Genomic DNA, 115,343 nt, shown 5'->3' with positions numbered 1-115,343 from the left:
CAAGCTCCACCGTCAGCGGGGCAGTAAGGTACAGTGTTTCCGGCGATTGTGTAATGCTGCCGTAAGCGCCTGTCTGCAAAAGGAGCCGAATTTCCAATAACGCTAACTGCTCTTTTTCAGCTCGTGCCGTATCTTCTTGCCCGAATGCAGCAGGTGTTCCGGCAAGTTCCCGCAAACGCTTTTGTACGGATTCTAAGCGTTCGGCAGCGGAGCCTGTTTCGTATAATGCTTCGCGACAGAGGCGGTTCAGCGGCGCCTCATAGTGCTTTTCCCCAAGCGCAAAGTAGAAACGGGCTGCTTGTTCGTATCCTGCTCGTTTAAGGTGTAATCCGACATAGTAGGCGCTGCCTCGTCCCATCATTTTGATGCTGCGGTAAGCTGCGTTATCAGCCTTTAGAAAAAAGGCGTAGTTTCCTGCTTTTAAATCTTTTAATAAAACAGCGCCTTTATCGGCTGCACAGGCCGCGACGGAAGTTACAAAGAGGAATAGAGAAAAGAGGGAAAGCCGGAACGGAAAAAGGGGCAAGCAAGAGTGCGGGAAACGCCCTTGCTTGCCGAATACTATCTTACTGCGGAGGAATTTCAATATAGGTTCCCGAAATGATTAAATCAGGATTTTTGAGTTTGTTATGCTTTGCAATCTTTGTATACAGCCATGGATTGCGGTAATACGTTTCGGATAAATCCCAGAGCGTATCGCCCCAACGGAGCTTATAGCGGATTGTTTTCTGCGCCAACACGGAAGCCGCAGGCTCTGTTTGCTGAACGGGCGGTTCTTGTTTTGCAGGTTCTTGAGGAGCCATGGCATCCTGTTGAACAGGCTGCGACGGCACCGGTTGTTCTATTGGAGCGGGTCCTGTCGGTTGAGGAGCAGGCGGTTCGGTTACCGATTTATCTGCAGGTAGCGAAGGCGCGGGCGCGGCAGATTCTTGCATCGGCGGTTTTTTCGACGGTATGACTGTCGTTGCCTCAGGCTGTACGACCATCGGGTGGTCATCTTCGGCAAGATTCTTTTTTGTCAGCAACAGAATACCGAGTACCAATGCGGCAATACCGAGTAGAATAAGTAAAATTAAAAGCCAAACCGGCATTCCGCGTTTCGGTTCATGTTCTTTTTCGCCGTCTTCATCAGTATAAAAAGCTGCGGCGGAAAACTCATCATGGGGTTCGGAATTGTCATCAGTATTTATGTTAGCTGTAGAAAGATCGATATCGGCATCAGCCGTTTCCGCACTTAAATCAAAATCGACATCATCAAATGCTTGATCTGCAAATGTTTCTAATGACACTCGCAGCGTTTGATGCGAACCGGAATCTTTATCAACAGCCTCGGCAGAAAGATTCTTATCTTCGTCAAGCACCAATTGTAATTCTATTGTCGGTTCTCCGGCGGCCTTTTCATGAATATCTTCAACAATCAGTGAACCGATATACAAAGGGTCAGAAGCGTCATCCTCTTTTTTGAATAAATTAATTTGCACACTTCGTTGATTATCGCGTACCGTAGTTAATTCAAGCGTTTCAGAGGCGGATGCATCGTCGTCCATAATGGGAAAAAACGTCCCATCCGCGAGTTTTATACCTATTTTAGCTGCCATTACACTGCTCCTTCTGTTAAAACCTTACTTTTATAATATCGGCGTATCTTAGTCAATACAAAAGGAAATTCCTGTTGAAATATACGGGTATCTCCTTCGTTGCTTCGAAAAAATTAATCCTCAACGTATCAAAGATACGCCTGCGGTTAATTTTTTTCTCGCGCCTCGGATCTACCTCGCCTATTTCAAAAGGCTTACAGAAAGGTTTCTCTGCTTCTACAACTGTTGACAGGTGATAAGTTTAGCCCTATCATAATAATATATGATCAAAAGTAAAATCGAGATGTTCCCAATAAAGAAAGGAGTTTTTATGAAATTTGTGAACTCAACAGCTATATGCTGCATACTTGTAATTTCGCTTGTATCTTGTTCTAATGGTTTTGGAAATTTAACAAGAAAATTGAAAGATCAGCAGACCTCTCCGTCTATCGCAGTAACAAGTAAGGATGGGATGGACTATCTTGGTACTGTTAATAAAGTCTATTCCGCATCTCCTACAGGAAGATTTGTGACAGGGCAAGTAATTAAAAATTTTTATGGGCATACGGTAAAATTTGAAGGACATCTTGTCGAATACACCAGCATAAAGCAGGAGATCCTTGACTATGTAGAAAATCTCAAAAATAATAATGCCCTGATGCATCAATGCTATGAAAATATTATCTATGATTCGACAAAAAAATACGTCGAGTTTTCATCATATACGGACGTAAAAAGCAATAAAATTCTATGTTTTGAAATACGAGTGTTTTTTGGAAATTTTCTGGATACATATAATGAATCGTTTTGGTATGCAAAATCCGTTACCTTTAATTCCGGATTTACAAAAGATATTGATAACAATATTGCCGTCGATTTCGGAGAACCGCTTGGAAATCCGGAAGACGAAAATCTCTTGGATGAGAATACCTCTGAATCTCCCATTATTCCGGAGAAACAAGAAGACAAGATTAATTACGATTATATAAATGCAATTGGAAAGGTCTCAAAGATATATTCTGCACATAATGTTACTGCTCGATTTGCTACAGGGCAGGAGATAGACTATAACGGAAAAAAGGTCAGATTCCAAGGAAATCTGGTGGAATATCATTCCGTAAATGCAAAAATTTTGGATATTTTTACAAATATACAACCAAACGCGCTTCACCATCAAGGATATTCAAATTTTGTTTTTGAAAATTCAAAAATATATATAGAAGTTTGTTATTATGAAGATATGGTAACCGGCGAAATTTTAGAATATGAATTGCGTTATACAATTAATCCTGTATATGAAAAGATTAAAAAAGAAGAATGGCAAGGCGAGTGGTATGCAAAAAGTTTTAGTTTTACCGATTTGTCTACAATAAAGGAATAAGCCTGTTGAGATGATCCAGAGTACGTTGGATACGGTACAAATACAAGAAGAAAAACTGCATGACAATATCGTAATCGGCGTATGCCTCTCGTTATTGGGAGGCTTTTTGGACGCTTACTCTTATCTATTAAAAGGTAAGGTGTTTGCAAATGCGCAAACCGGTAATCTTGTGTTGCTGTTTATCTCTGCTGCAAATGGGGAACTCCATAAGTTTCTTAAATATATCATACCCATTGTTACGTTTGCGTTCGGTATTTTTATTTCAGAATTTCTCAAAAGCAAGCATTACGTTAAAAACTACACCCGAATGGTTACGGTATTGGTATTTGAAGTATTGGTTATTGCCGCAATCGGATTAATCGGCACGTATTTTCCGCATGACATTATCAATTCCGTTATTTCTTTTATTGCAGCGCTGCAAGTTGCCAATTTTGATAAGGTTGACGGCAATCCGATCGCTACCACGATGATCACCGGCAACTTAAAAAGCAGTATGATAAATCTTGCAAAGTATCGTGCTGTAAAAGACATCAAATATTTGCACTCTTTTTTTAAGTATCTCCTCATCATTGCAAGCTTCGGTATCGGCGTTTCGGTTGGATTTGTTACCATCCAACACTACGCGGAAAAATCGATTTTGCTATGCGAATTCTTTATTATCATCGCCTTTGTGATGTTGCAAAGAGAAGAGAAACTTGTATAGTGTGAAATTTTTGACTTTTCATCGTATCTTTGAAACTGTCTGGTTGCCGGTTTTGAAAAGTGTGTTAGGTAGACGGTAAAAAAATGCTCTGGTATACTAGCGCCTACTATGAAGGAGTTTTTTAATCCATACCGCATTATGTACGGGTTTGGAATCATTGCATTATGCGTTGCTTTAATAATGAATATTACAACCGTTATTCCTTTTGTTTCGTTTATTCCCCGGGTAAAGTGGTTTGAGATTGCCGTCAACGGTTTTTGTTTGATGCTTTGTCTTATATTGTTCATTTATCCTCATTATAAAAAACTTTCATATATTCTTTTTTTTCTTGAAGGAGGAATGACCACGCACATCGGTTTTATCGGCATCGGTACGCTGCTGTTTATAACAGGTATTATTTTCTGTTTTATTAATGGAGATTTTATCCTAAACAGAAAGAGAAAACTGATTATTCTTGGAATATATTGGATAATTATTGTGTGCGGGTTGTATCTGTCTTTCGGTTTAAAGCTCTTTTTATTTGAAATTGCAGTGAGTTTTTTCTATTTTGCCCTTTTTGCCTGTGTGTATGACAGACTTTCAGAAAAGTTATCCTATCTGCTCCTGCCGACAGAGGTTGTTGCCGCAAAAATTGAACTGCCGCCTAAGGGTTCTTCTTTAAAACTTTCACGTTATAACCTTTCAGAGCGGCAGCAGGCCTTTATCATCGGTTCAATAAAGGAGGGGAAAACATACGAAGTTCTTGCGGAACGCTATAACGTCAGTGTTTCTGTTGTCAAAAAAGACATGGCGGCCGCGTGCAAGCTATTCGGTGTTACCAACCGCGAAGCATTGCGTATTTTACTGCTACAATATAAGTGGTAACACCTCTGCTTCAATTTTACCGATACCCTCAGCCGTTGGGGGCAGTTTATTCAAGCTCTTGCATTGTTTTCTCCAACGTGAAAGCGGTTGATTTAATTGGTAATTGGTAGTTTTAATGTGTAAGTGGTAATGTATAATTGGTAATTATCCATTAGTTCAGCGCTTCGACCTCGGCTTGGGAAAGACCGGTTGCCTGCATTATTTTTTGTACGGAATCACCAAGCTGCTTTAAAATCCGCGCTGTTTCAAGTTTACCTTCTTGCCGCCCTGCATTAAATTGAACCTCTGAAATAGTTGCAATATCACTTTTTAATTTCATCCGTGATTCATAGAGTTTTCGTTCTTCGGGGCTTAAACTGAGCACATCTATTTTCTCATTCAGCATCTGCAAGATGGGTGATGTCATCGCTAGCATAGTTCTTATCTCCTTATCATCTGTGTTTATAAACTGTAACCAGTTTATCAGTTTTTGCTGTTTCTCGGTAGAGCCTTTCTGTATTACGAATTGACCTGCCAACGAAAGATTCAAAAAATGGATTTCTAATAACTCAGTCAACTGCTGGTAACTTTGCTGCTCTAAGATACGATAAGCAGAGTGTATCTGATTATTTAACTTGAATCCTTGCGAAACCAAATTAATCGTAATGCATTTTGTTAAACTCGTGTATGGTTCGCCCTCTTTAAAGTCTTCGCTATACATTTTTGCCCAATAAAATAGGGTTCTAGGAATAAACTCAAGAGACCACGAATTTTGGATTTCAATGTCAATAGTCGTCCCATTGTTTAAGCGAATCTTCACATCCAAGATACCGGTTTTATCAGTTACCACATCTTTGGCAAGTTCCTTATCCAGCAATTCAAGACCTTCAATCATACCGGCAGGAATATCCAGTACGCATTCAAGGAAGTCTTGCAAACAAGCTTTATTTTCTTCCGATCCGAGTAATAGCTTAAAAAGATAATCGTTTCTGAGGGTCAGTGTCTGTGTATCGTTCATTGTTTACACCTCCATATTGTCTATATATGTCATAGGTGTAAAAACGGCTAAGAAAATGGAGAAAAATTACAAAAAAAACCGCCTCCATGCCGAAGTTTCCTCCAACGTGAAAGCGGCCTTTTTAATTTGTAATTGGTAATGGTTAATGTGTAACTGAATTGTCCAATTACTAATTATCAATTACCCATTACCAATTATCCATTGAATTACGGATTAAGTTCCGCAAGGCCTTCAAACTTTTTTCTTTGTTCGGTTTCATCGGTACCGGGAACAGCCATTTTATTAAGTGCGTCAGCTGTAGTGTAGTTGCCGTAATACGCTTGCGGTACTTTTATGCTCTTTTCGCCGAGGGCAGTGCAGTTTTGGAATGTGTTCTCTAAAGAAACATTGACGGGATCATAATTGCATTTAAGCGTAACCGATGTAAGAGCTGTACAGCCTGAGAAGCATTGTATCATAGTCTTAATGCCTGAAGGAACCTCGGAAACGTACTTTAAGCTTGTACAGCTGCTAAAGCAGTTTTTCATACTCCTAACGCTTTTAGGAATATTACGCACGCTCACAAGGCTTGTGCAGGCACGAAAGGATGTATCGGTAAGACCTTCTACTTCCTTTGGTAACTCAAGTGCGACTTTTTTAGCCGGATAGGCTTTCAGTTTGTCACCGAGCTTGCACGAATCGTTGTAGCACTCTTCTAAGTCCTCTTTGGTAAGACCGGTTACTTCGATGTAGTTTACGTCTGTGGCGGAAGAGTTGGTGCCTGCAAGGAAATCATTAAGCTCTGCGTAGGCGACGCGTACACCGAACTTTTCTTCCGTTGTTTCCATTTTATTGGCATGGTCCTTGTAGATTTGCAGCTGCCCCGCCGGTACTTTTATGCCGCCGTCTTCGAGCGAAGCGCAGTTTTGGAATAAATCGAAGAATGAACCGTCCCTGTAATTACATTTTAGTACAACACCCTTAATCTTACCGCAGCCTTCAAAGCAGTAGCCTATATATGTAACAGTTTGCGGAATTTCGGGTGCTTCTATAAGGCTGCCGCAGTTCTGAAAGCTCCCCTGCATAGACACAACGTTTTGCGGTATTGCAGGAGCCTTTGTAAGACGGCCGCAGCCGGCAAAGCAATCGTCCATATTCGTAACCGTGTCCGGTATTGACGGAGGTGCTTTTGTAAGGTTGGTGCAGTTCCTAAAGCAGCCTACAATACCTGTAACGTTTGCAGGAATTTCGGGGGCTTCTACAAGGCTGGCGCAGCCCGCAAAGCAGTTTACCATATCCGTAACGCTTGCCGGTATTACCGGTGCCTTTGTAAGGCTGGTGCAGCCCTCAAAGCAGCTTATCATATCCGTAACTTTTGCCGATAGTGCAGGTGCCTTTGTAAGACTGCCGCAGTTCATAAAGCACTGGCGCATATCCGTAACCGTGTCCGGTATTGCAGGGGCCTCTGTAAGGCTTGAGCACTCCGTAAAGCAATTGTTCATATTCGTAACGCCGTCCGGTATGTTACGCACTTGCACAAGATTTGCGCATTGTTGAAAGCAGCTGCTCATATCCGTAAGACCTTCTACAGTTTTGGGCAGTTTAAGTGCAACCTTTTTAGTAGAGTTGGCCTTTAGGATTTGTCCGAGCTGGCTCGGGTTGGGATATGTTCCTTTTAAGTGCTCCGCCTTAAGACCGGTTACTTCGATGTAATAGATGCCGTCTGATGCAGGGCTTGCGGTTGTTAGGTGGTTCTTTAAGTCATCGCCATTTGTGCCGTATGCTATTTTTTTGTATTTGGTAAAGCTCACTTTTACCGTCGTTGCCTCTGTGATTTTGACTTTTGCCGTTGCGCTTCCTTCCGTGCCGCCTTCTTGTAGTGCAGCGCTCGGCGTTACCGTCCACGTATCGACCATATAATCAGTGTTAGGCGTTGCGGTGAATGTTACGGTTTTATCCTTCTCCACGTTTATAGGGCTTGTCTCGGTTTCGGCTTCGCCTTCCGCCTTTGCCTTGAGCGTGCCGCCTGAGCCTTCTACGCTAAAGGCGGCGGCGTATGTAAGTACAAAGCTCACGTTGACTGTTGCAGGCTTGGTTACGGTGAGCTTGTACTCTGTGTTTGTGCCTGCTTCGGTGATGGGCTTGCCGTCGAGCGTCCAGCTTTTCACCCTGTAGCTGTCGTTGGCTTTAGCGGTGAATGTTACCTGCTTGCCGTGTTCGACCTTATCGTTCGTGTTGATTACGGTACCGTCAACTTCCGCTTTCAGTGTGCCGCCGGTGCCGTCTATGCTAAAGGTTACGAGGTATTTCTTTAGCTTAAAGCTCACCTTTACTGTCGTTTCTTTGGTGATGTTTACCTTTGCCGTCAGGCTGCCGTTTGTGCCTGTTCCTGTTTCAAATGCATCGCCGGTTATGTTCCACTTATCGACTTCGTAGCCGTCGTTAGGTGTTGCGGTAAAGATAACCGTCTTATCTTTTTGAACCCCGCTGCCGTTTGTAATCTCTTTTCCGTCTACCGTTGCATTAAGCGTGCCGTTACTGCCGTCTACACCGAAGTTTACGGCGAACGTTCCGGGCGGAAGCGCTTCAAAGCTCACCTTTACGGTTACCGCTTTCTCAATTTTAAGCTGATAAGAATTGTTGGTACCGTTCACTGCATTGCCGTCAAGCGTCCAGCCCTTTACCTTGTAACCCGTGTCAGGCGTTGCAGTAAAGGTTACGGTTTTATTCGCTTCTACTTCGTTACCGCTCTTTATTTCCGTTTCACCTATCTTTGCGGTAAGGGTACCCCCCCCCCCCCCCGTCTACACTAAAGGTTACCTTGTACTTGGGCGTTGTCGGCTTATTTCCGTTTGCATTGGGGCAGCCGGTAAAAAGCAGTACTAAAAATGCAGCTGTGATGAGCGCCGCGGCTCCTCTCAAGGTGTGCGCCTTTTTATTGGTTCTCAATTTTGTCATATAGACCTCCTGTCCTTTTTAATGGGTAATTCATAATTATGAATTCTTAATTCTTAATTACAAATTACCCATTAATTTTTACTTCTCATCAAACCGAAACAATCCGCTTGATACTATTATTATTACTCGATATTATCATCATTGCAGATAAAAATGTGGGCTTTTTAAAAGAAAGAACCGCAGTTGCCGCAAAAGAACCATGGTTACTCAATGAAAATGGAAGATATCATTGTTATTGAAGGATTTGAAATCGTCTGTTTGCCGGTTTTGAAAATTTGGTGCAACATTTCATGCAAAAGGATTGTGTATGATATCTGCTGAAAAAGAGTGTTCCTTAAAAGACAACCGTATATGTACGTTGCGGAGTGCGGCAGTATCGGATGCAGCTGCAATGGTTGAATTTTTGAGGATAAGCAATGAAGAAACGTATTTTATGATGCGTTATCCCGAAGAAATTACGTTGACCGAGGATGAAGAAAAAACAATCTTAAAAAACTGGGAAGAGCAGCCGAATAAATTGCTGCTGCTCGCTTTGATAGACGGTAAGGTTGTCGGCAGCTGCGGTATTGCTCCCGCTGCCGAACATCTTAAAACAAAGCACCGCGGACGCTTGGGGATTTCCGTAAGAAAGAAGTATTGGGGCATCGGTATCGGCAGTCTTCTTTTACGGGAAATACTATCCTTTGCAAAAAAGAATGGGATTGAGCAAGTTGAACTGGGTGTTTATTCCGACAATTTACGCGCGCAAAAGCTCTATGAGCGCTTCGGCTTTACCGAATGGGGACGGTTGCCCCATGCGTACAAATTAAAAGACGGTAGTTATCGGGACGAAATCAACATGGTGCTGCATCTTTAAAAGAATCAGTCAGTTTCTCTATTTCTTTGAATAGAATGTATGTCCGGTACATTAACCACCCTCAGGGCAACCGCATTATAAAATATTTTCAGAGGTTGCCTTCCTTCTGTGCGAAATTTCATAGGTATAAGGTGAGCGTCTACAATGACGCCGCTCACCTTAACCGTCAAGTTTTCTTTCGAAAACTTGCGTATTGCTGTGTGCGCTTTTCGCGCACGAATGCAACAGTTTCCAAAATTCATATTTTGTTCAACTGTTGCATTTTAAAGAAATAAAATTTCGCATATTTTTCCAGCAGACGGGTAAACGCATCAGGCTGAGTAGATAAGAATCGTAGAATAATATGGGTTGGGCGACCATTTGAGCCGTGTAGCGGCGAAACTCTGGTTGAACAGCCCATATTATTCTACGGGAATATCCCCAAAAATGCCTGATGCGTTTACCCTGTAACCACCCTGCATCATTCTTGCCAAACAGGGGCATATTGCATATACTCTTTCAATAGGAAACCTCTAAAAACTTCAGTTTTTTAGAGGTTTCCCTTAGATTTATTTTGCGATGTTTTTTTGATAAGTCATAACAATGTAAAGACTTATCAAAAATACTCGCTATCAGCTTTGCTGATGAGGCATCTCTAAAAATCTAACCGAGTTTTTAGAGATGCCCTATTATATGTGAATTGTCTAAGAGGCCTCTTGAAACGTGTGTTTTAACCTTTGCCTCAGCTCAGTCATATTAAAAAAGGATAGACTATGCCCAAGATCGATGTAAACGAACAGCTTTTTTTCAACTTGTTAGGAAAAAAATACGATTATTCCCCTGAATTTGAACATTTATTAAGCTCTGCAAAAGCGGAGCTGGACGAAGCGCCTTCCGCAGCGACGCCTCAAGATGAACGCATTATAAAAATTGAATTAAACGATACAAACCGCCCCGACCTGTGGTCAACAGCGGGGCTTGCTCGTCTTTTGCGTATGCACACAGGAGGAGCTTCAAACAAAGCTCGGTATCAAGCATTTTTATCGACATTGAGTGAGCGAAAGGATTCCGGAAAACGGACAGTAACCGTAGACCCCGAATTACAGCATATCCGCCCCTTTATGACGGCGTTTGTCATTTCGGGCAAGCCCATCGACGATGCTATGTTGAAAGATATTATCCAAACGCAGGAAAAACTGTGTTGGAACTTCGGCCGGAAGCGCCGTTCCGTGTCGATGGGGGTGTACCGCAGCGAACTAATCAATTGGCCGGTACACTACCGTGCCGTTGACCCGCACACCACCTCGTTTACGCCCCTCGGCTTCGATACCGAAATGACATGTGAGCACATTATCACCGAGCACCCAAAAGGCAAGGAATACGGCTGGATACTCAAGGATATGAAGAAGGTACCGCTCTTATCGGATTCAAAGGGCGGCGTGCTTTCAATGGCGCCGATTATCAACAGTGCGGAGATCGGTGCGGTACAGCCGGGGGATGCCGACCTGTTGGTTGAGCTGACCGGTACCGATATGCCCTCTTTGCTGCTTGCAACCAACATCGTTGCCTGTGATTTTTCCGATGCGGGATATATGATTTTACCGGTCAGCGTAGAATATCCGTATGAAACCGGCTTCGGTAAGACGATTACCACGCCGCTTTACTTCCAAGAGCCGACAAAGACGACGGTTCATGCCGTCAATAAACTCCTCGGAACGGAGCTTCCGGCGCAGGATATTGTGGAAGCGTTGGAGCGTATGGACAACACCGTTACCGTCGAGGGGGATTGCCTGACGCTGATGCCGCCTGCATACCGGAATGACTTTTTACACGAAGTGGATATTATCGAAGACGTGATGATGGGGAAAACCGTCGAGTTCTTTGAACCGGAAACACCGCGGGAATTTACCATCGGGCGGCTCTCTCCGGTTACCCAGCTGAGCAGAAAGATTAAAAGTTTGATGGTCGGCTTCGGTTATCAAGAGATGATTTTTAACTATCTCGGTTCAAAGAAAGACTACATCGACCGCATGAATATAGACGGAACGGGGGTAATCGAAATTGCAAACCCCATGTCGGAAAACTATCAGTTTGTCCGCCCGTCCATCATTCCGTCACTCTTATCTGCAGAAACGGTTTCAGGGAATGCGGTGTATCCGCACCGTATCTTTGAAACGGGGAAAATTGCCTTCCTCGCTCCCGAAGAAAATACCGGTACGAGCACCCGCCAAAGCCTCGGCTTTCTCAGCGTAAACCAAGACGCTAACTTTAACGAGGCCGCCAGTCTTGTCGCCGGTTTGCTGTACTATCTGCAAATGGACTACAACGTATGCGAAACGCACGACCCGCGCTTTATCGAAGGGCGGCAGGCGGGGGTTCTTGCCGATGGGAAACAGATCGGTATTTTCGGCGAATTGCATCCGCAGGTATTGGAAAACTGGTCTGTTACCGTACCGGCTTTTGCGGGTGAACTCGATATTGAAAGTATTGGGCATCTCTAAAAACTTGGTTAAATTTTTAAAGATGCCCGTCGAGTTTTATTTTAAGTCTTTATATTGTAATGACTTAAAATAAAACATCGCAAACTAAATCTAAGGAAAACCTCTAAAAAACTGAAGTTTTTAGAGGTTTCCTATTCTTACACTTCCGACCGCTGACCGATAAAGAAAAAACACATTCCGATAAAACATAGTGTGTATGCAAGCAATAACAGCAGCGGTGACAAGCTATAGGATATGTCGGTAAGTAGGGCAATGATGAGGCGGGCGCAATAGCGCGCCGTCTCCACAAATCCTGTTGCCAGTACAAAAAAGAGCGGAAACGCCAGCGCCCATGTGTGTTTGAATTTTTTGTGCGGCGGAACTCTGAAACGCCATGCCAGTACGAGCATATAAATCGAAATAATCAAAATAAGAAACACATCGATAATTCTTGCCAATAATTCCCTGTCATATATTTGTGCAGGGAAGCCGTATTGCGCTCCCCGTTGCCGAAATGCATAGAGCTGAGGGAGTGTCATGGATTTTTCACCTTCGTTGGCCGCTATAATCAGCTGAAAATCATTGTATGAAAACGGCAGCCGCAGAGATGTCTGCCGCTCAATAGGCATTGCTCCTTCCAGAACGATAGGTTTTAGCACTACTTTATCGCGCTGTTTATCCACGGCTTGGAATAGCATACGGAGCATGGGCTCTCCTTCTGCACTCTCAATCGGAATAAGTTTGATGAAAGGAATCCGCGACCGATAAAGAATCTTACCGTCGGTGGTGTATTGTGTAAGTTCACAATTCCTTCCATATATTTCCTTAATATTGTTGTTGGTGATATAAGAAAGACCTTCTATTGTTATCTGTGCCGGTGCTCTCGTACCCGAGGCCGGAGCGGTAAAATGAATATTACGTACTGTTTCAAGGAGCGGCAGAGAGGCTGTTTCATCAATAAAGAAAACCTCTTCCAATACTTTTTTTCGGGTAATGTCTATAAAACGGTCTATATCGGGGTCTCTTTTGAGCGGATTGTTTTGCTCAAGCATACGCTGTGCATTTACAAATTGGTAATATGCTTTGATGTAGTTCCCCTGCTGGATCATCTCGTATCCGGCTTTTTTCGCTTGGTACAAGCGGATATCGAATTCGGCGGTAAGCTCAGCGATTCCTTTTTCAATTTGATTCCATGCCTGTGCTGCCAGCCGTAAAGCTTCTTCGCGATAAGGTGCATTTTCGGCACTCAGCTGATATGCTCTCATGGCATAATAGTGTGCGGTGTAAAAATCATATTTGTTCATAAACCGCTTACTGATGAATAGCGCCCCTTCCGCTGTTAAGTTTTCAGGCTCGACAGTTTCGGAAGATTGCTCGATTTTGTTGTTTTGCTTGCGCTCAGCATTGTATGATTCGTACGATATCTTCGCCTTATCAAAAAGCTGTAATGCTTCAGGATTGTTTTTCCAGATTCCTAACGCTGCCTTCGCCTTATCATACGCTTTTTCGGCATCTCCGTTGCGTAATGAAATATCAGTCTCTTTTATAAAATCGTAATAATCCTGTGTTTTAAGTTCACTGTAGCGCCGATAGTCCACCAGCAGCGGCGATATTATTTCTATCAGTATGATATAAATGGTAATGCACGAGAAAAGCATAATAAATGCTTTTTTTAAGTAACGAAGTAATATGTCGGAAAATCTCGGAACGGTATTTTGGCCGCATGTACCGAAAATAACAGCATATCCTATCAATATGGCGGAGACCAGCAAGCTCGGCATAATCCGTATAAATAAGATGCCTGTTTCCGCTAATTTCCGGCTTAGTAAAAACTGCGGTAGCACATCGATTTTTTTGAAAAAAAACACATATATGAGGCAGCATCCGAGTCCGATCACAAAGTGAATAAAAATGGACAGCCAACCTTTTAGCATCTCAGGCATTTTTATGCGGCGCTCCTTTTTGGGTCTTTGAAGATATCAGCAGCATTTTTAAACCGCCTATGGAATGGAACACTACGGCAACGATACACAAAACAAGCGAAATTCCGTATATGCCGTTTTCCGAATTTGCTATATGGAGATTAAAAAGCGCCGCTCGAAATCCTTCCAGCTGCATATACGGATATACGAGCAACAAGGCGCCGGAAAGGAGAAGCAAGAAAAGAAGGTTGAACAGATTCCATTGCGTTATGGTGCATACAAACCAAAATGAGCTGACGCAGAAAAAAAGTGTACTTACGAAGAAGAGATATGTTGCAAAATGTAACGTATAGGCAGCATAGATATCAGCAAAAAGACTGTCGCATCCTCGCCGTAATAAAGCCAGAAAGAACGGTTTGCTTGTAAAAGCAGCTAATGCTTCGTCGATAGGTGCCGTTGCTTTGTAGGCTGTTATTGCGTTCTCGATGACAGAAAACTGCGCATAACAGGCCGGTATGATAACCGTTACGGTAAATAGTAAACACATGAGGAATAAACTGAGCGCTACGCCCAGCTTTGCAGGGTGTCTCATTAAAAATGTGTACACCCCGATAATAGCTAACATCACCGCTAATGGAAGTACGTAACACGCCTTTTGCGCCATACAGAGAAGCAGGAGCCCCGCCGATTCTGATGCAAACGGGACGACCATTTCATAGCGCAAGGCAATCCCTCCAAAAAAGGCAAAGATAACAACCGCGCTTAAAAGGCTTAAGAAAAAAACGCCGGGAACCAGTAAAGCATTCTTCATAGGTATGCATAGAGTAACACGTTATAGATACAATCTCAAGAGTACCCTTTCAAATAAACAACCCGGATGCGTTGGTGCTAAACGATCTGATGCGTTTGCTCTGTCATTATCCTGCCGTTTTTGATGAACAGCGAGCGGGTGCAGTACCGTTCAACCTCATCTTTATTGTGCGAAACAAAGAGGACGGGGCAAGCGGCGCGTTCGAGCGTTGCTTTTAAATCTTCGTGGAGGGAATCTTTCAGTTCATTATCGAGGGCGGAGAACGGTTCGTCCAGCATAATCAGTGCGGGGGAGGCGGCGAGGAGACGCGCAAGGGCAACCCGCTGTTGCTGTCCGCCCGAAAGCTCTTTCGGATAGCGTCCTTCAAAGGGAGTAATGTGCAAAAGCTCCAGAAATTGGTCGGCAATTTCTTTTTTACGGTTCCGGTCTTTTATTCCGCAGCAAATGTTTTCCCGCACTGTCATATACGGAAAGAGTGCATACGACTGAAACATATAACCGGCATTCCGATCCCGCACCGGTACATTGATGTTCCGCTCGGAATCGAAAAGGACATGATCGTTTAAGACAATTCTGCCTGAATCGGGTGTGAAGATACCGGCAATGGATTTCAGCGTCATAGATTTGCCGCCGCCGGATTCTCCGAGTAAGCCGACAATTTCCCCCTGCGCGGCCGAAAGGCTCACATCAAGGGTAAAACCTTTCATTTTTTTTACAATCGATGCTTCAAGCTTCATACCCGTTTTTCCCTCGAAAACATATTCATGATGAAAAGCGCCGCGCATGAAACGGCGGTTATGACGCCGACCCATACCCACGCCGTGTGCATATCGCCGCCGGCGGTCGCAAAGTAAATAGCCATCGGGATGGTTTGAGTACGTCTAGGGATATTTCCGGCAACCAGCAGCGTCGCACCGAATTCGCCGAGCGAGCGGGCAAAGCTCAATGCAAGCCCTGCAAGAATGCCCGGCCATGCTTCAGGCAGCATAATGCGGATAAAGATAGAAAGCTCGCTCATGCCGAGGGTGCGCGCCGCCCACACGTGATCCTCATTTACCTGTTCCAACGCGCCCTTTGCTCCCTTGTACATCAGCGGGAACGAAACCACGATCGAGGCAATAACCGTTGCCTGCCAGGTAAATATGAGCGAAATTCCTGCTTTTGCGAGCAGCATACCGATCGGACTGTTCCGTCCGAATATGACGAGTAGGAAAAAGCCCAGTACCGTCGGCGGCAATACCATCGGCAAGGTAAAGAGTACATCGATAAGAACGAGTAATTTACCGCGGATATTCAAACAGAGCCGCGCCGCTGCCGTTCCCAGTATGAATACGAAAATACCGGAAAGGACAGCTGCGCGCAGCGAGATAAAAAGCGGCGCGTAGTCAAACATAGTGCAGGTAATCCTTGCGTATCAGTCCGGTTTCAGCCGAACTGATATAGACAATGAAAGTTACTTGGAAATAACGGTGAATCCGTAACGTGCAAAGACTTCTTTTGCCGCGTCGGAGAATAGGAAGTCTACAAACTTCTGCGCTTCGGCCGCATGAGCGCTTGCCTTTACAACACCGATCGGATAGATAACTTTTTTATGGCTGCCTTCGGGCGCGGTTGAACAGATGGTAACATCCTTGCTGATCTTCGCATCGGTTTCGTATACGACGCCTGCATCGACGTTGCCTGTTTCTACCCACGAAAGGACTTCGCGGACATCTTTTGCAAAGATAAGCTTGGAAGCAACCTTATCGGTAAGGCCGAGATTTTGAAAAATCTGTTCGGTATACTGCCCGACCGGTACGGATTTCGGTTCGCCGACGCCGATTTTCTTTACGGAGCTTTTGGCGAGGTCTTCAAAGAAATCAAGGGCGGCTGCGTTTTTGGGGGTAATCAGAACAACTTTATTTTCAAGGATGTTCTTTACACTTGAATCTATCATCATCCCCTTTTCCTTGAGCGCATTCATCTGCTTAATACCGGCGGAAAAGAAAACATCTGCGGGAGCGCCCTGTTCAATCTGCTGCTGCAAGGCTCCCGATGCACCGAAATTCATGGTAATGGTTACCTGCGGATTTTTTTCGGTGTACATGGCCGAAAGCTCCTGAATACAGTCCTTCAAACTGGCTGCTGCCGACAGCATAATTTCCGTCTTTTTGGCGGCACTAGTCTGATCTTTACTGCCTCCCGCGCAGAGCGGGGCAAGTATGATGCTGCCGATAAGCAGCGCTACAACGGTTTTCTTCATAAGATACTCCTTAGCGGAAACTTCCGAAAATGTTTGCGTTGGACAGTTTCCTTGATTATTATACTTCGGCTGGGGCGCAATCCTGCGTGCCGCCGGTAAGCATCAAAAGTGCGTGATCCAAAGCGGGTAGAATGCAGTAAAGATTTTCCTTTACCGCCTTGGGACTTCCGGGAAGGTTGATAATCAGTGTGCGTTTTCGTATACCTGCTATACCGCGAGAAAGCATTCCGTGCGGTGTTATTTTCATGCTTTCCACACGCATTGCTTCTGGGATACCGGGGACGGCGCGGTCGATAACCGCAGCGGTCGCTTCAGGGGTTACATCGCGGGGAGCGAGTCCGGTGCCGCCTGTTGTAACGATAAGGTCGGCGCTGCCTTCATCGGCTATGCGTACCATCGCCTTCCGCAGCGCTTCGTACTCGTCGGGGAGCATTACCGTAGCGGTAATCTCATATCCTTGACCGGTGAGTATTTCGGCTATTATAGGGCTGCTTACATCTTTACGCAAGCCCTGAAAGCACCGGTCGGACGCGCAGATAATAGCCGCTCTATACCGGGTAGGGCTACTGTTTTGGACGGTGCTGTCGGTTACGGGCATAAGCCGCCCTCTCCCAAGAGCGCAATATCTTCAACGGTAATGGGGTCGCGGGCAAGGATACGCGGCAACAGCCGATCGAAGACGGTGCGCTTGGCATACATCACACAGCCGGGCAGCCCCGCGATAGGAACATCGCCCGCGTATGCCAACAGCATCATTGCGCCGGGAAGGACGGGGGCACCGTAGCTGACGATACGCGCGCCGCTTGCGCGGATAGCGGCGGGGGTTTTATCGTCGGGGTCGACACTCATGCCCCCTGTGCAGAGTACCATCTGGGAACCTGCTTGTATGGCTTTTTGTATCTCCGCCGTAATAGTTTCCACGTCGTCTCCGGTGTTTACGGTTTTTAACGTTTCCACGCCGTACTCTGCCAGCTTTGCCTGCACGACCGGTGCAAAGGTATCTTTAATAACCCCTGTCAGAACTTCGTGCCCCGTTACCAAAATGGTACAGGTTTTGATGCTGTAAGGGATGACGGACATCAGCGGATTGGCGGCATCGGCAATCGCAGCCACCTCAGCCATTTTTTCTTTTTCGATAAGAAGCGGAATAACCCGCATTCCCGCCGCCGTCTGTCCTTTTTTAAGCGGCACATAATTGCGCTGCGTTGCAATCATCACCTTGCCGAGCTTGTTGATTGCAAAGAGCCGGTCGGTATCGATTTTAAGCATACCGTCAACCGTTGCCTTCAACTCAATCTTGCCTTCCTTGGGGGCGGTTTTTTCCAGATTTTTCCCCATCGCCGCTGCTGCCAGAACTTCAGCCCCTTCATCCTCATGCAGCAGGTTTTCACTCTTTTCCCAAACGAACAAGTGTTCCTTGCCCATCGAGCGAAGCACCGGAATGTCCTCCTCCGTAACAATATGTCCCTTTCTAAACCGAGCGTCCTTCGACACCCCTACGATAATCTGAGTCAGGTCGTGGCACAACACATGCCCGACCGCCTCGGAAAGCGGTATTTCTTTCACTACGATGCTCCTTTATTCGATCCTGATATTCTTTACGAATGCGGTAAAGTCTTGCTGTGCGTTGGTGAGCTGCTCCGTTGCGGTTGTGATGTCTGTTTTCAACTCGTCCAGTTCGGTTTCGAGCTTGAGCAGCTTGGTTAAGAACGCTCTACCCTGCTGACTTTCAGAACCGACCGCCTCAAGATTCCTACGTACACGGTCTTGTTCCTTTCCGATTTCCGTCTGACGATCCTGCAAAGTCTTTAGGGCTTTTTCCGCCGCGGAAACCTTTTCTTTCTCCGTTATAATAGACGCAAATGCCTTCCGTACTTTTTCGGGAATTTCGGCATTGGTCGTGTAGGAAATGAATGTATTTGAATTCATATCGAATATTTTTTGAGTTGATTGATAGGTGCGAGCTTCTTCTACTTTTAGCTCGGTACCGGTATTGCCTGCAGCTTTAAACTTAAACCGATATTTGTTTGCAGTCGTTTCCGCAAGAGCTTGTTTTGATGTCAGCTCAAACCCTGCGTTCTTTGCGTGTTCAACAATAACGGTTCTCTCTTTTTTATTGGCATTTCGTATCAAATAAATCGTGCTTTGGACTTGCCGGTACGACGTTGTCATCACTCCGTCAGCCATCTTTACGGTTTCAATCGTCCTTGTGGAATCGGCTCGCTTTGAACCGGTTACTTCAATATCGTCTCCGTAAGCGATCAGGCGTTTTTCAGCTTCGGGTAAAAACTCCAAAAGAGCATCGCCTGCATATTCACCCCCGTCAAGAACCGTAATGGGGCCGGCAGGAAGTTTTAAGCCTGATGTGTTTTCAATACTGATGCAGAACTTAGGATTAACACGCTCGTTGTATGGAATGGATGAAAATACCGAATACTTTTCCGCAGGAAGAGAGGCAAGAGTGAGCGGAATCATCATACTTTGCTGCCGCTCAAGCGTAACGGGTTTTGACGGCGTAAAGGCAAACATTTCTCCCGCATCACCTGCTTCGGTCTGATTTTCAAAATAGGCGGAATTGTTTTTTTCCTGTAAGTCATCATACTCCGCTTCATCATATTCTGCGGCGACATATCCATAAGCCTCTTTTTTCATCATCGCCGACCGTTTTTCCGCAAGCGGCATAGCTGCGGCATATTCGACCGCTCTATCAGCCGAATCAAAAGTTTCTGCTTCGGCGGCTTGTGCAATTGCAAGCGGCACTTCGGGGCGATACGTATAGTAGGGGGCATAGAGGTTTTGCGTAAAACCGACCGGCCTTCCCGTTGTGAGGGTAAGCGTAATATTCTTCCAGTCGAGGTCGGTTGAATTGTCGATAATCGCCCATGCCTGAAACGCCGCTTTATCGGTACCCATGTCGAGCCGATAACTTGCTTTCCATACCGGCGCTTCCATAACATAAGAAAGACCGATTTTCCGTTCACCTTGCGCATCGATTTTAATGTCCAGTTTTTTGCGGTTCTTTGCCGAAGCGTCGAGGATAAGCGCCAAAGCGGTGTTCAAATCTTCATTTCGTTTTTTATCGGTAAATGTGAAAGACTGAATGTCCGAAAAGGCGATAATATGAATGCCGTCTTTCGCTGCAAGCGAAATAAAGAAAGTATCCGTTTCTTTTGAGCTGTTTTTATCGACGCTTAAAATCTTTCCGATAATTTGATGAGGCGTAAACAGTTCCACTTCGGCGCCCTTTTGCGCTTTTAAAATATCGTAGAGTGTTGTAGCGGCGGAAAGGTCTATTTTTAAACTTTCCAGCGTTTTTCTCAGCGTGTCCTCGGACTGATAATTGACTGCTAAACTTTTTGCGCACGGATCCGTAACGACAAGAGACTTTAGCACATCGTTAATTTGAGCGGGCGAGAACAGAAGTTCTATATTCCCCGAACCGGAAACCGTCCCTTCATGTACATAGTGCGCAACGCCCGATGAGTACAGCGTTACCTTTTTAAGCGGAATATCGTCCGCACTAAAGTTTTTCGCAGGATCGGCTGCGGCGCCGACTATACAAGCAGCAGATAAAATCGTAAAAATCATATTCTTCATTAAAACTCCCTTATTCATATACTGATTATACTAGCCGATGGGGAAAAATGAAAGAGCGCGTTGCCATACCTCTTACAATTTATATAGATGGATAGGCCGTGTATTTTCAAAAGTCCTTGACATTTATTATTCAAAATAGTATAGTCGTTCCGTTCAATTGGATAAACGGCTGAATACTGTTTGTCCGGTATTCTTTAAGAGTTTTCCGGTGCCGTAAAGCCTTTTTAAGGCAGGTTTCCGCGTTAATGCTGTTGAAAGCATTAAGGGGCGTGCCCTATTACTCTGCAGGATGCCAAACCAGTCATCGGAATGGATTCTGATGATGATCAGGTGGATCCGAATAAGGCTTGTCGAATTGCTATGACAGGCTTGTGCAACACGTCTTTTGTAACGGTGTTTACTGTCTGATTGTCCTTCATTCTATTCTTTTCTGTATTTGGTATCCGATTTGTAACATTTTTTTTCATTTCAATATGGAAATGGTCTCGCTGTTTGATGGGCGGGGTTTTGTTAGTTGCCTATTGTCTGTTAGGAGGATTTACATGGCAAAGGAAAAGTTCGAGAGAACAAAAGTTCACATGAATGTTGGTACCATCGGTCACGTTGACCATGGTAAGACAACTCTTTCGGCAGCGATCACTACTCATTGTGCAAAGAAGTATGGTGATAAGCTTCTTAAATATGATGAGATTGATAATGCACCGGAGGAAAAGGCTCGCGGTATTACTATTAATACTCGTCACTTGGAGTATCAGTCCGACAAGCGCCACTATGCGCACATTGACTGTCCCGGACACGCTGACTATGTTAAGAACATGATCACCGGTGCCGCTCAGATGGACGGTGCAATTCTTGTTGTTTCGGCTCCGGACTCGGTTATGCCTCAGACCAAAGAGCATATCCTACTTGCTCGTCAGGTTGGTGTTCCTTCTATTATTGTTTTCCTTAATAAGGTTGACCTTGTTGACGATCCTGAGCTTATCGAATTGGTAGAGGAAGAAGTTCGCGAAACTCTCGAATCTTACGGCTTCCCCCGCGATACGCCGATTATCAAAGGTTCCGCATTTAAGGCGTTGGCTGACGGTGCTTCCGTTGAAGATACTGCTTGTATCGATGAGTTGCTGGAGACCATGGATAATTACTTCGCTGATCCTGTCCGCGATGATGCAAAGCCTTTCTTGATGCCGATTGAAGATATCTTCACGATTTCCGGACGTGGTACTGTTGTTACCGGACGTATCGAGCGTGGTGTTATCAACCTTAACGACGAAGTTGAAATTGTCGGTATTAAACCGACGAAGAAAACAGTTATTACCGGTATCGAAATGTTCAACAAGCTGCTTGATCAGGGTATGGCTGGTGATAACGTTGGTCTCTTGCTTCGTGGTGTTGATAAGAAAGAAGTTGAAAGAGGTCAGGTGTTGGCTAAGCCGGGTTCAATTCAGCCTCACACCAAGTTTGAAGCACAGATTTACGTTCTTTCGAAGGATGAAGGTGGTCGTCATAGCCCGTTCTTCTCAGGGTATCGTCCGCAGTTCTATTTCAGAACGACCGATATTACCGGAACCGTTACGCTGCCTGAGGGAGTTGATATGGTTAAGCCGGGTGATAATACTAAGATTATCGGTGAGCTGATCCATCCTATCGCTATGGATAAGGGGCTTAAGCTTGCTATTCGTGAAGGCGGCCGGACTATCGCCTCCGGACAGGTTACGGAGATTTTAGCGTAATAAAAAACAGGGCGGTCGGGTAGGCGCTATTCGGCCGCTTGTTTTTGTACGGAGGAAATATGGCTAAGGAAAAGATTCGCGTTAAGCTTCGCGGATTTGATGTTGAGTTGGTTGATCAAAGTTCTAAAGCAATTGTGCAAGCTGTGCAGAAGGTTGGGGCGAAGGTGTTGGGGCCTGTTCCGCTTCCTACGCGCATTAATAAATTTACCGTGCTTCGCTCTCCGCACGTAAATAAAAAGTCGCGTGAGCAGTTTGAAATGCGGACGCACAAACGATTGATCGATATTATTGAACCTTCTGCAGAAGTGATGAATGCTTTAATGGCATTGGAGCTTTCGGCAGGGGTTGATGTAGAAATTAAACAATAAAAGAACGGTAGACGGCATTTAATCAGGATGTGCGTACCGGAGAAGCGGGAGTTTCTCAAGGAGTTATGAGTTATGGTTGGTCTGATTGGTAAGAAAATCGGCATGACCCAGTTGTTTGATGACGAGGGGCGGCTGACACCTGTTACCGTTTTGCAAGTAGTACCGAATACGGTGGTCGCAGTAAAAGATGCGGATCATTTCGGTTATGAAGCGGTTGTGTTAGGAACGGGTGAATTAAAAGAAGGACGTGTTTCAAAGGTGTATGCAAATCAATTTGCAGAAGGTGTTGCGCCTGTTCGTCTTTTAAAAGAATTTAGAGGTTTTGATAAAGAAGTTACCGTTGGCGCAAAAATCGGCGTTGAGGTTTTGGAATCTGTCCGGTATCTTGATATTACCGCGATTTCAAAAGGAAAGGGCTTTCAGGGTGTTGTAAGGCGCTATGGTTTCGGCGGTGGACGTGCTTCTCACGGTTCAAAATTTCACCGTGAGCCCGGTTCGACAGGGCAGTGCACCAGCCCGGGGCGATCGTTTAAAAACGTTAAAATGCCCGGTCACATGGGTGCCGAACGAGTAACGGTACAGAATTTGCGGATTGAAAAAATAGATCCCGAATTGGGCGTCGTTATGGTACGTGGTTCCGTTCCCGGTAAAAAGGATGCGGTTGTGTTCCTTAAATCCGCTGTAAAACGGGAAAGATAACGGCAGGAGAAGAGAATGGAAAAGAAAGTCTATTCGATTGATGGTAAGGAATTGCGGACAATTGAACTTAACGATGCAGTGTTTGGTTTGCCGGTAAATGAAGATGTCATTTACTATGCCATTACAAATGAATTAGCAAATATGCGTGTCGGTACGGCGTGTACAAAAGGTCGTGCTGAGGTAAACGGTTCCAATGCAAAGCCGTATAAGCAGAAGGGTACGGGACGTGCCCGCCGTGGTGATAAAAAATCACCGCTTCTAATCGGCGGCGGTACGATTTTTGGGCCGAAGCCGCGTGATTACAGCTATGCAATTCCGAAAAAAGCAAAGCGGTTGGCGATGAAGTCTATTTTGAGCTTGAAAGCTCAGGATGAAGATCGTCTTGTTGTTATAGAAGATTTTACGGTTGAAACCGGTAAAACGAAAGATCTGGTGAAAATATTGCAGTCATTTGTTCAGGATGAGCGCACGGTGCTTGTTTTGAAAGATGATGATGCAATGTTGAAGCGTGCCGGAAGAAATATTCCTACGCTGTCGTTTTTAACGTATAACCGTTTGCGTGCGCACGATCTGTTTTATGGACGGAAAGTGCTGATGCTTGAGTCTGCTGCAAAAAATCTTTCGAGCTTTTATGCGGCTGAGGGGGCTGAGTAATGCAATATACTGATGTTATTATAGCGCCTGTGCTTACGGAAAAATCAAACGAGATGCGTGAGCAGCGTAAATATGTTTTTAAGGTGGATCCGCGCTCTACAAAGGTGCAGATTAAGGAAGCAGTACGGAAGCTTTTTAATGTGAAAGTGCTTAATTGTGCTGTTGTAAACGTCGACGGAAAAATGCGTCGAGTTCGCTATCGGGCAGGTAAAACTGCAAGCTGGAAAAAAGCTATTGTGACGCTTGCTGAAGGCGAATCGATTAAAGTTTTTGAAGGTGCATAACAGCACTTATCGCTGCTTTGAAGGGGAAGATAAATGGCTCTTAAATTATATAAGCCTATAACACCGGGTATGCGCGGTCGAATTGACTTGCTTCGGGATGAAATCACTGCGCAGAAACCTGAAAAAAGCCTTACAACCGGAAAAAAATCCAATGCAGGGCGGGATAGCCATGGGCGTATTTCCGTTCGGCATCAGGGCGGTGGACATAAGCGGAAGTATCGCGAGATTGATTTTAAACGCAATAAGTACGGTATTCCGGGTACGGTTCGAACTATCGAATATGATCCGAACCGTAGTGCAAATATCGCATTGATCTTTTACGCCGATGGCGAAAAACGATACATCCTTGCTCCTAAAGGTTTGAAGGTTGGACAAAAAATTATGAGCGGCGCAATGGCTGCGCTTGAGCTTGCGAATGCATTGCCGCTTGAATCCATACCGGTCGGTTTTACCGTCCATAATGTTGAGTTGACGCTGGGGAAGGGTGGACAAATGGCTCGTTCCGCTGGCGCTGCTGCGCTTATTGCTGCAAAAGAAGGTGATTATGTAACGTTGCGCCTTCCTTCAGGTGAGACCCGCTTAGTGCATAAAAAATGCTATGCAACAATCGGTGAAGTTGGAAATGCCGATCACATGAATATCAATTTAGGAAAGGCGGGGCGTGCTCGTTGGCGTGGTGTTCGTCCTTCCGTACGCGGTATGGCTATGAACCCTGTCGATCACCCGCTTGGTGGTGGTGAAGGACGCGGAAAAGGACGTAATCCTGTTACTCCGTGGGGTCAGCCTTGTAAAGGATATAAAACCCGTAAGAAGAAGAATACTTCGGATCGGTTTATTGTTTCACGGCGGAAGTAGGGAGTAGAGAATGTCAAGATCTGTTAAAAAAAGGCCCTTTTGTAGAAAAAAGCCTGTACAAAAAGGTTGTTGAAATGAGCAAGACGGGAGATCAGAAAACGAAAAAGATGGTTAAGTCTTACTCCCGATGCTCCACGATTATACCTGAGATGGTTGGTTTTACTATTTCGGTATACAACGGTAAATCATGGATCCCTGTGTATATCACAGAGGAATTTGTTGGACACAAGCTTGGCGAGTTTGCTCCCACCCGTATTTTCCGCGGGCATGGCGGCTCGGATAAAAAAGCGGCGAAAAAGTAGGTGGAAATAATGGCTGAAACAACTGCAAAAAACGGTTACCGCGCTACGATAAAGTATTTTATTGCTTCTCCGACAAAAGTTCGACCGGTTGCGAATGTGATTAAACGCAAGTCTTATACCGATGCAATGGCGATCTTAGAGCACATACCCAATAAAGGGGCAGCGCTGATTTCACAGACGGTTAAGTCTGCTGCTTCGAATGCTTTGAACGGTAATAAAAAACTGGATGAAGATATGCTCTATATCAAAGAGATCCGTATTGATGAAGGACCGAGACTTAAGCGCTTATGGTGCCGCGGCCGCGGACGTGCGGATGTTCAATTAAAACGAATGTGTCACATTACGGTAATAGTTGACGAAAAGGCGGGAGCGTAAGTATGGGACAGAAAGTAAACCCTATCGGGTTAAGACTTGGAATTAACAAAACATGGGCGTCTCGCTGGTATGCAAGTCCGAGAGAATACGCAGATTTGTTGCACGAAGACTTAAAGATTCGCGCAATGCTCCAGACGATGCCTGAGTGTAAAAATGCGGATGTCGCCGACATCGAAATCATCCGTCATCCTCAGCGTGTAACAATTGTTATTCATACTGCGCGGCCGGGTGTTATCATCGGAACGAAAGGTGCCAATATTGAAAAAATCGGCGCTATTATTCAGAAAGAGCTGAATAAAAAAGTTCAGATCAAGATTAAAGAGGTGAAGCGTGCTGAATTGAATGCTTCTCTCGTTGCCCAGAATGTTGCTCGTCAGCTGATGGGGCGCGCCTCTTTTAGAAAAGCCTTAAAGCAAGGCTGCTTTTCTACGATGAAGGCCGGTGCACAGGGAATTAAAATCCGTGTTTCAGGCCGTCTCGGCGGCGCTGAAATGTCCCGAACCGAAGAAATGAAGGAAGGGCGAATACCGTTGCACACACTCCGTGCGGATATCGACTACGGTTTTGCGGAAGCGCATACCACCTACGGGAAAATCGGTGTAAAAGTTTGGCTCTATAGCGGTATGATGTACGGCAGCGACCAAAAAGATGACGCCGGTTTATTGTTAAAAAAACAGCGCAAGGAACGCGCTCCTCGGTCGGAAAAGGGCCGCGGCGAGCGTGCGGAAGCAGGGAGGGATTAAGCGATGGCTTTAAGTCCTAAGAGAGTAAAATACCGCAAAATTCAGCGCGGTAGAGTTAAGGGAAACGCAACGCGGTGTAATCATATCGACTTCGGTGAATTTGCATTGGTATCGCTTGAACCCTTTTGGCTGACTAATCGCCAGCTCGAAGCTGCTCGTGTTGCTTTAAACAGAAAGGTAAAGCGCGGCGGTAAGTTGTGGATACGTGTATTCCCCGATAAGCCGTATACGAAAAAACCGGCTGAAACACGTATGGGTAAAGGTAAGGGTGCTCCGGAATATTGGGTCGCTGTTGTAAGACCCGGAACGGTGCTGTTTGAGCTTACCGGTATTGATCGCTCGCTTGCGGAAGAGGCTATGCGTTTGGCAGGAAGTAAACTTCCGTTTAAGACACGCTTTGCCGAGCAGCCGCGCGATAACTAAGATGGAGTTTTCCGAATGAAAAAGCCGAACTATAAAGATTTATCCCTTGCCGAATTGGTGGCAAAGCGGAGCGAACTTAAACAAAAATATATGGATTTGAGGTTTCAGTTTGTAGTGGGACACGTAGAAAACCCTATGCTGAAACGGTCTATGCGCCGCGAAATTGCAGCGCTGAACACATTTATCCGGCAGAAAGAACTGGCCGGTGTAAGTGCAGAGTAGGAGCAGGCCCGTGGAAGAAACAACGGCAAAAAAGAAATCCGGGAACCGCGAGTTTGTTGGTTTGGTAACCAGCGATAAAATGGATAAAACCATTGTTGTGCAGGTCGCTACCAAGAAACTTCATCGGCTGTATAAAAAGTATGTGCTCAATACAAAAAAGTATAAGGCGCATGACGAACAAAATACAGCTCACATTGGTGATACGGTGCGTATTGTAGAGAACCGTCCGATCAGCAAGGAAAAATGCTGGCGTTTGGCGGAGATTATTGAGCGTGCAAAATAACGAGTAAGGAGCGTCTATATTATGGTTCAAGTAGAAACAAGATTAAACGTTGCCGATAACTCGGGTGCAAAAATTGTACAGTGTATTAAGGTGCTCGGCGGATCTCACCGCCGGTATGCCGGTATCGGTGATATTATTGTAGTAGCGGTAAAGGATGCCCTTCCGACGTCTACAATTAAAAAGGGTTCTGTAGAAAAAGCGGTTATCGTCCGCGTTTCTAAAGAATATCGCCGTCCCGACGGGACATATATCCGCTTTGACGATAACGCTTGTGTATTGGTCGATGCGAATAAGAACCCCAAGGGTAAGCGTGTTTTCGGGCCTGTCGCGCGCGAGCTGCGTGATATGGATTTTATGAAAATCGTATCGCTTGCGCCTGAAGTTCTATAAGGAGATTGAGTATTTATGGAAGGAAAAATCAAGATCCGTAAGAACGATACGGTAGAAGTGATTGCGGGAAGCGAGAAAGGAAAGCGCGGCGCCGTATTGCGTGTTTTACCTGAAAAGAATCAAGTGATTATTCAGGGCATCAATATGGGGAAAAAAGCAATGCGCAAGCGTTCTCAGCAGGATCAGGGCGGAATTGCCGAAATCGAGATGCCGATACATATTTCAAATGTCATGATAGTCGGTAAGAAAAGCGGCGTATCTCGCATTGGATATAAGATGGACGGCGATAAAAAAGTGCGTTTTTGCCGTAAGGGTGGAGAAGTATTATAATGAGCAATTATGTGCCACGGCTTAAGAAAATCTATACGGAAACGATAACGCCTGAGCTTACAAAAGAGTTCGGCTATACTACGGTTATGCAGGTGCCGAAGCTTGTTAAAATCGTACTCAGTATGGGGGTTGGCGAAGCATTGACAAATAAAAAATTGCTTGATGCTGCGGTAACCGATCTTGGTACTATTACCGGCCAAAAAGCGGTAAAAACAAAGGCAAAGAAAAGTATCGCTAACTTTAAACTTCGTGAAGGGCATGAGATCGGGGCGATGGTAACATTACGCGGCGCCAAAATGTATGAATTTTTGGATCGGTTTATTAATGTTGCGCTGCCTCGTGTTAAGGATTTCCGCGGTGTCAATCCGAACGGGTTTGACGGGAGAGGAAATTATTCATTAGGTGTTACGGAACAGATTATTTTCCCTGAAATCGACTTTGATAAAATCGAAAAGATTGCAGGTTTGAATATCAATGTCGTAACGACGGCAAAAACCGATAAAGAGGCGCGGGCGCTTCTTTTGAAGTTCGGCATGCCCTTTAGAAAGTAAGAGAGGTTTTCATGGCAACAACAGCAATGATAAATAAGGCAAACAGCACGCCGAAGTATTCCAGCCGCCAATATAATCGCTGCAGAGTATGCGGCCGTCCGCGCGGATATATGAGAAAATTTCAGATGTGCCGTATTTGTTTTCGCAAATTAGCAAGTGAAGGCCAGATACCTGGCGTTACAAAATCAAGTTGGTAGGAGGTAAAAAATGAGCGTTTCAGATCCCGTCGCAGATATGCTTACAAAGATTCGGAATGCAGCGGCAGCCGGTCATGAGAAAGTCGATGTGCCTTCTTCAAAGTTAAAACTTGAAATTGTGAAGATTTTGAAAACCGAAGGTTTTATTAAGAACTTTAAAAGACTTAACGAAGCCGGCGCAAGTACGATCCGGATGTTTTTAAAATACGATGATAATGAATTACCCGTTATTCATGGTATTGAAAAAGTGTCTACACCCGGACGCCGCGTATATTCAGGATATAAGATGCTTCCCCGCGTATATAACGGGTACGGTACTCTTATTCTTTCAACTTCGGTGGGCGTTATCACCGGCAAGCACGCAAGCGAAAAGCAGGTTGGCGGCGAGCTTATCTGCAAAGTTTGGTAGGAGGCGACTGTGTCAAGAATTGGAAAACTTCCGGTAGCTGTTCCTGCCGGAGTAAAAATCAATATTGCCGATGGTGCGTTGACCGTTGAAGGCCCCAAGGGGAAACTTTCCCGTACCTATAATTCTCTGGTACAGGTAAAGCTTGAAAACTCTGAGGTTTCCGTAACGCGGGTGAACGATACCAAAGAAGCCCGTTCGTTTCACGGTCTGTATCGGAATTTAATTCACAATATGGTCGTGGGCGTCAGTCAGGGCTTTTCTAAAACCTTGGTTGTAAACGGCGTCGGTTACCGTGCCGAAGTGCAGGGCAAACTGTTGGTAATGGCTTTGGGCTATTCAAACGATTTTATCGCATTGATCCCCGAAGGCATTGAAGTAAAGGTTGAACCGCAGGGAAATAAAATTATTATCTCCGGTATTGACAAGGAAAAAGTCGGCGAATTTGCAGCGCAGATCCGTAAACTCAGATTACCCGAACCCTACAAGGGAAAGGGTATCCGTTATGAAACCGAAGTCATTAAACGCAAAGTCGGTAAGACCGGTGTTAAATAAGGATAGGTACTATGTTTAAAAAGCGAATCGAGAAAGATAGAAAGAGATTTAAGCGTAAAGTTCATATCCGTAAACGGATTTATGGAACAGCTGAACGTCCGCGTATGACTGTGTTCCGCAGTAATAAGAATATTTCGGTGCAGGTTATCGATGATGATGCACGCATCACCATCGCTTCAGTTTCAACGCTTGAAAAAGATTTTAAGCCGTTGAAGGCAAACACTGAATCAGGGGCAAAGATTGGGGAAGAACTCGGTCGCCGCCTCAAGGAAAAGAATATTACGACAGTTGTTTTTGATCGGAACGGTTATCTGTATCATGGTGTGGTACAGGCAGTTGCAGACGGTGCCCGTAAAGCGGGAATAAATTTCTAGGAGCGGATATGGATCGTCAGAAAGATTTTAACAGAGACAGTTCGCATCGCGAGAAGGAACTGGTAGAAAAGCTGGTTAAGTTAAACCGGACTGCAAAGGTTGTAAAGGGCGGCCGCCGTTTCTCTTTTTCCGCTTTAACGGTTGTCGGTGATCAGAACGGACACGTGGGATACGGTTTCGGCAAGGCGAATGATGTAAGCCAGGCCATTAAGAAGAGCATTGAAAAGGCGAAAGCCAATATGATTTATATCCCGCTGAAAAACGGCACTATTCCGCATGAAGTGCAGGCTAAGTTCAAGGGTTCTTCGGTATTGCTTCGCCCTGCCCGTTCCGGTACGGGAATTATTGCAGGCGGTACTATTCGTGCAATTATGGAAGCAGCCGGAGCAGCGAATGTTCTTTCAAAATCCTTGGGGTCAAACTCCGCAGTAAATGTGGTGCGGGCGACTTTCGAGGCTGCATCGGGATTAATGGATGCTAAAACGATTGCTAAGAACCGCGGAAAGTCTATTACGGATGTCTGGGGGTAAACTATGGCAAAGAAAATTCGGATTACGTTAGTTAAAAGTACCATTGGACAAAAAAAGCCGGTTCGCGCGACCGTCCGTTCCTTGGGGCTTGGAAAATTGCATTCCGTAGTTGAGCACTCCGCTTCTCCCGCCATCTTAGGTATGGTACGGGCGGTTTCTCACTTAGTTGAAACAGAGGAGCTTGATTAATGTCTGATTTTATATTGAATGCGCCGAAAGGGGCAAATAAGAAAAAGCGCATTGTAGGCCGCGGTTCTTCATCCGGTCGGGGAACGACATCGGGTAAGGGAAACAAAGGCCAGAATGCACGATCCGGCGGCAAAACCTATATCGGTTTTGAAGGCGGACAAATGCCGTTGTATCGCCGCGTTGCGAAAAAAAGGCTTTTCCAACTATCCCTTTAAGGAAACATATTCGGTTGTAAATTTATTTATGATCGATGAAAAGTATTCCGATGGGGAAACCGTTAATAAAGAAACGCTGAAAGAAAAGGGGCTGCTGAAAAAGCAAACGGCTTTGGTAAAAGTGCTCGCTTCCGGCGATATTACAAAAAAGTTGACGGTTGATGTAGATAAAGTTTCCGCACAGGCGCAAGCAAAGATTGAAAAAGCCGGCGGGACAGTCGTTAAACAGAACGGCTAGGTAGGCGGGCTTCATACATGGCTAACAATGCACTTGTAAATGTATTTCGGATAAAAGAATTACGCGACCGCATCCTGTTTACGATTGGAATTTTGATTGTATTCCGCTTGGGATCGGTACTTACTATTCCCGGTATTGATCCCCACGCCTTATCGGCATATTTTCAATCGCAGGTACGGGGAAATGCTTTTGTCGATTATATGGACTTCTTTGTCGGCGGGGCGTTCTCCAACTTTTCCGTATTCATGCTTGGCGTTATGCCGTATATCTCAACTCAAATTTTGATGCAGCTTGCGTTGTTCGTATTTCCGAGTTTGAAAAAGATTGCGGAAGATGACGGCGGCCGGAAAAAGATACAGGTATGGACGCGAATCCTTACCGTGTTTGTCGCGTTGATTCAATCGTATGCGGTAACTTTCTATGCCTATTCGATACCCGGCGCTATCGTGCTTCAAAGCCGGTTTATGTACATCTTTGTTACGATGCTTACCGTAACGACGGGTACTATGATAACGGTTTGGTTGGGCGAGCAGATTACGGCGCGCGGTATCGGAAACGGTATTTCGATGATTATCTTTGCGGGTATTATTGTCCGGTTACCCCATGCCGTTTCGCAGATGATCCGGCTGGTGCGGCTCGGAGAATTGAACCTCGTTTTTGTCGTTATCGCGTTGATTATGTTTGTCGGTATTATCGTACTGGTTGTTTATGAGCAGCAAGGGCAACGGAAGATACCGGTGCACTATGCGAAGCGGGTTGTCGGACGGAAAATGTATGGCGGTCAAAACACCTACATTCCGTTTAAGATCAATCCGTCGGGTGTTATTCCGATCATCTTTGCCTCATCGTTTTTGACGTTCCCGATTTCGATTGCGACAACGATAGGACCGAATGTTCGCTGGCTGAACAGTCTTGCTCATTTCTTGCGCCCGAACGGTTTGTGGTACAATATTTTCTATTTGATCCTTATTGTGTTTTTTGCATATTTTTATACACAGATTTCGTTAAACCCCACAGAAATTGCAAAGCAGATAAGGGAAAACGGAGGCTCTATTCCCGGAATTAGAACCGATAAAACCGAGGAATACTTGCAGCGGATTTTAAACCGGCTGATTTTACCCGGTTCGTTGTATTTGGCGCTGATTGCCGTCTTGCCGACTGTAATACAGACCATTTTCGGCTTCCCTCAATCGATTTCGATGCTGATGGGCGGAACCTCGCTTCTTATTTTGGTTGGCGTTGATCTTGATACGATGAGTCAAATCGAAGCGCAGCTTAAAATGCACCATCACGAGGGGTTGGTAAAACGAGGAAAGCTCAGATCACGGAATCTGTAGTATTTCGGGAAAGGTTATTCTTTTGTTAAGGAGAAAAACAATATGAAAGTAAGAACCAGCGTAAAGCCTATTTGCGATAAATGTAAGGTTATTAAACGCAACGGAATTGTGCGGATTATCTGCACTAATCCCAAACACAAGCAGCGCCAAGGCTAATGGAGGAAACTGAAGAATGGCTCGTATTTCTGGGGTCGACCTCCCCAATAAACATGTTAATATCGCGTTGACGTATATCTATGGAATATCTCACTCATCTGCAAAAGCAATTTGCGAAAAGTCGAAAATTGATCCGATGCGGATGATCAACGATTTAAATCAAGATGAACTTGCCGCTATCCGTGCCGTTATCGATCAGGATTACAAGGTTGAAGGTCGGCTTCGCACCGAAGTTGCCTTAAACATCAAACGCTTGATGGATATCGGTTGCTATCGCGGTCTTCGGCATCGAAAGGGTTTGCCCGTCCGCGGACAACGTACAAGAACCAATTCCCGTACTCGCAAAGGTAAGAAGAAGACCGTTGCAGGTAAGAAGAAGTAATTTTGGAGGATAAGCTGTGGCTACAACTGCAAAAAAACGAAAAGAAAAGAAAAGCGTATATGAAGGAAATGTCTATATTCAGGCAACCTTTAATAATACCATTATTACCATAACCGATTTGAAGGGCAATGCGCTGTCTTGGGCATCCTCCGGCGGTCTGGGATTTAACGGTGCGAAAAAATCCACCCCCTTTGCTGCACAGACAGTCGCGGAAACGGCTGTACAGCGTGTTCAGCAGTATGGATTACGGGAAGTTCACGTATTTGTGAAGGGACCCGGTGTCGGCCGCGAATCCGCAATTAGAACACTTGGCGTTATGGGGTTAAAAGTTCGCTCTATTAATGACGTAACCCCTATTCCGCATAACGGTTGCCGTCCCCGCAAGACCCGCCGCATCTAATAAAAAGGAGTTTAAATGGCTCGTAAAAATCTTTTGAAAGGATTCAAAAAACCAAAAGGTCTGGAATTTGCGGCAGATGTCTCGAATGACAGCTATGGTAAGTTTACGGCGTCTCCCTTTGAAACAGGCTTCGGTACAACGATCGGCAATTGTTTGCGGCGTGTTTTGTTGTCTTCGATACAAGGGTATGCTATTTCCGCTGTAAAGATTACCTCTTACGGTGATGATGATGTTCCGCATGGTATCTCAAGCGAGTTTGAAGCAATTCCAAACGTAACCGAAGACACGATGGAAGTTTTGAATAACCTGAAACAAATGCGGCTGCGGCTCCCGAATGAGATTGAGCAAGATGTCTTTTTGTTTGATTTTAAAGGTCCCTGCTCCGTTAGTGCAGCCGATTTTGCAAAACCCGGTCAACTTGAAATTTTATCCGGCGATCTCCATATTATGGAGTTGATGGAAAATGCTCATATTGAGATAGAGGTTCAGGTTGATTTCGGCCGCGGTTATGTACCGGCAGAAACGAATGAAAAATACGTTGAAGTGGTCGGAACAATTTCGTTGGATACCATCTTTAGCCCGGTTCGGAAAGTCAGCTATGAAATTCAGCCGTGTAGAGTAGGGCAGCGCAACGATTATGACAAGCTTGTACTTGAAATCTGGACGGACGGTACGATACGGCCTGAAGACGCTTTAGCGGAAGCTGCAAAAATCGCGAAAGAACATTTTACCGTTTTTGTCAATTTCAACGAAAATGAATTGCTCGGTGATGATGAAGCCGATGAAAGCGATGAAATGATAAAGCAGTTGCTTGACACACCGATCACCGAGCTTGATCTTTCCGTGCGGGCTTCCAATTGTTTGAAAAACGCAAACGTTTCAACAATCCGCGATTTGACAATGATGACCGAGGATGAGATTTCGAAAACTCGAAATGTCGGAAAGAAGAGTTTGCAGGAAATACAAGAAAAGTTGGCGGAACGTAATTTGAGTTTGGGTATGACTGATTACAGTCATTTAAAGAATTCGATCAAGTTATCGAGACAAAAGGAAGAAACAGATGAAGCATAAAAACGGCTTTAATCCGCTTTCACGTACCAGTGCACATCGCCGCGCATTGCATCGTAACATGGTTACATCACTGTTTAAGTACGAACGGATTACTACGACAAAACAAAAGGCGATGGAGATTCGGAGAACCGCAGAAAAGCTTATTACCCGTGCTAAAGTCGATTCAGTACATAATCGGCGGCAGGCTGCAACCTATATTTGGGATGAGGCAATCTTGAATAAATTGTTTACCGACATCGGTCCGCGCATGAAGGATCGGAACGGCGGATATACTCGCGTACTTAAATTAGGGTTGCGTGAGGGTGATGCCGCACAGGTCGCAATTTTAGAGCTGGTTGACTATACGCTCGATAAGAGCACGAAGAAGTCGGCAGATGCAAAGAAAGACGGTGCAGACAAGGGCGCTGCAAAGTCAAAGGCAGCGGAGGGCTAAACTATGTCGAAAGCACATCGCGGAAAGGGAATTAAAAGCGTTCCCAATCATGGGCGGGGAACCTGCCCCGTAACCGGACAGACCGGAGTTAAGCTCTTGTATGAGCAGGAAATTGACGGAAAGAAAGTCAATATCTCTAAAGTCGGCCGTGCAATGCTGAAAAACAAGAAGGCCGCCGAAGCTAAGGCGTAAATAACACTACGCTGTGAACAAAAACGATCCTTAAAATTCAGCAGCCGAATAAAATATTAATTTTAGAGGATGCTGAATTCGTGCGCGAAAACGCTCGCTCTGTCGAGCGTTTTTTTATGCCCTATTGTTTTTGCCAATATAAAAGCGAATAATAGTATTATGATGAATTTGTGTAAAATTGCCGCTGCAAAACCTTATGGGACTATTTGTAAATTAGCCGGTAAGGCATGGATACCGGTGAAAGGTTTTGAATCGCATTTGGATGAAGAATTGGCTTTGCAGGCTCATGGTTCGTCCGGGCGTATGTGGCGATTTTCTTCCGCTTCCGAAAGCTATAGTGATTTTAAGTTGAACGATAGTACTGTTCAATCAAGCAAGCTTGTGTACTGTGAAGATATACGGCAGGAAGTATTTTGGAAGCAGCTGTGTTGGGAAGAACCGTTTGTGGTGCGGTTCCGCAGTATTGGAGAAGCTGCGGAGCTGTTGCGGGGGATTCAGCGGAATTGGGCGCACTATCCGCTTAGCTGTTTTAGGCGGGCGGAACTGATCGGAGAAAAACTGCCGTATATCAGCAAAAAAGAAAAAACGTTTCCTTATACCGTGTCGCTTGCCGGTATGGGGGTGTGGTCGCTGTTGGATGAACATACGCTGGTTGCATCTGCAAAAACATCTTCCCCGTTTCCGCTCGGTGTTATCCGCTTTACCGAAGACCATCAAAATCCGCCGAGCCGCGCCTATCTTAAATTATGGGAAGCCTTAACCCTGTTAGACTTTTACTATCGGTGTGCTGCAGAGCAAAAGGGAGAGGCTGTTTCATCGGTAATACCGGTAGACTGGGCATTACCTCAGCGCGGCTCCCATTGTGTGGATGCGGGGGCCTGTCCCGGCGGTTGGACATGGGCGCTGAATAATCTGGGGGCAGAGATAACTGCTATCGACCGAAGCCCGCTGGCGGATTTTTTGATGCGTGAACCGCGGATTACCTTTATGCAGCATGACGCATTTACATTAACTCCCGAAAGTCTCGGTAAACAGGATTGGGTGTGTTCCGATGTTATCTGTTATCCGCCTCGCTTACTGGAATGGGTTGAGCGGTGGCGGGCAAGCGGCCTTTGTTCAAAATTCATCTGTACAATCAAAATGCAGGGGGCTCCCGATTTCGATACCATCCGCCGCTTTGCGGAAATTCCTCACTCAAAAATCGCTCATCTTACTGCAAATAAACACGAACTGACGTGGCTATGCGCTCCGTTTATCGATGGGGTAGGGGAAGCCGCATTAAATAATGGGTAATGCGATAATTGTAAATTATTCTATAAATTGCAAGAGGTATTGCCGTACAGAGAGCAGAATGGCTTTTGCCGATGGTAGAGCGCAAGGAATATCGCAAGGTTCTCGCCAAGCAAAGCTCGAAACAGCTAAGCTATTAAAACAGCTTGGTGATTCTGTACAGAAGATAATGCAGGTTACCGGATTAAGCAAAGCGGATGTGGAAGGAGCCTAAAAACGAAGCTTTCTCTATTTTATAGAGCACCATATTCCGCTTGGGAATACCGAGGAGCGCATTTATTCAGCACTTCCCCTTACATTTTCCGATATTGTCTATAATTACAAATTCGTCCGGTATTTACACAAAGAATTCCGAAGCCGCCGGGCGCGTATAGTTTTGTTCCAGCATAGCTTTATGCGACAGGAACAGCGGGTCGTCGAATGATTTTGCTTTTGTGTGGCAATGAACAATACAGGCCTGACACTTTATGCAGATGCCGGGGACTAACGAAACATCGTTTTTGTCGATGGAACCCATCGGGCATACGGCCGCGCAAACGCCGCAGTTGTCGCATTGCGCCTTATCGGTAACCGGTTTTGCCTTTAAAAAATTGACCGGCTTTCCGTCGGTTCCGAGCGGCACATAATAGGCGGTGAGCGCCTCGTTTCTTTTTATCGAAGTATTGGAGAGCGGCTGGCCTGATTGTTGAAGTTTTTCAAAAACGGTATCGGCAAAAGCGGCTATACGCTCCTCATCGGCAGCATCCGGCCGTCCAATGCCTACCTCGGCAAAAGCGTGTCGGCATACGACTGCACCGGCGCCGATTACCGAAAAATTATTCTTTTCCAACTCCATGTGAAGCTCGCTCAAGGAATTGTCAAAACTGCGGTTTCCAAAGGTAACCACCGCTATTGCGCGTGTTTGCTCCCCTTTAAATAGGGTTTGCACAAAGGGCAGTACCTTATTCGGAATGCGCCCCGCATACGTCGGCACGCCGAAAATGACCAAATCTTCAGACGAATACGTTCTGGTGTCGGCATGAGCCGCCGGCAGCGTAAAGTCATCCGATTCAACCGGCACGGAAAGTTTTTGCGCCAACCGACCGGCAATCAATTCGACTACCCGCTTGGTATTGCCGGTAGGACTAAAAAAAACCGTTTTTATGTTTTTAATTGATTGCATACTCTTTATCCTTTTTTGAAAAATTGCGTAAAGTTTTTAGCAATCATCCCCCGGCGCAGAGCATCGGAGAATGAACCCCTCCGCATGCATAACGCTTCATGCAGAGGGAATACTTCCTATCGAGAAAACTCGCTCTTCATATACCTCTATCAGTTTTCAGGCTCCAGTTCAATACGAGAACCGTCATGGGAATATTTATATGCTTTTCCGGTTGCATGTTCAAGCATATAAATTTGAGGGGGCGTTTTAAAATGCCATGTAAGGGTTGCCTCATCCTGCTCATACACATCCCTGCAAAACCATGTTTTTCCATCTCTCGTTGTCTGGTATAGTTGGTTTCCACGAGCCAATCGGATACGCTTCAGTTGCCCGCCGCCCTCTATTGGATAAGCTCCTATTTCAAGCCCGGTAAAAGATGCCTCACCCGGAACATCACACAGTATTCTACCTGTAATAAAAATATTCGTATCATTTTCAACCACATTAAATATTGAACGTGCATCAGGTTTACTGTAAATAATATGTGTATATTCAAGTTTTAGCGGACTCAAACTATGTACCTTGTATAACAGCCGATGACATGTTTCACCACCTACTACATTTACCTTGCAATAGACATTTTTTGCATCGGCATACTGATTCGTCAATTCAAGCGATGTTATAAACTCTTCCGGAACAGGGGTTATATTATTGTTACTAAAGAAACCGGTGGGGAAAACAGCATGGTACGGTATTTCTTGTACATATTCCTCATTGTCTGCACTGAGATTCACAAGCCAGTACACTCCTTTATTTTCCTTAGCGGGATAAAGGTCTTTATGTGAATCTGCTAATAACTGATATTTGCCCTCTCTGTAATGCATTCGGTTTACACCAGTTATCTCAATATCTTCCGTGGTAATATTACACTTTTTTACGATTGTTCCGCTTTGGTCAAGACGGCGAATTGCACACCCAATACCCCGGGCGCTATACGTTGCAATCCATAACGCTCCTTTTCCTCCTTCAGTATCATTAAAAGCAATAACTGTTTCGGGATGGCAGTCAAGATCGATAAAAGACATTTTTCCGCTGGCAGGATCAAGACGGGCAATATGATTACCGATAGTGGCTGAACAAATCCAAATACTACCGTGAAACTCCGCAATACCGGTAATCCATAAATCCGCATAGAACTTTTTTTTATCGTCTTTCACAAATAATTCATACACCTTTATCAGTTTCCCGCTCGCGCTGTCCCACACCTGTACCTGCGGTAAGTAATTACTTGCAGAAAGGATATACGAATCTTTCCATTCAAGAGGGCCGTAATCTATCTTTGTAAAAATCTTTTCATAATCTTCGGGGCCTGCCATCCTGTACATGGGACATGAAAGCAAGACGGCAGTAAGACAAACTATGCATAATGCAAAAGTTATTGTCTTTTGTTTCATCGCTCCCTCACTTCAATCAAATCTCCGGCAGCCGCATAGGTTTGCCATGTATAAGTCTTTGACCACCATCGGAGAGTCATTATCCACTGTTATATGAACATGGCTCTTCATATATCGCTATCAGTTTTCAGGCTCCAGTTCAATACGAGAACCGTCATGGGAATATTTATATGCTTTTCCGGTTGCATGTTCAAGCATATAAATTTGAGGGGGAGTTTTAAAATGCCATGTAAGGGTTGCCTCATCCTGCTCATACACATCCCTGCAAAACCATGTTTTTCCAGCTTTCGTTGTCTGGTATAGTTGGTTTCCACGAGCCAATCGGATACGCTTCAGTTGCCCGCCGCCCTCTATTGGATAAGCTCCTATTTCAAGCCCGGTAAAAGATGCCTCACCCGGAACATCATGCAGTATTCTACCTGTAATAAAAATATTCGTATCATTTTCAACCACATTAAATATTGAACGTGCATCAGGTTTACTGTAAATAATATGTGTATATTCAAGCTTTAGCGGATTCAAACTATTCACCTTGTATAACAGCCGATGACATGTCTCATCAATTACATTTACCGTGCAATAGACATTTTTTGCATCGGTATATTGATTTGTCAACTCAAAAGCTGATATAAACTCTTCCGGAACAGGGGTTATATTATTGTTACTAAAGAAACCGGTGGGGAAAACAGCATGGTACGGTATTTCTTGCACATATTCCCCATTGTCTGCACTGAGATTCACAAGCCAATACACTCCTTTATTTTCCTTAGCAGGATACAGATCTTTATAGGAACCGGTTAATAACTGATATTTACCCTCTCTGTAGTGCATTCGTTCAATGCCGAGTATCTTAATATCTTCCGTAGTAATATTGCACTTTTTTACGATTGTTCCGCTTTGGTCAAGGCGGCGAATTGCACACCCAATACCCCGGGCGCTATACGTTGCAATCCATAACGCTCCTTTTCCTCCTTCAGTATCATTAAAAGCAATAACTGTTTCGGGATGGCAGTCAAGATCGATAAAAGACATTTTTCCGCTGGCAGGATCAAGACGGGCAATATGATTACCGATAGTGGCTGAACAAATCCAAATACTACCGTGAAACTCCGCAATACCGGTAATCCATAAATCCGCATAGAACTTTTTTTTATCGTCTTTCACAAATAATTCATACACCTTTATCAGTTTCCCGCTCGCGCTGTCCCACACCTGTACCTGCGGTAAGTAATTACTTGCAGAAAGGATATACGAATCTTTCCATTCAAGAGGGCCGTAATCTATCTTTGTAAAAATCTTTTCATAATCTTCGGGGCCTGCCATCCTGTACATGGGACATGAAAGCAAGACGGCAGTAAGACAAACTATGCATAATGCAAAAGTTATTGTCTTTTGTTTCATCGCTCCCTCACTTCAATCAAATCTCCGGTAGCCGCATAGGTTTGCCATGTATAGGTCTTTGACCACCATAAATAAATCATTAAGTTTTGCATTAAATCCATAAAACGCAGTCATTTCGCCGAGCAAATCAGTGTTGTTTGTATGAACGGATCGGACAACAGGAGAGTCATTATCCACTGTTAAATGAGCATCGCACTGAACAACCGCTTTATCAGGATTATCACGAATCATTTGTTTTTCTTCTTCGCTGAGGGATTCCCAAAGACCTGCAAAAAGTTCATCCTCAGGAATTACAGATGCATCAACTGTATTCTCAGAACTAACCGCGCGTATTTTTCTCACATTTTCTTCAGGATTACGCAAAAATTGCTTAAAATTCGTTGTAGTATCTTTAGTAAAATAGGTTCGGGAAACTTCATCATCCGGAATAGTTGTATCGATTACAATAGACCCGCTTTGATTTCTTAGCGGTGATGAACACGAAACAAGTGCAAGCAATATAATAACTTGCAAAGAACATAAAAAAGCAGCGAGTTTTTTCATAAAACAAACCTCCGTTCATAAAATATCTTAATATATTCTAACACTCCCATATTCTACTGTCAATCTTACGCATAAATACAGGGGGATTCCGCATTATAAGGGCTGTAAGAGAATCTATAGAGACAATCTTCCCGTGTTTATAATGCAGAATATCCTTGAGCGCAACAGCCTTAAAGACCGTTGTCTCGTTGCCCTGCCTTAAAGACGGTATATAAGGCTGTTGAAAGATGGAAGTTCGAAAGTGTCCTACCGTTTATTGGAGCGCTTCCATATATGGAGCTTTTCCGCTTCGGCAATGAGTGAATCTCTAAAATCGGGGTGCGCGACCGAAATTAAGGCTTCTGCCCGCTGCCATGTCGATAAGCCCTTTAAGTTGACCTTTCCGTATTCGGTAACGAACCAATGGACATTGGTTCTTGTGTCCGTAACAACGGAACCCGGCGCAAGCGTCGGCCGGATACGGGAGGTAAGCGCCCCTGTTTTATCCTTAAAGGTGGACGAACAGCAGATAAAGCTTTTTCCACCCTTGGATAGATAGGCGCCCAATACGAAGTCGAGCTGGCCCCCCGCTCCTGAAATATGCTTGGTTCCCGACGTTTCGGCATTCACTTGACCGAATAGGTCGATATCCACTGCATTGTTGATAGACATAAAGTTATCGATTTGAGCAATCACCCGCGCATCATTCGTGTAAGAGACCGGTGCCCCCATACATGCCGGATTGTTGTGCACATAATCGTAGAGCTTTTTTGTTCCTGCGGCAAAGGCAAATACCTGCCGACCCGAATCAATCGCCTTCTTTGCGCCGGTTATTTTTCCGGCTTTGGCAATATCGACAAAGGCATCAACATACATTTCCGTGTGTACGCCGAGGTCTTTTAAGTCGGACTTTGCGATCATCGCGCCGAGCGTATTAGGCATCCCGCCGATACCGAGCTGCAAACATGCTCCGTTCGGAATTTCTTCGATGATGAGCTTTGCGACAGCCTTGTCTACGTCGGTCGGTTCACCCTTATCGACGAGTTCGTCTATCGGCGGATTATTCCCTTCGATAATCATATCAACATTGGAAATGTGAATCTTATCATCTACCCCGTTTACGCAGTTCGGCATATTGGTATTGACTTCCACAATGACGATATCCGCACAATCCGTAACCGCTTTGAGGTGCGAGGCGTTCAATCCGAAATTGAAAAAACCATCCTTGTCCATCGGCGTTGTTTGGAAAATCGATACGTTAAGGCGCTTAATATTTTCGTAATACCAGCGCGGTAATTCCGAATAGCGGAGCGGAATATAATAGCCGAATCCGCCTGTAATGGTTTTACGCTCATAGCCGGACATGTGCCAAGAATTCCACGTAAGATGAGCCGCCGGATCTTTTATTTTAAAAATTTCCGGCTCCCGTAATAGGACACCGCCTCTGATGTGGATGTGTTCAAGTTCGGGCAACCGCGCTGCAAATGCCTTATCGAAAGCTACAGGGGTATTATTTCCCCATCCATAATCGAGCCAATCACCCGACTTAACTACCTGCGCTGCTTTTTCCGCTGTGGTCAACTTTTGTTTGTATAACGAATGATAATCCATGACTATTCCTAACGATTATTGAATTTTTCAACCTTTTCTTTTTTGACAAAAGCGTTCATAGCCATTTTTTGATCTTCCGTTGCGAAACACTGCGCAAATTCTTCCGTTTCGATGGCGATTGCTTTATCAATGCTTACCTGCAAGCCTCTGTTGATAGTTTCTTTTGCCTTTTTAATAGCAAAGGGCGCTTTTTGGCAAATGGTCTGTGCCATAGCAAGAGTTTCCTGCATTAAAGCTTCCGGCTTTGTTACCTTATTGACAAGGCCGATTGCAAGCGCTTCGTCCGCTTTTACGGTACGGCAGGTGTAGATAAGCTCTTTTGCACGTCCCGCGCCGACAAGCCGTGCGAGCCGTTGCGTACCGCCGAATCCCGGCGTAATCCCTAAGCCTGTTTCGGGTTGAGCAAAGCGGGCAGTCTCTGAAGCGATACGGATATCGCAGGCCATTGCAAGCTCACAACCGCCTCCCAGTGCAAAACCGTTCACTGCGGCAATGACGGGGCAGTGGAAATTTTCTATGCGGAAAAATATCCCATCGGCAAACTGTGCGTATTGGGTCGCTTGTTTGGGGTCTTTATCTTTCATTTCTGCGATGTCCGCACCTGCTACAAAGCTTTTTTCACCGGCGCCGGTAAGAATTACCGCGTAAATGTTGTCTACTTTTTCAATCTCATCCAGCGCCTGATTAAGGTCAGTCAACACCTCGGTACTGAGCGCATTTAAAACCTGCGGTTTATTAATGGTAATTGTAGCGATATGCCCGTCTATATGAAATAATACCGTATTCATCTGTATACCTCCGCTTTGTTACTTTGAATAATCGTAAAAGCCTTTTCCGGTTTTGCGTCCGAGTAATCCACCGCGCACCATCTTACGGATAAGCGTACAGCAGCGATATTTGCTGTCGCCCGTTTCGCGGTACAATACGTCCATAATTGCCAACACAACGTCAAGACCGATCAAATCTCCGAGTGCAAGCGGTCCCATCGGATGATTTGCGCCGAGCTGCATTGCCGTATCGATATGTTCTGCAGTCGCGATACCTTCCTGCAGAATAAAAGCTGCTTCGTTAATCATGGGGATCAGTATCCGGTTTACAACAAAACCGGGTCCTTCCTGTACCTCAACGGGTGTTTTTCCCAAACTCTTAGCTGTTTCAATAATGGTGTTTTTTACTTCAACAGGCGTACTGATTCCTGAAATAACTTCTACCAACTTCATTCTATCGGCAGGGTTAAAGAAATGCATCCCGATAACGGGGTGTTTAATGCCCTTGGCAATTTCGGTAACGGACAGAGAAGAGGTGTTTGTTGCAAAAATGGCAGACTCTTTGCAAATACCATCCAATTCGGTAAAAAGCGTTTTTTTAGCTTCGCTGGTTTCCAAGATGGCTTCGATAATTAAATCACTGTCAGCCAAATCTTTGTATACGCCGGTCTTTAAATTCCCTTTTATGGTAGCGACTGCTTCCGCCGTTATTTTGCCTTTCGCGGCCAATTTATCGTAATTTGCTGCGATTTTATCTATTCCCGATTGCGCCCATTCGATTTTTAGATCGCATACCGTAACCTGATACCCGTTTGAAGCAAACGAGGCGGCAATTCCTTGTCCCATCGTGCCTGCACCTACAACACCGATTTTCTTCATAGCATAGCTCCTATACATACCATTTTGTAAAACCTACTGCCCGAAAAAGGTATCTCGGACAGTATCCGCCGGCAACGCCGGTAAAAAATGTCTTATAGACATCTCGAAAAACTTTGTTGTTTTTTCAGGAATGCCTGTCTTTAAAAACAAATATAGCATACCACAAAAGGTACCCAAAATAAAGCCCTGAATTGCGATTGAAATTTTAAGGTTCGCTCACTTCATTTGAAAATGATATTGACGATTACGGATAATTTAGTAGATTTTATAAGAAGGCTCAGAGAAAAAATACAGTAAACAAAAAAACGCATCGGTAGGTTACAAATATGAAATATGGGAAAAATTACGCATATACTGTGATAATGGTTATCGCAGCTATCACCGTGCTTTTCGGTTTTATGATTCCAAAAATCGATATGGATAATGAACTGCGTCACTTTTTCCCGGAAAAGCATCCGTCAAATATAAGGTTCAAGCAACTGACAGCGGATTTCGGCGATCAGTATGCAATGGATATCGTAATTGAAACAAAGGAAGATACGATCCTTCGCTCAGACTATGTTGCCGCCGTCAAAAATATTTCCGAAGAGCTTGCTTTAGTCGATAATGTTGTGAAAGTACGCTCTTTAACCAATATTGAGTTTATCACGGCAAAAGATGGTTCCCTTGTTGTAGAAACCTTGCTCCCCGAACCCTTTTCGGGGACTGCAGCGGAAATTCAGGCGATAAAACAAAAAATCTTTGAATGGCCGCATGCCTATCTCGGTACGATTATTTCCGATAATTTTAAAGGTGTGCAGATTGTCGTAACACTGTCGTCAATTTGTACCCCATCTGAAATCAGTGCGCTTTATAACAATACGGTAGAAATAGTCAAGCGGAATTTGCAAACGCTGAACGGGATGTCTTATAAAATTGCCGGTGATCCGGTACTTGCCGAATATGCAACGCTTTTTATGTATGCCGACTTGCGCAATCTTATTCCGTTAATCACAGTGGTAGTTTTATTCTGTTTGTTTTTATCCTTTAAGAATATTGAAGGAACAATTCTACCGCTGCTTGCGGTGCTTATCAGTACGGTATGGACAATCGGTACGATGGCTGTCTTGGGAGAGCCGCTCACGATTGTATCAAGCTGCTTGCCGGTATTGCTTATTGCCGTCGGTTCCGCTTACGGTATTCACATTGTCAATCATTATTATCAGCATCTTGAAATGCAGCCGCTGATAACTTCGCAGGAATGCCATTGCACCGCCGTTGCCGAATCGCTGAAAGAGATCCGCGCACCGGTATTGCTTGCAGGTATTACAACTATCGCAGGCTTTATATCTACCATCACCAGCCCGATAAAACCGCTAAAATCCTTTGCAACATTTAGCGCCTACGGTATTGTAATCGAATTGGTTGTCGCCTTTTTGCTCATTCCTGCATTGCTGGTACTGAAACCAATAAGGCTTGTACAAAAACAGCAAAATAGAATGAAGGTACATGCGGTAAAACAAAATGCACGACTTGCCGCGTTGGGAATAAAAATAGACGAAAAAGGACTGACACATAAGATTTATCTCTTTTTTAATCGACATCGAGCGGGATTTATCATTATGTTGCTTGTCATTATCAGCCTTTCGATATGGGGTATTCATCAGTTAAATATCGAGTCGGCATTTTTGGAATATTTCCCCAAGAATTCTGAAATACGCGAAGGCGTTTCCTATATAGACGACCACTATGTCGGCTCTACGGGATTCAGTTTGCTGATTGACGGTAAAAAGAAAGGCGCGCTCTGCGACCCAGAAATCTTAAAACAAATGGATGATCTTTCCGGCTTCCTCACCGATAATTATGCCGAGATCGGAACGATATTATCATTCTCCGATTTTATCAAGCGGCTCAATCAAGTGATGCATAAAGATATGCTGCCGGAATCTTTCGATGCAGCCGAGGCTGTCGATGAAAATTCACAATCCACCGAGAGTTTCTTTTCGGACACCGGAAGTTTCTTTACCGATTCCAATGCTGAACAAGACGGCGGAATGACGGATGTGTCTTCACCGGATAACCTTACGGCGCAAATCGTATCAAGTACGACTACTGAACCATCTTCTTTTGCCGCACGATATCGCGGAAAAACACTGACAACCGACGACGTGATGGAGCTTTTTATCGCTGCGTATGCCCAATCGGGAGGAAAGAACGTTACGCTTCCTGATTTTATGACCGCGCTGCAAAAAGAACTAAATTACAACGGAGCTGCTTATGATGAAATTCCCTACGACATTTCAAAATATCCGGTTGCTCATCGTGAGGAATTAAAAAATTTAATCTCACAGTATCTTCTATTGTATTCAGGTTCACTTGACGATCTGGTTGATGAACAGCTGGAGCCGTCAAAGACTCGTATGCAGATAATGATGCGTGTTCACGATACCGGCAAGATAAAAGCGGTTATCAACGCTGCCGAACAGTATGCACAACAACATTTTCCCGAAGGCTACACGTTGGAAGCGTCCGGACTTGGAGAGCTTGAAACCGCAATGACCTCGATGATTATTGATAGTCAGGTGTCGAGTTTGCTACTTGCTATTGTGATTGTGTTCTGTATTTTGTCTCTCTATTACCGTTCTCCGATTGCCGGACTTATCGGTGCGGTTCCGCTTGGTATTTCTATCCTTATGAATTTCGGCATTATGGGATTAGCCGGTATCAATCTTGATATGGTAACCAGTCTGGTAGCTGCGATCGCCATTGGAATCGGTATCGACTATACCGTTCACTTTATGAATAACTACCATAAAGAACGATTGAGAACAGACGATTTAACTGCGGTAACGGTCAATACGTTACAACTTTCGGGAAAGGCTATTATGGTCAATGCCGCATCAGTCGGCTTCGGCTTTGTTGTGTTGTGTTTTTCACGCTTTGTGGTGTTGCGATTTGTCGGATTTTTAGTTGCAGTTGTTATGCTGACCGGATCCGTCGCGGCAATGACGATTTTACCGGTACTGCTCAATATTTTTAAACCACGCTTTATGGCTGCCAACCGATGAACTTCCGTGTCCATCGGTTGATAGCGAATTTTGGCAACGCCAAAATATCGCTTCTGCTATAACCACCGCCATCCGTGGCGGTATTGTATAGGAGGAAAAAATGAAACACTTACTGAAAACAGTTTTGATACCGTTGTTGGTTGCCGGTATCGCAGGAACACTTGCTGCCGAAGACGGTAAAAGTGTCGTACAAAAGTCGCTGGATGTACCGCGTCCGCGTTTTACGCACAGCGCTGTAAAAATGGAATTGATCGATTCAAACAATTCCGTTGACGAACGCATGATCGAAGAATGGGCAAAAGATCCCGGTGATAAAACCGGAGCGGCGTTGATTATATTCCGGCAGCCTGCTTCGGTAAAAGATACGCGATTTTTGCAGATCGTGAATAAAGACCGTGCCAATGATAAATGGATATATATGCCCGCACTGCGCACAACTCGACGCATTGCTTCCTCCGATGGCTCAAAGTCTTTTATGGGAACTGATGCGAGCTATGACGATTTGGAAACGCGCAAGATTGACGAGGACACGCACGAACTGCTGGGAACAGAAACAGTCGGATCTTACACCTGTTATAAGATTGAATCGACACCGGTTAACGCAAAGTCAAGCCAGTACCTTAAGCGAATTTCATACATCGATCAAAAAACATCCATACCGATAAAAATTGAAATGTATGATAAAAAAGGTGCGTTGCTGAAAGTTTTGGAAATTGAAAAACTCGAACAACAAGGAGCCTATTGGATTCCTATGCAGGGGAAAATGACGAACGTACAAACGAAGCATACTACTCGCATCACCATTCTCAAGCTCGAATTGGATAAACCGATCAACGATAAAATGTTCACGCAGAATTTTTTAAACACAGGAAAACTGTAATATAATTGGTAATTCATAATTTGTGATGGGTAATTACTTATTACAAATTACCAATTACAAATTGATTACGCATTACCAATTAGCCATTGGAATTGCCGCAGGAAGCCGTTGCGGGGCGATGAATACGGAGAGGCTTAATATGAAGAAAAAGTTTTTGATGTGTGTGCTGATTGCAGTTGCGCTACTGGGAACGCTGTTTGCGCAGGAGTCTTTTTTTGACGATGCAGGAGAAATAGCGTCCGACTCTGCGGAAACGAATTTCACTTCGGCAGAAACGGATACAAGCAGCGCAATGAGTTCAGCTTCGATGAGCAAATCGGAAAAAACGCTGGAATGGCACGGCTTCGCTAAACTGGATACACGACTTTGGGTACATCCCGATGTAAAGCGGGCTGATGCAATTCCTGTGTTCGGACTTACGGTGAGTCACAGCAACGCTAAAACGGAGTTGTCCGCCGATTTGCAGTTGAATGTGCGGACGATAAAAGATTATCCGCTTGATATTCTGAATGAATTGACGATGCGTGTCTATTTAGGCGACTGCGTATTGTCTGCAGGAAAACTGAAATTGGTATGGGGCAAGGGCGATATGATTCACGTACTCGATGTGTTTAATGCAAACGACCTTACCGACTTTACCATTCCAGCCTATATAGACCGCAGAATAGGCGAACCGATGGTACACTTTGCCTATAATGCGCCGATCCCGCTGCGGCTTGAACTTGCATGGGCTCCGTCTATGACACCCGACCGTATCGCGTTGAATGGTCCGTGGGTTCCTACACAGATTATGACGGTGCAAGCAAAGGCAAAAACACTCGCAGAATCCTATATTGAAAAATTTTCTCAAGCAGCCTTACTGCCGAATATTACCGTACCGTCTGCCGATAAACTGTATGCTTCTTTATATGATCCGATTGAACGTACCGCTAAAGCGTTATATGAGAGTATTGACCCTTCGGCTTTTCCTTCCGAAATTCCTCTTAGCAGATTACTGAAAGATGCCGATTTTAAACAGTTTACTCAAACAGTGCAATCCGCCATCGGGAAGGACGCACAACTCATCGCCGAACTGCAGCAAGGGATTGGCACAAATAAAAAAGCGATAAAAGACCTCCTTATAAAAAAACGGGATGATGCAAAAGCTGCATGGGAGAATATCCCTGGTGGTATCTTCAACGCAGTCGACAAGCGTGTCGCAGCAGAAAAATACAAGACGTTAAAAGAATTGGTAGAAAGCATCGATGCCTACGAAAATAGTCCCGTATACAATGCCTTGCTCGAAACGGTTGAGAAGGTCGCACGGCTGCCCGATAACGGTGAGGTCGTTAAATTGTTGAAAGATCCCGCAAGTCTATTAAGCAGTGTTATTGTGAAGCTGCCTGATGAGGCAAAGAGGCAGATTATCGAATTGATTAAAAAAGCTGCACCGCCTGAAAAGATTGCAGAGATCATCGCTCGCAACGCGGCGGATGCCCTTGCCGGTTTCCTTAAAACAGAGAGTGACCTTATCACAAAAGAAATAACGAAAACCGTTGCTGCCTATAAACAGCAGGTAATCACGGCTGCGCATTTTGCCGTCAATAATGTGCCGCTCAATCCGCTTACCAAATTGGGGGTAGCTGCCTTTTTACCCGATATACATAACATCAAATACGGACAGTACGGCATACGGCTTTCCGGTTCGGCAGGGCCGGTGGATATGGCGGGGCAGTATTATTTCGGTCACTATAAGACACCGTCATTTGACGTAGAAGCCATGGTTGCCAATGCGCTTGCAGGTAAAAGCCTCGCCGATTGCGTGCACTATGATCCGGTACATATCTTCGGCATCGATATTGGTGCAGCTATTGCAATGTTTAATTTAAAATCGGAATTAGCCTATTACATGACAGGTGACTTTAAAGGTACCGATCCCGCAGTACATAACAATAGTATTCAGTGGGTGATAGGATTTGACGTTGATATTCCTTTAAATAATATCAATATTAATATCCAAAACCTCGGCGCATGGACACTCGGCTTCAAACAGGTAAAAGAAAATAACGGAAACGGGAAATTCGATATGGATTGGGATACATCAGAAAAAGCTACCAACAATAAATTGATTGTCAACATTTCCGATTCTTGGTTGCATGAAAACCTTACCGATTCCATAACCTGTATCTGGGGCATAGAACATAACGATTTTGTCATAATGCCTAAGCTGCGTTACCGTATTAAAGACGAATTATATGTAGAAGGTACCGGCGCCTATATCTATGCTGCAAACAAAAAGAGCGAGTTTTCAAATTGGAAAAACAACCATTTTATCCAAGCAAGTCTTGAATACCGGTTCTAAAAAGATGCTCATTGTAAAGAGAGTATTTTCTCCTCTTGATAGATGTGTTCAAGTGTATACATAGCGCGATTGTTTTCTATTGAATCAAAGGCATACAACGTTTGCTGTTGAACAGAGACTATGAATAAACCGTATAATATTCATTGACATACACGAAGTCTTTTGCTATATTAGCAATGAATAAATGATAAAATATTCACAAACATAGAGACGAGTGAGTAATCCCGAAACACTGTGACGAGGTATTAAACGCTCCGTATGAACGAAGGATGCAGTATGCCGAAAGCATTTACCGAAGAAGAACGCATAAAAATAAAAGAAGCGCTTATGGAAACCGCGCTCGATTTATTTCACGATAAAGGAACAAAATCCTTGAGCATAGCGGAATTGACCAAACGGGTCGGTATTGCACAGGGGAGTTTTTATAATTTTTGGAAGGATAAAGATGCTCTGATTATAGAACTCATTGTGTACCGCTCAAATCAAAAACTACGCAATATTGAAAAAAAGTTTTCAACTTCACTTGCCGACCCGGCGGCATTTCTTACGGATATGATATACAAATCTTCGATTGATCTTATGATAAAAATTCAAAGCCAACCTATTTATCAGGATGCGTTTAAGCTCTTTGAAGCAAAGGGGCAAAATGAGGCACATAAAATTGAAATTCTGTATCAAGATTTTTTAGCAAAGCTAATATGGTATTGGGAACAGCACAGTGCAATTACGTGGGTAGATCAAAAAGGGTTGATGAGCGCATTTATCGGGAGTGCGGTTTTGTGTTCTCAGTGTTATCAATTTGATGAAGCGTATTTTAATGATGTGCTGCGAACATATATTGCCGGAGTTGTGCACAAATATATAGAAGTATGAATGTAAGCGTTTAAAAGAAAAAGGCATACAGAGAAACCGCACTGAAAATACTGTAAGCGTTTTTCCTTAAAGGAGTTGAATAATGCGGATAGCTGATTTTACACAGATACATAAAGATGATGTACTCATTGCAGGCGGTAAGGGCGCTAACCTTGGCGAGATGACTGCTGCGGGAATACCGGTTCCTAAGGGATTTGTGATTACCGCAGATGCGTATCGAGAATTTCTCAAAGAAAATAACATAGATGAAATTATCTTGCGCGTTCTTACAGAGGCGCAAACGGATGAACAAGCCTTGTTATCCGCAGTCGGTACATTTCGGAAGAAAATCATAACAGGACATTTTCCTGCTCAATTGGAAAAAGAGATACGGAATAAATATGCAGAACTCGGAGAAGCTGCGAGAGTTGCGGTTCGCTCATCAGCAACAGCGGAAGATTTACCCGATGCAAGTTTTGCAGGTCAGCAGGAAACGTATTTAAATGTGCAAGGGATAGAAGATGTCCTGCTTCAAATACGCCATTGTTATGCTTCACTATGGGGAGAGAGAGCGGTACGCTATCGATTTAACCAAGGATATAATCAAAGCGGTGTTGCGATTGCCGTTGTCATTCAAGAAATGGTAGAAAGCGAGAAAGCGGGCGTTCTGTTTACCGTCAATCCGGTAACACAAAACAAAGATGAAATACAGATCAACGCAAGTTACGGATTGGGGGAAAGTGTGGTAAGCGGCCGTGTAACGGCAGATAGCTATATTGTAAATAAATCAGGCGATGTGCTAGAAGTAACTATCGGAAGTAAAGAAACGCAAATTGTTTATGCAGATAAAAACACAAAAGAAGAATCGGTAAGCGAGGAAAAAAGAACAGCGCGGGCATTGAATGATACTGAGATTGCAGCTCTATTGAGCGCTGCACTAAAAATAGAAAAACACTACGGTATGCCGATGGATATTGAATGGGCAATACAAAAGAACGAAATATATATTTTGCAAGCACGTGCAATAACAACCTTAAAAAATAATGATGATAAGAAGCTAGTTCAGGAATATCTCAAAGGTAGTAAATTAACACGAATGATGAAACAAAATATGGCTTTTCAGTTTGAAAAAATGCCGTTTGCATACCGTGCACTGGACTTTGATTATATGCTAGCAATTAACAACCAAAAAGCACGGATATTCGCAGAAGGCGGTATTGTTTTTAATTCAAACCCTGTAATTGATGACGATGGTATTCAGACGCTTCCGGAAAACAAAAAAAGGGTTTACGCTGCGTATTTTTCATATTTTTAAAATTATTCGGATGCTTAAAAATTTTGACTATTGTGTAGAAGTATGTAAAAATTTTATGACTCAATATGAACAAGAAATAGCGCATATTAAAACCTTAGATTTTGAAAATATGAGTTTAGCCGAATGTACTGCATTTATGGAACGAAGTTATGTGCTGACAGAAAAACTTGCATACGATAGATTTAAGTATGCATTATTCCCGTCTTTTTTAATGAGCAAAAAATTCACCAAAATAATACAACGTGTAGATACGAATTATTCCGCCTTTGATTTTTATTGGGAACTCAATAATAAAACAGCGGTCGTTACCAATGCTGTTTCTCGCATAGCGGATACGATACGGAAAAACACAGCCCTAACGGAAGCCATACTATCAGGCGAAAGATTCAACACACTGTGTGCCGATTTTCCTGCATTTAAGCAGCTTGCGGATGATTTTATTAAAGAGAATGGTTTTAAGTCTGACTACAACTGCTATTGCATCGAAGCAAAAACATTTATCGAGGATCCCTATAGGCTTGTCAATATTATACGCCCGTTATTAAACACCGCTGATACATCCGATCAGCATTCTCATGATAACAAGAATTATACGGATTTAATACAGCAATTAAAGCGTATTTATGGAAACAAATATCCGCGTATAGAAAAAGACATACAGCGCTTCCGGTATTTTCATGTTGTTCGAGAAGAATCGCAGTATCTCTGGGAAACACTCTTTTATTATGTCAGACAGTGTGTAAAGCGGATAAATATTCTGCTCTTAAACAGCGGAGATTATAAAAACGGAATTGCAAATCTTTTTCATCGTGAATTACTGGAAGTGTTGAAAGCCGGATATATCAGTGATGTTTATAAAGAAAAGATCGCAAGACGGAATGAAAAATTTCCGCTTGCGGGAAAAGTTTGGGAAGCTTCAAAATTACTGGTGTTTGATTCAAAAGGGGATGTGCTGAAAGGGGTGAGCGGAAGCCCGGGAACTGCTGTAGGAACGGTACGCATTATCCGCACACCTGAAGAATTTTATAAGATGCAAAAAGGAGATGTGCTGGTGTGTCATCTCACCGATCCTGAATGGACACCGCTTTTTAAACTTGCAAGTGCTGTCGTTGCAGATACCGGCTCTGCACTCAGCCATGCAGCGATTGTTGCACGGGAATTTAATATACCGGCAGTATTGGGTGTCGGTTTCGCCACCGCCAAATTCAAGGACGGCGACCTCATCACCGTTAACGGAAACAAGGGTGAAGTACGGAGCTGTGCAGACGCATCAGGTGCTTTTTAGCTATGCCGCAGAATACGTGAGTCCGTTCAACCAGAGTTTCGCCGCTTTGCGGCTCAAATGGTTGCTCTGCCTCACGTATTCTGCGTTACTTGATCCACACTTCCTGATGCATCTGCACTGAGTTTGAAAAAATGGTGGGAAATTTTATTTAAAATTTTCCACTAAAGGAAAGCAACCGTTCAAAAGATTTCCGATACGGTTGCCTTACATTACGGAGTTGCTGGGATGGATTTAAAAGAACAAAGGCGATTGAATATTTTAACAAAACCGATTTTTCCGTTGCTCATTAAAACGGCAATTCCGACTATAATCGGTATGCTGATCAGTGTTATATACAATTTAACCGATACCTTTTTTGTCGGACAATTACACAATAGATCGATGATTGCGGCAATCGGTGTGGTGTTCAGTTTTGTCAGTGTTATTCAAGCAATCGGGTTTTGGTACGGTTACGGCAGCGGTAACGTAATGTCAAAGAAAATCGGAGAACACGATTATGCGGAAGCGGAAATCATTTCGTCGATAGGCATTGTCATTGCAATCGTAACCGGCATCGTAATCGCAATCGCAGCATATATTTTTGTTGTACCGCTTGCAACACTGATCGGCGGCAGTGCATCTCAAGACGTGCTCGCCTTTACCGTGCAGTATTTAAAGATCATTATCATCAGCATTCCGTTCAGCTTATATGCAATAACCGTGTATAATCAGCTGCGCTTATGCGGAAATGTACGCGATGGAATGATCGGATTATTGTCCGGAATGCTGAGCAATATGGTACTGGATCCGTTATTGATGTTTCCGCTTAATATGGGATTTATCGGCGCCGGATATGCAACACTGATCGGTCAGATTATCGGATGTATTGTGCTGACCGCACTTGCTCGAAGCCGCGGAGCTATTTCTTTTAGCATAAAAAAAGTTCAATGCAGTAAAGCGCGTGTGTATCATATTCTTGCAGGGGGGCTTCCCAATTTTTCGCGGCAGGCAATTACCGGTGCTGCATTGGTGCTGCTCAATGTTACGGCGGCGCAGTACGGCGAAAGTATGATCGCTGCTTTAACAATAAGTTCAAAAATTGTTGCAGTGGCTTTTATGATTATGATCGGTTGGGGGCAGGGGTTTCAACCGATTTGTGCGATGAATTACGGTGCTCAACAATATGAGCGGGTAAAAAGGGCCTTTATTACGACTGTTACCGTGGGAACAATTTTTTTAACAGTCGCTTCAATAATCCTATTCATCTTCGCCGAACAATGTATTCATCTTATGTCCAATGATGATGAAGTTGTGTCTACCGGAATTACGATACTCAGGATGCAATGCTTTTCGCTTCCGTTGCTCGGCGCTTTTGCCGTCAGTAGTATGTTCATGCAGAATATCGGCAATTATTTTTCAGCGCTCCTCATATCAATTTCACGGCAGGGTTTCTTTTATGTACCACTCCTATATCTTCTGCCTGCCGTATACGGCAAAACCGGCATCTACCTGCTGCAACCGGTTTCCGATTTTTTATCCTTCCTATTTGCCGTTGCAGTCGTGTATAGGTGGTATAAAAAAATGCGGACGATTTGGAATTAAAAAAGCTCGTATATATTCTCTGTCGGAATATATTTTTTTAAGATATAAAATAGCGTTGAAATAGTATGAACTGCTGCAACTCCCGTTATTTCTTCATTTTTACATTTTTTAACAATACACTGTGCATTATTAAAAAACTGAGGACGTTTTGCTAAAAAATCAACTAAGATATTTGTGTCAAGTAATACTGTCATATTTCTTAACCGTTTCTTCTACAATAGCGTGTTTATAATCAATATCTGGTGGGATACAACCTACATACTGTACTAGAGTTTCATACGCTTTATTTTTTTCTCGCTGCGTTATATTTCCACGAGTTTTTTTACTCAGCGTTTTATTTTTTAAAAATAAATATTCAATATAATGTTGCACTTCCTGCTGTAATTCGGTAGAAAGTAAATTATATTGATGTAACATTATCTCATTCATACACACCTCTCTTGCAATCTTTTTTCGGTAAGTGGAAGAAGTTTTTTAACTTCATCAAGTGTCAAGGTTTTCGTATTACCTCTTGTCTTTATTGTCCGATGCGAGAACTCGTTGACCTATTTGAAACCGAAAGTTTCAGAATAGGTCTGTTATTATAGAAAAAATGCATCTTACAATGCTTCTATTTCTGCTTGAGATAGTCCGGTTATCTCAGTAATTAGAGACACCTCAAAGTTTTTTAACTTCATAAACCTTGCCGTTTCCTTTTTTCCGTCTAAAAAACCTTGTTGTAGCCCCTCACGTCTTCCTTGCTGTATACCAAGCATGAGGCTTTCTCTCCGCTGTACGGCAATATCAGTATCATAATCGTATTCTGCTATGAGCATATTAATAACCTCCCTCGATTTCCTTTGTAAGTACTCTTTTGCTTTTTCATCGGTACTAAAAAGATCGACGAATACAGAGTCTTTATAGTTGCGATTATCTGGTCCGGACTTAATCATAGCGTTAGTATATCACATTTTGCCGTTTATTCGAATTGCCTGTCACTCATCATCTTCTTCATATACGGGAGGATGAAAATGTTGAGGCTGTAGCCGGTTTTGCCGAATTCGCATTTTTTAAGCAGCATTTGGGGGATTTTTTTGACGGTGATATTGTGACATGTTTTCGCTGCTGCGGAATCAAATGAGGTACAGGCGATGGTAAGATATTCTCCCTCCTGCATGGTGTTTTGGATGAATTGCAGGTAAGCAGCGCTTACATAGCGGGTTGTAACGAATAAAAAGGACTTTTCGCTTGAAACGGACTGCTTCCAAAAAAGGTCGGCATCGGGCTTGTAGATAAAGCCTTCGTGCAGGGCAGCGGCGGCGCTGAGCATATCGGGGCTGTATGCTTCGTTGATGACCGACTGTCCAAAAGAGTCGAGGTTGATAAGGGTTGGCTCTAATGTGTAGAAGATGTAACCCCCGCCGCCCTGCCAGTTGACGGCTTTTGAAATACCGCCTTGGTCTTCACCCGAAATAACCTTATCAAGCCTGACCTTACAATGGGTGTAGGCGTGCTCTCCCATTTCGATGCCGATCCACCGCCGCCTCATTTTGTGTGCAACGGCAGCGGTTGTCCCCGAACCGAGGAAGGAGTCAAGCACGAGGTCATTGGGATTACTCGCAAGGGTAATGATGCGCTTCATCAGCCGTTTAGGTTTTTTGGGGGGGGGGCAAACACGGATTCCGAATTAAATACCTTTACTTCTTTGCGTGCATCCTAATTGTGGCCGACTTCAGTATATTTCCAAAGCGTCGTTGCAGTGATACCTTGCTTTTTGCAGCATGAGGAAGAGTATAGCACAAAATTGCAGCTACTTGTATACCACTGCAATATTAAAAAGAACCTATTAACGGGTTTGTCGATATAGGTTTGTCTGTCAACGTTGACATAGCGCCCGCCTTAAAGTATTCTATGTTAAGATATTTACCATTTAGTAGGATTTTTTATGAATAAAACAAAGAGCAAAATTATCAATATAATATGTACCGCCATTACCGCACTGCTTTTGTTTGCCACCGGCGGCTGCCCGGGATCGCTCACCTCTATTCGCGGGAACGGGAACGTAAAACAACAGAACTTTTCACTGAATAGTTTTAAGACCGTTTCCATCAGCGGCGACTGGACTGTCGAGATAACACGGAACGGAACATTTTCCGTTACCGTAGATGCCGATGAAAATCTTTTTGACTATTTAGATATACAAGTCAACGATAGTGGTAATAACCTCCATATCGGCTTCAAAAAAGGGTACGCTATAAGCAACGCCCACTGCAAAGCTTCTATTACGATGCCGGTTTTAACACAATTAACAGCTTCCGGATCGCTGACCGGTACGATTTCATCATTCGATATGCACAGGGGAACAATGACAATAGATGTATCCGGTTCCGGCGATATTACTGCACGCAATATTGACGTAAAAAAACTAGAGTTGAACATATCCGGTTCGGGATCTTTTACAGCGTCAGGAAAAGCCGAACACATGAGAGCTGCTATTTCCGGTTCCGGCAATATCAAAGCTACCGACTTGAAAGCCGAATATGCCGATATATCCATTTCAGGTTCAGGCTCTGCAAATGTGTGGGTTACAAAGGTTTTACGAGCCGATATCAGCGGCAGCGGAAGCATTTGGTATAAAGGCGACCCTGCTATTATACGTAAGATATCCGGCGTGGGCAGTGTATCTCCTCTGTAGAAAGTGAGGCCATTTGTAAAGTATCGATATGCATAAGATGACGGTAGAAGATGAAGTACGCTTGGTCGATTCGATGATCGATCTCTATGCCGCGGCACATCGGCATAATCCTTCAAAGTCTAATAGGGAAGTCATTGATGCAGCGGTGCCGGACGTGGAGGCGTTAAAAGCATATACACACAAACGGATTGAACAATGCCGGTATCGCGGTAAGCAGGAAAAGCCGTTTTGTAATGTTTGTCCCGTGCATTGCTACAAGCCGGAGATGCGCCGACAAATCCGTGCGGTTATGCGCTACAGCGGTCCGCGTATGTTATTCCGCCATCCAGTTTTGAGCTTACAACATCTTATCGGCACCATTCGTAGCAAAAAGAAGGCAAAGGATACTGAAATGAAAACAACTGAACAAGAGCATCTTCCAATACTCGGTATCGGTCCGATTTGTATTGCAATTATGATTGCGTTCACTGCCGCAGGTATTGCAGCGGTAACATTCGGTATGCTGACAAGCGGAAACATTCGCAGTGCAATCATTGCAAGCGTGTTTGTCATTGTCGGGGTTTTGTGTATTGCAGGCGGCGTTGCATTGTGGTGCACTGCAGTATTCGGTGCCCGCATCGACACCAAAATAAAAGCAAATCAACTTGCAACGGATGGTGTTTACGGCCTTGTGCGTAACCCGATCTATTCCGCCTTTTTATTTATCTGTACCGGAGCGCTGCTATTTTGCCGGAACTGGTATGTATTGATATTGTCTCCGCTCTTTTGGCTATACCTCACCATATTTATGAAATTGACGGAAGAGCGATGGCTTACCGAACGTTTCGGTGATGAATACGCTGCGTATTGCAAACGGGTCAACCGCTTTATTCCGTGGAAAAGACGAAAATAATGTTTAATTGATAATGTGTAATTGGTAATCGGTACTGCATAATTAAAACGGCTTATATGAAGCACTTAAAGAAGCGGTTGTTGTCTACAAGTATCTTTGTTAGATGCCGTTGACAATCTATTTCTGTTTGGATATATTTTTTCATGTCAAACAGCTGACGATACCGTCGATTATTTGATATGGAGGCCTATGCTCTATGAATGATACAAAAAGATCACTGGGGAAAAGTTCTGCAAAGGAGCGGCAATCCCCGGTAAATGCTACAGAGGAAAATCCTGCATGGGGAAAAAAAAGCACCGCAGCAGCAGGAACGAAATCCGGCAAAGCAGCAAGCCATTAAGCGGCTGTTAAGCTATGCGGGAAGCAGCAAAGGGCTTTTACCACTGTCGCTGGTGCTTTCCGCTTTAAGCGCACTCGTCAGTTTTGTGCCGTACATTATGGTGTTCTTTGTAATGCGCGATGTGATTTCCGCAGTTGCGGCAAAAGAAGCGGTGAACGCAGCAGCTCTTGCACGCTATGGGCTGTGGGCGGTCGGTGCTGCGGCGGCGGGCTTTGTGCTGTATTACACGGCGCTCATGCTTTCACACGCGACGGCATTTACCATTCAGCAAAACCTTTCGATACGGATGGCGGAAACACTGGCAGACCTGCCCATTGGCTGGCATATTACGCATGTCAGCGGCAAGGTACGCAAGGTGTTTGAAAAAAACATTAATCAGCTTGAAACGCTCATTGCTCATAATATGCCTGACACCGCACAGAACATGGTCTCTCCTTTTGCGATACTCGCCCTTACACTGGTATTCGACTGGCGGCTCGGGCTGATTTCTCTTTTACCGCTTGTGCTTGCGTTTGTTCTGCAAGCTGTTTTAATGCGGATCAGTACAAACTCCGGTTTTATGCAAAAGTATGAAGACGCACTTGAGCAGATGAACAATGCAGGTACCGAATATGTACGCGGTATTTCGGTTATCAAAACTTTTAATCAGTCTGTGTATTATTTTAAAAACTTTTACACCTCAATTATGAACTATAAAGAGTTCGTTCTCCAATATTCGATGTCGTGGGAAAACGGCTATTCGATTTTTTTATCGCTGATTAAACTCGGGTTTGTCTTTTTACTTCCGGCAGCGTTATTGATGGCCGGGACAGCAACGCTTGACCCGCACTTTTTTTACAGCTTTGTGTTTTACCTCGCCTTTGCACCGGTTACCTATACGATGCTGATGAAAGTTATGTATGCAAACACGTTTTATCAACGCTCAAACGATGCGCTCAACCGTATCGAAGATATTTTGCAAGCACCGCTGACCAAGGAACCGGAAACATCCATACTGCCTAAAAAATATGATATTGCATTTAACAACGTGGTATTTTCATATAAGACGGAGACAGCATCGGAACCGGCTGCCGCCTCTGCAAAGACCGCACCGGAAACAATGAAAACAGGAGAGACTGCCGCAGCGCACAACAACAGCGAGGGAGGAGCTGCGGAATCCGAGGCAGCAGAAACAGACTGTACCACGGCTAGAGGCACTGCCGACAGCACCAGCCTACAAGCCCAGAGCCGCACCGCGGTAAACGGCATCACACTCAGCATCCCCGAACATTCGCTCACCGCACTGGTCGGTCCTTCAGGCGGCGGCAAAACAACACTGGTAAATTTGCTCGGTCGCTTTTGGGAAGTTGATGCAGGAAGTATCAGCATCGGCGGCGTGGATATCCGCGATATAAAAACAAGCGACCTGCTGCACACCGTCGGTTTTGTGTTCCAAGAGAATAAGCTCTTTAAGGAAAGCATTTTAGAAAATATCCGCTACGGCAAAAAAGATGCAAGCCGTGAAGAGGTAATGGAAGCGCTCCGCAAAGCCGAGTGTATGGACATTATCGAAAAACTGCCCGCCGGTATCGACACGGTGTACGGCACCAAGGGCACATACGTCTCAGGAGGAGAAGCCCAGCGGCTCGCCATCGCCCGCGCCTTATTACAGGACGCACCTATCATCGTACTGGATGAAGCAACCGCCTTTGCCGATGCCGAAAACGAATACAAAATCAAAAAGACCTTCGACGTACTGCTCAAAGACAAAACCGTCATCATGATTGCACACCGCCTTTCCTCAGTCGTAAACGCAGATAAAATCTGTGTTATAGACGAAGGCAAAATCGCAGAAGAAGGCACACATAAGGAACTGCTTGTGCGGAAGGGTTTGTACGCAAGTATGTGGGACAATTTCCAAAAAGGCATCGAGTGGAAAGTGTGAATCAGGGGAGGAGAAAATGAGTTTAGGAGATAATTTTAGGAAGCCTGAGGGTTTTATCGGTAAGCTGATTGTCGCGGGAATGAATTCAGGACATACGCGCATGGCGGAATGGGGCTTTTCGCATTTGGATGGAAAAATTTTAGGCAGCGGTCTTGATATCGGATGCGGCGGAGGCGCAAATGTCAAACGATTGCTTGAGCGCGGCTGCGAAGAGGTAACCGGCATTGATTATTCCGATGTCTGTGTTGCGCAATCGACGAAATGCAATAAGGCGTACATCGGACGCGGAACCTGCCGCATACTGCAAGCAAGCGTTTCTTCCATGCCGTTTGAAAACGATTCATTCGATATTGCGACGGCATTCGAAACGGTTTATTTTTGGCCGGAAATAGAAACAGCGTTTAAAGAAGTGTTTCGCGTACTCAAAAAAGGAGCGCACTTTTTTATCTGCAACGAAGTAGACGGGCTTCATAAAGGCGATGAAAAATGGCCGAAAAGAATTAGCGGTATGAAAATCTATACCGGTGAACAGTTGAGCGCACTGCTGACTTCGGCAGGCTTTACCGGTATACAAATCGACTCGCTTTTTGCAAAAAGGTATCTGTGTGTAACAGCGCGAAAAGGGTAAATAATTAATAATTAATAATTGATAATTAATAATTAATAATTAATAATTAATAATAAGATGGTACTGGTAACCGGTTTATAAAAAATATTATCGAGGTGTTCATGACATTAAGAAAATATGAGGCGCAAGATTCCAAAATCATTTGCAGTTGGATTAAGGATACAAAGCAGCTTTATCAATGGTCTGCCGACAGAATAGGACGGTTTCCGTTAAACGGCAATGAGTTAAATGAATACTATGATTCGATGAACGGTATACAGTCTATCATCCCTCTTTGCGCCGTTGACGAACACACCGTGCTCGGTCATTTGTTTATCCGGTACCCAAATAAAGACGATAAAACACTCGTCCGATTTGGGTTTATTATACTTTCGCCTGAGAGCAGAGGAAAGGGAAACGGAAAAGAAATGGTAGCACTTGCAATAGAATATGCAAAAAACGTTTTGCATGCTTCAAAAATAACATTGAGAGTGTTTACGAATAATGAACGCGCTCGGCATTGTTATGAAATCGCCGGTTTTCAACCAATAGGGAAAGTTATAACCTATATGATGCCGGATGGCGTATGGGAATGTATTGAAATGGAATCGAATATCTAACTTTGAGGTCGGGTATGAACATACAAGATTTTTGGAATGCAATATTAACACAAGATGCCGAATGCTTACAAGCATAAAGCCTATACGGTAGATGGAGTGAGTCTTACGATTACTAAGCGGACAGGATGTACATTCAGAAGCAACAAGGATGTTGCTGTTTCCAAGCAGTAACGATGTTTTTGCCTGCAAAAAACTCGTGTCTAAGAATTGACAAGGATGTCAATTCTTAGACAGCGTTAGGGATTGGAGGGGCAGCGCAGCTGTTCCGAAGGAATGGAGCGCGAGCGGAACCCCGCAAAGCCCGACGGTTGATTTTTGCTTGAGCAAAAATTAACCGGAACGCCCAAAACATAATTATCAATTAAACATTACCAATTACCAATTAAATGAAGGAGGAATTATGTTACAAAGATTTTTTGCGTTATCCGATGCGGGGACACGGAATTTGCGTTTGTCAATTACGCTCGGGGTTATTATCAATTTGTTTGTGATGGTGCCGCTGGGACTTTCGCTGTATGTGCTGCAGTATTTTTTAGCGCGCATTATGCAGCAAGGTTTTAAAGCTCCGAATGTATGGGCGGTGGTAGCAGCCGGAGCGGCGTTTATAGCCGTGCTGTTTATCCTTGAAAAATTAAAGTACGGCAGGACGTATAACGGCGCGTATGAAGAAGCGGCAAATGTGCGTATTTCGCTCGCGGAATCGCTTCGGAAGCTCCCGCTGTCGTATTTCGGCAGGCAAGATTTATCGTATTTGACCTCGACGCTTTTAAACGATGTTACAACGATTGAACAAGCGTTTTCTAATGTCGTGCCGGAAATGTTCGGCGGTATTATTTCGATTTTAATTGCGGCGGCTCTTTTAGCGTTTTTGGATTGGCGGATGACTATTGCGTTGTTTGTTTGTGCCTTTGCAGGATTTTTTATTGTTGTCGGCTGCCGGAAGCTGTCGGAAAAAAAGATGAAAAGCGTCATCGTACGGAAGGATGCAATATACGATTCGCTACAGCAGATGATAGACAATATCAAGGTGCTGAAATCTTCCGATAAAAAAGCTTTGTATGTGCAAAAGCTCAAAGACGATATTACCGAAACAACGCACGCTGCGCTCAAATCGGAAGCTGCAATCGGCGCGCTTATGTTCGGTGTGGCCGCGTTGATCCGGTTCGGCTTTCCGCTCGTCATTTCTTACGGAGCGTACTTGCTGTCGCAGGGGAAAATCGAACTGTTGACCTATATCGTTTTTTTGTTGGTCTCATGCCGTATCTTCGATCCGTTGACGACAGTGTTTATGCTGCTTGCCGAATTCTTTTATACACTGATTGCTGTTGAGCGGAAGCAGGCGATTATCAATTATCCCAAACAGACGGGCAGTGAAAGTTTTAAGCCGAACGGCTACGACATTTGCTACGATAATGTGTCGTTTTCATATAATGAACCGAGCAGTAAAGGTGCGACTGACATCGGTGGAAGCGCTGCCGGTAATTCCAATAATGCAGGCACCGCCGCAAACGATGCCGGAGAAAACACGGTAAGCGGAATCAGCTTTACCGCCAAGCAGGGCGAAATTACCGCGCTCGTGGGACACTCCGGCTGCGGGAAATCCACCATTGCGCGATTGGCTGCGCGCTTTTGGGATACGTCATCGGGTACGGTCAGCATCGGCGGTGTTGATGTTTCCTCGGTAGAACCGGAAACCCTGCTCAGCGCGTTTTCGATTGTGTTTCAGGATGTCGTGCTCTTTAACGACACGGTGTACAACAATATTTTAATCGGCAACCGGAATGCGACGAGGGAACAAGTGCTCGCTGCCGCAAAAGCCGCGCAGTGTGAGTCGTTTATCGAAAAACTGCCGCAGGGCTACGACACGGAAATCGGCGAAAACGGTTATACCCTTTCCGGCGGAGAACGCCAGCGGCTTTCCATCGCCCGCGCCCTCCTCAAAGATGCACCGATTATCCTTTTGGATGAAGCAACCGCAGCCCTCGACCCTGAAAACGAAACGCTTATCCAGCATGCCATCGGTACACTTATAAAAGGTAAAACCGTTATCGTCATCGCTCACCGCCTCCGTACCGTAGAAAATGCTGATAAGATTATCGTGCTCAACAAAGGAACCATTGCCGAAACCGGCACCCACGCCGAGCTGATGAAAAAAAGACGGCATTTATCGGGAGATGTATCGGCTGCAAAGGGAAAGCGACCAGTGGTCGGCGTAAACTTGCAGATATGCGGGCATCTGCGTTGTCGATGAAAAATGTACACGGAAGTACATTTTTCATCGACAACATCGCATCTAAAGCTCAAGGAAACTGTCCTTTTGGACAGCCTTTCGTCGTTGAGCAGTATATTAATGATGTACGCTGCTCAACAGCCGCCCTAAAACCCTACATAAAAAATATGCTTTTTAACAGTTTTTAACAGATAGAAAGATAGGCATCGTGGAGTCGCTGTGCGCTGGCTTCAAGCGCTGACTGTTCATCCTTGGGAAGTTCGCCTTCGATGATTTTTTCTACACCGTTTCTGCCGACAATACAGGGAACGCTCAAGCAGGCGTCGTGCAAACCGAATTCTCCGTTTAGAGCCATCGAAACGGAGAGGATACTGCGTTCATTCCGCAAAATGGCGCCGGCTATTCTGGTAAGCGCCAAGCCGACGGCAAAATAGGTAGAACCTTTGTAGTCAATGATATGATAGGCTGAATGGCGTACTTCGTCCAAGATTTTTTCCTTATCGAAGTGAATGCCTGAAGTGCAGGCGCCGTTTCCGCAGTATTCATCGATACGCCGTCCGGCTATGGTGGTCATCGACCATGCGGCAAATTCGCTGTCGCCGTGCTCACCGAGAATGTATCCGTGTATATTACGGGCATCGACGCCGCATTCTTTGCTGAGTACGTAGCGGAAGCGGGCAGTGTCCAAGACGGTGCCGGAACCGATAACACGCCCGCGTTCCCAGCCGCTTGCTTCGAGCGCTACCTTTGTAAGAATATCGACGGGGTTGCTGACGAGCAGCATCACACCTTTGCAGCCGCTTGCGGCAATTTCTTTGGCAATGTTTTTAATGATGGCAGCATTGCGTTTAAGGAGATCTATTCTCGTTTCTCCCGGCTGCTGTTTTGCACCGGCGGTTATGACGATAATATCGCTGTCCGCATAATCGGTTTGACTGCCGGTATGGATATCGACCTGTGGCAAAAACGGTAGGCCGTGGACAAGATCCATTGCCTGCCCTTCCGCAAAGTTTTTATTCATATCGGTTATTGCAATCTCATCGGCAAAACCGCTTTGAGCCAACGCATACGCAAAGGTTGCCCCGACGGAGCCTGCGCCGACGATTGTTACTTTTCGTTTCTTTTGATCCATAAAAGTCTCTCCTAAAATAATTTCGGTACCGCCTAACCTAGATTAGATATGAAAGGGTACCTTTAATTACTATACACTTTTAAGTAGATAAATTATAGAGAGTCTGATTGTAATGAGACCGTTCGATAATTTATCATGAGGATGCCGAAAAAGTAACCGACTTTTGAGACATCCCCGCATTTCTTGTAAAGCGTGACGTAAATAATCTACCCTTCTTGTTCACTTATTTTCTGTTCACTTTCCAACATTTTTATCATTGACAGTGAACAAAAACTAAAATATACTACATTTTATATGAAAAGACGATATTTTCAAATTATCGAGTTAATGAAAAAAAATCCGGCGATTACGCAGCGGGATATTGCTGGCACATTAAAAATATCACTCGCGTATGTCAATCAAATTCTCTTTGCTATGGAACAGGATGGTCTTCTTAAAACGAACGGATTACCCGCCATCGGCAAAAGAGTTCTAACCATTAAAGCGCATACCGAATACGATTCGTGTAAAGTTGACAATGCTATTATTATGGCGGCGGGTTTTGGCTCGCGGTTTATTCCGCTCACCTATGCCATCCCCAAAGGGTTGCTGGAAGTTTTCGGTGAGCGGATGATTGAACGCCAAATCAAGCAGCTGCAGGAAGCGGGCATTACCGATATCACGGTAGTCGTCGGCTATCTGAAAGAAACCTTTGAATACCTCATCGATAAATACAATGTAAAACTTGTATACAATCCCGATTTTGAAAGTAAAAACAATCTTTCAACACTGTATCATGTTCGCGACAAACTCAAAAACACCTATATTCTTTCCAGCGACAACTGGCTGCGAAAAAATATGTATCACACGTATGAATACGATTCATGGTATTCGTCCGTAAAAGTGAACGAAAAGACTACCGAATGGGTATTGCAGCTGGGTTTACATGACAAGATAATGAAGGTGAAGGTCGGCGGCAGGAACGCATGGGTGATGTACGGGCCGGTCTATTTTTCGCGTGCTTTTTCCGATGCCATCCGTCCAATGATTGAAGAAGCCTATCACCGCGAGGATACCGACGACTGGTATTGGGAAGACGTATTGAGCCGTCACTTAAACACGTTGACGATGTTTGCAAATAAACAGCCCTCCAATCAGGTATATGAATTTGAATCGTTGGAAGAGCTGCGCCAATTCGACACCTCATACATGATTTCCACACAGAATAAATGGATGGAATTGATCTCCCGTGTATTCGGGCAACCTGAAATGCAGATCAAAAATTTACGTCCGTTGCGGCTTGGAATGACTAATAAATCTTTCATATTTGAACTGAACAACAACAAATATATTTTCCGCATTCCGGGCGCCGGTACTGACATTCTTATCAACCGGAAACAGGAATATGCGGTATATAAAGCGATTGAGCCGCTCGGTATCTCCGATAAGATTATCTATTTTGACCAAATAACCGGCGTAAAAATCAGTCAGTTTGAAGAAAATATGCACATAGCGAATCCTCACAACTCGGATGATTTGGAAGCGTGTATGTGGATAGCCCGTAAGCTGCATACATCCGGTATTACGGTACGGCACCGATTTAATTTTAGGGAGCGGATTAATTTTTATGAACAGCAAGCGGAAGCAAAGCACGGTATTCTTTTTTACGATTATGCCGAAGTCCGGGAAAAAATGAACACCTTGCTGGATTTACTCGATACACTTAAAAAACCGGAAGTGCTGACCCATATCGATTTAATCTGCGATAATTTTATTGTCAGCGATGGTGATGTTAAACTGCTCGACTGGGAATACGCCGCGATGTGCGATCCGCTGGCCGACCTTGCAATGTTTTCTATTTACTCTTACTTTTCCGAAGCTCAAATAGCCGATCTTATGCACCGCTACTTCCGCCGCGATCCGGAAAGCGAAGAGAAGTTACGTGTCTATATCTATGTTGCGCTTGCAGGATTCTTATGGGCGCTGTGGACATGTTATAAACAAGCGCTGGGAGAAAATTTCGGTGAGTACGGGCTAAAGATGTACCGATATGCAAAAGATTATTACAAACAAATTATGCAGATGACGGAGTTTCCTGCTCAACAAGATGGAGAAAATGAAGAAACAACCAATGAACAAACACAAAATGAACACTCGGAAGCTCAATAAAGGCTGGTACGGTTCCGGAGAAATCGATTGGATTATTACCCTTTTACCGCTCATCATTGTAACCGGCACTGCGGCATTGCTGCTTACCTTTCCGAAGCACTCGATGAAGGTCATTGATACTCTATGGAATATTTTTGTCAATAAGCTTGGATTTTTCTATATACTTCTTGGCTTCGGCTTAGTGTGTACCGCATTTTATCTTGCTTTTTCAAAATACGGAGCAATCCGGTTAGGCAGTCTCGATAAACCGCGCTATAGCAATTTTACATGGGGCGCCATGATTTTTACCTCTACGATGGCTGCCGATATTTTGTATTGGTCGCTTATCGAATGGGGATATTACTACACAGCATCGCCATTCGGGAAACATCTGCTTACGGCAGCTGAAAAACAAGACTGGGCTGCAACATACCCGCTGTTTCACTGGGGCATTACCCCGTGGAGCTTCCATATCGTATGCGCTGTTGCGTTCGGTTATATGCTCCATGTACGGCAGCGGAAAAAGCAAAAACTTTCCGAAGCGTGTCGCCCCCTTTTCGGTAATAAAATCGACGGCATACTGGGAACCATCATCGATGTATTTTCAGTCGTCGGTCTTTTAGCAGGAACCGCAACGACATTTTCGCTTGCAACACCGCTGTTGTCGCTGGCAATTTCCACCATCTCCGGCATTCCTGAATCACGGATGCTTACCTTGGTTGTACTCTGCATTATTGCAGCGGTATATACCTCGGCTGTTCTGCTGGGGATAAAAGGCATTTCTCATCTGGCAAAGGTTGCCGTTGTGTGTTTTTCAAGCCTCATTGTATTTGTGTTTTTGTTCAGTCCCAAACTCTATATTATCGAAACAAGCATAACCGGCATCGGGAAGATGCTGCAAAACTTTATCTCGCTTTCCACATGGATGGATCCCCTACGGATTTCGGGCGCAGACGGTGCAGGGTTCCCGCAGCAGTGGACGATTTTTTATTGGGCATATTGGATTGCATGGTTTGTCGCAACGCCGTTCTTTATCGGGACAATCTCGGAAGGGCGAACGGTACGGAATACCGTATTAGGCGGGCTTATGTGCGGTATCGCGGGAACCTATTGCTCGTTTATCGTGTTGGGGAACTACGGTCTCTATTTGGAAACGCATGGCTTATTACCGGCAGCGGAACGGCTTGCTGCCGGTATCGCCCCCGCAGAAATTATTTTAAGCATTTTGGAAACGCTACCATTTGCGAAAGTCGGTTTAGTGCTGCTCATCATCACGATGATTGCTCTCTATGCGAGTACATTCGATGCAATTACAATGGTTATTGCGTCTTATTCGCAGCGGCAGCTGGAAGGCAGTGAACCTAAAAAAAGCCTGCGGGCATTCTGGTCGGTTGTCTTTATCTTACTACCGGCAGCGTTGATTCTTACCGGCAGTAACCTCAGCCAGCTGCAAAGCTTATCAATTATCGCCGCCTTTCCGCTCGGCATCATTATGATCTGCATTATTGTCAGCTTTTTAAAGGATGCGAAGGAGATTATATGAAAAGGAATTGCATTACTGCCGTATTGCTGCTTGCACCGCTTTATCTTTTTGCAGCAGGATTTGACCACTTTGTTTTCGCACCGCATAACGGAATGACAGGCGCAATTCTCGCACATACGTCCCACTATGCCGATAAAATGTATTTGTATGAAACAATGGCCGGCCCTGCAATCGGATTGGATATCATATTCGTACAAAAGAAAAACGGCTTTACTTTTATGATCAACAATAATATTATGCCTATTTTTATAATAGAGCATCGTACAGATCCTTATAAACCGCCAGAATCGATGCACGGCGAAGCGCGATCGATGGGATTCGGTATAATCGGTTATTTTGAATTTCTTTTCGGATACACACACGGTATCGGAAGTAATTTTGAGCTTATGGTTGGCATAGGCCCCGCAGGACTGTGGCCGTTAGCGCCTGCTCTTAATATGCGTTTAAGCGGCGCATATTACTTTAATAAAAAATGCGGAATATTTTTCGGGGTCGGCAATAGCCTCGGTTGTTTGCCCAACCCGACACGACGAGACATCAATATTGTTAACGCGACCGTTATTTCAATCGGACCCGTTTTTAGAATAGACCGATGACATCAACTGCTACAAGAACTCAGATTTGTCGAAAATAAGACAGGAGATTCCCAACGAAGGTATAACTTCGACAGAGAACCTCTCGATCATTATGGTACTTATTTCGTCTTCAAGTTCCGCAATGCGCGACTCAGCCGTTCGAGGGTCTCGGTAATAATCGATGCGGGAGCTGCAAGGTTAATCCGTTCAAAACCTCTGCCTTCTTCGCCGAAGATATATCCTTCATCTAGGAATACTTGCGCCGTCTGCGTCATAAACGTTTCCAAAGCCTTGTGTTCCATTCCCAGCGCCCTAAAATCGAGCCATTGCAAATACGTGCCTTCGATGAGCGGCGCTTTAATTTCGGGATGGTGCGTTTGGAAAAACTGCTGCACAATACGCTGATTGGCATCGATTACGGACAAAAATTCATCAAGCCACGCCGCGCACTGCGTATAGCAAATTTCACAGGCCTTATAGCTCAATGCCGTGAACAATGCTCCCGCCCCAAGCTCTTGGGCTTTTACAAAAGTTTCCCGCATATTCTCATTTTTAATGATGATATTGCTGATTCCCAAACCGGCGATGTTGAATGTCTTGGAAGGTGCGGTAAAGGTGATTGTCCGCTCGGCAAGGTCGTCCCCTAACGATTGGAAAACGGTGTGCGTATACCCCGGCATTACAATATCAAAATGAATTTCGTCCGAAAACAGCAAAAGATTATTTTTTAACAGGATTTCTTCTATTTTATGCAGCTCTTCTTTTGTCCACACTCTGCCGACAGGATTATGAGGTGAACAAAAGAGCAGCGCCTTATTACGCGAATCCGCAGCGAGCCGCTCAAGTGCTTCAAAATCAATCGTATAGCGGCCGCCGTTTTCCTGCAACGAACACGCTGCAACATTCCGTCCCTGCAAGCGTATTGCCCTAAAAAAAGGATAATACACCGGCGACAGCAGAATAACGCCGTCTCCCGGTTCGGTAAAAGCTCTAACCGCATTAAAAATCGCAGGCACAACACCCGCAGTGGGGACAATCCAATCAGGATCAATTACCCAATTATGCCGCGCTTTCATCCAATTTTGTACCGCTTCTTTATATGTAACAGTCGGCCCCGTATAGCCCAGCACGGCGTTATCAAGATAGTGCTTGAGTTCTTCCGTTAATTCCGGCGGCATCTTAAATTCCATATCGGCAACCGAAAGCGGCACAACGGACGAATCGACGTGCGGGTTGACCTGATACATCGCATCCCATTTACGCGAACCTGAACCGGCTCTGTTTACTTTTGTCGTAAAATCATATTTCATATCAATCTCCCTATTATCATGATACTATCACAATTTTATCGGGAATGACGATATTACCTCTTTTCTCTAATATCTATTTTTTGACTTCTTCCTGCGTCTGTCCGGTTGCCTGTACGATATTTCCAAAAGCAAAAGAGGGCTTACATTTCTTTCTAATATCATTTAAAAGTTTATGTATGTATAGTGACGCCCATCTCCATCCTGCAGATTATATTGATTCGTGCATATCTTCGGACGATACCGGAACTGTAAGTGAGCTATTTGCACAGTCGATATCGCTTTGCTGCTCGGCGCACGATCATACCGAATACGAACGGCACCGCAGCCTTTTACAACTGTCTGAGAGTCGGCGGGTACTCTTTTCCTTCGGCATTCATCCGCAAAATCCCGTAACCGATGAGGCGGAGTTTTTATACCGCCTATTGGAAACACGGCAGATTCAAGCGATCGGAGAATGCGGATTCGATCTTTTTAATGATGATTATAAACAGCTTTTGCCGATGCAGCAAACAGTATGGGATATGCAATTACGATGGGCGCAGGAGTTTCAGCTGCCGGCTGTGATTCATTGCCGGAAAGCCCTGCCCCTCATCTTTGATTCGGTAGCTCGGTTAAAAAAGCTGCCGGCAGTTATCTTTCACGGTTGGGGCGGTAGTCCGCAAGAGGCTGCGGCGTTCCTCAAAAAAGGTGTCAACGCCTATTTTTCACTCGGCAAGGCGGTACTCCGCGGGCAGAAATCCGTATGCGCAATGGCCGCTTCATTCGATAGCAGCCGCCTCTTAACGGAAACCGACGCCCCATATATGAGGCTTAAATCGGAGCCGTATTCTCATCCTCGAGATATTATCGCAGTTACGGCGCAATGTGCACATCTACGATACACAGGAGACGATACGGCAAAGCACCCCCGTGTACAGTCACTAAAGCGGATAGGTATTATCAAACAGTATGAATCGTGCACTACGGCGCTTGAAGAAATCGACATAGATGAAGCTGCGGTAGAAGCATTCAGCGATATTATTGTACGGAATTTTAATTGTGCGTTTGGATTATCGAATTGAACGAATGGGTGAATAAAAGGCGCCGATCAGAATCGAACTGATGAATGAAGGTTTTGCAGACCTCTCCCTTACCACTTGGGCACGGCGCCGATAATGGAATTACTATATCAGAAACCGATATCTTATGCAAGAGGTTCGTCAGGGGTTTATCTTGACCCTATCATTCCGCCGACGAGCTTGAGTCCTATGAGTATTTAAAGTAAAATACCGTCATGGCGGGAAATACATTTGGAACGATTTTTAGAGTTACCACATTCGGTGAAAGCCACGGAGCCGCAATCGGCGTTGTCGTCGACGGGTGCCCCGCCGGTATTCCGCTCGGTTCGGAAGATTTTACCGCTGCGTTTAATACGGTAAGACCGTCAGGCAGTTTTGAAACCGCGCGGCGGGAATCGAATATACCCGAAATCCTTTCCGGCGTATTTGAAGGCAAAACTCTTGGGACTCCGATTGCGGTGCTTCTGCGCAATGCCGATGCGCGTCCGCATGACTACGAAGCGCTAAAAAACATATACCGTCCCGGTCATGCGGATTTTGCCTACGAGGCAAAATACCGCCGCCGCGACTGGCGCGGTGGCGGACGCGCATCGGGGCGTGAAGCCGCTGCACGCATTGCTGCCGGTGTTATCGCAAAGAAAGTGTTGACACATTGTTCGACACCGTATCATGCACAGTATACGGCGTCTGCAAGTCTCCCGCTCACCATTGAAACCTCAGCAATAGAAATTGCAGGCATCCCTTGCGAACCGATTTCTGCAGCCGACGAACTCCCACTGGAGATCAGCAGTAAACTTGCTGCGATTAAGCAGGCAGGCGATTCCGCCGGAGCTATTGTGCAGTGCACGGTGCGGAATGTTCCCGCCGGTCTCGGTGAGCCGGTCTTTGATAAGCTCGAAGCGGAACTCGCAAAGGCGGTGCTTTCCATCGGCAGCGTGAAGGGTATTGCATTCGGAGCAGGCTTTCAGCTGGCGCGTATGGCCGGTTCGGAGGCAAATGCCGTCGATAAAAATTATCACGGAGGAATTGCCGGAGGCATTTCCGATGGAAAAGATATTGTGTTTCAGGCGGTCATAAAGCCGGTGCCTTCAATCGCTCAAGAACAGATAATGGAGACCGCAAGCGGCGAACGTATAGCCTATGCGATTACGGGACGGCATGATGTCTGTCTCTACCGGCGGGTCATGCCCGTTATCGATGCAATGGTTGCGATTGTGCTTGCGGATATGATGCTTCGCCAAGGAGCCGCTCAAATCTTAAAAGTTTAATTAAATCAACATCGGCTTGTAGGATAATACCGAATTGTAGAATTGTGATGAATGAAAAAGATAAAAGATTGGACGATACTGGGTTTGAACCAGTGACTTCTACCGTGTGAAGGTAGCACTCTACCACTGAGTTAATCGTCCGTTTTTAAACAACGAAACGAATGTAGCATATTTGCGGGGTTTAGACAAGCGGGCATTTATTTTTAACAATCATCCTAAAACTCATTCCATTGGATTAAAATTCCTATTATTGTGTATTATTGGTATGAGGTGCATCAATCCCCTTTACATAATCAATCCAAACCGATGTATCTGTAACAATCATTTATCAAGCCTCATTTTTTCTAAATCGTCACCCCAAAACAGTTTCCTGCGAAAATTCCTTACGTTTGTTTGTTTTTTCCCTCGCTATAAGACGTCCCGTTGAACGAGTGCTTAACTTACATTGTCGCAAAGGCAATGCCAGCCTTGAGGCTGGGGAATGGGTGCTTTATTTATATCGATACTTTAGCTTTAGCAACAAATTCTATCTTCAAATTCATTCCTAATCCGTCTGCAAGCCTTTTCAAAATCTTTATTGTCGGATTTCCGAAACCATTTTCTATTTTGCTTATATCTGCTTGAGCAATTCCAGTTGCATCGGAAAGTTGTTTTTGAGTAACATTACACAATTTCCTGGCATCAATTAACGAACTGATAAGTTCATATTCCGGCTCAAGAGATTCATATTCCTTTCTGAAAGTTTCATCGTTCATTTGTTCTTTTAATGCCTCTGTTAATGTCATTTCTTTCCTCCTGCTTCTAGCTTCCTATTCAAATAGTCGGTTCGATAATCTTTTGCCCGTTGTATTTCTGAAGGTGGTGTTTTTTGAGTTTTCTTTCGAAAACCATGCGTTATGACTATCTTCTTTTCAATGAAAAAGAAATACAAATACCTTACTATATTGTTACCTTGAATTGTTCTTAACTCAAATATACCGTCATCAAGATGTTGTGAATATGGTAATCGTAATTCATTTCCTTTATTTTCCAGTAATTCTAAATCACGGAATACTTTAGCTTTAAGCTTGACTTCAAGCGTATTTATAAAATCTAAACTTGGTTTTTCACCTGCTTTTGTTTCATAGAATTCAACCGTCCAATTACTTTCCATATCTAATTCTGACTATATAGGTTATACCCTATATTTGTCAAGATGATTGTTCTATCACAAAAAGGTATTGTAAGCGATTTTACAAATGCTTTGAGTTCACTCATGTATCAATATTTGTTCTCACATTCTTTTATTCGTGCGGAGGGTTTCATACCCGCCGTCCTCTACCGCCACGGACGGCGGTGGTTCCGAACAGGAGCAATGTTGTGGCAGAGCCACAACTTGCAGTCAAAACTATACACGGATGTATAGTTTTGACGAACGCTCTACGTCGTAATAAAGGGTATTAAAGCCGATTGCAACCACCTCGTCAAAAATATACATTCTTGTACCTCTCTACCAATGTACGTCCATGTACATCGGTAAAGGACAGGTTTTGTTTCAAAACTTGTTTAACGTGATTCAACGCGCTCTTGTAACGTATTTTGCATCTCGTTATAATATTTTATTAATACATTTCACACAGAAAAATGTAAAATAAAAGCCGTACAATGGTACGTCTTTTATTTCTCCAAGTTTGCGCACCGCAAACTTGTATAGGAGTTGCGAATGAAACCGCTATTACATATAGAAAATTTACATCTGTCGGTGAATGAAAAGCCGATTTTGCATAATTTAAACCTGACCGTCAATGCGGGAGAAATACATGTCGTGATGGGGCCGAATGGCGCCGGAAAATCCACGCTTGCCGCTGCGATTGTCGGTAATCCCGTCTTTCAAGTTGACCAAGGCTCGATTTTTTTTGAAGGAGAATTGATCAACGATTTGCCTGTTTTTGAGCGAGCGCGGAAAGGTATCTTTCTTTCCTTCCAAAATCCTGAAGAAATCCCCGGCTTAAAGGTCGAAGAATTTCTCCGCGCTGCAAAGGAAGCGGTTACCGGTAAAAAAATACCGGCGCTCACCTTCCACAAAGAGCTGCTCCGGCTGATGGAATCGCTCAGTATCAATCCCGAGTACGCAGACCGCAGTTTGAACGTCGGCTTCTCCGGCGGCGAAAAGAAAAAGAACGAAATATTACAGCTCGCCGTGCTCCAACCCAAACTCGCTATTCTGGACGAAACGGATTCAGGGCTGGATATCGATGCCACCAGAATTGTATTTGAGGGCGTTGCAAAACTCAAAACGCCGGATATGGGCATCTTAATCATCACTCACCACAGCAAGGTACTCGATTACTTAAAGCCCGATTATGTCCACGTGTTGATTAACGGATCACTGGTAAAGACTGGTGGCATCGAACTGGTAGAGCATATTCAAAAATATGGCTACGCAGGGATGTAGGAGCGGCTATGAGTAACGATTTTAGAGATTCCCGCTCGCCCCTGTTTCAAACGCGGAAGCGCACATTTGTTTCCGATATTGAGCGGGGCATTTACGATATAAAGGACAAAATCGATTATCAGTATTCCACCGGTATGGGGCTGAATGAAGATGTGGTACGAAAGATTTCCGCCCGCAAGTTGGAACCCAAGTGGATGCTCGACCTCAGACTGCAATCTTTGCAGTATTTTTTTGAACGGCCGATGCCGGATTGGGGCGCCGATATTTCCGACCTCAATATTCAAGAGATTATTCACTACATTGTTTCGGACGAAAAGCCGATGGCGACCGACTGGGATCAGGTACCGGAGGAGATAAAACAGACCTTTGACCGGCTCGGTATTCCCAAAGCGGAGCAAACCTCGCTGGCAGGCGTCGGCGCGCAGTATGATTCGGAAGTGGTGTATCACAGCCTGCAGAAAAACCTTGCAGACCAAGGGGTTGTGTACCTCGATATGGAATCGGCGGTGCTGCAATACGGTGATCTTGTCCGCGAGCATTTTATGAAGCTGATAAAGCCGAACGATCATAAATTTGCGGCGCTGCACGGTGCGGTATGGTCGGGCGGCTCGTTTGTGTATGTACCCAAAGGCGTCAAGGTAGAGCTGCCGCTGCAATCCTATTTCAGACTGAATGCGAACCAGTCAGGGCAGTTTGAGCACACACTCATCATCGTCGATGAGGGCGCCTATCTGCACTTTATCGAAGGATGCAGCGCACCTAAGTACTATAAAAATGCGCTCCACGCAGGCGCCGTCGAGCTGTATGTCGGTAAAAAGGCGACCATGCGCTATTCCACGATCGAAAACTGGTCGCGGAACCTCTACAACCTGAACACCAAGCGGGCAATCGTAGAAGAAGACGGCGCTATCGAATGGGTGTCCGGTTCGTTCGGCTCGCGTGTTACCATGCTCTATCCTATGAGTATTTTGAAGGGAGACCGCTCGCGCTCCGAGTTTACCGGCGTTACCTTCGCTTCCGCGGGGCAGTGTCTCGACACCGGTACCAAGACTGTACATATCGGAAAGAACACCGTGTCCGAAATGCACTCGCGTTCTATCGCGAAAAACGGCGGCGAATCAAACTACCGCGGTTTGCTGGTTATCGGTAAAGAGGCAACCGGCGCGAAGGCACTCGCCGAATGCGAATCCCTCATGCTGGATAACGAGTCCCGCACCGACACCATCCCGATTATCGAAAATCATACCGACGATGCCGACATCGGACACGAAGCGAAAATCGGACGCATCAGCGATTCGATGATTCTATACCTCATGCAGCGCGGTCTCGACGAAGCGACGGCTAAATCCTTGATTATCAAAGGCTTTGTCGAACCGATCTCCAAAGAGCTTCCGCTCGAATATGCCGTCGAGCTGAATAACCTTATTTCCATTGAGCTTGAGGGGACGATAGGCTGATGAGAAACGACAACTATTTTAAACGGCTCGATTATCATATACAGGATGTACCGACGGCTCCTTTTTCCGGTATCTTTTTTCATACAGGATCTAAGACCGCGCAGTATCTGCCGATTGAAGACTTCCTCAAAACATGCAGTGCGGAGCAGGTTGCAAAAATATTCAATACCGAAAAGTCTCCGCGTGAAAAAAACTGCGGATTGGGAAAGCGGTTTACCGACGAAGCGCAGACAAAGCGGAACAGCGGCTTTTACCTCAAGATTGAAGCTGATAAAGCTGAACACGATAAGGCCGCAGCTTCGGGCAATGCTGATTGCTGCAAGACCGCGGGCGCGAGTTCCGGCACTAATCACGCTCAGAACAGACCCGAAGCAATGCAGGATTTCTTTGTGCGGTTTACGATGGATGCCGTCCATCACGTGCTGTTTGACCGGAGCTATATCGACATAGCGGATAACGCTGCGGCGCGGCTCATCCTGTACTTTGACACCGATGAAAAGACTCCGGCGCTGCAATCATACCGGAACGGACTTATCAGTATTCGTGTCGGGAAACATGCCGCAGTCGAAATTATCAAAATTCAAAACTTTGCAGACACCGCACTCAATTTTGAAACGGTGCGGATGGATGTCGGCAAAAGAGCACGGGTAACCGTTCACGACATACAGCTCGGTTCGCAAAAAAACGGCATCTCCTATTCTTCCTATATGCAGGAAGATTGGGCGGAAGTGTATATCTTCCCGCTGTACTTTGTCGATAAAACGCGCCGGATGGATCTTGAACATAATCTGATTATCAACGGCAAGAGCACGCTATCGGAGATAAAAGCCCGCGGCGCGCTGAAAAACGAGGCGCATAAGGTTTTCCGCGGCAATATTTTCTTGAATAAGGGCTGCTCCGCCTCCGTCGCCCGCTTTGCGGATAACAGTATCATGCTTGATAAAAATGCCGTCGGTACGAGCATCCCGACCATCTTCTGCGATGAGGATGACGTTATCGGAGAGCATGCCGCGAGCTTTGCCGCCATCGATAAAGAAAAACTCTACTATTTAATGACCCGCGGCTTCGACGAACTCAGCGCCAAAAAGCTGATTATCGACGCTGCATTCCGCCCCGTCTTTAACAGTATTCCTGATGAGGCAATACGGGACCGGCTGAACGCAGAATTTGATGCGCGCCTATCAACGCAGATTCAGGCGCAAGCGGATAAAACGACGGCATCCGGTACCGTTCCGGAAAAAACGAGGACAGCGAATATAGGGCAACCGCATCGGAAATAGGTAAAAGTCGCAGAATAAGTGAGGTTGGACGACCATTTGAGACGCAACACGGCGAAACTCCGGTGCGATGCGAGAACTCGTCGACCTATTCGAAAACGAAAGTTTCAGAATAGGTCTAATATCTGATGTGTGGACTGCCTTACGGCAGCTTCTTCCATAGGGAATGGTCTGAAAATCAAAAATATAGTATAGTACTTACTATGGTAGCAGTTGCAGACATACTTGAAAAAGAGCGAAAGGTTCACGCCATTAAAACATCCTTAAATCATAAGGAAGAATTTGGACAGTATTTTACTCCGTATAAAATAGCCCATTTTATGTCATCTTTATTCCCTGTTACTGATAAAAAAATCAAATTGCTTGACCCCGGGGCAGGTATAGGAATACTTTCATGTTCTTTTATGGAACGAATTGCAAAAGAAAATTGGAATACCCCCGGCATTCACATTTCGGCTTATGATATTGATAAAAATATTTATCCTGCTTTAAATGAAAATATAGCCTTATCGAGTTCAGCTTTAAAAAAATCGGATTACAGAATCTTTTCGGAAGATTTTTTAGAAAAAACCTCATTTGAATATACATGGAAAATCAATGAGACATATACGCATGTGATAATGAATCCTCCATATAAAAAAATTCAGACAAATTCAAAAGAACGACAGTCTGCTCGTGCATTTGGTCTTGAAACAGTAAATTTATATTCAGCGTTTATGGGTGCTGCAATTTCACTTACAGAAGATAGCGGCTATATCGTTGCGATCGTTCCGAGAAGTTTTTGTAACGGAGTTTATTACAAAACATTCAGAGAATTTATTTTAAAAAATTGTGCTATTAAATACATTCATCTTTTTGAATCCCGTGATAAGGCATTTAAAGATGAATCTGTTTTGCAAGAAAATATAATAATTATGTTACAAAAGAATGCTGAACAAGGAAATGTAAAAATTTCCTATTGCAACGATGATACTTTTATAGGTTTATCTGCATTAGAAGTTCCTTTCTCTCATATTTTACATAAAAATGACGATGAAAAATATTTTCATATTCCTATAAAACAGAAGGTTGAAAATAGAAATCTGACGGATTACTCAAGTATTAACAACCTCGGTATAAAAGTTTCAACAGGGCCTATTGTTGACTTTAGAATGAAAAATCTTTTGCTTAAAGATTACACGGAAAATTCTAGCCCGCTTGTGTATTCTGTTCATTTAAAAAATCATCGTCTTGCATGGCCTCAGAAATCAAAAAAGCCGAATGCAATTTTTGAATCAGAAAATGTGAAAAAACAACTTTTCTCCAAAGGTTTTTATGTTCTTGTGAAACGTTTTTCTACAAAGGAAGAAAAAAAACGAGTTGTTGCTTCGATTATAACTCCAGATGATTTTATAAAAAACGGTATCGCTTTTGAAAATCACTTGAATGTTTTCCATATAAATAAAACATCTCTTCCAGAAAATGTCGCTTATGGTTTAGTTTGCTGGCTTAATTCAACCTACATTGATGAGAAATTCCGCCTGTTTAGCGGTCATACACAAGTTAATGCAACAGATTTACGCAATCTTCCCTATCCAAATAGCGCTGATCTAGAAAAACTGGGAAAAGGTTTAAGAACTCATAAGGAATGGAATCAAAAACTTTTTGATAAACTTTTGCAGGTTGTAACAAAATGAAAATCGAAGAACAAATAAAACTGAAACTTGACGAAGCTATAGATATTCTTAAAAAATTTGGTATGCCATCAGCCCAACAAAATGAGCGGACAGCTTATTGTTTGCTTTCGCTTTTAAACGTTACTCCTGAAAAAAGAATGGGAAAATGCAGAAAGTCCGCTTGTTGGAATTACACCGATGATGACTTTTGCGAAAGACTACTACAACAAGGAATATGCACCAAACACTCGTGAAACCTTCCGAAGATTTAGTACGCACCAGATGGTACAGGCTGGAATTGTGCTGTATAACCCAGACAAACCTGCTCGCCCGGTGAACAGTCCAAATGCTGTTTATCAGATTTCCCCCGAAGCTCTCAAAGTTATTAAAGCATATAAAACACATCTGTATGATTCATTACTTGCAGATTTTATAAAAAAGAAATCAACTCTTTCTGCTCAATATGCACATGAACGGAAAATGAATATGGTTTCCGTAAAAATCAAAGAAAATCATAGTATTCAAATTTCTCCCGGTAAACATAGCGAATTAATACGAGATATAATTGAGCAGATGGCTCCGCGATTTTTACCGAATAGTACGCTTATTTATGTCGGTGATACCGGAGAAAAGTGGGGATATTACGACCAAGAACTTGCAGGCAATCTTTTATTTAATGTGCAGCAGCATGGAAAAATGCCGGATGTAATCTTATATATTGAAGATAAAAGATGGTTGATACTTGTTGAATCTGTAACATCGCACGGACCAGTTGACAGCAAGCGATACATTGAACTTGAAAATCTATTTGCAAATGTGATTGCGGATAAAGTGTATATCTCAGCATTTCCGGATAAGAAAACATTTATACACTACGCACAAGAAATTGCATGGGAAACAGAAGCATGGATTGCAGATAACCCGACACATATGATTCATTTTAATGGAGATAAGTTTATCGGGCATCATAAATAATGGCACCTAACACCGTTTTCAAAGCTGACAACGCAGACAAGCTGCGTTGCGGTTTAAAACAATGATGTGTTTGTTTTGGAGAGAGATTATGTACAGTAAATATTTTCCATTACTACAAAACAGGAATATTCACTATTTGGATGCTGCCGCAACCGCGCAGCGTCCGCAGACAGTGCTCGACGGAGTACAGGCATACTATACCCGCAGCAACGGGAACGCAGGGCGCGGTTCACATACCCTTGCGATGGAATCTTCCGCATTGATTGAAGCCGCCCGCACTGCGGTAAGTAGTTTTATCGGCACCGACGATTCCGGCGAGGTCATTTTTACCAAGAATGCAACCGAATCGCTCAATATTATTGCGTACTGCTACGGATTGGAGCAGCTCCATGCCGGCGATGAAATAATCATTTCGATTGCCAACCATCACGCAAACCTTATCCCGTGGCAGTTTGTTGCACGGAAAACCGGCGCCGCGCTTCGGTATGTCTACCTTGACGAGCACGGCAACTTCGACATGGCGGGTTTTAAAGCCCTACTCGGTAGCCGCAGCAAGATCGTAGCGGTAACCGCCGCCGTCAATACCACCGGCGTTGTATTTCCGGTACGGGAGATCATCACGGAAGCGCATAAGCACGGCGCCGTCGCTGTTATCGATGCGGCGCAGTCCATTGCACACTTTCCGCACGACGTTGCCGCGTGGGATTGCGACTTCCTTGCGTTCTCGGGACACAAGCTCTACGCGGAGTTCGGCGCCGGGGTGCTGTATGCAAAGCGCGCGCTTATCGAAAAAATGCCACCCTTCCTCTACGGCGGCAGCATGATTGAATTTGTCGGCGAACAAACAAGCGAATTTAAAGCGGGCGGCGCGAAGTACGAAGGCGGCACGCTGGATACCGCAGCAATTCATTCTTTACAGTTGAGTATCGACTTTTTGAAAAAACTCGGGCTTGAAGAAACACACCGCTATGTAGAAAGCCTACACCAAAAGCTCATTGCCGCCTTAAAAAACCTCGACTTTGTAGAAGCATACTATACTGATGCGCAGCGGCGGGTGCCGACGGTCGCCTTTAACGTCAAAGACGTCCATTCGCACGACACCGCATATATTCTGGATGAGCAAGGCGTCATGGTCAGGAGCGGGCACCACTGCACTCAACCTTTAATGGAGTACATGGGTATCAACTCCTGCTGCCGCGCAAGCCTCGGCATCTACAACACGCAGGAAGACATCGACGCCCTCGCCGCTGCCCTCAAAAAAGTGTACGAAATCTTTAAGCGGTAGATGGCATAATGGGTGGTGAACTGACTCTTTTTTTCGGCGGCGATATTTGCGGAACATTTGGCGTCGATATTGCCCTACAGGTGATACCGGAGCTGCTCAAAGCTGAAAAACCGGACTTTATAATTGTAAACGGAGAAAATGCGGCGAAAGGCTCCGGCATAGAATTGGAACAAGCCGAGCGTTTATTTGCTGCCGGGGTCGATGTTATTACCGGCGGAAATCACACTATGGAGCGGTTTGATTTGCGAGCCGGTTTCGGACAGGAACCACGGATACTTCGCCCTGCAAACTACCCGCTTGCGCCGGGCAGCGGTATCATCACCGTGCGTAAACCTCAAGGGACGCTAACGGTGCTGAATATACAAGGGCGAGAAAATATGCGTCCAATTGACTGCCCCTTCCAAACGGTTGACCGTTTATTAGCGGAACAGGCTGACGGAATAGTTATGGTTGATTTCCATGCGGAATCGGTACAGGAAAAAGAAGCGCTCGCGTATTATCTTGACGGGCGTGTCTCCTGTATATTCGGCTCCCATACCCATACGCAAACAGCCGATGAGCGTATCCTCGCAGGAGGTACCGGCTATATTACCGATGCAGGCATGATAGGAGCATACCATTCGATCATCGGCAGCTCTATTGAGGCTGCCGTAGCCCGAAGCCTCACGCTTACCCCGCAAACCTTCGACATACCGGAAAGCGGAGAAGCACTATTCTGCGGTATCATCGCAAAGGTATCATCGGAAACAAAAAAAACGCTTTCGTTAAAACGAATATATAAGGCAGAGATTTAATGGCCGGTACTTTTGCATGACCGAAATTGACCGGTCAGCATTTCCTAAAATATTTTCTTAAATTTATGCAGAAGGTTTACAACCCCGGTACGAGCGTCGGGGTTGTTGATTGTTTGCTTAATTTAGAGCAATGCCAGTATCTTGGCTTTATCAATAAATCCGAGCGAGCGTTTAACTTCTTTTCCGTTTTTGAAAAGGATAAGCGTCGGAATACTGGTAACTCCGAATCTTACTGCAAGGTCTTGCTGTTCGTCTACATTGACCTTTGCAAGAACGGCTTTTCCGTTGACTTCCTTTTCCGCTTCTTCAAAAACGGGTCCAAGCATCTTACAAGGCCCGCACCACGGCGCCCAGAAATCTACCAATGCGGTTTCAGCTCCATTGATTGTCTTATCAAAATTTTCCTGATTTAAGTGTAGTATCGCCATACCAATGTCCTCCATAAACACGAAATACGTTATTTAGGGCATCTCTAAAAACTCAGTTAGATTTTTAGAGGCTCCTATTAAGATACCTTTAAGATACAAAAAAAGAACGCTATCGAATAGAGAACGTGCAGTTTTTTTCTGTTTAGGTAACTTCGACTTCTGAACCCGGCATCAGCGTTATACATTTCTTATTACACAGAATGCAGCACAAGCCATAATATATAATATTCCGTATAAAGTCTTAATGCACTTTTATTTTTTACTTTTGCCAAACCGGGCGTACTGACAATTGCATCCGCCAGATTACGAATACGGTCTGATGTCAGTTTAGCAAAGGACTGCGTTCTATGCGCTATCTTAACCTGATCTCTGATAAAAGAGTTTACATCCTCGGTATTTTGCTTTCTAATTACCGGATCGATAATCGTATTCCATAGATCGAGCTGCTCAATAATACAATCCTGTATGCTTTTATTTGCAGGAATAAACTCGGCCTGTAATTCGCTCGCAATTTCCCGTGGTGAAATTTTTTTATTAGTAGTTCCCGGTTGCTGCGGCATAGTTTCGGTCTTGGAATTTTCTGTTCGAGCGGTGCGGCGATCCTTCTTTGGACGCATAAAGAAAGCAATAATAGAAGATATGATAGGAATCGTATACCAGAAAGGCAACAGAATTTTTGCATCCGTTAAAAGTTCTTGCCTATTCATCATAAATAAGTCGATATAGGACAATAACCGGTCACGGGAAAATATTCTCCGAATTTCCGCAGCTTGATGTTCCGTAATACGTTTATCGGCTGAGAGCATTGGAATAAACGGTGCTCCCAGTAAGGCATACAAGACCGGCACGTATTCAGCACAGAGGGTCTTTAATAATTGGTTAAATGCCGAATCGGTGTGCATTGCCTCGGATTGTTCAAACCGTATCAGCTGTTGATACCATTTCTTTAAACAAACATCCCGCAATTTTTTTCGGTTATCGTTTACCAGCGAGATAATTAATGGTACCGTCTTATCCAACATGATGTAATACCGCTCCCCATCAGGAGTTTTGAAACTGAGAAGATCGGGTAAATTAGCATCTCCATCCGAACCGGTTTTTTCCTGTATATATTCCTCAAGATCACTTTGACTATATTGCCCGAGCAACGGTACTCCACGGGAATCTTTAAAATTAACAATGGCAGCCTTATTAAAATAATATGGAGGTTTCTGAAGTGCCAAATCGAGATTCTTTAGGGCAGTTTCTCGTTGAAGCGACTGCTGCGTCTTATTCCGATAATAGTTATTCAGATATTCGATAATAAAGATAGCCTGCAAAATGGTGATTTCATCGCTCATTTTTTCGGTTTTCTTCGAAAATTCTTGTTTTACAACGGAACAAAGATAGCTCCAGTACAAATATACATCACCCGATTTTTTTAATGTGTACATTGCTTCGGACGAGTGGGCCTGAATCGTAAGGATAAACTTTCTAATTGAATACTCTTTTCCGGGGTTTGCCGTTATCAATTTTTTTTGAATAAAATCTCGTAATTCATCCTTCTGAAAGAAGAACCGTAATTTTGCGATTGCAAGATCCAGCATTTGATCGGTAGAAAAATTTCCCGGGAAAATAAGCGGAGGGGTGTCGTCAGGAAACATAAGCTGATACAGAAAGGTATCGTTTTCCGGTTCCGGCTGCAACTCGGTAAAATCGGTATTGATTCTAATATAACGGAGAAAACGCTTGGAAAAATTCTGCGGTATTGCGCTGGCAAGCGGAAAAGGTAATTCAGGTTTTTCACGAATCATCTCGTATTGACGTGTCACCTTATCGAGAAAATAGAATGGGACAAAGACAACTTTACCTTTCCGTTTGTCGTCGATAAGCTCTACTTTCCCTTCCGATTCAAGAGCTTCCAGCTCCGTTAACAATCTTGTTTCCGATATATCAATGAAAGAAGCAACATCAGGCTTTTCGGCTATGTTTCTTTGAGCATACTTTCGTAAATAATCGGTTAATTCGCTAATCCCAACAAATGGACTATTAAAGCGCAGAGCATAAGTGCGCAAAATATCCGGGAGTCTTACACTAACAGCCATTTGTTTCTTATTATTGCATACTTTTCCTAATTGAACAAGAGGACGGGTAAAGTATGCACATATAAAAATTGACATTTTTAATAATTCCTTTTAATATACTCTATCGAATATGGATACTGGAGAACCCCCGCATATAATCTTACTGCTCGTCAGTTTGTTGGCGCTGTTTTTGCTGTCGATGTTTTTTTCGTCGGCGGAAACGGCGTTCCTGTCTTTGAATAAGCTCAAGCTGCGGTTTTTACGTGAACGGAACAACCGTGCGGCGGCGCGGGCGGAAAAAATTCTACAAAATAAACAAAAATTTTTATCGACGATTTTAATCGGAAATAGTATTGTCAACATCGCTATTTCCGTAGTGCTGACTGCTGCTGCGCTGCGGATATTCGGGGATTCCGGACTGGGGATTGCGGTCGCCGCCGGTACGGTGCTGCTGCTGATCTTCGGCGAAATTTTGCCTAAGTCGATTGCGTTGGTGTATCCCGATGCGTTGAGCCTTGCCTTTGCCCGCTTCATTCTATTATTGATGGCGATCCTTTCGCCGGTTGTTGCGCTTTTTTCTGCGGTTACCGGCGTATTGCTGCGGCTTTGCGGCATCCGTGAAGCGCAAAACACGGCGGCTGTTACCGAGGCGGATTTACGTGACTTTTTTCAAGCACGGGAGGAAAGCGGCTTTATCGGCAGCGACGAACGCGCCGTGCTGACGAATATCCTGCGTTACGGCGACTTTTCCGTTCGCAGCGTGATGACGCCGCGGCGCGACATTGCGGCAATTCACATCGGAGCATCTGCGGAAGAAATTATAGAGCTATCAAAAAAATCCCGATTTTCGCGCTTTCCGGTATACAGTACGAATATCGATGAAATACAAGGTTTCTTCTATATTAAAGACTTTCTCTTTTCCCCTGAGTACTTAGACGGAAGCGCTGCCTTTCAGGTAAGGGCCTATCTGCGTAAGCCGCTTTTTGTGTTTGAAACAACGAAGCTCGCTCAAGTGGAAAAAAAGTTCCATACCGAGCAGCAGACAATGGCGATTGTACTTGACGAGTACGGCGGCACTGCAGGATTGATAACCGTCGAGGATGTCAGCGAAGAAATATTCGGCAGTATTCTTGACGAATATGATGTACGGACAGGCGTGAACTCTCATACCACTGCGGCAGATATAAACATACACGATGATACGGCCGAAACGGCAGCGGCAGCGCAGGCTGTATCCGATAACGCATCAACAGCTTTACCGGCGGTAAGCAAATCCGAGCAGGCAGCGGCTATAGCGGTAACTGAAGCCGGCGCACCATCGGCGGCAAATGAATTCGGAGATATATCAAATTCCGTACCGGTAAGCTCATCCTCAACCGCACCGGTACAGGCAGGAGCCGATGGTATAGGCGGCGATAATACAGTGACTGCCCGTAATGAAGCGGAAGCGCCATCGACCTTCACCATCGCAGGCGTTACACGGCTCGCCGATTTAAACGAACAGCTGAACCTCAACCTTGAATCGCAGTATAGCGACACCATCGGCGGCTACATTATGGAGAAAGCAGGGGAAATTCCGGCGGCAGGTTATGCAATCACCGTTGAGCCGTATCGTTTTACCGTAACAAAGGTTGAAGCAAACCGTATTGTGCAAGTTGAAGTGCGGATGCAGGCGGAAGAATGAAGCTCGTTATAATCAGTGTTGAAATAATTATCCTACTTGCCTGCGCAGCCTTTTTTTCCGGTACGGAAACGGCGGTAACCGCTATTACGCGATCGGAATACCGCAGCCTCAAAAAAAGTTCCCGTAAGAGCGCACAGCGGTTGGCTCGGCTGGTGGAGATGAAAGAAAAAATCGTTACGACCGCGCTTATCGGCACCAATTTTGTCAACACGTTGAACTCGGGGCTTATTACCGCCTTTACCCTCAATGTGTTCGGTGCGCAAGCGGTTCCCGCAGCGACTGCGATTATTACCGTGCTCATCATCATCCTTGCCGAAATTTTCCCCAAAGCGCTGGCAACCGAACGGGCGGAATCGATCGGCAAGAAAGCCTCGCTGCCGTTGTATGTGTGCTACACACTGCTCCGCCCCATTGTGGCGGTATTTTCGCTGCTGACAAAAGCGGTGCTCAGGCTGTGTAATGCCCGCCCGAAAACAACGCCGGATACGCTTCAAGAAAAAGACCTCCAACTGCTCGTGCATATCGGGCAAGAAGACGGCGCCCTCGCCGCCGGAGAAGAAGCACTGTTGCGCAAAGCCGTTTTGCTGCAGGATGTAAAACTCCGCAATATTATGACGCCGCGTACGGCGATTACTTACGTTGATTCCGCCGCGACTTTTCCGCAAGTCATTGAACAGTTCCGCCGCAGCCGTTTTTCCCGATTGCCTGTCTACAATGCCGAAACAAAAACCGTTACCGGTATTATCCATTATAAGACGCTGCTGTTTGCTTTGCAGGAGCGGCGGGAGCCGAACATTGAGACTTTGCAGCGTCCTGCAATTTTTGTTCCCGAGGGAGCTTCCATCTTTTCTATTATCAAAGCGATGAATGCCAAGATGCAAAATATCGCAATCGTCATCAATGAACACGGCGGCGTAGCGGGGCTCATTACGATGGATGATATCATTGCCGCAGTGTTCAGTACGGTGCAGGATGAGTACGGTAAGGCGCGGAACGATCCGATGCGTTCGGTACGCTTTATCAATACATCGCAGCTTGTTCTCCCCGGTGCGTTAAAGCTGGAAGATTGCAACGAATTACTGCACACCGATTTTCACTCCGATTATTATGACACACTCGGCGGTTTTCTACTTGAAAAATGGGGATATTTACCGCATACTAAAGAGAGAATCACTTGCGGGCGGATAACGTTTACCGTTACTCATATTATCAATAGACGAATCGATACCGTCATCGCAGATCTTTCATCGGTACTGTAAGCGGCTGCTTATAAGACATCCGCCTCAAAATGCCGAAAATAAGAGTAACGATGCAAAAAGCATCAGCTGCCGGAAGTCTATTTTAAAAGACGGGTAATCGCAGCAGACAGATAAATCAGAATCGCCAAATAAATAAGGCGTGGCAACCATTTGAACCGCAGGTTCAACTCTGGTTGAACAGCCTTATTTAGTTGGCGGGAATACTTCAAAAATGTCTGCTGCGATTACCCAAGAGAGGATCACCATGACACAGCATGACTTTATACAGTTTTTAACCGATTTGCCGGAAGAACAGATGAAGGCGGAATTGACAAAGGCTTTTACCGAGCGGTACGGAGCAGGTACGGAAGAAATCATGATGATTGCCTCCCCTGCCCGTATCAATATTATCGGGGAGCATATCGACTATAACGGGGGGAAGGTGTTTCCTGCGGCGATCAATCGGTACCTCTATGTGCTGCTGCGCAAGAGAGCCGATACAACGATTATCTATGATGATATACGGTTTCCGGGTGCACTTGAATTTTCCTCTACGGAAACTTTCCGGTACCGGAGAGAAAATCAATATGCGAACTATCTGAACGGTATGCTCGCGATGCTGCAAAAAGGCGGATACAAACTGACAAGCGGTTTTGAGGTACTGTTTTTTAGCAAATTGCCGGCAGGCGGCGGTATTTCTTCGTCGGCTGCGCTGGAAGTCGGATTCGGACGGGCAGTCGCCGAATTGTTCGGCTTTAAGGTTGATGCGGTAGAACTTGCTAAAATGGGGCAGGAGTCTGAGCATGTTTTTATGAATATGCAGTGCGGAATTATGGATCAGTTCAGTATTGCAATGGGTAAAAAAGAATGTGCGATGCTGCTTGATACGGCAACGCTTGAGTATGAATATGTACCGCTTGTTCTGGGTGATTATCGTATTGTTGTGATGAACTCCAATAAGCAACGTGCGCTTGTGGACTCAAAGTATAATGAACGCTGCGCCGAATGTATGGAAGGTCTTGCTCTTTTACAAAAGATTAAGACCGTTTACAATCTCTGTGACTTGACCTCTGCTGATTTGACTGCGGTTGAGGCGGCAATAGCCGATGAGCGTATCTTTAAACGGGTGCGCCATTGTATTACGGAAAACGAACGGGTCCTTGCTGCGGTCGCGGCTCTAAAAGCCGGTAACTTGCCGAAACTCGGTGAACTGCTCAAGGCATCCCATGACTCGTTACGGCGCGACTATGAAGTAACCGGTCTTGAACTTGATACGCTTGCCGATGCCGCTAATGCTGAACCGTGTTGCTTAGGTGCGCGGATGACCGGTGCGGGATTCGGCGGTTGTGCCATTGCCTTAGTGCAAAAAGATGCCATTGCGGAATTTACCACCCGTGTCGGCAACGCCTATACCGAAAAGACAGGCTTGACGGCTTCCTTTTTTGCCTGTGAGGCAGGAGACGGCGCACGGCGGGTTTAAAGGTCTGCGTATCCTATTTCTGAAAGATTAACTGGGTAGCTCTAAAAATCTAACCGAGCTGTTAGAGCTGCCCAACTATTAAAACTCACGAAAAAAGCAAACCGGCTGTAGGAAGAATTTTTTGGTCTATGGGCAGGGGCGGAAAATATTGGGTTAGCCGGTTTCTAAAGCTTTTGCAGCCGCTCTTTAAATTCCGCTAAAAAATCGACACTGACTTTTGCCCGTATTATTCTGCGGACTTCATACGCAGGGTCAATATCTGCATCACCTGTTTTGCTGAGGTCTTTTTCGCTCAAGTTTTTAAGAAAGCCTATATCGACAGCTTGATTTAAATACCTATTTAATTCTTTATAGAGTTTTGTTTGATCGGTTTTTTCTTTAAAATAGATGGAAAGCATTCCACGGATTTCACTCGCTTTAAGTACTAAAATTGAAGATGTATTTTGAGAAACATCGAACTGCTCCAAGGCCTCCCTCAACAGTACACACAGCAATGATAACTCAAATGACAGCGGATAATGCCGGATAAGCTTAACAGATTTAGAATCCCCTTCTTCGCTCTCTTTTTGCTCTAAAAATGCGTAGCCGTCGGCCGGTTCAATAAAGAGGCTGATACCGATTTGGTCAAAATATGCGGCAATTTCACGCTGGTATTGCTGCAAGAGCTTCCATGCCTCAGGTTCCTCATTTTCGTAAATAGCCCCTTGTAACAATTTTATACAGACTGCCGCCCACTGTGCCGTCATCATTCAGCCTCCTATGACTGCTCCTTTTTTAACGGTCAGTATATCCTATTTCTGAAAGATTGACTATTAAAAACCCACAACAAAAGAACGGGACATAATAGTATACAGTAGCAGCTTTTGAACTGAAGCAGAACAAAACATTAAAAGCGCAAGGTAGCGGAATCGTCAAAAATTTGGTATAATAACATACTAATGATAACTGAAGAGATCCGGCAAATAGCCGAAAAAATTAGAGAAGCGCTTGACCCGGAACGGATTTATTTGTTCGGCTCCTACGCACGCAATCAAGAAACCGAAACGAGCGACTATGATTTTTATGTTGTGGTAGATGAACGGGAAGAAAGCGAAACACCGTTACTTTTATGCGATAAAGCTTATTTTGCAATTTTTGATATTCAGGCAAAGCCGTGCGATGTTATCGTAAATTATAAAGAGCATTTTGAAAAACGAAAGCTCTATCCGACGCTGGAAAAAACGGTTGCAAAAGAGGGGGTAGTGTTATATGAAAAAGGAGCTTGAAGGTACAATAAAAGAATGGCTGCGCTTTGTTGAAATGGATCAAAATACGGCGCACCATCTTTTTGAAACCATGCATCCAAAGCCTCTGGAAATTATTTGTTTCCATTGTCAGCAAGCTGCTGAAAAAGCAATTAAAGCTTTATTTGTATTAAAGGAAATTGAAATCGTTAAAATCCACGATTTGGGAATGTTGATTAAAATGATACAAACGGAGATAGTGTTTCCTGATACGATAAAAATTTCCGCCATCAGTTTAACAAAATATGTGGCAACTTTTCGGTACCCGCAATCTCCCGACTTTGACGAAGCACTTACAAGAAAAGCGCTCGCTGATATGGAAACCGTTATAACATGGTGCAAAGAACAAATTGTATTAGCCGGTTATGAGATAGAATAAGACACCGATGCAATACGAACCACCATTTAAGATTACGTCAAAAGCGATAAACCTGATTTCCGAAATATCCGAAAAAATCGGAGAGATACAGCATTTTGAAAATACCGAGCACAGTGTGCAGTTAAGGAAAAAGAACCGCATTCAAACGATTCATTCTTCGCTGGCGATTGAAAATAATTCATTAACTATCGAACAGATTACCGCAATTATTGAGGGAAAACGAGTACTCGGTTCTCCGAATGAGATACAAGAAGTAAAAAACGCCGTGCAAGCGTATGAACTGCTTTTAACGCTCAATCCATATAAAGAACAAGATTTACTGCATGCACACCGCTTGATGATGCATGAGCTGGTGAACCGCAGCGGTAAGTATAGAAGAGACGGGGTTAGCATTTTTGACGGCAAAAATGTCGTTCACGTAGCGCCCCCTGCCGACCGGGTTCCGTTTTTGATGGGCGATTTATTCCAATGGCTGAAAGATACCGACGCGCATCCGCTCATTAAGAGCAGTGTATTTCATTATGAGTTTGAATTTATCCATCCTTTTGAAGACGGTAACGGCCGAATGGGACGATTATGGCAAACTGTAATCTTGAAAGACTGGAAACCTTTTTTTGCATGGCTGCCTATTGAAACCTTGATCAAAGAGCACCAAAATGACTATTATCAAGCCTTAGGATTAAGCGATGCCAATTCCGATAGTACGGCGTTCATTGAGTTTATGCTGTCGGTGATTTTAGATACTATTGAAGCTATCCTTAAAACTGAATCAAAGATTACTGTAAAGATTACTCAAAAGATTACTGTAAATCAGCAAAAAATCATACAGGCAATAAAGGATAATCCCTACATCACACAAGAAGAGCTTGCAGCAGTTGTCGGCATTGCCCGGTTGAATATTATTAAGAACATGAAAAAACTGCAAGAACAACATATTATCACCCGTGTCGGCGCTGACAAAAACGGCTACTGGCATATTGAAGAGAATAACTAAGGATAATAATAGGGTAATAGTTAATGTTTACGGAACGGCCTATTTTTTTTCAAAACAAGCAAGGTAAACACATCAGCCACCCAGACCACATATCGCAAAATAAGAGGTTGGAACACCATTTGAGCCGCAAAGCGGCGAAACTCTGGTGGTACAGCCTCTCATTTTGCGGGAATATACTCCAAAATGGCTGATGCGTTTACCTTAGGAGAACGGCTAATGCAATTCGATTTATTAAAAACCGAAGATATTGATAAGAACGGTGTGTATCTTGATTTTTTTCAAGTGTACAACTGGGGCGTTTTTGATTCCAAGGTGTATACGATGCGGTGTGGAAAGAAGGCGACGCTGTTGACCGGCTTAAACGGTTCCGGGAAGACGACGCTGGTGGATGCTTTTTTGTCGCTTATCGTGCCGCCGCGGCAGCGTTTTTATAACCAATCCGCCGGAGCGGAGAGTAAACGGGAACGCGATGAAATCAGCTATGTACTAGGTACATACGGGAGCAAACGCGAGGAAGAATTTACCTCCGGCACCGCGAAGAATTTACGCACAAAAGAAAACTGTATTTCTATTTTGCTCGGCTGCTTTGTGTTGGGAGATGATCAGGGGCCGATAACGCTTATGCAGGTGCGCTTCTTTTCCGGCGGCGGAGCCTTGCAAAAAATCTATTCGATAACGCATACGCGGCTTTCAATTGAAGAGATACAAAAAGCAGGGATTGATTTTACACCGCAGAGCAATTGGAAAAAACGCATGACCGAAGTATTCGGAACCAAATTTTACGTCGATAATTTTGCCCCGTATGCAGAAGCATTCTCTCAGCTTGCAGGCTTGCGTTCGGATCGGGCGCTCTATCTTTTTTCCCAAACGGTTGGACTGAAAGGAGTCGGCAACTTAAATGACTTTATTAGAACCTATATGTTTGAAGGCCGCGATACCGAACGCGATTTTGATGATTTGGTAAAGCATTACGAAGAGCTTTCTCAGATATACAACGAGATAGAAAAAGCGCAAGAACAGCTGAGGCTGCTGCAGGAAATTTTAGATGCCGGAAAAATATTTGAAGACTGCGAGCAAAAGAACAGAACATTAAAACAGTTCAAAATGATTTTACAGCTGTGGTATATACAAACAGTCCTAAATACGATTACAAAACGAATAGTTGTTTTGCAGCAAGAAAAGTTGCTTGCTGATAATAAAAGAAATATGCTTGAAGCTGAAATAAAACAGCTTGATGCCGATATGGATTCGCTCAAAGCAGTTATTCAAAAAAACAGCACGGCAATTCTGATCAAAGAAATTGAGCATAAGATTCAATTCAATGAATTACGGTTGCAGACATGCCGGAATAATGTGCGGGACTATGAACAGTGCGCCCGTGTTTTATCTTTGGAAATTCCGCAAACGGAAAAGAAATTTAATGCGAATGCAGCATTGCTACCGAAATTGAAAGAAAAACTCAGTAAAGAAAAAGATGACCTTTACGAATCAAGCCTTGAACGGAATACGCAAAATCAAGCATATAAAAAAGAACAGCAAATGATAATCGAAGAATTGGCATCACTCAATAAACGGACGACAAATATCCCTGCGCATAATATCGATATACGGGATCAAATATGCGCACATATCGGCTGCTCGGAAAAAGAACTGGTGTTTGCCGGAGAGCTATTGCAGGTTGCAAAAGAAGAAAGCCGATGGGAAGCTGCGATAGAAAAACTGCTGCATAACTTTGCGTTATGTCTGCTGGTGCCTCCTCACCTCTATACAAAAGTGAATACGTATGCGGCAACACATAATTTACGGGGACGGCTCGTCTATCTTAAAACCGATACCAAACCGCAGCTGAAAAAGAACATACCCGAAAAAAATTCACTTATTGCGAAATTGGAAATACAGCGGAAGCATGAACTTTCCGATTGGCTTGAAGCATATTTGCATGATACGTTCGATTATATCTGTACGGATGATACGGAAGCATTTAGTAGGGCGGCCAAGGCGCTTACCTCAACAGGTTTAATTAAGGCAAAAATACGTCACGAAAAAGACGATCGTCCGCAGCATTCGGGACGGCAAACCTTTGTACTCGGATGGGATAATATTCAAAAGCGGCAGGAACTTTCGTTCAGCTTGAAAAAACTGCAAAACGAAATTGCGAAAAACGATACCGCGCTGGAAGACAGCAAGAAAAAACAAGATGATATAACCGGTCAGCTTGCTATCTTGAGCAGTTTGGAAAAGATGCAATTCTGGGATGATCTTGATGTGCAAAAATATTCGGCTGCATTGAATGCGTCTCTTGAAGAAAAGGAAGCTATTCTCCGCGGAGACAAAGAATTGCGGCAGCTTGAAAATAAATTGCAAAGTTTGCAAATTGAAAAGCAAACAAAAGAAGAAGCGCGTACCGGTGCTATTACAGCAGCCTCAAAAGCGGAACAGCAGCTGACGGATATCCGCATCAAACAGGAACGATTTACCGCTCAGCTGCATCAGTATGCCGATAGAGAAAGTGAAGAAATGCAAAGAGCGCTCGCTATTTTTACAGAGCATTTCAGTGTACAAAAAACTTTTGAACAGCCTGAAGCCGTTGATACCGAACGGGATCGGATTGAATCGGCATTGAATAAAGAGAGCGAACAGGCGGAAACAGCTGTCAGAAATGCGGAGCGGAAAGTCCGCGAAAAAATGTCCGCAGTGAAAAACCCTAAGCCGGATATAAAGCGGAAGTTTCCGTCATGGGAGGCCGATGTACGGGACTTCCAAGCGGAAGTATCGGGGCTTGCAGACTTTCAAGCCTTTTACGATCGAGTGAATCGCGATGATTTACCTTCGTGCCGGAAAAAATTTAAGCTTATTTTTAATGAGCACGTAAAAAACGATATTACCAATTTTAAGACCATACTTGATACCGGACGTCAGCAGATTATTGTCGGAATAGAGGAATTGAATAAAAGCTTAAAAACAATTCCCTACAGCAAAAATCCTCCGACGTATATCAAGCTGGAAAACCGCAAAACAACCGATCAGTCCATAAAAGATTTTCAGGCTCTGTTGTTAGCTGCATTGCCTGACTCCGCCTCCATTTTTAACCGCACATCCGGTTCGGAATTTGAAGAGTATAAAAAAATTGAAACGCTGATTGCCTACTTAAAAGAAAATGATCCGCGCCGTAAAAAAGTGCTGGACGTGCGCCAGTGGTTTAATTTTGCCGCTATTGAATATTATCTCAACGATAATACGCAAAAACAATATTACGAAGATTCTGCAAGTTTGTCGGGCGGAGAAAAATCAAAATTAACCTATACGATTTTAGCATCGGCAATTGCATTTCAATTCGGCATTACCGGTGGAGAGGGATATTCGTTACGGCTGGTGATCATCGATGAGGTATTCAGCAAAATCGATATGGATAATTCGTGCTATGCAATGGAGCTGTTTAAAGAGATCGGACTCCAGATGATTCTTGTAACACCGATGGATAAAATCAACATCGTAGAAGATTATATCGCATCGGTTCACATTACCGAAAAGCATAACGATAATACCTCGCGCCTACTGAATATCACGATTGACCGATATCAAAAAGAAAAGGAAAGAGTAACTACAAGCGGTATATTGTAAGGGGTATTATTTTCACGGTATGAGGTAAATGCATCAGATAGTATTGCTGATACGTTTGTGATGATACTTGCATTAAATAGAATCACCGCCTTTGAAAATAGACGGTGTAGATACAAGGAGATAGCTGAAAATAAAGCGGAGGCGTATCTTTGATACGTTGAGCATTTATTTTCAGCGTATGACGCAGTAGATGCGCCGTATATTTTCAAAGGACAGTATGATAAGTGTTGAAGCGATCAGAAAAAAAGCCGAGCATAAATTTCTCAGTTATTTGCATTCCGTACTTAACGGAGACAGCGCTTTTTTTCCGCTGCATATTCCGGCCGCACGAGGTTCCGCAACGGATGATTTTGCGATGCGGAAAACGGAAGCGGAAAAGCTGTACCGCCATTCAAAGCAGGCAAAGGGATTCGGCTACACAGTGGTGAGCGCCGCCGTTAAAACTCGCAGCAAGGGCATGCAGACCGTTATCGAAAAAATACTATTCGAAACCGAAGCTGATTTTTTGCGCTTTATTCAAAAGGAAACGGAAGCCTGCAATTTCAAAGCAAATCTTGAACGTATTAAAACGCAATGCCTCAAGCTCGATGCCGCTGATATTTGGTATGACTGGACGGCCAAGCATAGCTCCGTTTTAACCGAGTCCTTTGACGCACAGTATTGGGAGCAGCTTTTTTTGTGTGCGGATTGGTTTATACATCACAGCCCGTGCGGATTATACCTGCGCGAAATTCCGCTTCCGGTGCACACCAAATTTATCGAACAAAACCGCGCGCTGATTTTCTCACTCTATTGCGCGTTAAAGAAAAGCGGTACTGCGGAACCGGTTTTGACTGAAGCGATTCTTCCGGAACCGGTTTTTGACGAACCGAAAAATACCGCGGCAGCCGTATATGCCGAATGGGGAGTCCACACTGCGCCGCCGTTTGTCCGCTTCCGTTTACTGGATGATGCAATCGGTGTAACTATTGCGGGAGAAATGCTCCAAAGCGGCGAGGTGCAGATACCGCTTGAATCGTTTGCGGCGATTCGCTTTGATTCCGTCGATACTGTTTTTGTTGTTGAAAATCTGCTGGTGTATTTGACATTTCCCGCCGTTCCTAACAGCATTTGTATTTTCGGGTCGGGATTTGCCGCCGTGCAATTACAGCGCAATAAACATTTACGGCAAAAGAAGCTCTATTACTTCGGCGATATAGACGAACACGGATTTGAAATCCTGTCGGAATTCCGCGCAGTCTTTCCAGGCGTTATTTCGTTTTGCATGGACAGCACAACATACCAAACATTTTCACAGTTTGCCGTTCCCGGAAAATCCTCTAAGCGAGATAGCGCCGATCTACACCTCACCGCCGAAGAATTAGCGCTTTTCCGTTATTTACGGGAACACCCTGAGTGCAGCAGACTTGAGCAAGAACGGATCCCGCAGGATTTTATCAAAGAAGGACTCTCATCGCTTATAACGATAAGGAATGATTATGCAAAGCTCTGACAGTGCATATATAGCAACCTTAATTGCGGAAGATTCGGGATTGCGGCTTTTACGTTCAAAGAATCCCGCACCGGTTATTTCGTTTCTTTTTAAAATATTCAGAGAGCGGAATCTGCAAACCGTCAATGCCGATCGGTTTGAAACGCTGCTGGCGGATTTTTTGCGGTCGCAGGAATTTTCCGGTTTTGACAATAGCAGTATCGACGATTGGTATGGCGGAGAAACAGCAGAAATACAAAACAGCGAAGAGTTCAAACTTGCAATGCAAAGCATCGAGGCGCGCGCTCATTTTTTAGCAAATAAATGGTGTTCGGAAAAGGCCGGTTATATCAAAAAATACTATAATGAGCGGCAGGATGTGATTATCGAACTGAGCGCGGGAGTGGAACGGCTGTTTACCTGGCTTGATACGATGGATTCAAAAACGTTTATCGGTACCGAATCCCGCTTTCAAGATATTCTGCATAAGCTCAGAGAGCTTTCGGAAAACACTACGCACGATCCTCAAACACAAATTGCAGAACTTGAAAAACAGAAAGAAGCATTGCAGCAACGTATAGATGCAATTAAAACAACCGGAGAGGCGGAAGTGTATACGCCGGTGCAAATGGTCGAACGGTTACGTGAAGTTTCAAAAGCGGCACGCGAACTCTTATCGGATTTCCGGCAGGTAGAAGAAAATTTTAAAAGCATTCTTGCTGATGTATACAAAAAACAGTCGGTGAGCGAAACAAAAGGCGCGGTGCTTGGCTACGCCCTTGATGCCAATTTGGAAATGAAGGAAACTCCGCAGGGGCAAACCTTCGATTCTTTTTGGGACTTTCTTGCAGCCGATGCCGGTAAAAACGAGATCAATCACTTAACCCGGACGATTATCGCACAGGTAACCGAGCATGGCATTGCATGGGAGGATTCTTTCCTGCTGCACCTCAAGCAATATCTGCATGAAGCGGGGCGGAAGATTATCGACACCAACCATTCGCTGACGCACCGGCTCAACCGTGTGCTGCTTTCGCGTGACTGCGGTGATCACAAGCAGCTGACCGAACTTATTGCTTTTATCAAGACGAAAGCCTTTGAACTAGCCGAGCGTGATATTGTTTTTCCGAAAGAGTTTGGTATTCAAACAAAAGCGGTACTGCATTTCCCGCAGGCACGGACGCTTATCCTTCCGCCGCTTAACCAAAGCTTTGAACCGATCGTATCATTCACCGAGCAAGAGTCGGCAGCGCTGCTGCAGCGAAGCGGTATTTTTAATCAATTTTATATTGATGAAGCCTTGCTCAAAAAACATATTGAACAGTATCGCAGTCAATTTCTCCATGGCGCCCTTCAATTTTCGCTGCACGATTTGAGCGAAAAATTCCCGATAGAAAAAGGTCTTTCCGAAGTCGCCGCCTATTTTGCCCTTGCGCCGAAACTCAAACCCGCCGCCGTTATCCTTGATGATGCAACCGAGCGGATTACATACACATACAACGGCCAGTCCGTAGCGCTGACAGTGCCTAAGATTATATTCGGGTAGCAATAATGGGTAATGAGGCAGGTACGGATGTCATTTCCCTCTATACCGCTTCCATATTCGGATAATCAGCTTTTCGGCGATAATCAGGAAGAGGCCGAGCACGAAAGGCAGCCCAATCAAGAGTGCCGGATGTTCCATACCGATCTGTGCCGCCGCGATGGTATTTTCAAGATAGACGAACAGCAGCGCGGCACAGATTGTTCCGATAACGGAGCGTCCGCCTGCATACGCAAGCACGAGTGCAATCCACCCCTTGCCGGCGCTTTGGTTTGGAACAAAGGCTCCCAGCTGGAGGGATAACAGGCAGCCTGCCAACGCCGCCGCCGCCCCGGACATACCCATTGCCGCTATCTTTAACCGTGCGGTATGCACCCCAATCGAATCCAAAAATGCAGAATCTTTTCCGAGTATCTTTATCCGCAAGCCTGTTTTGGTGTAGCGGCAAAAGAGCGCAAGTCCGAGGCCGGTCAAAACGGCGAGCGCCGCGCTCGCCGTTTTGACGAGCTGCGGCTGAAGCAGCAGCTCCGGCGGCAGCGCAACGATACTCCGGTTACCGAAAAACCGTGTGCTCAGTATGGAAACAAAGCCTGCAGCGGTTAAGTTTACCGCAAGTCCGACTATGTAGATATTTGCCTTACGATAGATAGCAAGATAGGTAATAAACATACTCAACCCTGCACCCAACGCAAGCGAGACGGCAAGCCCCGGAATAAGACCGCCGAGGCTTTCGGTTAGCAGGATGCCGCCGATTCCCGTAAAGGCGCTTAAAAGCATCAGTCCTTCTATTCCGACGTTCAACAGCCCTGCATATTCCGAAACGAGAGCGGCACAGGCGGCAATCAGCAGCGGCGCGGCTTGTGCAATCAAAGTAATCGCGGTTATCATAAAGGTTTTCTCCCTCGTTTTTGCCGGAAAAAATCAACCGTTATCAATATAAACGCAATCCCCTGTACAATTGACGAAAGGTCAAAGGAGGTGCTTGTCTGGAGCATCGCAGCTTTGCCGCCTGCTTCCATCCACGCAAAAAACAGCGCTCCGAATACCGCCCCCAACGGATGATTGCGCCCGATAAGCGCGGCGGAGATGCCGCTCCAACCCAGTCCCGACGTAATGCCCGCATAAACATAGTGCCGCGAGCCGTATACGCTGAATGCGCCCGCAAGTCCGTGGGCTGCTGCGCCGAATGTCAGCGCCAAGACTGAAATCAAGCCGACCTTAATTCCTTGGGATTGTGCGAAAGCGCGGTTATTGCCGGTTAATCCGAGTTCGTAGCCGTAGCGGGTACGCTTGAACATCCAGAAAAGCAGCGCCGTTATGATCACCGTAAAAAAGATGCTGCTATTCAATGTCGAAGGATTCCAAAAAGAAGTGAAGAACCACGCTTCGGTTGTATATGGGGTTGCCATCAGATTGCTTGCAGGATCCCTGAATATGTCATTCACGCCGTAGTCGATGAGCGGGAGCAGTGCGCACGATAATAAATAGGTGCTGATCAGTTCGGTAATGCCGAGAAATTGCTTCAAAAAAGCGGAAATAAAACCTAAAAGGCCGGAGCAAAGAGCCGCGAGTATACATCCGGCGATAAGGCCGAAGGGCTGCGGGAACTGAGGTGCCAGCAATGCGAATTCCACCGCGATAAACGAAGCGAGATACGCTTGCCCCTCGCCGCCGAGGTTGAAAAAGCCTGCTTTTGCCGGAAGGATAAAGCCCATCGCGCAGAGCAAAATGAGGGAGGCTTGGTCAAGCATATTGCCGAAATAAAACGTGTTGGTAAAAGGGGAAATAAAAAACGCGATAAGCGTTTCGAGCGGTTCTTCGCTCTGCGCCGCCAAACAGATTGCCGCCGCGGCTGCGCTTGCCGTTACCGAAATAATACTGTTTAAAAGCGGGGCTGCTTTTTTGAGACGGTGTTGTTGCGTATCTTTATTCATCTTTACTCGCCTGCATCATCGCCGCAATGATTTCCGCGCGGTTATATGCGGAACGTTCCATAAAGCGGGTCAGGACGCCGCGGTATAATACATGAATACGGTCGCAGGTTTCAAGCGCAGCGTCTACGTCAGAGGTGAGCACGATAACCGCCGCCCCCTTTTCAGCGAGATTGCGGAGCCGCTGCAACAGCGCAAGCTGTACCTTCCTGTCCAGCCCCCAATAGGGTTCGGCACAGATAACCAACTGCGGCGGCGGATTATCGAGTTCGCGGCTGAAAATCAGTTTTTGGATCATACCGCCCGATAAGCTCAACACCGAATCTTTCCATGAACGGGGAATATCGAATGAACAGCTGCGCTTCCATGCTTCAACCGCTACGGGGGAATAAATACCGAAGCGGTACAGCGAGGCGCGTGCTCGGACATAGAGGTTTTCCGCAATGCTGTGTCTGCCGGCAATGCCGTTCCTCATCCGCTTGCTGGGGATGTAGGCGTAAGTTTCGCGCGGTATGCGGCTCAGGGGCTGCCCGTCAAACCTGATAGTACCGCTGTCCGGCTTGAGCGTATTGACCAGCAAATACTCCAAAAGCTCAAGCCCCTGTTTTTTTATGCCGACGACGCCGGTTATCTTTCCGTGCGGAACATCGATTGAAAAATCCGAAAAGCGGACTCCTCTACTGCTGACGGCGGCAACATGCGAAACGGTCAGTCCCGCCGCCGGTTTTACCGAAGGATTCTGAAACTGCGATACAGGCGCTACCGTACTCGATTGTAGCGTGCCCTGTAGCTCTGCTTTGAATGGGGATGCCGCAGACGGATGTTCCGGAGATACCGTGTCGGGTTGCAGTGTATTTGTATACGACGGAGTATTGGTGTTTGATGAAGCGGCGGCTGTACCGGCATCAGTTTGAAGCGGCGGAATATCCGATTGTATTTCGGCGGCAGTCCATTCCGCCTGTTCGGAACCGAAAATTTCTTGCAGCAGGAGATTTGCATTTACGGTAGAATCGATCGAACCGTTCCGGACAGTCTTGCCGTTTCGCAGAATATGCACCGTATCCATAAAGCTCAACACTTCTTGAATACGGTGTGTTACTACGATAATACACGCGCCCCTGTCCGCGCAGCTGCGGAGTATGCCGTACAGTTGGGTAATTTCCTGCGGACTAAAGGAGGCGGACGGTTCGTCTAAAAAGAATACGGAAGGATTTTTAAGCAGCGCTTCTCCGATTGCCGCCCAGTGCAGCTGCGCCGTATCGAGCGTTTCCGCTTTTTGGGTGAGCGGCAGCACGATACCGTAGCGGGCGAGCGCCGCAGCAATTGCGTTTTGAGTTTTTTGGGGCGAAAGAACGTTGGCGGCGATATCTTTTTCGGTGTGTAATCCGATTGCAAGATTTTCCCATACCGTAAGCTCTGCCGAAAGCTGCGGATGCTGCGGCGTCAACACGAGTCCTCGTGCGATACCGTCCGCAGCGGAACGTAAGTTCAGCGCTTCACCATTGTAAAGGATGCGTCCGCTGTCCGGCCGTAAATGACCGGTACAGAGGCGGGCAAGCGTTGATTTTCCGGCGCCGTTTTCACCTAACAGCGCATGTATCTTGCCTGCCTCAAACTCAATGCTTACCCCGTCTACAGCGGTAATACCGTTTTCCGGAAACGTAAAGCGTAAGTTTTCCGTCGAAAACACAAAGGCATCCTAGTGAGCTGATAAGGTCAATGCTCCGGTTTTAACGCCGTCTATCAGTTGTTTTACTTTTTGAGTAATGTCTGCCGGTACGGCGGAAGGCACACCTTCAAAGGCAAAGTTTACCGCGCCGTCTTTTATGCCGAGTTCTGCCGATGTGCCGAATTCCAAACGTCCTTCCACAAAGGCAATCACGGAGTCGGTACAGGCTGCCTTTTGGCTGATTTCCGTTGAACCGACTACAATGTCTTTACCGTAGGAATAACCCGGCCGGTCAAACCACATCACGTATGCGCCGTGTTCCCGGGCGGCTGCCACAACGCCTGCATTTCCACCGCCGCAGATTGTTAAGATGACATCCACATTGTTTTTAATCATCGAAGCGGCAAGCTCGGAGGCTTTGGCTGCGTCATACCAATTACCGAGGACACGGAAATCGAGCTCAAAGTTTTTATTGACGGCTTTTGCTCCGTCCAAGTAGCCTTTCCGTATTTTGTCGTTCATAACAGGGAATTCCTGTCCGGCGAGAAGGCCGATCTTATACGCAGCGTTTGCATTCTTCATCGAACTGCTGCTGATGAGCGCGGCGTAGTAACCGTTGAGGTAACCCTGTTCGTACTGATTAAATCCGACTGTTTTTATTTGAGCGTTTCCGGCAAGGTAGCCGTCCAACAGCAAGAATTTTTGTTTGGGCGCGGCTTGCAGCACTTTTTCCGCGATTGCCGGCAACGAAGGATTGGAACTGATAATGAGATCATACTTTTTGCTTAAGGCAAGCGCCGTCAACCCGTTTTGCCATTCTCCCTGATTAACACCGCCTTCTACAACCTTGACGGTAACCGGCTTCCCCTTTTTGCCCAGTTGAGCTTTTGCATCCTGTACACCCTCTACGAGCAATTCGTACGTCGGATTCCCTTTAACAATTCCGGGTACAAAGACCGCAATGGAAACCGCTTTAGGTTTTGCAAAAAGAGGTACGCCTGCGATTAAGGCGATACTACAACCGAGTATGATGATTTTTTGTTTTAACGTCATGTTACACTCCTATAAAAACTTTTGCAGGAAACATAAGTTTCCGAAAAAGTTTTTAGTCGTGCGCGCATTACGCGCACACGTAAATAATCAAGTTTGCGTAAGCAAACTTGAGATAAAAAGCTCCGACGCTATTTTAGGCGGAGCTTTTTATCGTAGCTCCTTACTGTATTAACTATAGCTAATTATAAATAAAGCGATTAAAAATGGTAAAATTGTTAATCGGCAGGTACATACCGTACCTTATTTCTCTATTCTTGTCTAGGATTTTTGATAGAGTGAGAGGGCGACCTGCTTATTATTTTAATAAAAATAATACATAGTAACCAACAATGCCTAGCCTATAATGCGGTTGTTTTATCGCTATCAGTTTTAGGAATACACTTATCCTCAAAACAGAGAAACGCATGCGTAAACTTTATACCATTACAGTCGGAATATTTTTAACCCTTTTGTTTGCAGCTTGTACGCAGTTTACCGCAGATATAGAAGACGTATTTTTGAGTTATTGGTCGACGGAAGTTGCCGCTACGGATTTTACGCTCGATAAACCATATATCAGTGTAGGAGAGACATCGTATGTATCATCGATGGAAGACGTAATAGTTACGATTAAACTGCGGAATCCCAAAAAATTGACCCTCAAGATGCCGACATCCTCCGATAAGGTTATCCGTTTTCCGGGGCTGTCTACTCAACCTCAGTACGGTATAGAAAAAGACTATACCCTCACACAAACGACAAGTAATAAACTCACCCTCACATATAAGAAAGACTTTTTACAAGCGCACGAATGGAGTAACGGCAATATCGGAGCCGAGATTACCTTCATTGCTGATGACAATAGAGTGTTCGACAAGCGATTCAGTATGAACCTCAAGGCGGCGCGCAGTATGCAGGGGCTTTCAGCACGGAAATCAATTTTTGAGTGAAGGTATTAAAACAGAAGAAAAAATGCTAAAGTGAGAGCATGAGGTGGGAAGAATTAGAAGATGCACTTGAAGTGCTTCAAAGCGAGCGGGAGTACGACGGATATTTTTGCAGCATAAAAGATGCGGTTATCATCGTTATTTTGGGAAGCCTCTGCGATCTGAAAAGCGTAAAGAAAATACATGCGTGGGCAACGAGTGAGCATGTAAAAGCGTTTCTTGAAAAAGAATTCGGTATAAAAAGAATACCGTGTTACTGGTGGCTGTTAAGTCTTTTGGCAATGGTAAGCCCTGAATCACTTAATCGGTGTATGAAAAACTGGGTAAGCTCATTGGTACCGCATCTTGCGGAAAAGCTTGAAGCGGAAGAAGAAGAGCAAAATAAGAAGAAGAAAAAAAGCTTGACGATTGCAATAGACGGGAAAGAAATCCGCTCGACAGGGAAAATGAAGAAGTATGACAGTCCGTTACACATTGTCAGCGCGCAGATAGGCGAACTAGGGCTCACTCTTGCGCAGGAAACAGTGCAATCAAAGAGTAACGAGATACCGGCGGTACAAGAGCTGATAAAGACACTTGAGATAGAAAGATGCATGGTAGTTGCCGATGCTTTAAACTGTCAAATACAGACTGCACAGGCAATTATCGATGCAAAAGCCGACTATTTATTAAGTGCGAAAGGTAATCAGAAAGAGTTGATGAACGATATAGCAGCGTATGTCCAAGATGAAAAACTACGTTCAACGATGGATAGCGTTACCCAAACGGAAAAAGGGCACGGACGGATAGAAACGAGAAGTGCGTATACTACTGATGATGTTGAATGGCAGCCGGGAGGCAGGGTATGGCCGGCTGTTAAATGCATTGGAGCGGTGCATACACGATTTGAGACAGACAAAGGGGTAACGGAGCAATGGCACTATTATATTTCAAGTAAAGTGTTGAGTGCCGAGGAGCTTTTACATCATGCGAGAACTGAATGGTCGGTAGAATCGATGCACTGGTTGCTTGATGTTCATTTTGACGAGGATAAATGCAGGATTCAGAGTAAGAATATACAGCAGAATCTGAATATGCTCCATAAAGTAGCGCTTAATATCGTGCGCATATACAAGCGGGAAACTCAATCAAAACTGGCTTTGAACGGTATTATGTTCCGCGCGCTTATGAATCCTCACGACTTATTACCGCTTTTAGACAAAAATTGATTTCCGTGGGCTTTCAGGATAACCCCTTGCTTTCATTACCCCCATAAACGGACAAAGCCCGAATACGGCATTTACCAAAAAGCTGGAAGAAAAAGTAAATGAAACCAAAGAAGACGAAGAGAAACGGAGGGAATATATGTTACTAAAATATGGACGCACGCCGGGCAGGTATACAAGCCGGTATAGCCCCACGAATAGTGTATTGCTTTTGTATGCACATCAGCGTATATGAATATATTGCTTTTAAATTATTGAACAGATAAATTTACATATTGACATAAACCGTTAAATGTTTCAAATATAGTAGGTCATCTCTAAAAGTTCGCTTATCGGCTAAACGTTTTTAGAGGTGCCCTATAACGAGTTGAAGGGGGCGCGATGCGTCAGTGAAAGGGTGCGAAGTTTCAATCGAAAATGTTTCAAAAACATTTGGAGATTTTCATGCGGTGGATAATGCCGTTATTCACATTAAGCGCGGGGAGTTTTTCTCGCTATTGGGGCCTTCCGGTTGTGGGAAAACAACGTTGCTGCGCATTATTGCCGGATTTGAACAGCCTGATTCGGGAGTTATCACCTTTGACGGGCAAAATATTGTCGGCATAGAAGCCCATAAACGGCAATCGAATACCGTCTTTCAAACCTACGCGCTTTTTCCGCACCTGTCCGTGTATGAAAACATCGCCTTTCCGCTCAGAATTCGTAAGCGCCCGCAGGACGAAATTGACCGGCGGGTTAAAGAATACCTGCATTTAGTGCAGCTCGATGCACATATCTACAAAAAGCCGTCTCAGCTTTCCGGCGGGCAGAAGCAGCGGGTTGCGATTGCCCGTGCGCTGATTAACGAACCGCGAGTGCTGCTCTTGGATGAACCGCTTTCCGCATTGGACGCAAAGCTGCGGGCAAATCTTTTAATTGAACTTGATAAACTGCACGACCAAATCGGTATTACCTTTATTTTTGTAACGCATGATCAAAGCGAAGCGCTGTCCGTTTCCGACCGCATTGCAGTGATGAATCAAGGGAAGGTGCTGCAAATCGGTAGTCCGTATGAAATCTACGAACAGCCTGCCACAGCTTTTGTCGCAAAATTTATCGGCGAAACAAACCTCTTTGATGCAACCGTGGTTGCGTGCGAGCCGCACACGGACGGCTTTATGGTTACGCTTGATACTCCGGCGTTGGGAACTTCGGTTAAGATCACCGACTATGATAAAACTAAGGCGGGGCAGCCCGTATGCTTTACCGTGCGGCCGGAAAAAATCCGTATTTCGTTGGAAAAGCCGTCCTCTTCAACAAAGGAGCTGAATGTCTTCCGTGGTGAGGTAGAAGAGCCGATTTATTCGGGGTTCCAATCAAAGTTTTTTGTAAAGCTGGAATGCGGTACCGTGGTGCAGGTTTTTAAGCAGCATCAAAACTATCTTGAAGATGGACCAGAAATCGAATGGAAAGATACGGTATATGTTTCGTGGGCTGCCAATGACGGTTACATCGTCGAAGATTTAACATAAAGGTATGTAAGACTATGGTGCAAGATCATTCTCGGCGACGGTACGCCTTTTTGTATACCTTTCCGATGGCGGCATGGTTTACCGTCTTTTTTGTACTTCCGCTGCTCATCATCGGTATATATAGTTTTCTTCAAAAGGGACTGTACGGCGGCGTGGTTCGGCATCTCACACTCAGCGCCTATATCCAGCTTTTTACTGCAAGCTACGGACTATTATTTGTACGGACGCTCTGTGTCAGCATTGCGGTAACACTGATTTGTATCTTGCTTGCGCTTCCTGCCGGATATGCGATTGCGCGCAGTAAGCATCAGCTGTTCTTTTTGTTTTTGATTATCATTCCTTTTTGGACAAACTCTCTGATTAGAATCAATGCGTGGATTTCGATACTCGGTACTCAAGGTTTCCTCAATGGACTTTTAAAAAAGATGCACCTCATTACGGAAAGTATTCCATTTTTGTACAATCAGCAAGCGGTCATTCTTGTGTTGGTATATATGTTTATTCCGTATGCGATTTTTCCGATTTTTTCGGCTATCGACAAGTTTGACTTTTCATTGTTGGAAGCTGCACGAGATCTTGGCGCTACCAAAACAGAGGCTATCTTTAAGGTTATGCTGCCGAATATCCGTGCCGGAATCCTGACCGCCGTCATCTTTACCTTTATTCCGGTATTCGGCTCTTATACCGTGCCGCTTTTAGTCGGCGGGAAGGATTCTTATATGATTGGTAATCTGATTGTCGATCAGGTAACAAAGATCCGTAACTGGCCGCTCGCTTCAGCCTTTTCAGTGCTTATTACCGTTGTTAGCGCCGCCGGTGTCCTCTGGATGATGTACGCCAGCTTTAAGCAAGAAAAGCAAGCCGCAAAATAGTGATGATAAGGAGTGAGCATGTCTGATATACCGCAAGATTTACAACAGCAAGCGTTGCCGGTTCCCTATCGGCATAGTTTAGCAAAAAGCCCGTACCGGCGGTTAATTCAGAAATTCGGGAAGCGCAAGCGGGAATCCGAACCGGCGCGTCATGCACGGCGCGCATATAAGAATCTTAACAGCTCTTGGTTTTCTTCTACAGTGCTGGTGTTTGTACTATTGTTTTTGTTTTTGCCACTTGTAATTATTGCAGTGTTTTCTTTTAACGAAGGTAAGGCGGTCGTATGGTCGGGCTTTTCACTTAAATGGTATGCCGCGCTTTTCTTAGAATCTGAAAAATTGTGGACTTCATTTTGGCACAGCATATTTATTGCCTTTGTTTCGGCATTGTGTTCCGTTATTATCGGTACCTTTGCCGGTCTCGGCGTACAGTGGTATCGGTTTCGGGGTAGAGGGTATGTACAAGCGGTGAGTATTCTTCCGATGGTGCTGCCGGAAGTTGTTATCGGTATGTCTACGCTGATTTTCTTTTCGGCAATCAACATACCGCTCGGCTTTCTTTCTATTATTATCGCACATATCACTTTCTGTTTGCCCTTTGTGTTTTTGTTGGTGCTTGCCCGTCTTGAAGAGTTCGATTTTTCAATTGTCGAAGCCGCACGCGACCTCGGCGCAACGGAGCGGCAGACCTTGTTCAAGGTTATAATTCCCGCAATTTTTCCGGCGATTTTATCCGGCTTTTTTATGTCGGTTACGCTGTCGCTTGAAGACTTTGTGATAACCTTTTTTGTGTCCGGCCCCGGTTCCACGACGCTGCCGCTCTATGTGTTTTCGATGGTTCGGTACGGTATTTCTCCGGTAATCAACGCACTTTCCCTCATTATGATTTTAGGAACCATGCTGATTGCTTTTATGCTACGTAATTTTTTAAAAGGAATTGCGGCCTCAAATTAAATGCCGCGTATTTAATTATGAAAAAAAATACTGATACATCCTCCTCGGTTGCAGCGCATCCATCGTATTTGGGGAACTGTTTTGTAATGCGCCGTTTTACACAAACCGTTATTTGTATCGGCTTGATAATTTTAATTACCGCACTAATCGTCGGAACTGCTTCTTGTGGTGGGAAAAGCGGTTCACGCAATCAATCTTATCAAAAGAAGGACATTGCTCATCCTCTGCTATTTGTGCTGGGAAAAGATTTTTATCAGTATTCCGATTTATTTACCTATCTTTCGAATATTTATACGGCGGAAAGTCTAAAGGTGAACCTGCATATTTTAAGCTACAGCGATATGACCGCAAAGACAAAACAGCCGCGGCTTTCCATGATTACTGAACGGCTTGCGGCACAGCCTGTTGAGGCGCTTATTTCTATCGGTATTCCCGAAGGCGGCGCCCGTATACTGCGTATCGCTAAAGAAAAATACCCTGACTTGCATATTTTTTCCCTGTTGCCGGTAGAAGAGATTTTGCCGCTCGAAGCCTACAGCGATGTTGTTGTGGACTTTGAACTGCCCGACTCGTTTGCAAAGGCCGACAGGGCGGTGAATATCCCTGCGCATGATGTACAGACGCTGGTGCTCTGTGCCGTAACCGCTGTAGAGCAAATCAATGAATTGCCGGAACAGGAGCCGTTTCCGCGGTTTGCGCGGGCGGTTGCAACAACGGCAGCCATGCTAAAAGAGCAGGGGATAGCGGCATGGGGCGGTACGCCGTATGCACTGCATCCGTATAAAGACCCGGAACTGAATATCAGCTCGTATAACTATCTTATTTTATCACCGCCTTCGTCCGGCGGGGCGGCAGATGGTACGGAACCGGAAACGGGCGCCGCAGTAACCGGAGAGCGGGGAAGCGCCGTAGGGGAAAAACAATGAACCGTTTTACCCGCTGCGAAAACGGCGTTATCGCCGATGCCGCTTTCTATAACCGGCTGCAATATGCGGATACTGCTTCTGTCTTGTTGCTTTCCGACACGCATGGAGCCGTAGATGCAGTGCGGTGGATTTTATCGGCTTTTAGCGAGGAATGCCAAGCCTGCCTCTTTGCCGGAGACGGCGCTCAAGACATCATAACCGTTGTACGCGAAGCTGCTGCCGGTCGGATAACCATTCCGCCGGTTATTATTATGGCACAGGGGAACTGCGACAGTCAGCTTTATCCGCCGATTTTCCCCGATAGCAAAAATCCGAAACCGTTCGGGCTGCCGGTATATCAGCAAAAGATGATTGCAGGACAGCATATTTTATTGGCGCACGGGCATCTGCATCATGTTGAACTTGACGGACGTAAACTGAGCATGACAGCCGAAAGCCTCGGCTGCACAATCGCCGTATACGGGCACACGCATATTCAAAGTATCGCAAGATTTGGCTGCGTTACAGCTATCAATCCGGGCAGCCCCTTGCGTCCCCGCGGTAAATCCTACGGCGGCTTTGCTATTCTCTCCATCGGTACCGGTAAACCGCCTATCGAGACCGGTAAACCGTCTGTCGGTACCGGCAAACTGCAATTCTATCAGCTGATACGGGGACGCACCGGCGCTTTTTCTGCCGCCGTACAAGCGGTCTATCCTATCCCGATAAACAATATCGCCGGGGATTAAACCCTTGGCACGAATAAGGAGATTTGTATCGATATGAACAAATTACAGCTTTTCTTAAAAAAGAAAGATATAGAGATTTCCGGTAAGCGGTATTTTATTGATGCGATGAGCGCTATGGCGATGGGACTCTTTTCATCCCTGCTTGTCGGAACAATCCTGAGGACTGTAGGACAGCAGCTGCATATTGCCTTCTTGACCGATACCATCTGGCCGATATGCCGCGATATGACTGGCGCTGCCATCGGTATCGCCGTTGCGCATTCGCTTAAAGCGCATACCTTTGTTTTGTTCTCTGCTGCTATTGTCGGGTATGCCGGTAATATGTTCGGCGGCGCAGTCGGCGCCTTTATTTCCGCCATTGTCGGTACCGAACTGGGAAAACTGGTTTCTAAAGAGACAAAGGTCGACCTCATCGTAACGCCGACGGTAACCATCCTTTCCGGCAGCGTAATAGCTGTTTTTTTCGGGCCGTATATGTCTGCCTGTATGAATTGGCTCGGCGGCGTCATTATGACAGCGACAACCCTGCGTCCGTTCTTGATGGGTATCTGCCTTGCGGTATTGGTCGGGATTATTCTCACGCTGCCGATTAGCAGCGCGGCGCTTTGTATGATGCTTTCTCTTTCGGGGCTTGCAGGGGGAGCGGCGGCGGCGGGATGCTGTGCTCAAATGATCGGTTTTGCGGTGATGAGCTATCGGGATAACGGCTTCGGAGGCAGCGTTGCAGTCGGCATCGGTACCAGTATGCTCCACATGCCGAATATTATTAAGAATCCCCGAATATGGATACCGCCGATCGCCGCTTCCGCCGTACTGGGGCCGATTTCGACGATACTGTTAAAACTGGAAAATACTCCCATCGGCTCCGGTATGGGAACCTGCGGATTGGTGGGGCAAATCGGCGCACTGACAGCGATGGAGCAGACCGGCCGCAGCGCTGCGAGCATCTATCTTTCCATCTTGCTGCTGCACTTTATCGCCCCCGCCGTACTAACGCTCCTTTTTACCGTACCGTTACGGAAAATCGGATGGATTAAAGACGGCGACTTAAAACTTGCGCTGTAGCAGCTGTAGTGTTGATTCGTGCGGCGGGGTTAATACCTGCCGGCAATATGCTGTGCAGGGGGGGATTATTTATCGCTCAGGCCTTCTTCAAAGATAAACTGAATGTAGAGGTCTTCGAGCGTCCGCTTGGGGCCGGGTACTTGGAGCCTCCGCCGCGATTCGGCATTGCTTTTTCGCTCAATAAACGAAGTATAGAAACCGCGCGGATCATCCCTTGGAAACTCTCGCTTGAAGCCGAGTAGCTTGTATGCCTCGTCTCTGCTGAGAGCGGAAGCTTTCCTTTCCTTCAAAACATTTCGGATAAAATTGATCTTTTCATACGAGATGCCGAATAAGAATTCTTCCAATGCTTGGCCGATCTCCGGATACTCCAACTTTGCAATCATAAACCGTTCCCACGATTCATCCAGCTCCATTGAAAGAAGAAAGAGTTCGCTTACGCCGAGCATACTGCCGAAGTTCGGCGCAAGTTTGTTCCGCGCTGTCCAGACCTTGTGTAAGACAAGTGCAAACGATGAGGAGTGCTCATCCAGCCGATGTTCCCATAGTTCGGTTAATAACTCCGCTATATCTTTTCGTGTTTCATGCTGAAGGTCGGCATTATCAAGAAGCATCGTATACACATCCTCCGCCATAAGAGCGAACATAGCGCGAAGTGTAATCCGCCGCAGCGCTTGTATATCTTTTTCTTCAAAAAAAGCATTCATCGCTATTTTAGTAAGTGCGGAAAAAGTTTGAAATTTGGCAATCAGAAAGCTTTTACCGAGGATAACCTTTGTCGGTAATGTCAGCAAACGGGAAGCGGGAGCGCTGCTGCACAGGGTATCAATCAATGTTTCTGCCGATCGATGTTCACCTGCAAGGACAGTGCTGCGTTGTATTGAGGGATAGCGGGAGACAGCCACCGCCACTTGTTCTAATGTTGTAATACAGTTTGCAATGTTGCTCAGTACCCCGGGGGCATAAGCTTGTAAGCTTTTTAGAATCTGTTCGATTACCGCGTGTTCGTCTTTATCGAACACCACAATATCGGAAGAAGCATTTCCATCTTCCGTTGTGTATGGCATTGAGAGCGTTGCAGACAAAGATGCATAAGTCATACATTATCAGTATACCATAGAATCCGGATTTTGCCAAACATTTTCTTGGCATTATTGATTGGCGTTGGTGATACGTTTTTTCAGTTCGGCGATGGTAACCTCGAGCGAAGGCTCAAGCGCTGTCTGCGTTTCTATTTTTTGGTGTCCGTGCATAATCGTCGAATGGTCCCGTCCGCCTAATTCGACACCGATTTCCGTGGTAGAAAACTCTGTCATTTCCCGGGCGAGGTACATTGCAACCTGTCGCGGGAAAGAGATATTCTTAGTCCGCTTTTTCCCTTTCAAATCGATATACGAAATGCTGAAGTAGTCCGCGACGATTTTTAGAATCGTGTCGAGTGTAATATTATGCTGGCGGGGAGATCCAAACGTATCCTGTAAAAGCTGCTGCGCATTTTCAAGCGTAATGGGGCCGGTAAGTTCCGAATACGCTTCCAATTTCGTAAGCGCACTTTCCAAATCTCGGACATTGGAAGAAATATTCTTTGCAATCAGGTGTACTACCTCGTCGGGAATGGAAAAATGCTCATCCTGAAGCTTTTTAAATAAAATGGCACAACGAGTCTCATACGAAGGTATCTTTAAGTCGATGCTCAAACCGCGGGTAAAGCGGGAACGAAGCCTGTCTGTTAAGTTTTTCAACTCTTCTACCGGACGGTCGCAGGTAAATACGATTTGTTTGTTGCTTTCGTAGAGAGCGTTAAAAGTGTGGAACAATTCTTCCTGTGTGCTTTCTTTTTTTTCCAAAAAGTGAATATCATCAAGCAGCAGAACATCCGCATTGCGGTACTTGTTTTTAAATTCATGCATTTTATTTTTATTCACATGAGCAATATATTCGTTCGTAAAGGTTTCGGCAGGTGCATATAAAATCTTCAGATTGGTACTTTGATAGAGCGCATTACCAATCGCCTGCATCAGGTGTGTTTTACCCAACCCTACGCCGCCGTAAATTAACAACGGGTTATAGGCTGTTCCGGGATTCTTCGAAACGGCAATCGCAGCATTCGCGGGAAGCGGGTTATCCGCATCGATAACGAATTTATCGAACGTATAGCGCTCATTCAAAAGGGGATGCTTCTTTTTTTCTTCGGGTACTGCCGTTTTTTGCGGGTTATGAGGAGTTGCTGCTGAAAATGCTGCCGGTGTATGCGCATTTTTTTTAGGTGATGAGTGGTTATCCGTATTCTCCGGAACTTTTATTTCAAATTCAATGTTGATACGAGAGCCAAGCAGCTCCAATAATTTTTTTTCGATAAAGAGTTCATATCGCTGCCGCACATTATCGCGGTAAAATTCGGAAGGAACCGATAGAACGATAGTTGTATCCGAAGCTCTCTCGTAGACAATACGTGAGAACCACATAGATATTTCCTGCTCACCTATTTCATTCTTTAATTGTTTAACGGTTTCTTCCCAAAAAATACGATAATCACAACTGTTCAT

General features: G+C 44.9%; 110 protein-coding genes, 2 tRNA genes and 6 pseudogenes (1 of these 118 running past the window's edge). 79 read left to right on the top strand and 39 right to left on the bottom strand.

What is annotated here, in order from left to right:
* Both GWP40_RS00585 and GWP40_RS00580 read right to left on the bottom strand, forming a co-directional pair.
* On the bottom strand, window positions 1-586 hold the 5' end (the start) of the coding sequence (locus GWP40_RS00585) for a flagellar assembly lytic transglycosylase (protein WP_212565630.1). Its footprint begins 1,661 nt before the window's first position; the window shows 586 of its 2,247 coding nt (coding positions 1-586); it begins with the start codon at window positions 584-586; its stop codon lies off the left edge, out of view.
* Entirely contained in the window at window positions 567-1,598 is a 1,032-nt protein-coding gene (locus GWP40_RS00580; protein ID WP_212565629.1) for an Hsp70 family protein, read from the bottom strand. The genes GWP40_RS00585 and GWP40_RS00580 overlap by 20 nt, the downstream gene beginning before the upstream one ends.
* Before the next feature lie 310 nt (window positions 1,599-1,908).
* On the opposite strand from GWP40_RS00580, the gene GWP40_RS00575 reads away from it, so the two are divergent.
* The 3 genes from GWP40_RS00575 (at window position 1,909) to GWP40_RS00565 (ending at window position 4,525) form a co-directional block, all read left to right on the top strand.
* Window positions 1,909-2,958: a hypothetical protein gene (locus tag GWP40_RS00575; RefSeq protein ID WP_212565628.1), complete on the top strand. Its 1,050-nt coding sequence runs from the start codon at window positions 1,909-1,911 to the stop codon at window positions 2,956-2,958.
* A gap of 10 nt (window positions 2,959-2,968) precedes the next feature.
* Entirely contained in the window at window positions 2,969-3,661 is a 693-nt protein-coding gene (locus GWP40_RS00570) for a YoaK family protein (protein WP_212565627.1), read from the top strand.
* Between the two features lie 180 nt (window positions 3,662-3,841).
* On the top strand, window positions 3,842-4,525 hold the full coding sequence (locus GWP40_RS00565) for a helix-turn-helix transcriptional regulator (protein WP_230974493.1): 684 nt from the start codon (window positions 3,842-3,844) through the stop codon (window positions 4,523-4,525).
* Between the two features lie 151 nt (window positions 4,526-4,676).
* Here GWP40_RS00565 and GWP40_RS00560 read toward each other — a convergent pair whose 3' ends face one another.
* From GWP40_RS00560 to GWP40_RS00550, 3 genes are all read right to left on the bottom strand, one after another.
* Window positions 4,677-5,522 (bottom strand): Rpn family recombination-promoting nuclease/putative transposase, encoded by an 846-nt coding sequence (locus GWP40_RS00560; RefSeq protein WP_212565625.1) that lies wholly within the window; start codon window positions 5,520-5,522, stop codon window positions 4,677-4,679.
* A gap of 206 nt (window positions 5,523-5,728) precedes the next feature.
* Window positions 5,729-8,257: a leucine-rich repeat protein gene (locus tag GWP40_RS00555; protein ID WP_230974679.1), complete on the bottom strand. Its 2,529-nt coding sequence runs from the start codon at window positions 8,255-8,257 to the stop codon at window positions 5,729-5,731.
* A 7-nt stretch (window positions 8,258-8,264) separates the two neighbouring features.
* Window positions 8,265-8,459 carry a hypothetical protein gene (locus GWP40_RS00550; protein WP_212565623.1) on the bottom strand — a complete coding sequence of 65 codons (195 nt, stop codon included), beginning with the start codon at window positions 8,457-8,459 and terminating at the stop codon, window positions 8,265-8,267.
* 307 nt (window positions 8,460-8,766) lie between these two features.
* Here GWP40_RS00550 and GWP40_RS00545 point away from each other — a divergent pair, with 307 nt between their 5' ends.
* Both GWP40_RS00545 and pheT read left to right on the top strand, forming a co-directional pair.
* A complete protein-coding gene (locus tag GWP40_RS00545; protein ID WP_212565622.1) occupies window positions 8,767-9,315 on the top strand; it encodes a GNAT family N-acetyltransferase in 549 nt (182 codons plus the stop codon).
* Between the two features lie 752 nt (window positions 9,316-10,067).
* Window positions 10,068-11,795: a phenylalanine--tRNA ligase subunit beta gene (pheT, locus tag GWP40_RS00540; RefSeq protein WP_212565621.1), complete on the top strand. Its 1,728-nt coding sequence runs from the start codon at window positions 10,068-10,070 to the stop codon at window positions 11,793-11,795.
* Between the two features lie 137 nt (window positions 11,796-11,932).
* Here pheT and GWP40_RS00535 read toward each other — a convergent pair whose 3' ends face one another.
* From GWP40_RS00535 to GWP40_RS00500, 8 genes are all read right to left on the bottom strand, one after another.
* A complete protein-coding gene (locus GWP40_RS00535) occupies window positions 11,933-13,717 on the bottom strand; it encodes a hypothetical protein (RefSeq protein WP_212565620.1) in 1,785 nt (594 codons plus the stop codon).
* On the bottom strand, window positions 13,710-14,507 hold the full coding sequence (locus GWP40_RS00530; protein ID WP_212565619.1) for a hypothetical protein: 798 nt from the start codon (window positions 14,505-14,507) through the stop codon (window positions 13,710-13,712). The genes GWP40_RS00535 and GWP40_RS00530 overlap by 8 nt, the downstream gene beginning before the upstream one ends.
* Before the next feature lie 77 nt (window positions 14,508-14,584).
* On the bottom strand, window positions 14,585-15,244 hold the full coding sequence (locus GWP40_RS00525; protein ID WP_212565618.1) for a sulfate/molybdate ABC transporter ATP-binding protein: 660 nt from the start codon (window positions 15,242-15,244) through the stop codon (window positions 14,585-14,587).
* On the bottom strand, window positions 15,241-15,900 hold the full coding sequence (gene modB / locus GWP40_RS00520) for a molybdate ABC transporter permease subunit (RefSeq protein ID WP_212565617.1): 660 nt from the start codon (window positions 15,898-15,900) through the stop codon (window positions 15,241-15,243). Before modB ends, GWP40_RS00525 begins: the two co-directional genes overlap by 4 nt.
* 60 nt (window positions 15,901-15,960) lie before the next feature.
* Entirely contained in the window at window positions 15,961-16,749 is a 789-nt protein-coding gene (gene modA / locus GWP40_RS00515; RefSeq protein ID WP_212565616.1) for a molybdate ABC transporter substrate-binding protein, read from the bottom strand.
* Window positions 16,750-16,807: 58 nt separating this feature from the next.
* Window positions 16,808-17,347 (bottom strand): MogA/MoaB family molybdenum cofactor biosynthesis protein, encoded by a 540-nt coding sequence (locus GWP40_RS00510; RefSeq protein WP_212565615.1) that lies wholly within the window; start codon window positions 17,345-17,347, stop codon window positions 16,808-16,810.
* Window positions 17,338-18,315 (bottom strand): molybdopterin-binding protein, encoded by a 978-nt coding sequence (locus tag GWP40_RS00505; RefSeq protein WP_212565614.1) that lies wholly within the window; start codon window positions 18,313-18,315, stop codon window positions 17,338-17,340. Before GWP40_RS00505 ends, GWP40_RS00510 begins: the two co-directional genes overlap by 10 nt.
* A 12-nt stretch (window positions 18,316-18,327) precedes the next feature.
* Complete coding sequence (locus GWP40_RS00500) at window positions 18,328-20,346, bottom strand: DUF4139 domain-containing protein (RefSeq protein WP_212565613.1); 2,019 nt, start codon at window positions 20,344-20,346, stop codon at window positions 18,328-18,330.
* Window positions 20,347-20,888: 542 nt separating this feature from the next.
* On the opposite strand from GWP40_RS00500, the gene tuf reads away from it, so the two are divergent.
* From tuf to GWP40_RS00345, 31 genes and pseudogenes are all read left to right on the top strand, one after another.
* Window positions 20,889-22,076: an elongation factor Tu gene (tuf, locus tag GWP40_RS00495; RefSeq protein ID WP_206182927.1), complete on the top strand. Its 1,188-nt coding sequence runs from the start codon at window positions 20,889-20,891 to the stop codon at window positions 22,074-22,076.
* A gap of 59 nt (window positions 22,077-22,135) precedes the next feature.
* A complete protein-coding gene (rpsJ, locus tag GWP40_RS00490; RefSeq protein WP_044014196.1) occupies window positions 22,136-22,444 on the top strand; it encodes a 30S ribosomal protein S10 in 309 nt (102 codons plus the stop codon).
* 72 nt (window positions 22,445-22,516) lie between these two features.
* The gene (rplC, locus tag GWP40_RS00485; RefSeq protein WP_016522597.1) at window positions 22,517-23,143 is read left to right on the top strand and encodes a 50S ribosomal protein L3; all 627 of its coding nucleotides are present in this window, start codon (window positions 22,517-22,519) and stop codon (window positions 23,141-23,143) included.
* Window positions 23,144-23,158: 15 nt separating this feature from the next.
* A complete protein-coding gene (gene rplD, locus GWP40_RS00480; protein ID WP_206182519.1) occupies window positions 23,159-23,797 on the top strand; it encodes a 50S ribosomal protein L4 in 639 nt (212 codons plus the stop codon).
* Complete coding sequence (locus tag GWP40_RS00475) at window positions 23,797-24,081, top strand: 50S ribosomal protein L23 (RefSeq protein ID WP_006188372.1); 285 nt, start codon at window positions 23,797-23,799, stop codon at window positions 24,079-24,081. Before rplD ends, GWP40_RS00475 begins: the two co-directional genes overlap by 1 nt.
* Window positions 24,082-24,114: 33 nt before the next feature.
* On the top strand, window positions 24,115-24,936 hold the full coding sequence (gene rplB / locus GWP40_RS00470) for a 50S ribosomal protein L2 (protein WP_212565612.1): 822 nt from the start codon (window positions 24,115-24,117) through the stop codon (window positions 24,934-24,936).
* A gap of 10 nt (window positions 24,937-24,946) precedes the next feature.
* A pseudogene (gene rpsS, locus GWP40_RS00465) lies at window positions 24,947-25,238 on the top strand (30S ribosomal protein S19).
* A 9-nt stretch (window positions 25,239-25,247) separates the two neighbouring features.
* Window positions 25,248-25,613: a 50S ribosomal protein L22 gene (gene rplV / locus GWP40_RS00460; protein ID WP_212565611.1), complete on the top strand. Its 366-nt coding sequence runs from the start codon at window positions 25,248-25,250 to the stop codon at window positions 25,611-25,613.
* A gap of 2 nt (window positions 25,614-25,615) precedes the next feature.
* Window positions 25,616-26,356 carry a 30S ribosomal protein S3 gene (gene rpsC, locus GWP40_RS00455; protein ID WP_162664403.1) on the top strand — a complete coding sequence of 247 codons (741 nt, stop codon included), beginning with the start codon at window positions 25,616-25,618 and terminating at the stop codon, window positions 26,354-26,356.
* Window positions 26,357-26,359: 3 nt separating this feature from the next.
* Window positions 26,360-26,779, top strand: a complete 420-nt coding sequence (rplP, locus tag GWP40_RS00450; RefSeq protein ID WP_016522591.1) for a 50S ribosomal protein L16 — start codon at window positions 26,360-26,362, stop codon at window positions 26,777-26,779.
* A 15-nt stretch (window positions 26,780-26,794) separates the two neighbouring features.
* A complete protein-coding gene (gene rpmC / locus GWP40_RS00445) occupies window positions 26,795-27,001 on the top strand; it encodes a 50S ribosomal protein L29 (RefSeq protein ID WP_016522590.1) in 207 nt (68 codons plus the stop codon).
* Between the two features lie 10 nt (window positions 27,002-27,011).
* Window positions 27,012-27,284, top strand: a complete 273-nt coding sequence (gene rpsQ / locus GWP40_RS00440; protein ID WP_006188379.1) for a 30S ribosomal protein S17 — start codon at window positions 27,012-27,014, stop codon at window positions 27,282-27,284.
* A gap of 21 nt (window positions 27,285-27,305) precedes the next feature.
* On the top strand, window positions 27,306-27,674 hold the full coding sequence (rplN, locus tag GWP40_RS00435) for a 50S ribosomal protein L14 (protein WP_044014180.1): 369 nt from the start codon (window positions 27,306-27,308) through the stop codon (window positions 27,672-27,674).
* A gap of 15 nt (window positions 27,675-27,689) precedes the next feature.
* Window positions 27,690-28,004, top strand: a complete 315-nt coding sequence (gene rplX / locus GWP40_RS00430; RefSeq protein WP_006188381.1) for a 50S ribosomal protein L24 — start codon at window positions 27,690-27,692, stop codon at window positions 28,002-28,004.
* Window positions 28,004-28,555 (top strand): 50S ribosomal protein L5, encoded by a 552-nt coding sequence (gene rplE / locus GWP40_RS00425; protein ID WP_006188382.1) that lies wholly within the window; start codon window positions 28,004-28,006, stop codon window positions 28,553-28,555. The genes rplX and rplE overlap by 1 nt, the downstream gene beginning before the upstream one ends.
* Window positions 28,556-28,566: 11 nt before the next feature.
* Window positions 28,567-28,752 carry a type Z 30S ribosomal protein S14 gene (locus GWP40_RS00420; protein WP_081984397.1) on the top strand — a complete coding sequence of 62 codons (186 nt, stop codon included), beginning with the start codon at window positions 28,567-28,569 and terminating at the stop codon, window positions 28,750-28,752.
* 10 nt (window positions 28,753-28,762) lie between these two features.
* Complete coding sequence (rpsH, locus tag GWP40_RS00415) at window positions 28,763-29,161, top strand: 30S ribosomal protein S8 (RefSeq protein ID WP_162664397.1); 399 nt, start codon at window positions 28,763-28,765, stop codon at window positions 29,159-29,161.
* A gap of 9 nt (window positions 29,162-29,170) precedes the next feature.
* Complete coding sequence (gene rplF, locus GWP40_RS00410) at window positions 29,171-29,713, top strand: 50S ribosomal protein L6 (protein ID WP_212565610.1); 543 nt, start codon at window positions 29,171-29,173, stop codon at window positions 29,711-29,713.
* A gap of 11 nt (window positions 29,714-29,724) precedes the next feature.
* Window positions 29,725-30,087 (top strand): 50S ribosomal protein L18, encoded by a 363-nt coding sequence (gene rplR, locus GWP40_RS00405; RefSeq protein ID WP_016522587.1) that lies wholly within the window; start codon window positions 29,725-29,727, stop codon window positions 30,085-30,087.
* Window positions 30,088-30,095: 8 nt separating this feature from the next.
* The gene (gene rpsE, locus GWP40_RS00400; protein WP_212565609.1) at window positions 30,096-30,617 is read left to right on the top strand and encodes a 30S ribosomal protein S5; all 522 of its coding nucleotides are present in this window, start codon (window positions 30,096-30,098) and stop codon (window positions 30,615-30,617) included.
* Window positions 30,618-30,620: 3 nt separating this feature from the next.
* Window positions 30,621-30,806, top strand: coding sequence for a 50S ribosomal protein L30 (gene rpmD / locus GWP40_RS00395; RefSeq protein WP_006188388.1), 186 nt, complete (start codon window positions 30,621-30,623; stop codon window positions 30,804-30,806).
* A pseudogene (gene rplO, locus GWP40_RS00390) lies at window positions 30,806-31,259 on the top strand (50S ribosomal protein L15). Before rpmD ends, rplO begins: the two are co-directional and overlap by 1 nt.
* A gap of 17 nt (window positions 31,260-31,276) precedes the next feature.
* Window positions 31,277-32,596 (top strand): preprotein translocase subunit SecY, encoded by a 1,320-nt coding sequence (gene secY / locus GWP40_RS00385; RefSeq protein ID WP_212565608.1) that lies wholly within the window; start codon window positions 31,277-31,279, stop codon window positions 32,594-32,596.
* Window positions 32,597-32,638: 42 nt separating this feature from the next.
* Window positions 32,639-32,752 carry a 50S ribosomal protein L36 gene (rpmJ, locus tag GWP40_RS00380; protein WP_002672206.1) on the top strand — a complete coding sequence of 38 codons (114 nt, stop codon included), beginning with the start codon at window positions 32,639-32,641 and terminating at the stop codon, window positions 32,750-32,752.
* 16 nt (window positions 32,753-32,768) lie between these two features.
* The gene (gene rpsM, locus GWP40_RS00375; RefSeq protein ID WP_016519026.1) at window positions 32,769-33,134 is read left to right on the top strand and encodes a 30S ribosomal protein S13; all 366 of its coding nucleotides are present in this window, start codon (window positions 32,769-32,771) and stop codon (window positions 33,132-33,134) included.
* Window positions 33,135-33,150: 16 nt separating this feature from the next.
* Window positions 33,151-33,534 carry a 30S ribosomal protein S11 gene (gene rpsK, locus GWP40_RS00370; RefSeq protein WP_006188392.1) on the top strand — a complete coding sequence of 128 codons (384 nt, stop codon included), beginning with the start codon at window positions 33,151-33,153 and terminating at the stop codon, window positions 33,532-33,534.
* A 15-nt stretch (window positions 33,535-33,549) separates the two neighbouring features.
* Window positions 33,550-34,605: a DNA-directed RNA polymerase subunit alpha gene (locus GWP40_RS00365; protein WP_212565607.1), complete on the top strand. Its 1,056-nt coding sequence runs from the start codon at window positions 33,550-33,552 to the stop codon at window positions 34,603-34,605.
* On the top strand, window positions 34,595-35,038 hold the full coding sequence (rplQ, locus tag GWP40_RS00360) for a 50S ribosomal protein L17 (RefSeq protein ID WP_162664393.1): 444 nt from the start codon (window positions 34,595-34,597) through the stop codon (window positions 35,036-35,038). Before GWP40_RS00365 ends, rplQ begins: the two co-directional genes overlap by 11 nt.
* Window positions 35,039-35,041: 3 nt before the next feature.
* Window positions 35,042-35,230, top strand: coding sequence for a hypothetical protein (locus tag GWP40_RS00355; protein WP_006188395.1), 189 nt, complete (start codon window positions 35,042-35,044; stop codon window positions 35,228-35,230).
* 159 nt (window positions 35,231-35,389) lie between these two features.
* Window positions 35,390-36,523 (top strand): SAM-dependent methyltransferase, encoded by a 1,134-nt coding sequence (locus GWP40_RS00350; protein WP_230974492.1) that lies wholly within the window; start codon window positions 35,390-35,392, stop codon window positions 36,521-36,523.
* A gap of 58 nt (window positions 36,524-36,581) precedes the next feature.
* Window positions 36,582-36,734, top strand: coding sequence for a hypothetical protein (locus tag GWP40_RS00345; RefSeq protein WP_212566626.1), 153 nt, complete (start codon window positions 36,582-36,584; stop codon window positions 36,732-36,734).
* Between the two features lie 123 nt (window positions 36,735-36,857).
* Here GWP40_RS00345 and GWP40_RS00340 read toward each other — a convergent pair whose 3' ends face one another.
* The 7 genes from GWP40_RS00340 to GWP40_RS00310 form a co-directional block, all read right to left on the bottom strand.
* On the bottom strand, window positions 36,858-37,682 hold the full coding sequence (locus GWP40_RS00340; RefSeq protein ID WP_212565606.1) for an EFR1 family ferrodoxin: 825 nt from the start codon (window positions 37,680-37,682) through the stop codon (window positions 36,858-36,860).
* A 149-nt stretch (window positions 37,683-37,831) separates the two neighbouring features.
* Window positions 37,832-39,115 (bottom strand): NHL repeat-containing protein, encoded by a 1,284-nt coding sequence (locus GWP40_RS00335; RefSeq protein WP_212565605.1) that lies wholly within the window; start codon window positions 39,113-39,115, stop codon window positions 37,832-37,834.
* 120 nt (window positions 39,116-39,235) lie between these two features.
* Window positions 39,236-40,516: an NHL repeat-containing protein gene (locus tag GWP40_RS00330; protein WP_212565604.1), complete on the bottom strand. Its 1,281-nt coding sequence runs from the start codon at window positions 40,514-40,516 to the stop codon at window positions 39,236-39,238.
* Window positions 40,517-40,528: 12 nt separating this feature from the next.
* Window positions 40,529-41,059 (bottom strand): hypothetical protein, encoded by a 531-nt coding sequence (locus GWP40_RS00325; RefSeq protein ID WP_212565603.1) that lies wholly within the window; start codon window positions 41,057-41,059, stop codon window positions 40,529-40,531.
* A gap of 246 nt (window positions 41,060-41,305) precedes the next feature.
* Entirely contained in the window at window positions 41,306-42,649 is a 1,344-nt protein-coding gene (locus GWP40_RS00320; RefSeq protein ID WP_212565602.1) for a butyryl-CoA:acetate CoA-transferase, read from the bottom strand.
* Window positions 42,650-42,657: 8 nt separating this feature from the next.
* Window positions 42,658-43,437 carry an enoyl-CoA hydratase-related protein gene (locus GWP40_RS00315; RefSeq protein ID WP_212565601.1) on the bottom strand — a complete coding sequence of 260 codons (780 nt, stop codon included), beginning with the start codon at window positions 43,435-43,437 and terminating at the stop codon, window positions 42,658-42,660.
* Window positions 43,438-43,455: 18 nt separating this feature from the next.
* On the bottom strand, window positions 43,456-44,295 hold the full coding sequence (locus GWP40_RS00310; RefSeq protein ID WP_212565600.1) for a 3-hydroxyacyl-CoA dehydrogenase family protein: 840 nt from the start codon (window positions 44,293-44,295) through the stop codon (window positions 43,456-43,458).
* A 326-nt stretch (window positions 44,296-44,621) separates the two neighbouring features.
* Here GWP40_RS00310 and GWP40_RS00305 point away from each other — a divergent pair, with 326 nt between their 5' ends.
* From GWP40_RS00305 to GWP40_RS00275, 6 genes and pseudogenes are all read left to right on the top strand, one after another.
* On the top strand, window positions 44,622-47,342 hold the full coding sequence (locus GWP40_RS00305) for an efflux RND transporter permease subunit (protein ID WP_212565599.1): 2,721 nt from the start codon (window positions 44,622-44,624) through the stop codon (window positions 47,340-47,342).
* 100 nt (window positions 47,343-47,442) lie between these two features.
* Window positions 47,443-48,222, top strand: coding sequence for an outer membrane lipoprotein-sorting protein (locus tag GWP40_RS00300; RefSeq protein ID WP_212565598.1), 780 nt, complete (start codon window positions 47,443-47,445; stop codon window positions 48,220-48,222).
* Between the two features lie 139 nt (window positions 48,223-48,361).
* Entirely contained in the window at window positions 48,362-50,563 is a 2,202-nt protein-coding gene (locus tag GWP40_RS12425) for a hypothetical protein (protein ID WP_230974491.1), read from the top strand.
* Between the two features lie 276 nt (window positions 50,564-50,839).
* Window positions 50,840-51,436: a TetR/AcrR family transcriptional regulator gene (locus GWP40_RS00285; protein ID WP_212565597.1), complete on the top strand. Its 597-nt coding sequence runs from the start codon at window positions 50,840-50,842 to the stop codon at window positions 51,434-51,436.
* Window positions 51,437-51,518: 82 nt separating this feature from the next.
* Window positions 51,519-54,015 (top strand): annotated as a pseudogene (locus GWP40_RS13340) (PEP/pyruvate-binding domain-containing protein).
* 225 nt (window positions 54,016-54,240) lie between these two features.
* A complete protein-coding gene (locus GWP40_RS00275) occupies window positions 54,241-55,596 on the top strand; it encodes an MATE family efflux transporter (RefSeq protein ID WP_212565596.1) in 1,356 nt (451 codons plus the stop codon).
* Here the strand turns inward: GWP40_RS00275 and GWP40_RS00270 are convergent.
* The 4 genes and pseudogenes from GWP40_RS00270 to GWP40_RS00255 form a co-directional block, all read right to left on the bottom strand.
* The gene (locus tag GWP40_RS00270; RefSeq protein ID WP_212565595.1) at window positions 55,593-55,790 is read right to left on the bottom strand and encodes a PIN domain-containing protein; all 198 of its coding nucleotides are present in this window, start codon (window positions 55,788-55,790) and stop codon (window positions 55,593-55,595) included. The genes GWP40_RS00275 and GWP40_RS00270 overlap by 4 nt on opposite strands.
* Complete coding sequence (locus tag GWP40_RS00265; protein WP_212565594.1) at window positions 55,774-56,025, bottom strand: hypothetical protein; 252 nt, start codon at window positions 56,023-56,025, stop codon at window positions 55,774-55,776. The genes GWP40_RS00270 and GWP40_RS00265 overlap by 17 nt, the downstream gene beginning before the upstream one ends.
* A gap of 170 nt (window positions 56,026-56,195) precedes the next feature.
* Window positions 56,196-56,450 (bottom strand): annotated as a pseudogene (locus GWP40_RS00260) (hypothetical protein); the annotation flags it as partial.
* 104 nt (window positions 56,451-56,554) lie between these two features.
* A complete protein-coding gene (locus GWP40_RS00255; RefSeq protein ID WP_414162774.1) occupies window positions 56,555-57,256 on the bottom strand; it encodes a DNA methyltransferase in 702 nt (233 codons plus the stop codon).
* A 264-nt stretch (window positions 57,257-57,520) separates the two neighbouring features.
* Here GWP40_RS00255 and GWP40_RS00250 point away from each other — a divergent pair, with 264 nt between their 5' ends.
* The 7 genes and pseudogenes from GWP40_RS00250 (at window position 57,521) to GWP40_RS00225 (ending at window position 64,869) form a co-directional block, all read left to right on the top strand.
* A complete protein-coding gene (locus tag GWP40_RS00250) occupies window positions 57,521-58,270 on the top strand; it encodes a head GIN domain-containing protein (protein WP_212565591.1) in 750 nt (249 codons plus the stop codon).
* Window positions 58,271-58,298: 28 nt separating this feature from the next.
* A pseudogene (locus GWP40_RS13335) lies at window positions 58,299-58,640 on the top strand (nitrous oxide-stimulated promoter family protein); the annotation flags it as partial.
* Window positions 58,641-58,661: 21 nt separating this feature from the next.
* Complete coding sequence (locus GWP40_RS13330) at window positions 58,662-59,162, top strand: methyltransferase family protein (protein WP_330997247.1); 501 nt, start codon at window positions 58,662-58,664, stop codon at window positions 59,160-59,162.
* A 257-nt stretch (window positions 59,163-59,419) separates the two neighbouring features.
* On the top strand, window positions 59,420-61,426 hold the full coding sequence (locus tag GWP40_RS00240; protein WP_212565589.1) for an ABC transporter ATP-binding protein: 2,007 nt from the start codon (window positions 59,420-59,422) through the stop codon (window positions 61,424-61,426).
* A 16-nt stretch (window positions 61,427-61,442) separates the two neighbouring features.
* A complete protein-coding gene (locus GWP40_RS00235; protein ID WP_212565588.1) occupies window positions 61,443-62,054 on the top strand; it encodes a class I SAM-dependent methyltransferase in 612 nt (203 codons plus the stop codon).
* 101 nt (window positions 62,055-62,155) lie between these two features.
* Window positions 62,156-62,653: a GNAT family N-acetyltransferase gene (locus tag GWP40_RS00230; protein ID WP_212565587.1), complete on the top strand. Its 498-nt coding sequence runs from the start codon at window positions 62,156-62,158 to the stop codon at window positions 62,651-62,653.
* Window positions 62,654-63,053: 400 nt separating this feature from the next.
* A pseudogene (locus GWP40_RS00225) lies at window positions 63,054-64,869 on the top strand (ABC transporter ATP-binding protein).
* A 198-nt stretch (window positions 64,870-65,067) separates the two neighbouring features.
* Here GWP40_RS00225 and GWP40_RS00220 read toward each other — a convergent pair.
* Entirely contained in the window at window positions 65,068-66,015 is a 948-nt protein-coding gene (locus GWP40_RS00220) for an L-lactate dehydrogenase (RefSeq protein WP_212565586.1), read from the bottom strand.
* Between the two features lie 294 nt (window positions 66,016-66,309).
* Between GWP40_RS00220 and GWP40_RS00215 the strand changes: the two genes are divergently transcribed.
* The 3 genes from GWP40_RS00215 to GWP40_RS00205 are packed head-to-tail and all read left to right on the top strand — an operon-like array spanning window position 66,310 to window position 70,281.
* Window positions 66,310-68,163 carry a sugar phosphate nucleotidyltransferase gene (locus tag GWP40_RS00215; RefSeq protein ID WP_414162752.1) on the top strand — a complete coding sequence of 618 codons (1,854 nt, stop codon included), beginning with the start codon at window positions 66,310-66,312 and terminating at the stop codon, window positions 68,161-68,163.
* A complete protein-coding gene (locus GWP40_RS00210) occupies window positions 68,141-69,685 on the top strand; it encodes a BCCT family transporter (RefSeq protein ID WP_212566488.1) in 1,545 nt (514 codons plus the stop codon). The genes GWP40_RS00215 and GWP40_RS00210 overlap by 23 nt, the downstream gene beginning before the upstream one ends.
* Complete coding sequence (locus GWP40_RS00205) at window positions 69,682-70,281, top strand: DUF2715 domain-containing protein (protein ID WP_212565585.1); 600 nt, start codon at window positions 69,682-69,684, stop codon at window positions 70,279-70,281. Before GWP40_RS00210 ends, GWP40_RS00205 begins: the two co-directional genes overlap by 4 nt.
* Before the next feature lie 98 nt (window positions 70,282-70,379).
* Here GWP40_RS00205 and GWP40_RS00200 read toward each other — a convergent pair whose 3' ends face one another.
* Window positions 70,380-71,570 (bottom strand): MalY/PatB family protein, encoded by a 1,191-nt coding sequence (locus GWP40_RS00200; RefSeq protein WP_212565584.1) that lies wholly within the window; start codon window positions 71,568-71,570, stop codon window positions 70,380-70,382.
* A 176-nt stretch (window positions 71,571-71,746) separates the two neighbouring features.
* Here GWP40_RS00200 and GWP40_RS00195 point away from each other — a divergent pair, with 176 nt between their 5' ends.
* Window positions 71,747-72,631 (top strand): TatD family hydrolase, encoded by an 885-nt coding sequence (locus tag GWP40_RS00195; protein ID WP_212565583.1) that lies wholly within the window; start codon window positions 71,747-71,749, stop codon window positions 72,629-72,631.
* Between the two features lie 17 nt (window positions 72,632-72,648).
* On the opposite strand, the gene GWP40_RS00190 is transcribed toward GWP40_RS00195, so the two are convergent.
* Window positions 72,649-72,720 (bottom strand) — tRNA-Cys (locus tag GWP40_RS00190).
* Window positions 72,721-72,843: 123 nt separating this feature from the next.
* Between GWP40_RS00190 and aroC the strand changes: the two genes are divergently transcribed.
* Window positions 72,844-73,896 carry a chorismate synthase gene (gene aroC, locus GWP40_RS00185; RefSeq protein ID WP_212565582.1) on the top strand — a complete coding sequence of 351 codons (1,053 nt, stop codon included), beginning with the start codon at window positions 72,844-72,846 and terminating at the stop codon, window positions 73,894-73,896.
* A gap of 69 nt (window positions 73,897-73,965) precedes the next feature.
* Here aroC and GWP40_RS00180 read toward each other — a convergent pair.
* The 3 genes from GWP40_RS00180 to GWP40_RS00170 all read right to left on the bottom strand — a co-directional run bounded on the left by GWP40_RS00180 (window position 73,966) and on the right by GWP40_RS00170 (window position 75,049).
* Window positions 73,966-74,037, bottom strand: a tRNA-Val gene (locus tag GWP40_RS00180).
* A 353-nt stretch (window positions 74,038-74,390) separates the two neighbouring features.
* On the bottom strand, window positions 74,391-74,681 hold the full coding sequence (locus tag GWP40_RS00175) for a helix-turn-helix domain-containing protein (protein ID WP_212565581.1): 291 nt from the start codon (window positions 74,679-74,681) through the stop codon (window positions 74,391-74,393).
* Entirely contained in the window at window positions 74,678-75,049 is a 372-nt protein-coding gene (locus GWP40_RS00170; RefSeq protein ID WP_212565580.1) for a type II toxin-antitoxin system RelE/ParE family toxin, read from the bottom strand. Before GWP40_RS00170 ends, GWP40_RS00175 begins: the two co-directional genes overlap by 4 nt.
* 549 nt (window positions 75,050-75,598) lie before the next feature.
* On the opposite strand from GWP40_RS00170, the gene sufC reads away from it, so the two are divergent.
* The 8 genes from sufC to GWP40_RS00135 all read left to right on the top strand — a co-directional run bounded on the left by sufC (window position 75,599) and on the right by GWP40_RS00135 (window position 83,773).
* Window positions 75,599-76,330, top strand: coding sequence for a Fe-S cluster assembly ATPase SufC (gene sufC, locus GWP40_RS00165; protein WP_212565579.1), 732 nt, complete (start codon window positions 75,599-75,601; stop codon window positions 76,328-76,330).
* 8 nt (window positions 76,331-76,338) lie between these two features.
* Window positions 76,339-77,787: a Fe-S cluster assembly protein SufB gene (gene sufB, locus GWP40_RS00160; protein ID WP_206182866.1), complete on the top strand. Its 1,449-nt coding sequence runs from the start codon at window positions 76,339-76,341 to the stop codon at window positions 77,785-77,787.
* A complete protein-coding gene (gene sufD, locus GWP40_RS00155) occupies window positions 77,787-79,067 on the top strand; it encodes a Fe-S cluster assembly protein SufD (protein WP_212565578.1) in 1,281 nt (426 codons plus the stop codon). The genes sufB and sufD overlap by 1 nt, the downstream gene beginning before the upstream one ends.
* 200 nt (window positions 79,068-79,267) lie before the next feature.
* Window positions 79,268-80,740: an Eco57I restriction-modification methylase domain-containing protein gene (locus GWP40_RS00150; RefSeq protein WP_212565577.1), complete on the top strand. Its 1,473-nt coding sequence runs from the start codon at window positions 79,268-79,270 to the stop codon at window positions 80,738-80,740.
* On the top strand, window positions 80,737-80,973 hold the full coding sequence (locus tag GWP40_RS12410) for a hypothetical protein (RefSeq protein ID WP_230974485.1): 237 nt from the start codon (window positions 80,737-80,739) through the stop codon (window positions 80,971-80,973). The genes GWP40_RS00150 and GWP40_RS12410 overlap by 4 nt, the downstream gene beginning before the upstream one ends.
* Window positions 80,918-81,694, top strand: a complete 777-nt coding sequence (locus GWP40_RS00145) for a BsuBI/PstI family type II restriction endonuclease (protein ID WP_230974484.1) — start codon at window positions 80,918-80,920, stop codon at window positions 81,692-81,694. The genes GWP40_RS12410 and GWP40_RS00145 overlap by 56 nt, the downstream gene beginning before the upstream one ends.
* A gap of 88 nt (window positions 81,695-81,782) precedes the next feature.
* Complete coding sequence (locus GWP40_RS00140) at window positions 81,783-82,979, top strand: SufS family cysteine desulfurase (protein ID WP_212565576.1); 1,197 nt, start codon at window positions 81,783-81,785, stop codon at window positions 82,977-82,979.
* Window positions 82,980-82,987: 8 nt separating this feature from the next.
* Window positions 82,988-83,773 (top strand): TIGR00282 family metallophosphoesterase, encoded by a 786-nt coding sequence (locus GWP40_RS00135; RefSeq protein ID WP_212565575.1) that lies wholly within the window; start codon window positions 82,988-82,990, stop codon window positions 83,771-83,773.
* A gap of 122 nt (window positions 83,774-83,895) precedes the next feature.
* Here the strand turns inward: GWP40_RS00135 and trxA are convergent, their stop codons facing one another.
* Window positions 83,896-84,201, bottom strand: coding sequence for a thioredoxin (gene trxA, locus GWP40_RS00130; protein WP_212565574.1), 306 nt, complete (start codon window positions 84,199-84,201; stop codon window positions 83,896-83,898).
* 191 nt (window positions 84,202-84,392) lie between these two features.
* Window positions 84,393-86,285, bottom strand: coding sequence for a hypothetical protein (locus GWP40_RS00125; protein ID WP_212565573.1), 1,893 nt, complete (start codon window positions 86,283-86,285; stop codon window positions 84,393-84,395).
* A gap of 109 nt (window positions 86,286-86,394) precedes the next feature.
* Between GWP40_RS00125 and GWP40_RS00120 the strand changes: the two genes are divergently transcribed.
* The 3 genes from GWP40_RS00120 to GWP40_RS00110 all read left to right on the top strand — a co-directional run bounded on the left by GWP40_RS00120 (window position 86,395) and on the right by GWP40_RS00110 (window position 90,666).
* Complete coding sequence (locus GWP40_RS00120) at window positions 86,395-87,948, top strand: hemolysin family protein (protein ID WP_212565572.1); 1,554 nt, start codon at window positions 86,395-86,397, stop codon at window positions 87,946-87,948.
* Window positions 87,945-89,207: a hemolysin family protein gene (locus GWP40_RS00115; protein ID WP_212565571.1), complete on the top strand. Its 1,263-nt coding sequence runs from the start codon at window positions 87,945-87,947 to the stop codon at window positions 89,205-89,207. The genes GWP40_RS00120 and GWP40_RS00115 overlap by 4 nt, the downstream gene beginning before the upstream one ends.
* A 244-nt stretch (window positions 89,208-89,451) precedes the next feature.
* The gene (locus GWP40_RS00110; protein WP_212565570.1) at window positions 89,452-90,666 is read left to right on the top strand and encodes a galactokinase; all 1,215 of its coding nucleotides are present in this window, start codon (window positions 89,452-89,454) and stop codon (window positions 90,664-90,666) included.
* Window positions 90,667-90,830: 164 nt separating this feature from the next.
* Here the strand turns inward: GWP40_RS00110 and GWP40_RS00105 are convergent, their stop codons facing one another.
* The gene (locus GWP40_RS00105) at window positions 90,831-91,415 is read right to left on the bottom strand and encodes a DUF4194 domain-containing protein (protein WP_212565569.1); all 585 of its coding nucleotides are present in this window, start codon (window positions 91,413-91,415) and stop codon (window positions 90,831-90,833) included.
* Window positions 91,416-91,604: 189 nt separating this feature from the next.
* Here GWP40_RS00105 and GWP40_RS00100 point away from each other — a divergent pair, with 189 nt between their 5' ends.
* From GWP40_RS00100 to GWP40_RS00075, 6 genes are all read left to right on the top strand, one after another.
* Window positions 91,605-91,931 carry a nucleotidyltransferase family protein gene (locus GWP40_RS00100; RefSeq protein ID WP_212565568.1) on the top strand — a complete coding sequence of 109 codons (327 nt, stop codon included), beginning with the start codon at window positions 91,605-91,607 and terminating at the stop codon, window positions 91,929-91,931.
* Window positions 91,915-92,328 carry a HEPN domain-containing protein gene (locus GWP40_RS00095; RefSeq protein WP_212565567.1) on the top strand — a complete coding sequence of 138 codons (414 nt, stop codon included), beginning with the start codon at window positions 91,915-91,917 and terminating at the stop codon, window positions 92,326-92,328. The genes GWP40_RS00100 and GWP40_RS00095 overlap by 17 nt, the downstream gene beginning before the upstream one ends.
* A 7-nt stretch (window positions 92,329-92,335) precedes the next feature.
* Entirely contained in the window at window positions 92,336-93,322 is a 987-nt protein-coding gene (locus GWP40_RS00090) for a Fic family protein (RefSeq protein WP_212565566.1), read from the top strand.
* Between the two features lie 216 nt (window positions 93,323-93,538).
* Window positions 93,539-96,943 carry an ATP-binding protein gene (locus tag GWP40_RS00085; protein WP_212565565.1) on the top strand — a complete coding sequence of 1,135 codons (3,405 nt, stop codon included), beginning with the start codon at window positions 93,539-93,541 and terminating at the stop codon, window positions 96,941-96,943.
* Between the two features lie 217 nt (window positions 96,944-97,160).
* On the top strand, window positions 97,161-98,435 hold the full coding sequence (locus GWP40_RS00080; RefSeq protein ID WP_212565564.1) for a Wadjet anti-phage system protein JetD domain-containing protein: 1,275 nt from the start codon (window positions 97,161-97,163) through the stop codon (window positions 98,433-98,435).
* Entirely contained in the window at window positions 98,422-99,960 is a 1,539-nt protein-coding gene (locus tag GWP40_RS00075; RefSeq protein ID WP_212565563.1) for a DUF3375 family protein, read from the top strand. The genes GWP40_RS00080 and GWP40_RS00075 overlap by 14 nt, the downstream gene beginning before the upstream one ends.
* 30 nt (window positions 99,961-99,990) lie before the next feature.
* Here the strand turns inward: GWP40_RS00075 and GWP40_RS00070 are convergent, their stop codons facing one another.
* The 4 genes from GWP40_RS00070 to GWP40_RS00055 are packed head-to-tail and all read right to left on the bottom strand — an operon-like array spanning window position 99,991 to window position 104,610.
* Window positions 99,991-100,845, bottom strand: coding sequence for an ABC transporter permease subunit (locus GWP40_RS00070; RefSeq protein WP_212565562.1), 855 nt, complete (start codon window positions 100,843-100,845; stop codon window positions 99,991-99,993).
* Window positions 100,842-101,891 carry an ABC transporter permease gene (locus GWP40_RS00065; protein WP_212565561.1) on the bottom strand — a complete coding sequence of 350 codons (1,050 nt, stop codon included), beginning with the start codon at window positions 101,889-101,891 and terminating at the stop codon, window positions 100,842-100,844. Before GWP40_RS00065 ends, GWP40_RS00070 begins: the two co-directional genes overlap by 4 nt.
* Window positions 101,884-103,578, bottom strand: coding sequence for an ATP-binding cassette domain-containing protein (locus GWP40_RS00060; protein ID WP_212565560.1), 1,695 nt, complete (start codon window positions 103,576-103,578; stop codon window positions 101,884-101,886). Before GWP40_RS00060 ends, GWP40_RS00065 begins: the two co-directional genes overlap by 8 nt.
* Before the next feature lie 9 nt (window positions 103,579-103,587).
* The gene (locus GWP40_RS00055; RefSeq protein ID WP_212565559.1) at window positions 103,588-104,610 is read right to left on the bottom strand and encodes a BMP family ABC transporter substrate-binding protein; all 1,023 of its coding nucleotides are present in this window, start codon (window positions 104,608-104,610) and stop codon (window positions 103,588-103,590) included.
* A gap of 404 nt (window positions 104,611-105,014) precedes the next feature.
* Here GWP40_RS00055 and GWP40_RS00050 point away from each other — a divergent pair, with 404 nt between their 5' ends.
* The 8 genes from GWP40_RS00050 to GWP40_RS00015 all read left to right on the top strand — a co-directional run bounded on the left by GWP40_RS00050 (window position 105,015) and on the right by GWP40_RS00015 (window position 112,797).
* Window positions 105,015-105,539: a hypothetical protein gene (locus tag GWP40_RS00050; RefSeq protein WP_230974483.1), complete on the top strand. Its 525-nt coding sequence runs from the start codon at window positions 105,015-105,017 to the stop codon at window positions 105,537-105,539.
* Window positions 105,540-105,577: 38 nt separating this feature from the next.
* Window positions 105,578-106,744, top strand: a complete 1,167-nt coding sequence (locus GWP40_RS00045; protein ID WP_212565558.1) for an ISAs1 family transposase — start codon at window positions 105,578-105,580, stop codon at window positions 106,742-106,744.
* A gap of 386 nt (window positions 106,745-107,130) precedes the next feature.
* Complete coding sequence (locus GWP40_RS00040; protein ID WP_212565557.1) at window positions 107,131-108,252, top strand: ABC transporter ATP-binding protein; 1,122 nt, start codon at window positions 107,131-107,133, stop codon at window positions 108,250-108,252.
* Window positions 108,253-108,266: 14 nt separating this feature from the next.
* A complete protein-coding gene (locus tag GWP40_RS00035) occupies window positions 108,267-109,124 on the top strand; it encodes an ABC transporter permease (protein ID WP_212565556.1) in 858 nt (285 codons plus the stop codon).
* An 18-nt stretch (window positions 109,125-109,142) separates the two neighbouring features.
* Entirely contained in the window at window positions 109,143-110,078 is a 936-nt protein-coding gene (locus GWP40_RS00030; RefSeq protein ID WP_016522970.1) for an ABC transporter permease, read from the top strand.
* Between the two features lie 17 nt (window positions 110,079-110,095).
* Window positions 110,096-111,004, top strand: a complete 909-nt coding sequence (locus GWP40_RS00025) for a hypothetical protein (protein WP_212565555.1) — start codon at window positions 110,096-110,098, stop codon at window positions 111,002-111,004.
* Complete coding sequence (locus tag GWP40_RS00020) at window positions 111,001-111,732, top strand: YfcE family phosphodiesterase (protein WP_212565554.1); 732 nt, start codon at window positions 111,001-111,003, stop codon at window positions 111,730-111,732. The genes GWP40_RS00025 and GWP40_RS00020 overlap by 4 nt, the downstream gene beginning before the upstream one ends.
* A 33-nt stretch (window positions 111,733-111,765) precedes the next feature.
* The gene (locus GWP40_RS00015) at window positions 111,766-112,797 is read left to right on the top strand and encodes a PTS sugar transporter subunit IIC (RefSeq protein ID WP_212565553.1); all 1,032 of its coding nucleotides are present in this window, start codon (window positions 111,766-111,768) and stop codon (window positions 112,795-112,797) included.
* Window positions 112,798-112,862: 65 nt separating this feature from the next.
* Here GWP40_RS00015 and GWP40_RS00010 read toward each other — a convergent pair whose 3' ends face one another.
* Together GWP40_RS00010 and dnaA are read right to left on the bottom strand one after the other, a co-directional pair.
* On the bottom strand, window positions 112,863-113,897 hold the full coding sequence (locus GWP40_RS00010; protein WP_212565552.1) for a hypothetical protein: 1,035 nt from the start codon (window positions 113,895-113,897) through the stop codon (window positions 112,863-112,865).
* A 51-nt stretch (window positions 113,898-113,948) separates the two neighbouring features.
* Window positions 113,949-115,343, bottom strand: coding sequence for a chromosomal replication initiator protein DnaA (gene dnaA / locus GWP40_RS00005; protein WP_212565551.1), 1,395 nt, complete (start codon window positions 115,341-115,343; stop codon window positions 113,949-113,951).

Source organism: Treponema vincentii (assembly GCF_018336815.1).
In the GTDB taxonomy this organism is placed as follows: domain Bacteria; phylum Spirochaetota; class Spirochaetia; order Treponematales; family Treponemataceae; genus Treponema.
The sequence above is the reverse complement of the archived record's forward strand: the minus strand, read 5'-3'. Positions and strand labels throughout refer to the sequence as shown.

What these genes read in the sequence shown, in the direction of transcription:
- sufB (WP_206182866.1), top strand. Translation starts at nt 76,339, where the DNA reads ATGAGTAACGATTTTAGAGATTCCCGCTCGCCCCTGTTTCAAACGCGG.
- GWP40_RS00310 (WP_212565600.1), bottom strand. Translation starts at nt 44,295, where the DNA reads ATGAAGAAAATCGGTGTTGTAGGTGCAGGCACGATGGGACAAGGAATT.
- rplQ (WP_162664393.1), top strand. Translation starts at nt 34,595, where the DNA reads ATGAAGCATAAAAACGGCTTTAATCCGCTTTCACGTACCAGTGCACAT.
- GWP40_RS00125 (WP_212565573.1), bottom strand. Translation starts at nt 86,285, where the DNA reads ATGGCTGTTAGTGTAAGACTCCCGGATATTTTGCGCACTTATGCTCTG.
- GWP40_RS00025 (WP_212565555.1), top strand. Translation starts at nt 110,096, where the DNA reads ATGAAAAAAAATACTGATACATCCTCCTCGGTTGCAGCGCATCCATCG.
- GWP40_RS00145 (WP_230974484.1), top strand. Translation starts at nt 80,918, where the DNA reads ATGATGACTTTTGCGAAAGACTACTACAACAAGGAATATGCACCAAAC.
- GWP40_RS00560 (WP_212565625.1), bottom strand. Translation starts at nt 5,522, where the DNA reads ATGAACGATACACAGACACTGACCCTCAGAAACGATTATCTTTTTAAG.
- GWP40_RS00035 (WP_212565556.1), top strand. Translation starts at nt 108,267, where the DNA reads ATGGTGCAAGATCATTCTCGGCGACGGTACGCCTTTTTGTATACCTTT.
- rplD (WP_206182519.1), top strand. Translation starts at nt 23,159, where the DNA reads ATGGAAAAGAAAGTCTATTCGATTGATGGTAAGGAATTGCGGACAATT.
- modA (WP_212565616.1), bottom strand. Translation starts at nt 16,749, where the DNA reads ATGAAGAAAACCGTTGTAGCGCTGCTTATCGGCAGCATCATACTTGCC.
- GWP40_RS00575 (WP_212565628.1), top strand. Translation starts at nt 1,909, where the DNA reads ATGAAATTTGTGAACTCAACAGCTATATGCTGCATACTTGTAATTTCG.
- GWP40_RS00570 (WP_212565627.1), top strand. Translation starts at nt 2,969, where the DNA reads ATGATCCAGAGTACGTTGGATACGGTACAAATACAAGAAGAAAAACTG.
- GWP40_RS00070 (WP_212565562.1), bottom strand. Translation starts at nt 100,845, where the DNA reads ATGATAACCGCGATTACTTTGATTGCACAAGCCGCGCCGCTGCTGATT.
- GWP40_RS13330 (WP_330997247.1), top strand. Translation starts at nt 58,662, where the DNA reads ATGAAAACAACTGAACAAGAGCATCTTCCAATACTCGGTATCGGTCCG.
- rpsC (WP_162664403.1), top strand. Translation starts at nt 25,616, where the DNA reads ATGGGACAGAAAGTAAACCCTATCGGGTTAAGACTTGGAATTAACAAA.
- rpmD (WP_006188388.1), top strand. Translation starts at nt 30,621, where the DNA reads ATGGCAAAGAAAATTCGGATTACGTTAGTTAAAAGTACCATTGGACAA.
- rplE (WP_006188382.1), top strand. Translation starts at nt 28,004, where the DNA reads ATGAGCAATTATGTGCCACGGCTTAAGAAAATCTATACGGAAACGATA.
- rplV (WP_212565611.1), top strand. Translation starts at nt 25,248, where the DNA reads ATGGCTGAAACAACTGCAAAAAACGGTTACCGCGCTACGATAAAGTAT.
- GWP40_RS00095 (WP_212565567.1), top strand. Translation starts at nt 91,915, where the DNA reads ATGAAAAAGGAGCTTGAAGGTACAATAAAAGAATGGCTGCGCTTTGTT.
- GWP40_RS00045 (WP_212565558.1), top strand. Translation starts at nt 105,578, where the DNA reads ATGAGGTGGGAAGAATTAGAAGATGCACTTGAAGTGCTTCAAAGCGAG.
- GWP40_RS00195 (WP_212565583.1), top strand. Translation starts at nt 71,747, where the DNA reads ATGTATAGTGACGCCCATCTCCATCCTGCAGATTATATTGATTCGTGC.
- rpsE (WP_212565609.1), top strand. Translation starts at nt 30,096, where the DNA reads ATGGATCGTCAGAAAGATTTTAACAGAGACAGTTCGCATCGCGAGAAG.
- GWP40_RS00325 (WP_212565603.1), bottom strand. Translation starts at nt 41,059, where the DNA reads ATGAAAAAACTCGCTGCTTTTTTATGTTCTTTGCAAGTTATTATATTG.
- GWP40_RS00100 (WP_212565568.1), top strand. Translation starts at nt 91,605, where the DNA reads ATGATAACTGAAGAGATCCGGCAAATAGCCGAAAAAATTAGAGAAGCG.
- GWP40_RS00350 (WP_230974492.1), top strand. Translation starts at nt 35,390, where the DNA reads ATGATGAATTTGTGTAAAATTGCCGCTGCAAAACCTTATGGGACTATT.
- GWP40_RS00135 (WP_212565575.1), top strand. Translation starts at nt 82,988, where the DNA reads ATGGGTGGTGAACTGACTCTTTTTTTCGGCGGCGATATTTGCGGAACA.
- GWP40_RS12410 (WP_230974485.1), top strand. Translation starts at nt 80,737, where the DNA reads ATGAAAATCGAAGAACAAATAAAACTGAAACTTGACGAAGCTATAGAT.
- GWP40_RS00335 (WP_212565605.1), bottom strand. Translation starts at nt 39,115, where the DNA reads ATGAAACAAAAGACAATAACTTTTGCATTATGCATAGTTTGTCTTACT.
- GWP40_RS00355 (WP_006188395.1), top strand. Translation starts at nt 35,042, where the DNA reads ATGTCGAAAGCACATCGCGGAAAGGGAATTAAAAGCGTTCCCAATCAT.
- GWP40_RS00580 (WP_212565629.1), bottom strand. Translation starts at nt 1,598, where the DNA reads ATGGCAGCTAAAATAGGTATAAAACTCGCGGATGGGACGTTTTTTCCC.
- GWP40_RS00105 (WP_212565569.1), bottom strand. Translation starts at nt 91,415, where the DNA reads ATGATGACGGCACAGTGGGCGGCAGTCTGTATAAAATTGTTACAAGGG.
- GWP40_RS00550 (WP_212565623.1), bottom strand. Translation starts at nt 8,459, where the DNA reads ATGACAAAATTGAGAACCAATAAAAAGGCGCACACCTTGAGAGGAGCC.
- GWP40_RS00535 (WP_212565620.1), bottom strand. Translation starts at nt 13,717, where the DNA reads ATGCCTGAGATGCTAAAAGGTTGGCTGTCCATTTTTATTCACTTTGTG.
- rpsJ (WP_044014196.1), top strand. Translation starts at nt 22,136, where the DNA reads ATGGCTAAGGAAAAGATTCGCGTTAAGCTTCGCGGATTTGATGTTGAG.
- GWP40_RS12425 (WP_230974491.1), top strand. Translation starts at nt 48,362, where the DNA reads ATGAAGAAAAAGTTTTTGATGTGTGTGCTGATTGCAGTTGCGCTACTG.
- GWP40_RS00010 (WP_212565552.1), bottom strand. Translation starts at nt 113,897, where the DNA reads ATGACTTATGCATCTTTGTCTGCAACGCTCTCAATGCCATACACAACG.
- GWP40_RS00090 (WP_212565566.1), top strand. Translation starts at nt 92,336, where the DNA reads ATGCAATACGAACCACCATTTAAGATTACGTCAAAAGCGATAAACCTG.
- GWP40_RS00115 (WP_212565571.1), top strand. Translation starts at nt 87,945, where the DNA reads ATGAAGCTCGTTATAATCAGTGTTGAAATAATTATCCTACTTGCCTGC.
- GWP40_RS00500 (WP_212565613.1), bottom strand. Translation starts at nt 20,346, where the DNA reads ATGAAGAATATGATTTTTACGATTTTATCTGCTGCTTGTATAGTCGGC.
- GWP40_RS00170 (WP_212565580.1), bottom strand. Translation starts at nt 75,049, where the DNA reads ATGGAAAGTAATTGGACGGTTGAATTCTATGAAACAAAAGCAGGTGAA.
- GWP40_RS00250 (WP_212565591.1), top strand. Translation starts at nt 57,521, where the DNA reads ATGAATAAAACAAAGAGCAAAATTATCAATATAATATGTACCGCCATT.
- GWP40_RS00420 (WP_081984397.1), top strand. Translation starts at nt 28,567, where the DNA reads ATGGCAACAACAGCAATGATAAATAAGGCAAACAGCACGCCGAAGTAT.
- GWP40_RS00065 (WP_212565561.1), bottom strand. Translation starts at nt 101,891, where the DNA reads ATGAATAAAGATACGCAACAACACCGTCTCAAAAAAGCAGCCCCGCTT.
- GWP40_RS00205 (WP_212565585.1), top strand. Translation starts at nt 69,682, where the DNA reads ATGAAAAGGAATTGCATTACTGCCGTATTGCTGCTTGCACCGCTTTAT.
- GWP40_RS00275 (WP_212565596.1), top strand. Translation starts at nt 54,241, where the DNA reads ATGGATTTAAAAGAACAAAGGCGATTGAATATTTTAACAAAACCGATT.
- tuf (WP_206182927.1), top strand. Translation starts at nt 20,889, where the DNA reads ATGGCAAAGGAAAAGTTCGAGAGAACAAAAGTTCACATGAATGTTGGT.
- GWP40_RS00150 (WP_212565577.1), top strand. Translation starts at nt 79,268, where the DNA reads ATGGTAGCAGTTGCAGACATACTTGAAAAAGAGCGAAAGGTTCACGCC.
- GWP40_RS00365 (WP_212565607.1), top strand. Translation starts at nt 33,550, where the DNA reads ATGGCTCGTAAAAATCTTTTGAAAGGATTCAAAAAACCAAAAGGTCTG.
- GWP40_RS00215 (WP_414162752.1), top strand. Translation starts at nt 66,310, where the DNA reads ATGAAAAGACGATATTTTCAAATTATCGAGTTAATGAAAAAAAATCCG.
- GWP40_RS00320 (WP_212565602.1), bottom strand. Translation starts at nt 42,649, where the DNA reads ATGGATTATCATTCGTTATACAAACAAAAGTTGACCACAGCGGAAAAA.
- GWP40_RS00230 (WP_212565587.1), top strand. Translation starts at nt 62,156, where the DNA reads ATGACATTAAGAAAATATGAGGCGCAAGATTCCAAAATCATTTGCAGT.
- GWP40_RS00020 (WP_212565554.1), top strand. Translation starts at nt 111,001, where the DNA reads ATGAACCGTTTTACCCGCTGCGAAAACGGCGTTATCGCCGATGCCGCT.
- GWP40_RS00545 (WP_212565622.1), top strand. Translation starts at nt 8,767, where the DNA reads ATGATATCTGCTGAAAAAGAGTGTTCCTTAAAAGACAACCGTATATGT.
- rplC (WP_016522597.1), top strand. Translation starts at nt 22,517, where the DNA reads ATGGTTGGTCTGATTGGTAAGAAAATCGGCATGACCCAGTTGTTTGAT.
- GWP40_RS00210 (WP_212566488.1), top strand. Translation starts at nt 68,141, where the DNA reads ATGAACACTCGGAAGCTCAATAAAGGCTGGTACGGTTCCGGAGAAATC.
- rplX (WP_006188381.1), top strand. Translation starts at nt 27,690, where the DNA reads ATGGAAGGAAAAATCAAGATCCGTAAGAACGATACGGTAGAAGTGATT.
- GWP40_RS00085 (WP_212565565.1), top strand. Translation starts at nt 93,539, where the DNA reads ATGCAATTCGATTTATTAAAAACCGAAGATATTGATAAGAACGGTGTG.
- GWP40_RS00015 (WP_212565553.1), top strand. Translation starts at nt 111,766, where the DNA reads ATGAACAAATTACAGCTTTTCTTAAAAAAGAAAGATATAGAGATTTCC.
- GWP40_RS00530 (WP_212565619.1), bottom strand. Translation starts at nt 14,507, where the DNA reads ATGAAGAATGCTTTACTGGTTCCCGGCGTTTTTTTCTTAAGCCTTTTA.
- GWP40_RS00475 (WP_006188372.1), top strand. Translation starts at nt 23,797, where the DNA reads ATGCAATATACTGATGTTATTATAGCGCCTGTGCTTACGGAAAAATCA.
- GWP40_RS00055 (WP_212565559.1), bottom strand. Translation starts at nt 104,610, where the DNA reads ATGACGTTAAAACAAAAAATCATCATACTCGGTTGTAGTATCGCCTTA.
- GWP40_RS00300 (WP_212565598.1), top strand. Translation starts at nt 47,443, where the DNA reads ATGAAACACTTACTGAAAACAGTTTTGATACCGTTGTTGGTTGCCGGT.
- dnaA (WP_212565551.1), bottom strand. Translation starts at nt 115,343, where the DNA reads ATGAACAGTTGTGATTATCGTATTTTTTGGGAAGAAACCGTTAAACAA.
- rplR (WP_016522587.1), top strand. Translation starts at nt 29,725, where the DNA reads ATGTTTAAAAAGCGAATCGAGAAAGATAGAAAGAGATTTAAGCGTAAA.
- GWP40_RS00175 (WP_212565581.1), bottom strand. Translation starts at nt 74,681, where the DNA reads ATGACATTAACAGAGGCATTAAAAGAACAAATGAACGATGAAACTTTC.
- rpmJ (WP_002672206.1), top strand. Translation starts at nt 32,639, where the DNA reads ATGAAAGTAAGAACCAGCGTAAAGCCTATTTGCGATAAATGTAAGGTT.
- pheT (WP_212565621.1), top strand. Translation starts at nt 10,068, where the DNA reads ATGCCCAAGATCGATGTAAACGAACAGCTTTTTTTCAACTTGTTAGGA.
- rpsH (WP_162664397.1), top strand. Translation starts at nt 28,763, where the DNA reads ATGAGCGTTTCAGATCCCGTCGCAGATATGCTTACAAAGATTCGGAAT.
- GWP40_RS00235 (WP_212565588.1), top strand. Translation starts at nt 61,443, where the DNA reads ATGAGTTTAGGAGATAATTTTAGGAAGCCTGAGGGTTTTATCGGTAAG.
- rplP (WP_016522591.1), top strand. Translation starts at nt 26,360, where the DNA reads ATGGCTTTAAGTCCTAAGAGAGTAAAATACCGCAAAATTCAGCGCGGT.
- trxA (WP_212565574.1), bottom strand. Translation starts at nt 84,201, where the DNA reads ATGGCGATACTACACTTAAATCAGGAAAATTTTGATAAGACAATCAAT.
- GWP40_RS00080 (WP_212565564.1), top strand. Translation starts at nt 97,161, where the DNA reads ATGATAAGTGTTGAAGCGATCAGAAAAAAAGCCGAGCATAAATTTCTC.
- GWP40_RS00030 (WP_016522970.1), top strand. Translation starts at nt 109,143, where the DNA reads ATGTCTGATATACCGCAAGATTTACAACAGCAAGCGTTGCCGGTTCCC.
- GWP40_RS00270 (WP_212565595.1), bottom strand. Translation starts at nt 55,790, where the DNA reads ATGACAGTATTACTTGACACAAATATCTTAGTTGATTTTTTAGCAAAA.
- GWP40_RS00340 (WP_212565606.1), bottom strand. Translation starts at nt 37,682, where the DNA reads ATGCAATCAATTAAAAACATAAAAACGGTTTTTTTTAGTCCTACCGGC.
- GWP40_RS00345 (WP_212566626.1), top strand. Translation starts at nt 36,582, where the DNA reads ATGGCTTTTGCCGATGGTAGAGCGCAAGGAATATCGCAAGGTTCTCGC.
- rplB (WP_212565612.1), top strand. Translation starts at nt 24,115, where the DNA reads ATGGCTCTTAAATTATATAAGCCTATAACACCGGGTATGCGCGGTCGA.
- rpmC (WP_016522590.1), top strand. Translation starts at nt 26,795, where the DNA reads ATGAAAAAGCCGAACTATAAAGATTTATCCCTTGCCGAATTGGTGGCA.
- GWP40_RS00510 (WP_212565615.1), bottom strand. Translation starts at nt 17,347, where the DNA reads ATGCCCGTAACCGACAGCACCGTCCAAAACAGTAGCCCTACCCGGTAT.
- GWP40_RS00140 (WP_212565576.1), top strand. Translation starts at nt 81,783, where the DNA reads ATGTACAGTAAATATTTTCCATTACTACAAAACAGGAATATTCACTAT.
- rpsM (WP_016519026.1), top strand. Translation starts at nt 32,769, where the DNA reads ATGGCTCGTATTTCTGGGGTCGACCTCCCCAATAAACATGTTAATATC.
- rplN (WP_044014180.1), top strand. Translation starts at nt 27,306, where the DNA reads ATGGTTCAAGTAGAAACAAGATTAAACGTTGCCGATAACTCGGGTGCA.
- GWP40_RS00110 (WP_212565570.1), top strand. Translation starts at nt 89,452, where the DNA reads ATGACACAGCATGACTTTATACAGTTTTTAACCGATTTGCCGGAAGAA.
- GWP40_RS00075 (WP_212565563.1), top strand. Translation starts at nt 98,422, where the DNA reads ATGCAAAGCTCTGACAGTGCATATATAGCAACCTTAATTGCGGAAGAT.
- GWP40_RS00305 (WP_212565599.1), top strand. Translation starts at nt 44,622, where the DNA reads ATGAAATATGGGAAAAATTACGCATATACTGTGATAATGGTTATCGCA.
- GWP40_RS00315 (WP_212565601.1), bottom strand. Translation starts at nt 43,437, where the DNA reads ATGAATACGGTATTATTTCATATAGACGGGCATATCGCTACAATTACC.
- GWP40_RS00525 (WP_212565618.1), bottom strand. Translation starts at nt 15,244, where the DNA reads ATGAAGCTTGAAGCATCGATTGTAAAAAAAATGAAAGGTTTTACCCTT.
- GWP40_RS00330 (WP_212565604.1), bottom strand. Translation starts at nt 40,516, where the DNA reads ATGAAACAAAAGACAATAACTTTTGCATTATGCATAGTTTGTCTTACT.
- GWP40_RS00220 (WP_212565586.1), bottom strand. Translation starts at nt 66,015, where the DNA reads ATGGATCAAAAGAAACGAAAAGTAACAATCGTCGGCGCAGGCTCCGTC.
- modB (WP_212565617.1), bottom strand. Translation starts at nt 15,900, where the DNA reads ATGTTTGACTACGCGCCGCTTTTTATCTCGCTGCGCGCAGCTGTCCTT.
- sufD (WP_212565578.1), top strand. Translation starts at nt 77,787, where the DNA reads ATGAGAAACGACAACTATTTTAAACGGCTCGATTATCATATACAGGAT.
- secY (WP_212565608.1), top strand. Translation starts at nt 31,277, where the DNA reads ATGGCTAACAATGCACTTGTAAATGTATTTCGGATAAAAGAATTACGC.
- GWP40_RS00565 (WP_230974493.1), top strand. Translation starts at nt 3,842, where the DNA reads ATGAATATTACAACCGTTATTCCTTTTGTTTCGTTTATTCCCCGGGTA.
- GWP40_RS00050 (WP_230974483.1), top strand. Translation starts at nt 105,015, where the DNA reads ATGCGTAAACTTTATACCATTACAGTCGGAATATTTTTAACCCTTTTG.
- GWP40_RS00200 (WP_212565584.1), bottom strand. Translation starts at nt 71,570, where the DNA reads ATGAAATATGATTTTACGACAAAAGTAAACAGAGCCGGTTCAGGTTCG.
- GWP40_RS00265 (WP_212565594.1), bottom strand. Translation starts at nt 56,025, where the DNA reads ATGAATGAGATAATGTTACATCAATATAATTTACTTTCTACCGAATTA.
- sufC (WP_212565579.1), top strand. Translation starts at nt 75,599, where the DNA reads ATGAAACCGCTATTACATATAGAAAATTTACATCTGTCGGTGAATGAA.
- aroC (WP_212565582.1), top strand. Translation starts at nt 72,844, where the DNA reads ATGGCGGGAAATACATTTGGAACGATTTTTAGAGTTACCACATTCGGT.
- GWP40_RS00240 (WP_212565589.1), top strand. Translation starts at nt 59,420, where the DNA reads ATGCTACAGAGGAAAATCCTGCATGGGGAAAAAAAAGCACCGCAGCAG.
- GWP40_RS00285 (WP_212565597.1), top strand. Translation starts at nt 50,840, where the DNA reads ATGCCGAAAGCATTTACCGAAGAAGAACGCATAAAAATAAAAGAAGCG.
- GWP40_RS00120 (WP_212565572.1), top strand. Translation starts at nt 86,395, where the DNA reads ATGGATACTGGAGAACCCCCGCATATAATCTTACTGCTCGTCAGTTTG.